This window comes from Streptomyces noursei ATCC 11455 (assembly GCF_001704275.1).
GTDB lineage: Bacteria > Actinomycetota > Actinomycetes > Streptomycetales > Streptomycetaceae > Streptomyces > Streptomyces noursei.
Genome location: NZ_CP011533.1, coordinates 3,934,498 through 4,049,840, shown reverse-complemented (window position 1 = coordinate 4,049,840; position 115,343 = coordinate 3,934,498). Strand labels below are relative to the sequence as shown.

90 protein-coding genes, 5 pseudogenes and 1 riboswitch (1 of these 96 running past the window's edge) are annotated in these 115,343 nt (G+C 73.0%); of the genes and pseudogenes, 32 read left to right on the top strand and 63 right to left on the bottom strand.

Features of this window, described 5'->3' with window-relative positions:
- The first annotated feature begins 371 nt into the window (after nt 1–371).
- Nucleotides 372–1,247 carry an alpha/beta fold hydrolase gene (locus SNOUR_RS16835; protein WP_067347860.1) on the top strand — a complete coding sequence of 292 codons (876 nt, stop codon included), beginning with the start codon at nt 372–374 and terminating at the stop codon, nt 1,245–1,247.
- Between the two features lie 128 nt (nt 1,248–1,375).
- On the opposite strand, the gene SNOUR_RS16830 is transcribed toward SNOUR_RS16835, so the two are convergent.
- The 7 genes from SNOUR_RS16830 to SNOUR_RS16800 form a co-directional block, all read right to left on the bottom strand.
- The gene (locus SNOUR_RS16830) at nt 1,376–2,047 is read right to left on the bottom strand and encodes a hypothetical protein (RefSeq protein WP_067347858.1); all 672 of its coding nucleotides are present in this window, start codon (nt 2,045–2,047) and stop codon (nt 1,376–1,378) included.
- Nucleotides 2,048–2,414: 367 nt separating this feature from the next.
- Nucleotides 2,415–3,674, bottom strand: coding sequence for a hypothetical protein (locus tag SNOUR_RS16825; protein ID WP_067347855.1), 1,260 nt, complete (start codon nt 3,672–3,674; stop codon nt 2,415–2,417).
- Nucleotides 3,664–5,700, bottom strand: a complete 2,037-nt coding sequence (locus SNOUR_RS16820) for a hypothetical protein (RefSeq protein WP_067347854.1) — start codon at nt 5,698–5,700, stop codon at nt 3,664–3,666. Before SNOUR_RS16820 ends, SNOUR_RS16825 begins: the two co-directional genes overlap by 11 nt.
- Before the next feature lie 249 nt (nt 5,701–5,949).
- On the bottom strand, nt 5,950–7,506 hold the full coding sequence (locus tag SNOUR_RS16815; RefSeq protein WP_312632602.1) for a DHA2 family efflux MFS transporter permease subunit: 1,557 nt from the start codon (nt 7,504–7,506) through the stop codon (nt 5,950–5,952).
- Between the two features lie 127 nt (nt 7,507–7,633).
- Nucleotides 7,634–9,250 (bottom strand): transporter, encoded by a 1,617-nt coding sequence (locus SNOUR_RS16810; protein ID WP_067347851.1) that lies wholly within the window; start codon nt 9,248–9,250, stop codon nt 7,634–7,636.
- The gene (locus tag SNOUR_RS16805; RefSeq protein WP_067347848.1) at nt 9,247–10,086 is read right to left on the bottom strand and encodes an ABC transporter ATP-binding protein; all 840 of its coding nucleotides are present in this window, start codon (nt 10,084–10,086) and stop codon (nt 9,247–9,249) included. Before SNOUR_RS16805 ends, SNOUR_RS16810 begins: the two co-directional genes overlap by 4 nt.
- 97 nt (nt 10,087–10,183) lie before the next feature.
- On the bottom strand, nt 10,184–10,855 hold the full coding sequence (locus SNOUR_RS16800; RefSeq protein ID WP_079142725.1) for a bifunctional DNA primase/polymerase: 672 nt from the start codon (nt 10,853–10,855) through the stop codon (nt 10,184–10,186).
- A 469-nt stretch (nt 10,856–11,324) separates the two neighbouring features.
- Here SNOUR_RS16800 and SNOUR_RS16795 point away from each other — a divergent pair, with 469 nt between their 5' ends.
- Nucleotides 11,325–12,716: an NsdA family TPR-like regulatory protein gene (locus tag SNOUR_RS16795; protein ID WP_067347845.1), complete on the top strand. Its 1,392-nt coding sequence runs from the start codon at nt 11,325–11,327 to the stop codon at nt 12,714–12,716.
- A 258-nt stretch (nt 12,717–12,974) separates the two neighbouring features.
- Nucleotides 12,975–14,762, top strand: a complete 1,788-nt coding sequence (locus SNOUR_RS16790) for a hypothetical protein (protein ID WP_312632601.1) — start codon at nt 12,975–12,977, stop codon at nt 14,760–14,762.
- Between the two features lie 24 nt (nt 14,763–14,786).
- On the opposite strand, the gene SNOUR_RS16785 is transcribed toward SNOUR_RS16790, so the two are convergent.
- Entirely contained in the window at nt 14,787–16,124 is a 1,338-nt protein-coding gene (locus tag SNOUR_RS16785) for an ABC transporter substrate-binding protein (RefSeq protein WP_067347841.1), read from the bottom strand.
- A 171-nt stretch (nt 16,125–16,295) separates the two neighbouring features.
- On the opposite strand from SNOUR_RS16785, the gene SNOUR_RS16780 reads away from it, so the two are divergent.
- Both SNOUR_RS16780 and purU read left to right on the top strand, forming a co-directional pair.
- Nucleotides 16,296–16,754, top strand: coding sequence for an SCO4402 family protein (locus tag SNOUR_RS16780; protein ID WP_067347839.1), 459 nt, complete (start codon nt 16,296–16,298; stop codon nt 16,752–16,754).
- Between the two features lie 58 nt (nt 16,755–16,812).
- Nucleotides 16,813–17,703, top strand: coding sequence for a formyltetrahydrofolate deformylase (purU, locus tag SNOUR_RS16775; RefSeq protein ID WP_039633646.1), 891 nt, complete (start codon nt 16,813–16,815; stop codon nt 17,701–17,703).
- 72 nt (nt 17,704–17,775) lie between these two features.
- Here the strand turns inward: purU and SNOUR_RS16770 are convergent.
- A pseudogene (locus tag SNOUR_RS16770) lies at nt 17,776–19,121 on the bottom strand (zf-HC2 domain-containing protein).
- Nucleotides 19,118–19,777: an RNA polymerase sigma factor gene (locus SNOUR_RS16765; protein WP_067347837.1), complete on the bottom strand. Its 660-nt coding sequence runs from the start codon at nt 19,775–19,777 to the stop codon at nt 19,118–19,120. The pseudogene SNOUR_RS16770 and the gene SNOUR_RS16765 overlap by 4 nt, the downstream one beginning before the upstream one ends.
- Before the next feature lie 613 nt (nt 19,778–20,390).
- Between SNOUR_RS16765 and SNOUR_RS16760 the strand changes: the two genes are divergently transcribed.
- Nucleotides 20,391–20,765: an STAS domain-containing protein gene (locus SNOUR_RS16760; protein WP_066985354.1), complete on the top strand. Its 375-nt coding sequence runs from the start codon at nt 20,391–20,393 to the stop codon at nt 20,763–20,765.
- 55 nt (nt 20,766–20,820) lie between these two features.
- Here SNOUR_RS16760 and SNOUR_RS16755 read toward each other — a convergent pair whose 3' ends face one another.
- The 3 genes from SNOUR_RS16755 to SNOUR_RS48360 all read right to left on the bottom strand — a co-directional run bounded on the left by SNOUR_RS16755 (nt 20,821) and on the right by SNOUR_RS48360 (nt 23,695).
- Complete coding sequence (locus SNOUR_RS16755; RefSeq protein ID WP_079142723.1) at nt 20,821–22,209, bottom strand: sensor histidine kinase; 1,389 nt, start codon at nt 22,207–22,209, stop codon at nt 20,821–20,823.
- Nucleotides 22,210–22,247: 38 nt separating this feature from the next.
- Nucleotides 22,248–22,910 carry a response regulator gene (locus SNOUR_RS16750; RefSeq protein WP_067347834.1) on the bottom strand — a complete coding sequence of 221 codons (663 nt, stop codon included), beginning with the start codon at nt 22,908–22,910 and terminating at the stop codon, nt 22,248–22,250.
- 320 nt (nt 22,911–23,230) lie between these two features.
- Nucleotides 23,231–23,695, bottom strand: coding sequence for a hypothetical protein (locus SNOUR_RS48360; RefSeq protein WP_312632600.1), 465 nt, complete (start codon nt 23,693–23,695; stop codon nt 23,231–23,233).
- 179 nt (nt 23,696–23,874) lie between these two features.
- On the opposite strand from SNOUR_RS48360, the gene SNOUR_RS16740 reads away from it, so the two are divergent.
- Nucleotides 23,875–25,125: a helix-turn-helix domain-containing protein gene (locus SNOUR_RS16740; RefSeq protein ID WP_067347832.1), complete on the top strand. Its 1,251-nt coding sequence runs from the start codon at nt 23,875–23,877 to the stop codon at nt 25,123–25,125.
- A 43-nt stretch (nt 25,126–25,168) separates the two neighbouring features.
- Here SNOUR_RS16740 and SNOUR_RS16735 read toward each other — a convergent pair whose 3' ends face one another.
- Nucleotides 25,169–26,218 carry a hypothetical protein gene (locus SNOUR_RS16735; protein WP_067347830.1) on the bottom strand — a complete coding sequence of 350 codons (1,050 nt, stop codon included), beginning with the start codon at nt 26,216–26,218 and terminating at the stop codon, nt 25,169–25,171.
- 186 nt (nt 26,219–26,404) lie between these two features.
- Nucleotides 26,405–26,875, bottom strand: coding sequence for a plasmid transfer protein KilB (gene kilB / locus SNOUR_RS16730; RefSeq protein WP_067347827.1), 471 nt, complete (start codon nt 26,873–26,875; stop codon nt 26,405–26,407).
- Nucleotides 26,876–27,039: 164 nt separating this feature from the next.
- Between kilB and SNOUR_RS16725 the strand changes: the two genes are divergently transcribed.
- The 3 genes from SNOUR_RS16725 (at nt 27,040) to SNOUR_RS16715 (ending at nt 32,920) form a co-directional block, all read left to right on the top strand.
- The gene (locus SNOUR_RS16725; RefSeq protein ID WP_067347825.1) at nt 27,040–28,905 is read left to right on the top strand and encodes a serine/threonine-protein kinase; all 1,866 of its coding nucleotides are present in this window, start codon (nt 27,040–27,042) and stop codon (nt 28,903–28,905) included.
- 191 nt (nt 28,906–29,096) lie between these two features.
- Nucleotides 29,097–30,773, top strand: a complete 1,677-nt coding sequence (locus SNOUR_RS16720) for a succinic semialdehyde dehydrogenase (protein WP_067347823.1) — start codon at nt 29,097–29,099, stop codon at nt 30,771–30,773.
- A 248-nt stretch (nt 30,774–31,021) separates the two neighbouring features.
- A complete protein-coding gene (locus SNOUR_RS16715) occupies nt 31,022–32,920 on the top strand; it encodes a GMC oxidoreductase (RefSeq protein WP_067358393.1) in 1,899 nt (632 codons plus the stop codon).
- A 99-nt stretch (nt 32,921–33,019) separates the two neighbouring features.
- Here SNOUR_RS16715 and SNOUR_RS46215 read toward each other — a convergent pair whose 3' ends face one another.
- Entirely contained in the window at nt 33,020–34,087 is a 1,068-nt protein-coding gene (locus SNOUR_RS46215) for a cell wall protein (RefSeq protein WP_067347821.1), read from the bottom strand.
- Between the two features lie 874 nt (nt 34,088–34,961).
- On the bottom strand, nt 34,962–35,288 hold the full coding sequence (locus tag SNOUR_RS16705) for a chorismate mutase (RefSeq protein WP_067347820.1): 327 nt from the start codon (nt 35,286–35,288) through the stop codon (nt 34,962–34,964).
- Nucleotides 35,289–35,549: 261 nt separating this feature from the next.
- Here SNOUR_RS16705 and guaA point away from each other — a divergent pair, with 261 nt between their 5' ends.
- Nucleotides 35,550–37,136 (top strand): glutamine-hydrolyzing GMP synthase, encoded by a 1,587-nt coding sequence (gene guaA / locus SNOUR_RS16700; RefSeq protein ID WP_067347818.1) that lies wholly within the window; start codon nt 35,550–35,552, stop codon nt 37,134–37,136.
- 165 nt (nt 37,137–37,301) lie between these two features.
- Here the strand turns inward: guaA and SNOUR_RS16695 are convergent, their stop codons facing one another.
- Nucleotides 37,302–37,871, bottom strand: coding sequence for an SRPBCC family protein (locus SNOUR_RS16695; RefSeq protein ID WP_067347816.1), 570 nt, complete (start codon nt 37,869–37,871; stop codon nt 37,302–37,304).
- Between the two features lie 155 nt (nt 37,872–38,026).
- On the opposite strand from SNOUR_RS16695, the pseudogene SNOUR_RS43025 reads away from it, so the two are divergent.
- Nucleotides 38,027–38,485 (top strand): annotated as a pseudogene (locus SNOUR_RS43025) (class II aldolase/adducin family protein); the annotation flags it as partial.
- Between the two features lie 227 nt (nt 38,486–38,712).
- On the opposite strand, the gene SNOUR_RS46995 reads toward SNOUR_RS43025, so the two are convergent.
- The 12 genes from SNOUR_RS46995 to SNOUR_RS16640 form a co-directional block, all read right to left on the bottom strand.
- A complete protein-coding gene (locus SNOUR_RS46995) occupies nt 38,713–39,060 on the bottom strand; it encodes a hypothetical protein (RefSeq protein WP_067347814.1) in 348 nt (115 codons plus the stop codon).
- Between the two features lie 110 nt (nt 39,061–39,170).
- The gene (locus tag SNOUR_RS48355; RefSeq protein WP_312632599.1) at nt 39,171–39,293 is read right to left on the bottom strand and encodes a hypothetical protein; all 123 of its coding nucleotides are present in this window, start codon (nt 39,291–39,293) and stop codon (nt 39,171–39,173) included.
- Between the two features lie 109 nt (nt 39,294–39,402).
- Entirely contained in the window at nt 39,403–40,224 is an 822-nt protein-coding gene (locus tag SNOUR_RS43020; RefSeq protein WP_079142722.1) for a S1 family serine peptidase, read from the bottom strand.
- A 411-nt stretch (nt 40,225–40,635) separates the two neighbouring features.
- Nucleotides 40,636–41,373, bottom strand: a complete 738-nt coding sequence (locus tag SNOUR_RS16680) for a hypothetical protein (protein WP_067347809.1) — start codon at nt 41,371–41,373, stop codon at nt 40,636–40,638.
- A gap of 114 nt (nt 41,374–41,487) precedes the next feature.
- Nucleotides 41,488–41,685, bottom strand: a complete 198-nt coding sequence (locus SNOUR_RS16675; RefSeq protein ID WP_067347806.1) for a hypothetical protein — start codon at nt 41,683–41,685, stop codon at nt 41,488–41,490.
- Between the two features lie 377 nt (nt 41,686–42,062).
- Nucleotides 42,063–42,272, bottom strand: a complete 210-nt coding sequence (locus SNOUR_RS16670; protein WP_067347803.1) for a hypothetical protein — start codon at nt 42,270–42,272, stop codon at nt 42,063–42,065.
- Nucleotides 42,273–42,367: 95 nt separating this feature from the next.
- On the bottom strand, nt 42,368–43,216 hold the full coding sequence (locus SNOUR_RS16665) for a helix-turn-helix domain-containing protein (RefSeq protein ID WP_067347800.1): 849 nt from the start codon (nt 43,214–43,216) through the stop codon (nt 42,368–42,370).
- Between the two features lie 12 nt (nt 43,217–43,228).
- Nucleotides 43,229–43,747 (bottom strand): DUF6879 family protein, encoded by a 519-nt coding sequence (locus SNOUR_RS16660; RefSeq protein ID WP_067347798.1) that lies wholly within the window; start codon nt 43,745–43,747, stop codon nt 43,229–43,231.
- Nucleotides 43,728–43,991: a hypothetical protein gene (locus tag SNOUR_RS16655; protein ID WP_067347795.1), complete on the bottom strand. Its 264-nt coding sequence runs from the start codon at nt 43,989–43,991 to the stop codon at nt 43,728–43,730. The genes SNOUR_RS16660 and SNOUR_RS16655 overlap by 20 nt, the downstream gene beginning before the upstream one ends.
- A gap of 342 nt (nt 43,992–44,333) precedes the next feature.
- Nucleotides 44,334–44,540: a hypothetical protein gene (locus SNOUR_RS16650; RefSeq protein WP_067347792.1), complete on the bottom strand. Its 207-nt coding sequence runs from the start codon at nt 44,538–44,540 to the stop codon at nt 44,334–44,336.
- A gap of 263 nt (nt 44,541–44,803) precedes the next feature.
- The gene (locus tag SNOUR_RS16645; RefSeq protein ID WP_159425871.1) at nt 44,804–44,965 is read right to left on the bottom strand and encodes a hypothetical protein; all 162 of its coding nucleotides are present in this window, start codon (nt 44,963–44,965) and stop codon (nt 44,804–44,806) included.
- A gap of 205 nt (nt 44,966–45,170) precedes the next feature.
- Nucleotides 45,171–45,386, bottom strand: coding sequence for a hypothetical protein (locus SNOUR_RS16640; protein WP_067347787.1), 216 nt, complete (start codon nt 45,384–45,386; stop codon nt 45,171–45,173).
- Nucleotides 45,387–45,495: 109 nt separating this feature from the next.
- Here SNOUR_RS16640 and SNOUR_RS43015 point away from each other — a divergent pair.
- From SNOUR_RS43015 to SNOUR_RS16635, 3 genes and pseudogenes are all read left to right on the top strand, one after another.
- A pseudogene (locus SNOUR_RS43015) lies at nt 45,496–46,325 on the top strand (helix-turn-helix domain-containing protein).
- Nucleotides 46,322–46,528 carry a DUF397 domain-containing protein gene (locus tag SNOUR_RS43010; protein ID WP_079142721.1) on the top strand — a complete coding sequence of 69 codons (207 nt, stop codon included), beginning with the start codon at nt 46,322–46,324 and terminating at the stop codon, nt 46,526–46,528. The pseudogene SNOUR_RS43015 and the gene SNOUR_RS43010 overlap by 4 nt, the downstream one beginning before the upstream one ends.
- A gap of 304 nt (nt 46,529–46,832) precedes the next feature.
- Nucleotides 46,833–48,023 carry an IS110 family RNA-guided transposase gene (locus tag SNOUR_RS16635; RefSeq protein WP_067343972.1) on the top strand — a complete coding sequence of 397 codons (1,191 nt, stop codon included), beginning with the start codon at nt 46,833–46,835 and terminating at the stop codon, nt 48,021–48,023.
- Here the strand turns inward: SNOUR_RS16635 and SNOUR_RS46210 are convergent.
- Entirely contained in the window at nt 48,011–48,178 is a 168-nt protein-coding gene (locus SNOUR_RS46210; protein WP_159425870.1) for a hypothetical protein, read from the bottom strand. The genes SNOUR_RS16635 and SNOUR_RS46210 overlap by 13 nt on opposite strands.
- A gap of 231 nt (nt 48,179–48,409) precedes the next feature.
- On the opposite strand from SNOUR_RS46210, the pseudogene SNOUR_RS16630 reads away from it, so the two are divergent.
- Nucleotides 48,410–48,634: pseudogene (locus SNOUR_RS16630) on the top strand (class II aldolase/adducin family protein); the annotation flags it as partial.
- A 73-nt stretch (nt 48,635–48,707) separates the two neighbouring features.
- On the opposite strand, the gene SNOUR_RS16625 reads toward SNOUR_RS16630, so the two are convergent.
- Nucleotides 48,708–49,466, bottom strand: coding sequence for a bestrophin-like domain (locus tag SNOUR_RS16625; protein WP_067347782.1), 759 nt, complete (start codon nt 49,464–49,466; stop codon nt 48,708–48,710).
- Nucleotides 49,467–49,475: 9 nt separating this feature from the next.
- On the bottom strand, nt 49,476–50,156 hold the full coding sequence (locus SNOUR_RS16620) for a hypothetical protein (protein WP_159425869.1): 681 nt from the start codon (nt 50,154–50,156) through the stop codon (nt 49,476–49,478).
- Between the two features lie 279 nt (nt 50,157–50,435).
- Here SNOUR_RS16620 and SNOUR_RS16615 point away from each other — a divergent pair, with 279 nt between their 5' ends.
- Both SNOUR_RS16615 and SNOUR_RS16610 read left to right on the top strand, forming a co-directional pair.
- The gene (locus SNOUR_RS16615; protein ID WP_067347777.1) at nt 50,436–51,713 is read left to right on the top strand and encodes a hypothetical protein; all 1,278 of its coding nucleotides are present in this window, start codon (nt 50,436–50,438) and stop codon (nt 51,711–51,713) included.
- Between the two features lie 196 nt (nt 51,714–51,909).
- Nucleotides 51,910–52,443, top strand: a complete 534-nt coding sequence (locus SNOUR_RS16610; protein WP_079142720.1) for a DoxX family protein — start codon at nt 51,910–51,912, stop codon at nt 52,441–52,443.
- 49 nt (nt 52,444–52,492) lie between these two features.
- On the opposite strand, the gene SNOUR_RS16605 is transcribed toward SNOUR_RS16610, so the two are convergent.
- Nucleotides 52,493–52,717, bottom strand: a complete 225-nt coding sequence (locus SNOUR_RS16605; protein WP_067347775.1) for a hypothetical protein — start codon at nt 52,715–52,717, stop codon at nt 52,493–52,495.
- Nucleotides 52,714–54,186 carry a PspC domain-containing protein gene (locus tag SNOUR_RS16600; RefSeq protein WP_067347772.1) on the bottom strand — a complete coding sequence of 491 codons (1,473 nt, stop codon included), beginning with the start codon at nt 54,184–54,186 and terminating at the stop codon, nt 52,714–52,716. Before SNOUR_RS16600 ends, SNOUR_RS16605 begins: the two co-directional genes overlap by 4 nt.
- Before the next feature lie 317 nt (nt 54,187–54,503).
- Between SNOUR_RS16600 and SNOUR_RS16595 the strand changes: the two genes are divergently transcribed.
- The 4 genes from SNOUR_RS16595 (at nt 54,504) to SNOUR_RS16580 (ending at nt 59,901) form a co-directional block, all read left to right on the top strand.
- Nucleotides 54,504–56,303 (top strand): serine/threonine-protein kinase, encoded by a 1,800-nt coding sequence (locus SNOUR_RS16595; RefSeq protein ID WP_067347770.1) that lies wholly within the window; start codon nt 54,504–54,506, stop codon nt 56,301–56,303.
- Nucleotides 56,304–56,394: 91 nt separating this feature from the next.
- Nucleotides 56,395–57,729, top strand: coding sequence for an ATP-binding protein (locus SNOUR_RS16590; RefSeq protein ID WP_067347767.1), 1,335 nt, complete (start codon nt 56,395–56,397; stop codon nt 57,727–57,729).
- Between the two features lie 119 nt (nt 57,730–57,848).
- A complete protein-coding gene (locus SNOUR_RS16585) occupies nt 57,849–58,559 on the top strand; it encodes a LuxR C-terminal-related transcriptional regulator (protein ID WP_067347765.1) in 711 nt (236 codons plus the stop codon).
- 217 nt (nt 58,560–58,776) lie between these two features.
- On the top strand, nt 58,777–59,901 hold the full coding sequence (locus SNOUR_RS16580) for an alpha/beta hydrolase (protein WP_067347762.1): 1,125 nt from the start codon (nt 58,777–58,779) through the stop codon (nt 59,899–59,901).
- Nucleotides 59,902–60,021: 120 nt separating this feature from the next.
- Here SNOUR_RS16580 and SNOUR_RS43005 read toward each other — a convergent pair.
- Nucleotides 60,022–60,615 (bottom strand): annotated as a pseudogene (locus SNOUR_RS43005) (C40 family peptidase); the annotation flags it as partial.
- Between the two features lie 351 nt (nt 60,616–60,966).
- Here SNOUR_RS43005 and SNOUR_RS16570 point away from each other — a divergent pair.
- Nucleotides 60,967–61,320 carry a hypothetical protein gene (locus tag SNOUR_RS16570; RefSeq protein ID WP_067347760.1) on the top strand — a complete coding sequence of 118 codons (354 nt, stop codon included), beginning with the start codon at nt 60,967–60,969 and terminating at the stop codon, nt 61,318–61,320.
- 146 nt (nt 61,321–61,466) lie between these two features.
- Here SNOUR_RS16570 and SNOUR_RS16565 read toward each other — a convergent pair whose 3' ends face one another.
- Nucleotides 61,467–62,597, bottom strand: a complete 1,131-nt coding sequence (locus SNOUR_RS16565) for a C40 family peptidase (protein WP_067347757.1) — start codon at nt 62,595–62,597, stop codon at nt 61,467–61,469.
- Between the two features lie 8 nt (nt 62,598–62,605).
- A riboswitch (cyclic di-AMP (ydaO/yuaA leader) is annotated at nt 62,606–62,791 on the bottom strand.
- Nucleotides 62,792–63,028: 237 nt separating this feature from the next.
- On the opposite strand from SNOUR_RS16565, the gene pcrA reads away from it, so the two are divergent.
- A complete protein-coding gene (gene pcrA, locus SNOUR_RS16560) occupies nt 63,029–65,533 on the top strand; it encodes a DNA helicase PcrA (RefSeq protein ID WP_067347755.1) in 2,505 nt (834 codons plus the stop codon).
- 73 nt (nt 65,534–65,606) lie between these two features.
- On the opposite strand, the gene SNOUR_RS16555 is transcribed toward pcrA, so the two are convergent.
- The gene (locus tag SNOUR_RS16555) at nt 65,607–67,310 is read right to left on the bottom strand and encodes a M23 family metallopeptidase (RefSeq protein ID WP_067347752.1); all 1,704 of its coding nucleotides are present in this window, start codon (nt 67,308–67,310) and stop codon (nt 65,607–65,609) included.
- A 243-nt stretch (nt 67,311–67,553) separates the two neighbouring features.
- A complete protein-coding gene (locus tag SNOUR_RS16550) occupies nt 67,554–68,360 on the bottom strand; it encodes an esterase/lipase family protein (protein WP_067347749.1) in 807 nt (268 codons plus the stop codon).
- A gap of 360 nt (nt 68,361–68,720) precedes the next feature.
- On the opposite strand from SNOUR_RS16550, the gene SNOUR_RS16545 reads away from it, so the two are divergent.
- Nucleotides 68,721–69,179: a cobalamin B12-binding domain-containing protein gene (locus tag SNOUR_RS16545; RefSeq protein WP_052286768.1), complete on the top strand. Its 459-nt coding sequence runs from the start codon at nt 68,721–68,723 to the stop codon at nt 69,177–69,179.
- A 113-nt stretch (nt 69,180–69,292) separates the two neighbouring features.
- Here the strand turns inward: SNOUR_RS16545 and SNOUR_RS16540 are convergent, their stop codons facing one another.
- Complete coding sequence (locus SNOUR_RS16540; protein ID WP_079142715.1) at nt 69,293–70,966, bottom strand: DUF5691 domain-containing protein; 1,674 nt, start codon at nt 70,964–70,966, stop codon at nt 69,293–69,295.
- A 68-nt stretch (nt 70,967–71,034) separates the two neighbouring features.
- Nucleotides 71,035–72,507: an SWIM zinc finger family protein gene (locus tag SNOUR_RS16535; RefSeq protein ID WP_067347746.1), complete on the bottom strand. Its 1,473-nt coding sequence runs from the start codon at nt 72,505–72,507 to the stop codon at nt 71,035–71,037.
- 228 nt (nt 72,508–72,735) lie between these two features.
- Here SNOUR_RS16535 and SNOUR_RS16530 point away from each other — a divergent pair, with 228 nt between their 5' ends.
- The 5 genes from SNOUR_RS16530 to SNOUR_RS16510 all read left to right on the top strand — a co-directional run bounded on the left by SNOUR_RS16530 (nt 72,736) and on the right by SNOUR_RS16510 (nt 79,987).
- On the top strand, nt 72,736–73,863 hold the full coding sequence (locus SNOUR_RS16530; protein ID WP_067347744.1) for an ATP-binding protein: 1,128 nt from the start codon (nt 72,736–72,738) through the stop codon (nt 73,861–73,863).
- Nucleotides 73,860–76,556 carry a DUF5682 family protein gene (locus SNOUR_RS16525; protein ID WP_312632598.1) on the top strand — a complete coding sequence of 899 codons (2,697 nt, stop codon included), beginning with the start codon at nt 73,860–73,862 and terminating at the stop codon, nt 76,554–76,556. The genes SNOUR_RS16530 and SNOUR_RS16525 overlap by 4 nt, the downstream gene beginning before the upstream one ends.
- Nucleotides 76,553–77,743, top strand: coding sequence for a VWA domain-containing protein (locus tag SNOUR_RS16520; protein WP_067347741.1), 1,191 nt, complete (start codon nt 76,553–76,555; stop codon nt 77,741–77,743). The genes SNOUR_RS16525 and SNOUR_RS16520 overlap by 4 nt, the downstream gene beginning before the upstream one ends.
- 134 nt (nt 77,744–77,877) lie before the next feature.
- Nucleotides 77,878–78,765 carry a hypothetical protein gene (locus tag SNOUR_RS16515; protein ID WP_159425868.1) on the top strand — a complete coding sequence of 296 codons (888 nt, stop codon included), beginning with the start codon at nt 77,878–77,880 and terminating at the stop codon, nt 78,763–78,765.
- 91 nt (nt 78,766–78,856) lie between these two features.
- Nucleotides 78,857–79,987 (top strand): hypothetical protein, encoded by a 1,131-nt coding sequence (locus tag SNOUR_RS16510; RefSeq protein ID WP_067347736.1) that lies wholly within the window; start codon nt 78,857–78,859, stop codon nt 79,985–79,987.
- Between the two features lie 193 nt (nt 79,988–80,180).
- On the opposite strand, the gene SNOUR_RS16505 is transcribed toward SNOUR_RS16510, so the two are convergent.
- From SNOUR_RS16505 to SNOUR_RS16405, 21 genes are all read right to left on the bottom strand, one after another.
- Nucleotides 80,181–81,287, bottom strand: a complete 1,107-nt coding sequence (locus SNOUR_RS16505; RefSeq protein WP_079142713.1) for a serine hydrolase domain-containing protein — start codon at nt 81,285–81,287, stop codon at nt 80,181–80,183.
- A gap of 211 nt (nt 81,288–81,498) precedes the next feature.
- On the bottom strand, nt 81,499–82,542 hold the full coding sequence (locus SNOUR_RS48350) for a peptidoglycan-binding protein (protein ID WP_079142711.1): 1,044 nt from the start codon (nt 82,540–82,542) through the stop codon (nt 81,499–81,501).
- A complete protein-coding gene (locus SNOUR_RS16495; RefSeq protein ID WP_067347731.1) occupies nt 82,542–84,155 on the bottom strand; it encodes a DUF6519 domain-containing protein in 1,614 nt (537 codons plus the stop codon). Before SNOUR_RS16495 ends, SNOUR_RS48350 begins: the two co-directional genes overlap by 1 nt.
- A gap of 99 nt (nt 84,156–84,254) precedes the next feature.
- Nucleotides 84,255–86,477, bottom strand: coding sequence for a hypothetical protein (locus tag SNOUR_RS16490; RefSeq protein WP_067347728.1), 2,223 nt, complete (start codon nt 86,475–86,477; stop codon nt 84,255–84,257).
- Nucleotides 86,474–90,397 (bottom strand): putative baseplate assembly protein, encoded by a 3,924-nt coding sequence (locus SNOUR_RS16485; RefSeq protein WP_067347725.1) that lies wholly within the window; start codon nt 90,395–90,397, stop codon nt 86,474–86,476. The genes SNOUR_RS16490 and SNOUR_RS16485 overlap by 4 nt, the downstream gene beginning before the upstream one ends.
- Nucleotides 90,394–93,675, bottom strand: a complete 3,282-nt coding sequence (locus SNOUR_RS16480; protein ID WP_067347722.1) for a putative baseplate assembly protein — start codon at nt 93,673–93,675, stop codon at nt 90,394–90,396. Before SNOUR_RS16480 ends, SNOUR_RS16485 begins: the two co-directional genes overlap by 4 nt.
- Nucleotides 93,672–94,064, bottom strand: coding sequence for a GPW/gp25 family protein (locus tag SNOUR_RS16475; protein ID WP_067347719.1), 393 nt, complete (start codon nt 94,062–94,064; stop codon nt 93,672–93,674). Before SNOUR_RS16475 ends, SNOUR_RS16480 begins: the two co-directional genes overlap by 4 nt.
- Nucleotides 94,061–94,387 (bottom strand): hypothetical protein, encoded by a 327-nt coding sequence (locus SNOUR_RS16470; RefSeq protein WP_272492921.1) that lies wholly within the window; start codon nt 94,385–94,387, stop codon nt 94,061–94,063. The genes SNOUR_RS16475 and SNOUR_RS16470 overlap by 4 nt, the downstream gene beginning before the upstream one ends.
- Nucleotides 94,388–94,446: 59 nt before the next feature.
- Nucleotides 94,447–94,971: a phage baseplate assembly protein V gene (locus SNOUR_RS16465; RefSeq protein WP_067347715.1), complete on the bottom strand. Its 525-nt coding sequence runs from the start codon at nt 94,969–94,971 to the stop codon at nt 94,447–94,449.
- A gap of 58 nt (nt 94,972–95,029) precedes the next feature.
- Nucleotides 95,030–96,175: a hypothetical protein gene (locus tag SNOUR_RS16460; RefSeq protein WP_067358385.1), complete on the bottom strand. Its 1,146-nt coding sequence runs from the start codon at nt 96,173–96,175 to the stop codon at nt 95,030–95,032.
- Nucleotides 96,168–96,557 (bottom strand): LysM peptidoglycan-binding domain-containing protein, encoded by a 390-nt coding sequence (locus SNOUR_RS16455; RefSeq protein WP_079142709.1) that lies wholly within the window; start codon nt 96,555–96,557, stop codon nt 96,168–96,170. The genes SNOUR_RS16460 and SNOUR_RS16455 overlap by 8 nt, the downstream gene beginning before the upstream one ends.
- A 3-nt stretch (nt 96,558–96,560) precedes the next feature.
- Nucleotides 96,561–97,235, bottom strand: coding sequence for a hypothetical protein (locus tag SNOUR_RS16450; RefSeq protein WP_067347712.1), 675 nt, complete (start codon nt 97,233–97,235; stop codon nt 96,561–96,563).
- Nucleotides 97,236–97,250: 15 nt separating this feature from the next.
- A complete protein-coding gene (locus tag SNOUR_RS16445; RefSeq protein ID WP_067347711.1) occupies nt 97,251–97,781 on the bottom strand; it encodes an SUKH-4 family immunity protein in 531 nt (176 codons plus the stop codon).
- 50 nt (nt 97,782–97,831) lie between these two features.
- Nucleotides 97,832–104,662: an eCIS core domain-containing protein gene (locus SNOUR_RS16440; RefSeq protein WP_312632597.1), complete on the bottom strand. Its 6,831-nt coding sequence runs from the start codon at nt 104,660–104,662 to the stop codon at nt 97,832–97,834.
- Nucleotides 104,659–105,027, bottom strand: a complete 369-nt coding sequence (locus tag SNOUR_RS16435; RefSeq protein ID WP_312632596.1) for a hypothetical protein — start codon at nt 105,025–105,027, stop codon at nt 104,659–104,661. The genes SNOUR_RS16440 and SNOUR_RS16435 overlap by 4 nt, the downstream gene beginning before the upstream one ends.
- The gene (locus SNOUR_RS16430) at nt 105,018–107,066 is read right to left on the bottom strand and encodes an AAA family ATPase (protein WP_067347708.1); all 2,049 of its coding nucleotides are present in this window, start codon (nt 107,064–107,066) and stop codon (nt 105,018–105,020) included. Before SNOUR_RS16430 ends, SNOUR_RS16435 begins: the two co-directional genes overlap by 10 nt.
- Nucleotides 107,067–107,099: 33 nt before the next feature.
- Nucleotides 107,100–108,140, bottom strand: coding sequence for a Pvc16 family protein (locus SNOUR_RS42995; protein ID WP_079142707.1), 1,041 nt, complete (start codon nt 108,138–108,140; stop codon nt 107,100–107,102).
- Entirely contained in the window at nt 108,137–108,967 is an 831-nt protein-coding gene (locus SNOUR_RS16420) for a hypothetical protein (protein ID WP_159425867.1), read from the bottom strand. Before SNOUR_RS16420 ends, SNOUR_RS42995 begins: the two co-directional genes overlap by 4 nt.
- Nucleotides 108,960–109,718 carry a hypothetical protein gene (locus SNOUR_RS16415; protein ID WP_067347703.1) on the bottom strand — a complete coding sequence of 253 codons (759 nt, stop codon included), beginning with the start codon at nt 109,716–109,718 and terminating at the stop codon, nt 108,960–108,962. The genes SNOUR_RS16420 and SNOUR_RS16415 overlap by 8 nt, the downstream gene beginning before the upstream one ends.
- A gap of 21 nt (nt 109,719–109,739) precedes the next feature.
- The gene (locus tag SNOUR_RS16410) at nt 109,740–110,264 is read right to left on the bottom strand and encodes a phage tail protein (RefSeq protein ID WP_067347700.1); all 525 of its coding nucleotides are present in this window, start codon (nt 110,262–110,264) and stop codon (nt 109,740–109,742) included.
- A gap of 87 nt (nt 110,265–110,351) precedes the next feature.
- Nucleotides 110,352–112,199: a phage tail sheath family protein gene (locus SNOUR_RS16405; RefSeq protein WP_067347698.1), complete on the bottom strand. Its 1,848-nt coding sequence runs from the start codon at nt 112,197–112,199 to the stop codon at nt 110,352–110,354.
- 796 nt (nt 112,200–112,995) lie between these two features.
- Here SNOUR_RS16405 and sucC point away from each other — a divergent pair.
- Together sucC and sucD are read left to right on the top strand one after the other, a co-directional pair.
- Entirely contained in the window at nt 112,996–114,174 is a 1,179-nt protein-coding gene (gene sucC / locus SNOUR_RS16400) for an ADP-forming succinate--CoA ligase subunit beta (protein WP_067347695.1), read from the top strand.
- A gap of 21 nt (nt 114,175–114,195) precedes the next feature.
- On the top strand, nt 114,196–115,080 hold the full coding sequence (gene sucD, locus SNOUR_RS16395) for a succinate--CoA ligase subunit alpha (RefSeq protein ID WP_039633546.1): 885 nt from the start codon (nt 114,196–114,198) through the stop codon (nt 115,078–115,080).
- Nucleotides 115,081–115,163: 83 nt separating this feature from the next.
- On the opposite strand, the gene SNOUR_RS16390 is transcribed toward sucD, so the two are convergent.
- Nucleotides 115,164–115,343: the end of a SigE family RNA polymerase sigma factor gene (locus tag SNOUR_RS16390; protein ID WP_312632595.1), read on the bottom strand. Its footprint extends 792 nt past the window's final position; only the last 180 of its 972 coding nucleotides appear in the window; its start codon lies off the right edge, out of view; it ends in the stop codon at nt 115,164–115,166.

Sequence of the window (115,343 nt, the reverse complement as noted above, 5' to 3'; positions counted from 1 at the left end):
TCTGGCGCTGACGCATGGCCATGCGTCGTCACTCCCGCGTGATGCGCTGACGGCCGAGGGGGCTCGGATGCGTCCACTGAGTCCGGTCGAGGACGGTCAGGGCCCCGGCGCTGCGAGCTGCCGGGGCCCTGCCTCCCCATGTCCCCCCACCGCGACCCGGAGCCCCGAGCTCTCAGGGTCGTTCCCCACGGGCCCCCTTCCCGGTAGGGCCCGCCTCCCGGCAGATGTCTCCCCGTGGTGGGCGTGGCCAATCCCGCAGCATGGTCACTCGAAAGTGGGGTGTTGGGCGCGACAGCGGCCTGTTCGAATATGCATTCGATAATGTGGGGCGTACGGGGCTGACCAGGGGACGATTGGGGGTGCCAGGGCACATGGTGCGGCGTATCGATGTGACGGGGTCCGGCGGCGTGCGGCTCGCGGCCTGGGAATTCACCGACCCGCCCAAGAGCGGCGGCGGGCTGGAGGGGGACGGGCGGCGGCCGGGTGTGCTGCTGCTCCACGGCCTGATGGGGCGGGCCTCCCACTGGGCGGACACCGCGCGCCGGCTGAGCGCGGCGCACCGCGCGGTCGCCCTCGACCAGCGCGGCCACGGCCGCAGCGACAAGCCCGTCGAGGGGCCGCTCGACCGCGCCGCCTATGTCGAGGACGCCATCGCCGCCATCGAGCAGCTGGAGCTGGCCCCGGCCGCCCTGGTCGGCCACGCCATGGGCGCCCTGACGGCCTGGCAGGTCGCGGCCCGGCGCCCGGATCTGGTCCGGGCCCTGGTGATCTGCGATATGCGCGCCTCGGCGCTGGGGGCGGCCTCGCAGCGCGAGTGGGCGGAGTGGTTCCGCTCCTGGCCGGTGCCGTTCGCCACGCTCGCGGACGTCCGCAAGTGGTTCGGCGAGGACGACCCGACGCTGGAGCGCCCCCGGCCGGCCCGCGGGGAGTTCTTCGCCGAGGTGATGGCCGAGCGTGCCGACGGCTGGCGTCCGGTCTTCTCCCGCCGTCAGATGCTCAGCGCCCGCGAGACCTGGGTGCACGACGCCCACTGGGAAGAGCTCGCCCAGGTCGCCTGCCCCACCCTCGTCGTCCGGGGCCTCGACGCCGAGCTGGGCCGCGCCGAGGCCCAGGAGATGGTCCGGGTGCTGTCGCGCGGCGAGTACGCCGAGATCCCCGAGGCCGGCCATCTGCTGCCCTGGGAGCAGCCCGACGCCTGGTGCCGGGTCATCGAGCCGTTCCTCGGCGCGCTGACACCCCAGCCCTGACCGCCCCGGACGGGTGCGGCGGGGCCCCGGCCGTCGATGCGGCCGTACGCGCGCCGATGGCTCAATCGCCGCCCCTCGCGAAGATATTGACGTGAAGTCAGGTGCTGTCGACGAGGGGCGGGCCGCCGTCAGCCGGCGCCGTCGAACTTCCAGATGAACGGCCGGGCGGCGCCCTCCTCGCCCCAGTGGACCTCCAGGGACGTGGAGTGCTCGGGAATCATGTACGTCTGGCAGATGACGTGGCTCTCGCCGACCTGCCAGTTGTCGATGTCGATCGGGTCCTCGCAGCCGGGAAGGCCCTCCGGGGCGCCGATGAGCAGCCCGCCGCGCTGCCCGTCCGCGTAGATCTCGGTGCCGTTGTCCACCTTCGGCAGACCCTTGACGATGCCGGGGCCCTTGTTGGTGAACTTCACATAGGCGGTCACGGCGACCAGGCCCTTGGCGTCCTCCGGGCTCTGGACCACTTTCCTCGCCTCGGCCTCGGTGCCGACGTGAACCTTCTGCGCGACGACCTCGTAGGTGGTTTTCCCGGACTCTTCCTTGTACTGCCCGGTGCCGCTCCGGCCGGGTCGCAGTACGCCGCCGGACGACTCGGGCGACTGGGCCGACTTCTCGTCGGCCGCCGCCACGGTGTCCGCGGAGTTCTTCCCGTCGTCCATCCCGGAACCGGAACCGGAACCGGAAGCGGAACCGGGAGCGGAGCTCGGCGTGTCCTTGTTCCCGCCGCAGGCGGTCAGTGTCAGTGCCAGTACGGCAACCGGTGCGGCGGCGCGCAGCCAGGCGCTCCTCGTGTGCAGCACAACGCTCTCCAGGTCCTTGCTTCCCCCGTTGCACAGCACCGTTGCCCAGTGCGTGCGAACGACTGTGAGAGCGGAGCATAGGAGTGTGATTTCCGCCGTGTCGAAACGTGGAATGCGGGTGCTCGTCGCTTTCCATTCAGCCGACACGGGAGCGTCCCGGCTCTTTCGCCGCAATTCCTGCATAACGGCCCGAGGGTTCGGCGCCACCCTCGCCCAATTGAAGGCGAATTCAGAGGAATTACAGTCCGTCGAAGCCCCCGACGGTAATCCCCGGACAAAAGTTGTGCCGGGTTTTGGGCAAGGGGTGGGCCGGGTGGGTGTCGCCGTGCCGACGGAGGCACCGTCGCGCTGCGCGAGGGCGGTTCGCTCACTCCAAGGTGCGGGTGAAGTCCCCGCGTTGGACCCGCGCGGCGAGCGAGGCGCCCGACAGCAGGGAGCCGTAACCGGTGGCCGCCCAGAGGCTCTTCTCCGCGGGCACCTCGAAGTACGGCACCGGGCGGTCGTCCAGGCGGTCCGTGAGGACCTCGGGCGCGCGGCGGGTGCGTACGGCACGGAGGCAGGCGTCGCAGGCGGCGACCCGGAGTTGCTCCCGGCGGCCCAGGGGCCGCCAGGGTATGCGGCGGGTCGCCGGGCCGTGCAGCGGGTGGAAGAAGCACAGCGGCAGCGTGGCGCGGGCGGGGGAGAGCGCCGCCCGGCCCTCGGCGACCAGCGCGAACACGCCCGCCAGATCCGGGACGCCGCGGGCACGGTCCAGCACCGTGCCGGCCGCGGCATAGGCGTCCAGGGCGCGCTCGATGGCCGCCGGATCGCCGGTGGCGGCACGGGCCTCCTCGCCGAGCCGCACCACCTCCTCGCCGGCCCGCTCGCGCAGCCCCTCCTCGTCGGCCCGGTGGGCGGCGGCGAAGACGGACCGGGGCATCGCGAACGGCGTCCCGAAGTCGCGCAGCCGGGACCGGCGCCGCAGCAGCAGCCAGGCCGCGGCGAGCACCAGCACCGGCCCGACGGCCAGCGTCACGATCCGGACGACCGGGGAAGTCCCCTGCGCCGCGGGCTTCTTCGGCGAGGCGCCGCCCGAGGTGCCGAGACCGGCGGTGCGTCGCTCGTATTCCGCGTTGCCGTCGCCGGCCTCGATGAGGTCGATCGCCCGGGATATCCGCTTGGTCAGCCCGGCGCCCTTCATGGCGTCGTCGAAGAACACCGACGCGGCGGCGCGCTCCGCCTGGTGGGCGTCGGAGGGCCACTCTCGGGCCTCGATGTCGTCGGGGTAGTGCCCGGGAGCGATGAGGATGGCCGGCCCACCGCCCATTCGCTCGTGCACCACCTCGATCAGCTGCTCCGGCTTGCCGCCCCAGTTGTCGCCCTCGACCAGCGGGACCAGCACGACCCGGATCGGGAGTCGGCTCTGCCGGATCTTCTGCACCAGCGTGCGCTGGTCGTCCGGCCCGACCGCCGAGGAGAGGGACGGATCGACGTACACCGGCGAGGTGCGCAGCGCGTCGGCGATCTTCTGCCCCGGGCTCTCGGCGGCCGTGGCGGGCCCCGCGACGGCGCAGAGCAGCGCGACGGAGGCCGCCCCGACGGCAAGGGCGGACCGCAGCGAACGACGGCGGCGAAGGTCAGTGGACACCGAAGGACTCCCGTACCTCGCGGGTGAGTTGATCTATGCCGGCGCCCTTGGCGAGCGACGCCAGCGGACCGGGATGCTGGGGATAGGGGCCGTAGCCCTGGCGCCCGGAACCGTCCGCACCGTACAGCCGCAATATCTCGCCGGGCGTCTCCAGGCAGGCCGCGCACACCGGGCCCCGGGGCGCCCGGCGACTGCCGGCCGGCGGCTTCGGTGCCCGCTCGACGGCCGTGCCGTGCAGCGGATTGCGGTGGCAGATGTGCGCCGCGGCGGACGGCTCCCGGACCGCGGCCCGGCCGGCCCGGGCCAGCACGATCGCGCAGGCCAGGCTGGCCGGGGTGGCATCATCGTCGATGAGGCCGTCGCTGTCGCCGTCGACCAGCAGCGCGGCCGCGTCCAGGCACTCCCAGGCTCGGCGCCGGGCCTGCTCCGGGAGGTCGCTCGCCGGCTCCAACTCGCCGGTGAGCGCCGCCACTTCCTCCCGTGCGGTGCGCCGCAGCCACGACTGCCGGGGCTGGACGGGCGCCGCCGCGGCGGCCAGGGACCGGGCGCGGCCCCGGGCCAGCGAGCGGGCGAGCGTCCAGACCGCCACCACCAGTCCGAAGAGCAGCAGCGCGGCCAGTCCGCCGATGAACAGCCCGGCCCGGAAGTCCCCGCTGAACAGGCCGGGAAGCCTCTGCTCCGCGGCCGGGTCCGGCGCGGGCCGCGGTGGGTACGGCTGGTCGGCGTGCGGGGACTCGGGGGCCTTGGAGAGGTAGGTGACCAGCTTGTCCAGCTGGGAGCCGAGCGGGCCGGTGGTGGGATCCGCGTAGACGAGGTCGCGGGGACGGCCGTAGAGATACGCGGAGTCCACCGGGGTGCCGTAGTTGACGATCTCGATGCCGCCGCCCGTCGGTTCGGTGACGACGAACAGGGCGTCACGGTGCAGCCGGTCGTGCAGCGCCTTCGCCAGGCGGTCCTCGTCGCCCTGCGACTCGTCGTCCGTCGAGGTGGGCACGACGGCGATCAGGACGGGGACGGGCAGGGCGCCGATCCGCTTGCGCAACTCGGCGCGCCGGCCGGCGTCCAGGGAGGACGGGCTCTCGGGGTCGACGTAGAGCGGGTCATGGCGGAGCCCCTCGGCGACCCGGTCGACACGGGCCCGCATGTCGGCGGCCGTCGGCACCGAACCGTCCCCGGTGGTGGTGTCGTCGAACACCCGTGACGCGGTGAAGGCCAGCAGTCCCGCGAGCGCCAGCGCGCCGAGCTCCAGCAGCGGCCACCGCCGGCCGCCGGGGGAACCCGCTTCGCCCTCCTCGCGCCGGAGCCGGCGCCTGCGCACCGTGTACTTCGCGATCAGCAGCGCGGACAGCGGCACCCCGGTGACCGCGACGCCGGTCAGGAAGCTCTGGTCCTCCCGATCCGTCTGCGAGGTGTGCAGCGCGGACGGCTCATGGGAGTTGTACGCGCCGCCGTATGCGGCGCGGGCCTTGTCGGCGCGCTGGTTGGCCTGGCCCGAGGCGAGCACGTCGACGAAGTGCCGGAACTCCTCGCGGGGCGTGGCATCCATGGGCATCTCGTAGGTGGTCGCGGTCTGCGCGTCCTGTGCGCCCGGCACGCTCACCCCGTAGGTCTGCACGTCCATCAGGCCCATCTCGGACAGCGAGACATACAGCCCCTTGCGCCCGAGGCGGTCGTGGATCCCCGCGAGCAGCCCGGAATCCGGGCCGCCGGACGTGTGGAACGGGAGCACGACGAGGTATGTCGGAACGTGCAGTCGCTTTGCCTCCGCGGCGAAGGCGGGGGCCGTCGACCGGGGCACGGCGCGCGGCAGTTGGTCGCTGATGTAGACCGGATCGCGCCGCAGTTGCTCGGCGAGATAGGCGGACTGGCTTGGGGCATCCGCACCTGGGGTCGAGCCTGCGGGTGCGGCCGAGCCTGCGGGTGCGGCGTGCGCGCCGCCGGCGGTGAGCAGCACCGTGCCGACGGCGAAGAGTGCCGCCAACCACCTCGTCACGAGCACCACTCCGGCGCGCGGCACCGCTTCCACCACCCCTCGTTCACGTCGTCGCGTTGACGTTGACGTTGATGTTGACGTCGGCGTTGACGCTACAGCGGTTGTGCGGGGGCGGGGAAGGCTGTGGAAAACGTCCCGGCCCCACAGGCCCCCTCCCGTGTGTCGGACGGCCCCCGCCCGGTGGGGGTGAGGGGAACCAGGGCCGTCGTGGTGACCCCGGAGGCCCCGCATCCGGCACCCACCACCAGCATCCGCGCTGGCGGCCCCCGCCCCAACAACCCCCTACCGCCGTCGCGGCAGGAACACGGCCGGGAGGACCGCCAGTGCCACGAAACCCACCGCCCAGACATACGTGTGCTGGAACGCGTCGGCCAGTTGCGGCGCGAGGTGCCGCACCGCGGTACGCGGCAGGGCGTGGACGGCTTCCAGGCCCCCGGACAGCGAGCGGGGGAGGCGGTCGGTCAGCGCCCCGGCCAGGAGGACGGACATCAGCGCGCCGCCCACCGAGGCCCCGAGCTGCGGAATGATCGTCATCGTGGTCGAGGCGACCGGGATGCGGTCGGCGTCGACGCTCCGGGTCGCCGCGGCCATGGTCGGCATGATCGTCATGCCGACGCCGATGCCCATCAGGGCGAGCGCGGCCATCAGGACCGCGTACGGGGTGTCGGCGGCCACCTGGGTGGTGAAAGCGAGGAAGCCGGTGGCGGCCAACACCACTCCCGTGGGCACGAGTTTGCCCGGTGCCACCTTGTCGCCGAGCCGGCCGGCGAACTGCATGGTGATGCCGGTGGCCAGCACCTGCGGAATGCCCAGCAGCCCGGCGCCGGTGGCGCTCTGGCCGCGGACGACCTGGTAGTAGAGCGGCAGCAGCATCATCGAGCCGAAGTAGCCGCAGGTGAACAGCGCCAGGGTCGCGACCGCCGTGCCGAACGGGCGGTGCCGCAGCAGGCGCAGATCGAGCAGCGGCTCGGCCGCGGTCAGTGCGCGGACCACGAAGGCCGCGACGAGGGCGGCCCCGAGCAGGGTCGGCAGCAGTGCGCCGGGGGAGGCGAAGGCGTGGCGTTCGGCGCCGGTGCTCAGGCCGTAGAGGAGCAGCGCGAGACCGGGGGAGAGGGCCAGCAGGCCGGGCACGTCGAGCCGGCGGGTGGGCTGCGGGGTGTCCCGGGGGAAGAGGCGGGCGCCCAGCAGGAGGGCGAGCAGGCCGATCGGGACGTTGATCAGGAAGATCCAGCGCCAGGAGACCTGGTCGACCAGGTAGCCGCCCAGGACCGGGCCGATCAACGGGCCGACGAGGACGGGTATGCCGAGGATGCTCATGATCCGGCCGCGGTGCGCCGGGTCGGAGGCCCGGATCAGGATGGTCATGCCGACCGGGGAGACCGCGCCGCCGGCCAGTCCCTGAAGCACCCGGAAGGCGATCAGCGACTCGATGTTCCAGGCGAGCCCGGCCAGCGCGGACCCCAGGGCGAACGCCCCGATCGCCAGCAAGTACAGGCGCTTGGTGCCGAATCGGCCGATCGCCCAGGCGGTGAGCGGGATGACGGCGGCCAGCGCGAGCGTGTAGCCGGTGACCACCCACTGGATGGCCGCCAGCGGCGCGTGGAAGTCGGCGGAGAGGCGGTTGAGTGCGACGTTGACGACCGTGGTGTCCAGGACGGTCATCAGCGAGCCCAGCACCACGACGGAGGCCAGGGCGGCGATGCGGGGCGTGCCGTGGCGGCGGGTGTGCCGGGCGGTCGGGCCCGGCGGTCCGGTCCGGTCGGGTCCGTCAACTGCGCTGCCGGGCGCGGTGGTCGGTGCGGTGGTGGTGTCGGGGCTGGGGGCGGGCGTCGGCGGCATGGTGGGCTCCCGGGCGGAGAGACGAGTGGGGGTGCCGGCCCGTTCACCGGCCGGCACCCCCACACCCTCGAACCTCAACCAAACTTGATGTCAAGCGGTCGAGTGCGGCCCCGAGGAGGCCGTCGGATCACCCCTTGCTGACCGCCGCCAGGATCTCCGGCAGCCGCGCCGCCACCCGGGGAGCCGCCAGGCGCAGCCCGAGCGTCGCGACCCCGAGTCCGTACACCGCACCGGCCGGCAGCAGCACCCACAACAGGCCCGAGAGGCCCGCCACATGGAGCCAGACGGTCAGGGCCAGCAGCGGGGAGGTCAGTGCCGCGGCGGTGAGGAAGCCGCCGAACAGGCTGATCCAGGCGATGCCGGCCTGGCCGGGTGCCACGTTCTTGTTGCCGTCCGACGGGATGGAATACGGGAACAGCGCCGATGCCATCGCCCCCGTGGCGACCAGCGCGCCCAGGAGGCCCAGCGAGAGCCCGTAGACCTCCAGGAAGGACGACCACGGGCCGATGAAGGCGGCGGCGCCGACGACGACCAGCGTGACGTACGGGACGGCCACCAGCATCAGGGTCAGCGCCCGGGCCCGCAGCTCCAGGAAGGCGTCGCGCGGGGTGGCGATCGTCGAGGCCACCATCCAGAACGCCGAGGTGTCCTGCCCGAACTGGTTGTACATCTGCAGGCCGAGCAGCGCGGACGCCGAGAACGAGGTGTAGATGCTGCCGTTGCCCTGGGCGGCGTAGACGACCGGCAGCAGCAGGCCGAGGCCGAGCGCCATCGCCCAGGACATCTTCGACTTCGGGTCGCGCCAGGCGTAGCGCAGCGTCCGCAGCATGACGGTGCCCGTGCGCCCGTCGGGCAGCAGTCGCGCGAGCCCGCGCTGCTCGCCGGCGGGCCGGCGTGCGCTGTCCTTCTCCACGGCCTGGAGGGTCGAGGAGTCCGGCGAGGTCATCAGGGCGGTCAGGGTCCGCTGCCACCACCACAGGAGCAGCGCCAGGGCCGCTATCGCCAGTGCCAGGCCGGCCGCCGCGCGCCCGTACGCGCCGTGCCCGGCGTCGTCCACGGCGCCGAGCGCGGAGGCCGGCGGCATCCAGCGCAGCACCTCGCCCAGCGGCTCCAGGACGGACAGGCCGTCCGGGCTGCCCAGTTGCCGCGCGGCGATGTTGACGCCCTGGGCGCCGAACGCGACGAACAGGCCGCCGAGGACGGCGAGGTCGCGGCCCCGGCGGCTGGTCAGCAGCCGCACCGAGGCGGTGGCGACGGCCCGTGCCAGGGCGACGCACACCAGCACCACCAGGGCGACGGCCAGGACGCCGACGACCGCGGCGGCCGGCCCGTCCGCGACCGCGATCACCGCGCCGGTCGCCAGGACCAGGGTGGTGAGCGGGCCGAGGCCGACCAGCGACGTCACCAGCAGCGCACGGATCAACGGGCGGGGCCGCAGCGGCAGCATCACCAGCCGGGTCGGGTCCAGCGTCTCGTCGCCGGTGGGGAAGAACAGCGGCATCACCGCCCATCCCAGGGTGAGGATCCCGGTGAGGACGACGGCGAGCGTCCCGGCGTGCGGATTGCCGCGCAGCGCCAGCAGACCGAGCGCGATCGCGGCGGTGAAGAGCAGGCCGACCACGGCCGAGAGGACGTAGGCGGCGGTGCGTCCCGTCGACTGGCGCAGGCCGTTGCGCAGCAGCGTCAGCTTGAGCCGGACGAAGACCGGGACCAGTGCGGCGGGGGCGGTGGCTTCGGTGCTCATCGGGCGCCGCCGCCCAGCCAGTCGAGGTTCTGCCCGGCGCCGCGGCCACGCGCGCCGACCAGTTCGAGGAACGCGTCCTGGAGCGAGGGTGCGGCGCCGCGCACCTCGGCCAGCGGACCCTGTGCGCGGATCCGGCCGGCGGCCATCACCGCGACCCAGTCGCAGAGCGACTCGACCAGCTCCATGACATGGCTGGAGAAGATCACCGTCGCCCCGGAGGAGGTGTAGCGCTCCAGGACGCCGCGGATGGTCTGCGCCGACACCGGGTCGACGCCCTCGAAGGGCTCGTCCAGGAAGAGGATCTCCGGGTTGTGCAGCAGCGCGGCGGCCAGCCCGATCTTCTTGCGCATGCCCGTGGAGTAGTCCACGACGAGCTTGTGCTGGGAGCCGGACAGGTCGAGCACGTCGAGCAGCTGGCCGGCCCGCTTGTCCACCTCGGCGCCCGGGAGGCCGCGCAACCTGCCTATGTAGGCGAGGAGTTCGCGCCCGGAGAGCCGCTCGAACAGGCGCAGTCCCTCGGGCAGCACGCCGATCCGGGACTTGACCCCCACCGGGTCCTGCCAGACGTCGTGCCCGCCGATCTCGACCCGTCCGGAATCGGGCCGCAGCAGGCCCGTCACCATGGAGAGCGTGGTGGTCTTGCCCGCGCCGTTGGGGCCGACCAGGCCGATGAAGTGGCCCGCGGGCAGGGTCAGGTCGATGCCGTGGACGGCGGTCTGCTCGCCGAACCGCTTCCACAGGCCCTCGATGCGGACCGCGGGCGGGCCGGCCAGGGCACCGCCCGGGGTCGCGACCGACCCGTATTGCTCTTGCTTCTTCTCCGGTTCGCTGGCCACGGCCTGCCCTTCGACGTCCCCGCAGGGGCCGGGACCTGGCCCCCGTCCAGGCATCCCACGATACGGGCAGGCGCTGACAAACCGGTTCGGACCTGTGTCAGCGGGCGCGGATCGCCGCCGCGTCGCGGGCGCAGGCGTACGCCAGCGGGCTGATCAGCTCTTCCGCGTCGGGCAGCCAGCGGTTGGTGGCGGTGGGGCGGCGCGCCCACTGCACCGCGCCGTGCGGCCCCACCCGGGTCGGCGGGGCGGCGATGTACTCGCCCTCGCCGCGGCAGATCAGGTCGAGGGCGGCCGGCGCCCAGCCGAGGTTCCGCACCAGGTCCGGGACCTTCGCGGAGGCGCCGGGCAGGACGAGGAAGAGCATCCGGCGGTCGGGGGTGCGGGTCACCGGGCCGAGTGTCACGCCCAGCCGCTCCATACGGGCCAGCGCCAGGCAGCCCGCCATCTCCGGCACGTCGAGAGCCTCGAACGTCCGGCCCGTGGGCAGCAGGATCGATGCCCGCGGGTGCTTGCTCCACATCCGGCGGACCGCGCTGGCGCTGCCGGTGGCCGTGCCGGCCCAGCCCGGCGCGGTCGGATGGGCGCCGGGCAAGGGGCAGTTGGCCGCGTCGCACGAGCAGCGCGGCCGGTCGCCGTCGTGCTCCAGCCATGCGCCGGGGAACACCTCCCAATGGCGCTCCTCCGCGTAACGCACCGCAGTTTCGATGAGTTGCTCGCCGCGCTGTTTGGGGATCTGCGGGGCTCCTGTGACTCCGATGGTCTCTTCCACGCAGATGACAACTGCACGTGTCACCAAGGGTTACGGCCGAATGGGTGACTGCCCCGGCGCATCGTTCCAGCACGTGGGGCGCATGGATGCACCAGTGGGGGCGCGTGTGCGGATGGGGCCCGCGGAGCGGGTAGCCACCTGCGTGACGGGCGGAGAGGCCGCCCGGCGGACGGCCGATGCAGCAGGGGAGAGCTGCATCGCCCGCCGTGACCGGTGCACGGGCACCGAGCGCCCCCCTCCTCGTGAACCAGCCCTTCGCGGCACGGACGTCGGGATGCCGCGCTTCGCACGACGACGCACGGGCATCGCCCACATCACAGGCATCCCGGGCATCGGCTGCGAAGCGCGTCGCCCGGTTCGTACTGCGTATATCCCGGATGTCTCGGATATCCGGGATATGTACGGGGAATTGATCGCGGGGACGGCGTTCGCCGGTGAACGCGCAGCAGCAGTACAGGGGGTACACACCATGGCCGCCAGGCCACTCGTCGCGCGCCAGCCCAATGAACGGCTGCAGGCGCTCATCCAAGAAGCCGCGTGCTCCAACGCGGGGCTGGCCCGCCGCGTCAACATGTGCGGCGCGGAACACGGTCTAGACCTGCGCTACGACAAGACATCCGTGGCCCGCTGGCTGCGCGGACAGCAGCCGCGGGGCCGCGCCCCGGCCATCATCGCCGAGGCGCTGGGCCGCAAACTGGGCCGCACGGTCACCATCGACGAGATCGGGATGGCCGACGGGAAGAACCTCGCGTCCGGGGTGGGGCTGCAGTTCTCGCCGACCGTCCTCGGGGCCATCGAGCAGGTCTGTGAACTATGGCGCAGCGACGTCGGACGGCGGGACTTCCTCAGCGGGTCCACGGTCGCCGCCTCCGCGCTGGTCGAGCCCAGCAGGGACTGGCTGATCACCGGGGCGGACACCCAGGTGTCCCGCAACGCCGGCGCAAGAGTGGGCATTTCGGATGTCGCGGCCGTACGGGCCATGACGTCGGCGCTCAGTGAACTGGACCACCGCTTCGGCTCGGGGCACGTCCGGCCGGTCGTCGTGCACTACCTCAACAGCGTGGTCTCCGGGCTGCTGGCGGGGTCGTACCGGGAGGCGGTGGGGCGGGAACTCTTCGCGGCCGTCGCGCGGTTGACCGAACTGGGCGGCTACATGGCCGTCGACACCGGACAGCCGGGCCTGGCGCAGCGCTACTACATCCAGGCGCTGCGGCTGGCGCAGGCGGCCGGCGACCGCGGCTACGGCGGCTATGTGCTGGCCGCCAGCATGAGCCACCTGGCCGCCTCGCTGGGGAACCCGCGGGAGATCGCCCAGCTGGCGCGGGCCGCCCAGGAGGGGGCGCGGGGGCAGGTCACACCCAGGGCGGAGGCGATGTTCTTCGCCGCGGAGGCGCGCGGTCACGCCCTGATGGGCGACGCCCGGGCCTTCCAGTCGGTGGCGGGCCGGGCGGTCGCCGCGATGGAGCGCGCCGAGGCGGTGACCGAAACGGGCGACGACCCGGCCTGGATCGGCCACTTCGACCCGGCCTACCTGGCCGACGAACTGGCCCACTGCCACCGTGACTTGGGGCAGCCGATCCCGGCCGCGCAGCGTGCGCAAGAGGCGCTCGACGGCCATCCGGCGGGCCGGGCGCGCCGCCGCGCCATCGGGCTGGCACTGCTGGCCAGCGCCCAGGTGCAGCAACGGGAGGTGGAGTTGGCCTGCCATACGGGCACCCAGGCGATCGAGCTGCTGGGCGGGCTGCGCACGGATCGCGGCGCGGAATACCTGGAGGAATTCCGGCACCGTTTGGTGCCGTATCAGGACGAACCAGTCGTAAGGGAATTCACCGCCCGGATGGAACTCCGCGCCGCGGCGTGAGCAACGCCTCAAGAAGAGGCGGTGAGCCGCCGCGACGAGGGTCGTGGACGGGTGGAAGGAGGAATCGGCCGAAGGGCGTTCGGCCGTGCGCTGCCGGGGCGGGCCGGGATTCCGGCCCGCCCGTCGCGCGGTCGGCGGCGCTGCGGGCGCGGTCCGCCGGCGACCGGTGCGGTGACCAGGACACATGGTCGAACGTTGCTGCGAACCGGTAGCGTGCAGCCGACGATTCCGTAGGTCTGCACGATGGTAGGAGTCCCGGTGACGCAGAGCGGACAGGGCAACGACCCGCAGAATTCTGCGGCAGGCCCGGCCAGGGAGGGCATAGTGCTGCCCGCCGTCGGCGGCGACGCATGGGCGCCCGACCAGCAGGCCGCGCCCCCGGCCGGCCGGCCCTGGGGGCAGCCCTGGGGACCGGGCCAGCAGCCGGCCGCCCAGCCCGGCGGCGCGCCGGGCGGGCCGCAGCCGTACGACCAGGGCCCGGCACAGGGCTACCCGGCCGCTCCCCCGGCACACGCACCGGCTCCGCAGGCTCCCCCGCTCTCGGCTCCGCTCGAGTGGGAGGTACCCCCATCGCCGTTCCCGCAGCCCGGCGGGCAGCAGCTGCCCCCGCAGAACCCGGGCTTCCCGCAGCAGCCCCAGGAACAGCCGCAGACGCCGCCCATGCCGGGCGCTCCCCCCGCGCTGCCGCCCCAGGCGGGCCCGCCGGCCGCCGGGCCGCTGCCGCCCCACGCCGCCGGCGCCGACGCGACCACCATCCTCTCCCTCGGCGGCCAGTCGGGCCGGCAGTCCGTGCCCGGCGCCCTGCCGCCCCAGAACGCCCCGTACGCCGGCCGGCAGCCCGCCCCGGCCGGTGAACTGGTCCGTGCGACCCCGCAGGCCGGCGCGCCGCTGCCGCCGGCCGCCGGGGACGCCGAGGCGACCACCCTCCTGCCGCCCGTCGCCGGCGGCCCCGGTGCCGCCCCGCTGCCGCCCGAGGCGTCGGCCGCCGCGGAGCCCCGCGACGCCGCCACCCAGATGCTGCGGGCGATCAAGCCGACCGACGCGCCGCCGCGGGGCGGCCAGCCCCTGCCCGGCAGTGCGGACGGCTCCGAGGCCACCCAGCTGATACCGCCGGTCGGGGGCGGCGCCCCCGGTGTCGGGATGCCCACCCCGCCGCCCGGTACGCCGTTCGGCGCCGGGCCGGGCGTGCCTGGCGAACGCCCGACCCCCGCCGAGTTCGACGGCCTGTTCCGCGACGGACCGGCCGGTCCGGGCGCGTCCGCCGCCCCGGACTCCACCGCGCAGCTGCCGCGCTTCGACAGCCAGGCGGCCCACCCGCCCTACGGCCAACAGGGCGGCCCCGGCGGCCCGTTCGCCCCCGGTGGCGGTCAGGGTCAGTACGCCTCCTACGAGGAGGACGGCGGCGGGCGTCGCAAGATACCCGCCGCGGCGATCGTCGGCGTGATCGTGGTCGCGCTGGCGGGCGTCGGCCTCGGCGTCGGCTGGGCGCTCAGCGGCGGCAGCGACGACGACGCCGGCCCGAAGAAGCAGGACACCGGCACCACCAAGGCCAAGACGGCGGGCGGCGACGCCTCCAAGTCAGCCGACGACCCGGCCGCCAGTCAGGCCAAGGGCCTGGACGCGCTGCTCGCCGACAGCAACAACAGCCGCTCCGCGGTCATCGGCGCCGTCCAGAACATCAAGGGCTGCAACAACCTCGACGGCGCGGCCGGCGACCTGCGGTCCGCCGCGGGGCAGCGCAACGACCTGGTCAAGCGGCTCCAGCAGCTCCCCGTGGACAAGCTCCCGAACAGCGGCGAGCTGACCGCCGCGCTGACCAAGGCGTGGCAGTCCTCGGCCGCCGCCGACAACCACTACGCGGCCTGGGCCGACAAGGCCGCCGGCAAGGGCGGCTGCGACAAGGGCCACGCCAAGGGCGGCAAGGAGGCCGGCCAGGGGAACGCCGCCAGCGGTGCGGCCACCCAGGCCAAGCGGCAGGCGGCGGGCCTGTGGAACCCGATCGCGCAGAAGTACGGCCTGCGGGAGCACCAGCCCGAGCAGCTGTGAGCCGCCGGCCGGCGTGCCGGCGCGTCAGCCGTCGTCCGTGGGCCGCCGCTCCAGCGTCGCGGTGACGTCGACGAACCCCTCCTGGGCGGCGACCAGTTGACCGTGCCGGACGACCTGGTACGTCACGTCCGCGTTGACGATGCGCGGGAAGTCCGTGACGGCCAGCATGTCGTCGTCGCGCCAGCGCAGCATGGGCGTCAGACCGCCGGTGTCGATGGTCCGGTCGCCGCGGTCCAGGGCGGTCTGCAGGGCGTGCGCGGTGATGTCCTCCACGCCCTGGTCGGCCAGTTGCCGGATCACCGCGCTCAGCACCGTGTAGGCGATCCAGGTCGTCTGGACGCCCTGGTCGGCCGGGTCGATGCGGTTGTCGTCGAACGCCTCCTGGGTGATCACCCTGCGCATCGGCGCCCAGCGCGGATCGCCGGCGGCCGGGTACCAGCCGGTGACGTCCGCGCCCTCCAGCGGGCCGGAGACGCCGCCGCTGCGGTTGACCATCGACTGGTCCACGCTGCCCAGGACGGACCCGACCTGCACCTTGGGGCTGCTCTCCTGGAGGCGGCGGAAGGAGTCGAAGAAGGTGTCCGTGCTGTCGCCCAACGAGGCGGCCACGCAGGAGCCGGGCGCCTCGCCGCCGGCCTTCGCCGTCCCGTAGCGGGCCGGGTCCGCGCCGACCGCCTCCAGGGCGGCGGCCACCTGCCGCGAGTAGTCCGTGCCGGTCTCCGGCGCCTTGATGTCCGCGGCCCGGTCGCGGCCGCCGCCGAGTCCGGCGTCGAGCAGCGCGGGCATCTGGTCGCCCTGGATGGTGTCCGGGCGGACCAGCGCCACCCGCCGGCAGTCCGCCGCCAACTGTCGCCCGTTCCCCGCCAGGAGGGCGGCCTGGCCGCCGTTGACGGGGTAGGAGAGCGGGCTGGAGAACTCCTCGGCGGAGGCGCCGTACCCGCCGATGAACGGGATGCCCGCCACCTCCAGCGGCGACATGAACGAGCGGCCCCACTGGCTGTAGGAGCCGACCACGGCGACCGCCCCGGCGTCCACCGCCCGCTGGGCGCACCGGGCGGCCTCCACCGAGTCGTTGCGCTCGTTGCAGGTGAGGACCTTCAGGGGGTGGCCGGCGATGCCGCCGCGGGAGTTGACCCAGCGGGCGTACGCCTGCGCCATGGCCGGCATTCCCGGCATATTGGTCGTCCGGGTGCCCTCGGGTGCCCAGGTCATCACCGTGATCGGCTCCTGCTCCCCGGAACCCGCTCCGGGGAGGGAGCCGCAGCCGGACAGCAGTGACGCGATGACCGCCGTGCACGCCGCCGCGGCCGTCGCCGAGGCGCGCGGGAAGTGGCGGGGGGAGGAGCGTCGCCGTCCGGTCATGACCCCGCAGCCTTCCGCCCGGGGCGGAACGGGCGAGTGACGCGCGGTCAACGTACGGTGACGCCGCGGTGAACTCCGGGGGGCCGATCGAGATCATTCGGACGGAACGTACGATCGCTTGCTGTGCAAGGTTCGGAGAAGTCTTCCCGTCGCGGCCGCCGCTCGACCACCATGGGCGGTATGCCGCTCTCTGACATGCCGTGGTGGCGCTGGCGCAGCAATGTGCGCTCCGCGCTGCACATGCTCTCCGACCCCGTCTTCCAGCAGCACACCTGGCTCGCCGGCCGTCCCGGGTACGGAGACGTCACCGACGCCGTCTACCGGCTCGTCGAGGACACCTGGCTCGACAACTGGTCCGCCGAGAAGTACATCGGCACGATCTTCCGCGACGCCCAGGAGGCGCAGCTGGTCGACGCCGCCGTCCTGCGGGTGCTGCGCATCATGCACCAGGTGGGGGCGGACGCCCCGGTGACCGCCTACATGGAGCACCCCGGCTGGCCCGACGCCGTACGGGCCGCCCGCGAGGCGCACGTCCACCTGGCCACCGCGGACGGCGAGGACCCGGACACCGCCCCGCACTCCCTCGAAGCGCTGGCCGTCATGGCGGGCACCCTCCAGGTGCCGGTCTGACCGGTGGCCGGGGCGCCCCGGTCCGAGCCGCCCGGCGGATATGGGACCCTATGAGGTCATGAGCGAGTCGCAGCCCACCCAGTCCGGTCAGCACGATCGGAACGATCAGTACGTCCTCACCCTCTCCTGCCCGGACAAGCAGGGCATCGTGCACGCCGTGTCCAGCTATCTGTTCATCACCGGCTGCAACATCGAGGACAGCCAGCAGTTCGGCGACCGGGACACCGGGCTGTTCTTCATGCGGGTCCATTTCACCGCGGACGCGCCGGTCGACGTCGAGAAGCTGCGGGCCAGCTTCGCGGCGGTGGGCGACTCCTTCGCGATGGACTGGCAGATCCACCGGGCCGACGAGAAGATGCGGGTCGTCCTGATGGTGTCGAAGTTCGGGCACTGCCTGAACGACCTGCTCTTCCGCTCGCGGATCGGCGCGCTGCCGGTCGAGATCGCGGCCGTGGTCTCCAACCACACCGACTTCGCCGAGCTGGTCGGCTCGTACGGCATCCCCTTCCACCACATCCCGGTCACCCGGGACACCAAGGCACAGGCCGAGGCCCAGCTGCTGGAGCTGGTGGAGAAGGAGCGGGTCGAGCTGGTCGTGCTCGCCCGCTACATGCAGGTCCTCTCCGACGACCTCTGCAAGGCCCTGTCCGGCCGCGTCATCAACATCCACCACTCCTTCCTGCCGAGCTTCAAGGGCGCCCGGCCCTACCACCAGGCGCACGCCCGCGGCGTCAAGCTCATCGGCGCCACCGCGCACTACGTGACCGCGGACCTCGACGAGGGCCCGATCATCGAGCAGGAGGTCGAGCGCGTCGGCCACGAGGTCACGCCGGACCAGCTGGTGGCGATCGGCCGCGACGTGGAGTGCCAGGCGCTGGCGCGGGCCGTGAAGTGGCACAGCGAGCGCCGAGTGCTGCTCAACGGCACCCGGACAGTGGTCTTCGCCTGACGAGGACAGGCCCTAAGGCCGCGGCGCCCGGGTCCGACCCGGGCGCCGCGGCCGGTCCGGCGGCGGTCCGGCTCACAGCCGCGACAGCGCCGCCGTCGCGAACAGCACCTCGCGGATCGCCTCGCGCTCGCCGGTCTGACCCGCCGCGGTCTCCTCCGGCGAGATGTGCCCGGCGGCCAGCTGGCAGAACTCGTCGCTGTCCAGCGCGAGGTGGGCGACGGTGCACTCCGGTGAGCCCACCGCCGCCGGGGAGTCCAGCGCTATGTACCAGTCCCCGCCGCCGCTGCCCTCGACCTCCAGGTGGAGCGAGCGGCCCGGGGCGCCCGCGGCGACCAACTGCTGCGGCGGCGCGGCCAGCCCGTCCCGCCGCCGCTGGGCGAGCGTGGTCGGCAGCAGCCGGGCCGCGAGGTCGACGAGCAGGTGGAGGTGGCCGGCGGCTTGTACGGGTAGTCCACCGCGTCGGCGATGTCCCCGGCGTGCACCCACGTCTCGAAGGCCCGGTCCAGGAAAGCGTCGCGCAGCGCGAGGTCGAACTTGCCGTACGGGACGGAGAGTTCGGCGACCCCGCCGCCGGCGAACGAGGCGGTCCTTATCAGCGCCTGGCTCTGCTCGCGCCACGGGTCGTGCGGCGCCCGCGGGTCCGGTTCCTCGCCCAGGGTGCGCCAGTACGCCTCGGTGCGGCGGCGCGGGCCGGGGTGTTCCGGGGCGGCGGGGCCCAGCGGGTCGGGCAGCCCGAGGGACGTCGCGACCATGCCGTCCACCGCCATCAGGTGCCCGATCACCCCGGCGACGGTGGTGTCGCGCTCCACCGGCTCCCGGCCGTCGAACCAGCGCAGCCGCACCGGGGCCCGCCACTCCGACTCGCCCATGTCGCGCAGCAGGGCGTCCAGTTTGGCGGCCTCGGCGTCGAACGGCGTCGCCCACTCCGGAACCGGGATGCGCGGCGGCCGGCGGCCCAGGCAGCCCTCCAGCACCCGCGACCGCAGCAGCGGGTCGAGGTCGAGGCTGTCCGCGGGGTGCAGCAGCCCCACCGCGTCGCGCAGCCGCAGCGCCTCCTCGGCGCAGGTGGCGCAGTCCGTCAGGTGCGCCTCGACGGCGGTCGTCTCCTCCGACGAGCAGGCGGACAGCGCCCAGGCCCCCAGCAGGGACTTGAGCACCTTGTGGGACGGGGCGGCCGGTGGTGGGTAGCGCGGGCCGGTGTCGTCGCCGATCACGGGGTCGTCATCGCTCTCGTACTCCGCAGGGGCGTGGTGGGGCGGGGCGGGGGCCGGGACGGGACCGAGCCCCCGGTGGGGGACCGGTGGGAGGTCCGGCAGCGGGCCGTGGTCCTCCGCGGCGGGGCGCGGTGACGGTATCCGCGGTCTTTCACCGGGGCCGCCGGAGCGCTCGCGGCCGTCCCACTCGTCCGGGCCCCTCACAGCGACCGTCCGTGGCCCGGACCGGGCGGTGCGGGGTGCGGCGGGCGCGGGGTGTGCGGCCCGCGGGCGACGCGGCGCATCGGGACGGCCGGCAGGGCCTGGTGGTTGTGGGCGGTGGACAGCAGCTGGAGGCCCAGGCGGAGCCGGCGCCGCGCCTCGTCCTCGGTGACGCCGAGGTCGGCGGCGGTCTGGCGGTAGTCCCGGCGCTGGAAGTACGCCAGTTCCAGGGCCTCGCGCAGCGGGGCGGGCATGGACGTGACGATGTAGTCGGCGCGGGCGGCGGTGGACGCCTCGTGGATCTTCCGCTCCAGCTCGCGCTCCGACTCGGCGGACGCGGGCCCGGCCTCGCCGCGGTCGCGCGCCGAGTCGGCCTCGGTCTGGCGCAGCCGCTGGACGGCCTGGTGGCGGGTGATCCCGGCCACCCAGGAGCGCAGCGAGCCCTGCTTGGGGTCGTAGGAGTCCGGGTGCTCCCAGACGTAGCCGAACACCTCGCGGGTGATGCGGTCGGCGGCGTCCTCGTCGTCCAGGACGCGGTAGGCGAGGCTGTGCACGAGCGAGGCGAAACGGTCGTAGAGCTCACCGAGTGCCGCGGCCTCGCCGCGGGCGAGTCGCTGCTGCATCCGCCTGTCCCAGCGCGGTGGTGCGTCATGTGCCATGGGACCCCCATCCCTGCCCGTCGCGGCCGGGCTCACACCTCGGCCGGCGCTCTGCCGAGACCTCCGCCGCGCGCTCCGCCGCGACCTCGGCCTGCACGAAGGGCCCGCGCGCCGCAGGACCCTGTGTCGTCACTCCCGCTCACTGTCGTACCCGTACTCGCCCCTTCGCTCACGAATGCCAGGTCATCACCCGATCCGGCGGCGTGCGGACGCCGTGGCACCGGATGTGCGCACGGCGTGACGGTCGCCGTGTCCTCGAATGTAGTGGGCGGGTCCGACAGTGCAGGCGCCTTTGCGGCAAAGCCGGTCGCGAGGGCGTCGCAGGTGGTAAGGGCGTGGTGACGTTGTGGTGGATCTGGTGACACTTCCGGTTCGAAGTGGATCGATGTGGACCGTTTGTGACCGTATCTACCCATGTGTTATGCGGGTGTGACCGGTTGCGGGCGAAAACCCGCTGCCCTCTGGGCATAGCCTTGGGCGGGAGGAGCCCGCCGCGCCATGGAATCGACAGCGTTTCACGGGGGAGAGGCCGGGCAGTCGAGCCGGGAAGGGTGGGTTCCGGATTGCAATCGGGGCCCATCCGGTCCGAAAGCGAGCGAAAGGCTTCGAGCGCGTGTCGTTGAAGGTGGCAGAGGACGAAAAGGGCCCCTGGGCCGTACTTCAGGTCTCGGGCGAGATGGACCTGGTCACATCGCCCGCGGTGCGTCAGCACGTGCACGACGCGGTGGCCGAGGGCCGGCGGTCCCTGGTCCTCGATCTCTCCGAGGTCCGGTTCTGTGACTCCAGCGGGGTGGGCGTGCTGATCGCCGCCCGCCGCCTGATGCGTTCCTGTCAGGGGAGACTGCGGCTGATCCTGCCCGCCCAGGGCGCCGTCGACGGCTCGCACGTCAACCGTGTGCTGGCCGCCCTCGGGGTCCGCCGGCTCTTCGAGGTCTACCCGGACCTGCCCACGGCGGTGGACGAGGCGGCGGCCCCGCTGTCGGCCTGAGCCGGCCGGCCGCACCGGTCGCCCACCTGCGTTCCGCCGCGGCGGAACCCCGTCCTCACCCCGCCCCGTACGGGAACTCCGCCCGTACGACGAAGCCTCCCTCGGCCGTGGGACGCGCCTCCAGCGTGCCGCCGAGGCTCTGTGCGCGCTCGCGCAGCCCCACCAGCCCGTGCCCGCCCCCGGGCAGCGCGGGGACCGGCACCGTCGCGTCCGGCGGCCCGTTGCGGATCTCCACCCGCAGCCCGGCCCGGCCCCGCTCCACCGCCTCCGGATCGCCCGGCGCGGCCAGCTCCACCGCGTCGACCCGGACCCGTACCTGCGCCCCCGGCGCGTGCTTGCGGACGTTGGTGAGCGCCTCCTGGACGGTGCGGAAGGCGGCCCGCTCGACCGTCCTGCCGCCGCGCGGCCGGTCCGCGCCGGACCCCGCGGCGCCGTCGTGCGCGGTCCGCAGCCCCTCGTACGTCACGTCCAGCGCGCTCATCTCGATCAGCCGGGGCAGCTCGTCCAGATCCGGCTGCGGCGCCAGTTCGCCCGCCTCCTGGGCGTCGCCGCCGGCCGCCCGGAGGACGCCGACCATGTGCCGCAGCTCCTCCAGCGTGCGGACGGACAGCTCACGGATCGTCCGGGCGCCGTCCCGCGCCGCCGCGTCCCCCGTGCTGACCTGTACGGCACCGGCCTGCAGGCTGATCAGGCTGACCTGGTGGGCCACCACGTCGTGCATCTCCCGGGCCAGCCGGGCCCGTTCGGTTGCCTTCACCCGCTCCGCCAGCAGCCGGTCCTCGCGGCGCAGGCTGCGGGTCAGGTCCTCGACGCGGGAGGCGAGTTCGCGCCGGGTCCGGACCAGCAGACCGAGCGCGATCGGGGCCGCGGAGGTGACGCAGGCGTCGATCAGGACCAGGGTGTTCTCCCGGTACGCGGTCGGCTCGAAGTCGGAGATCGGATACGGCAGGAAGTGCGCGGCGACCAGCAGCAGCGCGCAGACGCCGAGCCGGGCGCGGCCGGGCCGCAGCGCGGCGAGGGTGTAGAGGGCGATCATCGGCGCGAACCAGATGTAGCCGATGTAGAGCCCCGGCAGCGTCACCAGGAACACCAGCAGCGGCCAGCGGCGGCGCAGCAGCAGGGCCGCCGCAGCGACCACCGAGACGCCCAGCTCCAGCGCCATCCCCAGGCCGTTGACGAGCAGCGCGTCGGCGATCGAGAGCAGCATCGGGACCAGCACCGGGCCGACCCGGCGCAGCCGTCGGCCCAGCGGCCCGCACAGCAGCCGGCGCACGGCCCGGCGGGCGGTCCGGCGGACGACGTGGCGGACGAGCACGCGGGTGCCGGACCGGTCGCGGCCCCGTATGCCGCCCGGTCCCGCCGTCCCCTCTCCGGGCGCGTCCCCGATTACGTCCCCGGCCGCGCTCGCGGCCGCGTCCCCGGCCGCGCCTCCGACCGCGCCCATGGCTGCGTCCCGGCCCGCCGGGGTCTCCCGGCCGGATATCACCCGGTCCCCCGCGGAACCCCTGCCACCAGGCCCGCCCGGTCCGCGACGATCGCCGCCTGTATGCGGTTGATTCCGCCCAACTTGGCCAGCAGTGCCCGCACATGGTCCTTCACCGTGCTGGACGCCAGCCCCATCCGCTCCGCGATCTGCGCATTGCCCAGGCCCTCGCCCAGCAGCGCCAGGACCTGCGACTCGCGCGGCGTCAGCCCGCTCACCGCCCGGGCCGCGGCGGCCTGGTCCTCGGACGTCAGATAGCCGCCGATCACCGCCCGGGTCACCCCGGGGTCCAGCACGCTGCCGCCCGCCGCCAGCGTCCGCACCGCCCGCACCAACTGCTCCGGGTCGGAGTCCTTGAGCAGGAACCCCGCCGCGCCCTCCCGGAGCGCCGCGGTCAGGTACTCCTGCGCGTCGAAGGTGGTGAGCATCGCCACGGCCGGCGGGTCCGGGGCGGCGCGCAGCCCGCGCAGCACGGTCAGCCCGTCCACGTCCGGCATCCGGATGTCGAGCAGGACGACCTCGGCCGCGCAGCTCAGCACGGTCTCCACGGCCTCTGCGCCGCCGCAGTCCGCCACCATCTCGATGTCCGGGGCGGTCCCCAGGATCATCCGCAGTCCGGACCTGACGAGCCGCTCGTCGTCCACCACAGCGACACGGATCACCGGCCGCCCCTTTCTCCCACACACCCGTCCGAGCCTCGGAACCGCCCGGCGTTGCGCGACTCCGTCCCTGCCGCCGGTTCCCCCTTCAGAGGGCCCCACACCCCCGCCGAGCGGCGGGGGTCCTCGCCCGACCTGCGGACGATGGCGCGGGGCGGACCCCGCGGGCAGAGTGGTTCTCATGCTGCACCACTGAAGAGGCCACAAGCCCAGGACGCGTTGCAGTTCACATCGACGGCCGCCGCGGCCCCCACACGCGACGGACGTCCCCCGGCGCGCGGGGGTGGCCCGAAGGGGAACCTTCCCCGCCTGGTCGCGGGGGCCTACGAGGCCCCGTCGCCGCCTCCCCCGCCGCCGTTTTCACCTGATTGTTCAGCTTTGCGCGTGCGCGTCAGGGACGACTTGTTCGGTTCTTCCGATTCACCGGATTCATGTCCTTTGCGTGCGCGTTGGTCGCCTTCGGCCTCGTCCCCTTCGGCTGCGCGGCCTTCGGGATCCGGCTCATCCGGCTCCTGGGACCACTGATACGCCGCCAGCCGCTCGCCCCGGCTCTCCGCGACCCGCACGGTGTCCCGCAGCGCCGTCCTCAGTTGCGCCGACAGGAACCGCAACTGCCCGGCATCGGCCGAGGGGTCGTCGATGAGGGGCTCGGCGTGATCCAGCAGTCCGATGCTCATCGCCAACTGGAGGGCCTCGACCCGGTCCGCGTACCGGGAGACGGGGCCGTCGCCCGTCTGGTCGGTGAGCAGATAGCAGGGCTGGTCGGCGGAGCCGGTCCAGGGCAGCAACCGGGCAACGGGACGAGCGGAAGGGTGCGACACGTCGGCCTGCTTTCTTCAGGTGGGCGGGGCGGGCCGGCGCGCGGCCGGGCCCGTCGTCTCGTGGACGACCCTCGCGCCGATCGCGGCCCGATCCCAGCCCAACTTCCTATAGGACGGCCCTATACCGGCCGCCCTATATTGGAGCCATGGGCGACTTTGCTCCGGACGTGTGGACACATCCCCGGCTCATGGCGGCGGTCGTCGAGGAGGACTGGGGCGCGGTCTTCCGCACGTACCGGCGGCTCACCGGCGTCAGCCAGATGACCCTCGGCGCGCGCGTGGGGCTGGTGCAGCCGGACGTCTCGGAGATCGAGCGCGGGCGACGGCGGGTCACCTCGGTGGAGGTGCGGCAGCGCATCGTCGCGGGGCTCGGTATTCCGCCGGAGCGGTTACCGGGCGCCGCGGCGGAAGGCGACGCACTGCCCGTCCCCGGGCTCGCCTTCGCGGGCGTCACCCCGGACGAGGATCTCCTCGCGCGGGTCACCACCGCGGTGGACGGCGCGCACCGTGTCGACGGCGCGACGCTTGACTGGCTCGACCGCCTGCTGGCCGAACACCGCAGGGCCGAGGACTTCATCGGCTCGGCCCCGCTAGTCGAGGTGATGGGCCAGCAACTCCGCACGGTGGTCAACCTCTACGCCGGAGCGTGCGGCCCGTTGGCGGGGCGAGTGATCCGACTGGCCTCCGAGCACGCCCAGTTCCTGGCCTGGATGGCGCAGGACCAGGGGCGATCGGCCGCCGCGCTGGCCTGGTACGACCGGTCCCACGAATGGGCGTTGGAGGCCGGGGACACCGACATGGCCGCGACGACGCTCAGCATGAAGGCGCACATGGCCTGGTCCGGGGGGCGGGGGCGGCGGTGCGTACGGCTCGCGGAGGCCGCTCGCTGGTCGGCGCCGGGTGCGTCCCCGGGCGTACGGGGCATGGCGGCTCAGATGGCGGCCCGCGGCCATGCGCTCAACCAGGAGGGCGACGCCGCCCGCCGCCTCCTGGACGAGGCCCAGGAACTGATCACCCACGCTGCCACGCGTCCCGAAGACGAGCCGCCGTGGATGTACTTCTACGACGACACCTGGTTCACCCTGCAACACGGCATGGCCGCCATGCACCTCGGCGCGTGGCGCACCGCCACCCGGCACCTCACCTCCGGCCTCGCCGCCCTACCGCCCAACTACCGCCGTGACCGGGCCTGGTACCGCTCATGCCTCGCGCACGCGCACGCCGCCGCGGGCGAAGCCGAACAATCCCTGGCCGCAGCCCTCGCGAGCGTTCCCGACGCCTCCGGTGTCGGCCGCCCGCACGCGTGGCACGAACTCCACACCACCGCGGCCGTCCTGCTGCGCCGGGGCGCGGCGGAGGGGCGCGAGCTGACGGACGCGTTGCAGGCGCACGACTGACCGCCCACGGCAACTCGCCGCATCCCGGCGTCGGGTGTGGCGCTTACGTCGTCGACTCGTCGACAGGGGAATCCCGTTCCGACCGCCACCCCATCACCAGCACCACCACCGACGTCATCGCCGCCAGGCCGAACGCCGTGGTGGCCATGGACAGCGCGCCCTGTGGTGTCTCGAAGGACTGGTTGAAGAAGTCGGTGACGGTCAGCCAGACCACCGTGCGGACCGTGAGGTACAGCTCGACCGAGGCGAAGACCAGGAGCGCGCCGCGCAGGTCGCGGCGGGCGCGGAAGGCCAGCCAGCCCAGGAGGAAGAAGGCCAGCACCGAGCCGAGGGTGGTGAACTCGGTGGACGCGGCGAGGTTGAGGGTGCCCAGCACCGAGCCGTCCACCGCGCCGCGGAGGTACCGGAAGGTGTCCATCCCGGTCAGGGTCAGGTCGTGGACGGTCCAGACGAGCCGGGTCACGCCCATCGCCAGGAAGAGGACGCCGCAGATGCGGGAGAGCCGGCGGTCCCGGGCGCTGGGTACGGGGCACGGGGTGGAGGCGGCCCCCGACGCGCCGCCACTGCCCGTCCGTGAGCCGGTCCGGGGCCGCTCCCGGCCCTCCGTCGCCGGGAGCATCGTGGTCAGCACGACCACCGCGACCACCAGGCCCAGCACGCGGGTGGCCAGCGCCCACCCGCCGAGCGGGTCGGTGGCGTACTGGTCGCGGTAGGCGGCGTCGCAGAGGCCGACCGCCTCGCGCAGCGACACGGCCAGCAGGAAGAACCCGGAGAACAGGGCGGCGCTGCGGGCCGGCCGGCGGTGGGCGACGGCGAGCCCGGCGGTGGCGAGGAAGGCGGCGGCGAACGCCCACTCGTAGGGGCCGACCAGTTGGGACGCGGGGGAAGCGCCCGGGTTGAACAGTCCTTCGACGAAGTCCCATACGGAGCCGTCCCCTTGGACGATCCCGTACACCGTCCAGGCGGTGAGCGCGGTCGCGTAGAGGGTGAGGAAGAACGCGGTGGTGTGGTAGGCGCCGTGGTGCTGAGGGGCGGCGCGGGCCGGATCGCCGCCCGGACGTACGTCCAGCGCGTCGCCGTCCCGCATCACCATGCCCGATCCCCGATTCCGTGCCGTGCGTCGCCGTGGCGGAACTGTCGCCGGTGGCGCCGCTGCCGCCGCCTCACTGTGTCAAGGACGGGCGGAGGGGCGGGGGAGGTTCCGCTCCGTGTGTCGCGAGTTGATCAAGAAATGGTGGATCCTGCCCCGCGCGAGGGGCGGGGCGCGCGCCGGGGCCGTTCACCGTACGCGGCGGGCCGTGGCCGCCACGAAGTCGCGGATGCCCGCTCGGGTCGCCGCCCGCCGCTCGGTGAGGGCCTCGCGGTCCTCGACCCAGTGGATCTCGGTCACCTCGGCCATGATCCGCTCGCTGAGATCGAGGACGTCCGGGTCGTCGCTCACCATCTGGGCCCGGAACATGGCCTCCTGGGCCGCGTAACGGCTCTTGTACACCTCCTCGCGCAGCTCCGGGGTGTCCTCGCCGCAGCGGTCGTCCTCGTGCCGCACGAACCAGCTGTGGACGAGGACCCGGCGGTAGTCCAGCAGCGCTCCCGCGTACGCGCAGTAGGCATCGATCCGCTCCTGCCGCAGCCGCTGCGCGCGGGCGAACCCCTCGCTGCGGTCGGCGGACCGGCTCTGGAAGTGGTGGGTGACGGCGGAACCCAGCAGGGTCCCGAAGACGGCGACGACGCTCGCTATGACTGCCTCCATGACAGACAGTGGACCACAAGGGAAGGAGGATCCCGGTCATTTTCCCAACTGGTGCAGGTGGCGGCGGTGTTGTAGGACTACCTGCGGTAACGGACCGTGATCGGGCGGGTGTTGGGGCGGGAGTCGCCCCCGGGCGACCGGTGGGCGTGCGGCAAGATGTCGCCATGGGCATCTTCGGGGGAGAAGGCCGTCTGATCGGCGATCGGTATCGGCTCGGCATACGCCTGGGCCGTGGCGGCATGGGAACGGTCTGGCGGGCCACGGACGAACTGCTCGGCCGCCAAGTAGCCGTCAAGGAACTGCACTTGGACGACATGACGGCCGAGCCCGAGGCGCGGGTGCAGCGCGACCGGGCGATGCGGGAGGCGCGCACGGTCGCCCAGGTCAAGCACCCGAACGTGATCGTGGTGCACGACGTGGTCGAGCAGGACGGGCGGCCGTGGATCGTGATGGAGCTAGTGGAGGGCCCGTCGCTGGCCGACCTGCTGGCCTCCGCCGGGCCGCTCGCGCCGGACGAGGCGGCCCGGATCGGCCTGGCGCTGCTGGGCGCGCTGCGCGCCGCGCACGCCCGGGACGTGCTGCACCGCGACATCAAACCGGCCAACGTGCTGCTGGAGGACGGCGGCGAGCGGGTGGTGCTGACGGACTTCGGGATCGCCCAGGTGCCGGGCGCGACGACGCTGACCGACGCCGGCGGCTTCGTCGGCTCGCCCGAGTACACCGCGCCGGAGCGGATGGCCGGGCGGGACGCCGGCCCGGAGGCCGATCTGTGGTCGCTGGGGGTGCTGCTGTGCGCCGCCCTCAGTGGGGCGACACCGTTCCGCCGGGACTCGATGGCCGGGGTGCTGCACGCCGTGGTCTACGAGGAGATCGAACTACCCCCGGTGGACGGGCCGTTGGCGGAGGCGCTCGGCGGGCTGCTGGAGCGCGATCCGCAGCGGCGGTTGGACATGGACGCGACGGAGCGGCTGCTGAGCGGTGTCACGGCGCCGGGGCGCGACCCCTTCGGGGAGCCGGGCGACGGCGTCCGCCGTGGGGCCCGCCCGCCGCAGGGGGACCCGTTCCGGCCGCCGGCCGCGGCGGTCCGCCCGGGTGCCCCGGTGGCCGGGGACCGTGGCGCCCCCTTCCGGCCCGGCGGCACGCCGGTGCTGCCCACCCCGGGCGGTGCGGTGCGCCCCGGGGCCGGGGGCTTCGCCGGGCCCCCGGTGGCGCTCGCCGCGGTCCCCGGCCACGGGGGCGCCGCGCCCGGCACCCCGGCATCGGCCACCGCCCGCCCGGCGGACCGCCGCAAGAACCTCCCCCTGGTGGTCGCCGCCGCCGTGGTCGTCCTCGGTGGCGCCGCGGCGGGCCTCGTCGCCCTGCTGGCGCCCGGGGGCGGCGACGGCATCGACGACGACCTGACCGCCGCGCACCCCGGGGCCTCGGCACAGGCCACCGCCCACAAGGGGAAGAAGGGGCAGGGGGGCGCCCAGGGGCCGTCGGGCCGGGGCCCGTCGGATCCGCGGGGCATCGCGCCGGGCGGGCCCGGACCGACCCCCACGGCCACGGTGACCACCTCCGCCGGGCCGGTCGACGGCGGGCAGGCCCCGTCCGGCTACCAGATCGTCCGCGACCCGGCCGGCTTCACCATGGCAGTACCGACCGGCTTCACCCGCTCCTACGAGAACTCGCGGGTCTACTACTACTCCGAGGGCAGGCGCTTCCGGATCGGGGTGCAGCTGCAGAAGCCGGTGCCCGAGGGGCCCATCGGGGCGATGCGCAAGGCGGACGCCAAGGGGTCCGACAGCTATCCCGGATACCGGGGCGGAAAGGTCGTCGAGACCACGCACAACGGACTCCAGGCCGGGCGCTGGGAGTTCGTCTGGGACGGCAGTGCCCAGGATGCCGGCGCCCGCTACACCTACGACCTCAGCTGGAACGAGGGCGGCAGGATGATGGACATCTGGATCTCCTCCCCGGTCGCCTCCCACGCGGACGCCAAGCGACAGTTCGACACCGCGACCGCGTCCTTCCAGCTGTCCGGCCGGTGAGCGCCCGGCGGCGCCGGCCCGCCCCGCCACCCCCGGCCCGCCGGGCCGCGGTGCCGGGACCGTCGCCGTCGCCCCATCTCCCCAGACCAGCCCGCTTACGGCCAGTGAATACTGGCGCGATTGTGCGAAGCGGGTGAAAACCTGTTACTCCCGGGTACACAAAGCGGTCCCGGGCGAATACGCTCGCCCGCATGACGGACTCGCAGGACACCGGAACCGCCTCCGCCACCGACGAGGCCCACCTGGACGCCCCGGCGCCCCCGGCCGCCCTTCAGGCGCCCTCCGGCGGCAACCCGGTCGTGCTCGCCGCAGCCGGCACCCGCACCGCCGCGGACGTGGTCCCCCCGGAGGTGGCCGCCCGCCTCACCCGGTGCGTGGTAGGCAGGGGAAGCACCGCCAACCACACCCCGTTCACCGGGGAGAAGCTGGCGGACCTGCCCGAGTCCACCCCCGAGGACGTCGCCACCGCCTTCGAGCGGGCCCGCGCCGCACAGGAGCGCTGGGCGAAGGTCCCGGTCAAGCAGCGCGCCGCGGTCCTGCTGCGCTTCCACGACCTGGTCCTGCGCCGCCAGGCCGAGGTGCTGGACCTGATCCAGCTGGAGACCGGCAAGGCGCGGCTGCACGCCCACGAGGAGGTGCAGGCGGTCGCCGTCGCCGCCCGCCACTACGGCCGCAAGGCCCCCGCCTACCTCCGTCCCAAGGGCCACACCGGCGTCGTGCCGACGCTGACCAAGGTCACCGAACTCCGCCAGCCGCGCGGCGTGGTGGGGCAGATCGCCCCCTGGAACTACCCCTTCGAACTGACCGTGGGCGACGCCCTGCCGGCCTTCGTCGCGGGCAACGCCGTCGTCATGAAGCCCGACACGGAGACCGCGCTGACCGCCCTGTGGGCACGCGAGCAGCTGATCGAGGCCGGGCTCCCGGAGGACGTCTGGCAGGTGGTGATCGGCGACGGTCCGGTCGTCGGCCCGGAGGTCGTCCGGCACGCCGACTACGTCTCGTTCACCGGCTCGACCCGCACCGGCCGCGAGGTCGCCCAGGGCGCCGCCGCCCGGCTCGTCGGCGTCTCCCTCGAACTCGGCGGCAAGAACGCCATGTTGGTGCTGCACGACGCCGACGTGGAGAAGGCCGCCGCCGGCGCCATCCGCGGCTGCTTCTCCTCCGCGGGCCAGCTCTGCATCTCCATCGAGCGCCTCTACGTCCACGAATCCATCGCCGACGCCTTCGTCGAGCGGTTCGCGGCCCGGACGAAGGCGATGCGGCTGGGCAACGCCCTGGCCTACGGCGCCGACATGGGCTCGCTGGTCGGCGCGCGCCAGCTGGAGACCGTCACCCGGCACGTCGACGAGGCGGTGGCCAAGGGCGCCCGGGTGGTCGCCGGCGGCCGGCCCCGCCCCGACATCGGCCCGCTCTTCTACGAGCCGACCATCCTGGACGGCGTCGAGTCCCCGATGGCCGTCTGCGGCGAGGAGACCTTCGGCCCGGTCGTCTCGATCTACCGCTTCCGCGACGAGGACGAGGCGGTGGCCCGCGCCAACGCCACGCCCTACGGCCTGAATTCCAGCGTGTGGACCAAGGACGGCCGGCGCGGCCGGGCGATCGCGGCGCGGCTGCGCACCGGCACGGTCAACGTCAACGAGTCGTACGCGGCCGGCTACGGCAGCGTGCAGTCGCCGATGGGCGGAATGGGCGACTCGGGTCTGGGACGCCGGCACGGCTCCGAGGGCATCCTCAAGTACACCGAGGCGCAGACCGTCGCCCAGCAGAGGCTGATGCCGCTGGCGCCGGCCTTCGGGATGGACGACGAGAAGTACGCCGCCTTCATGACCCGCAGCCTGCGCGCGATGAAGGCCCTCCGCCTGCGCTGAACGGCATTCAGCCCCTCGGGCGCGCGAGGGGCGGGGCCCGCGCGCAGCCGCAGATTCAGCCCCTCCGACGATCGAGGAGCGGGGCCCGCGCGCAGCCGCACATTCAGCCCCTCCGGCGATTGAGGAGCGGGGTCCGGGGCGGAGCCCCGAATACGGATACGGAGGTACCGGTGCCACAGGAGAACGCTGCTCAACACCCCACCCCGGACGGGGAGTCCACCGAAGCCGACCACAGGACCACCGGCCACGTGGGCGCCGCCCCCGAGGACGCCGCCGAGGACCCCGGCCACGAGTACGAGCACGACTACGACTACGACGTGATCGTCATCGGCTCCGGCTTCGGCGGCTCCGTCTCCGCCCTCCGCCTGACCGAGAAGGGCTACCGCGTCGGCGTCCTCGAAGCCGGCCGGCGGTTCACCCGCGAGACCCTGCCGAAGAACTCCTGGGACCTCAGGAACTACCTGTGGGCCCCGGCGCTCGGCCTCTACGGCATCCAGCGCATCCACCTGCTGGGCAAGGTGATGGTGCTGGCCGGCGCCGGGGTGGGCGGCGGCTCGCTCAACTACGCCAACACCCTCTACGTCCCGCCGAAGGCGTTCTTCGACGACCCCCAGTGGCGCCGGATCACCGACTGGCAGCAGGAGTTGAAGCCGTACTACGACCAGGCCCGGCGGATGCTCGGGGTCCGGCTCAACCCGACGATGACCCCGTCGGACGTCCACCTGAAGGCGACCGCGCAGGCCATGGGCGTCGGCGACTCCTTCCACATGGCGCCGGTCGGGGTGTTCTTCGGGGACGGCGAGGACGCCGCCGGCTCGGCCCGGGCGAGGCCGGGCGAGGAGGTCCCCGACCCGTACTTCGGCGGCGCGGGCCCGTCCCGCCGGGCGTGCACCGAATGCGGCGAGTGCATGACCGGCTGCCGGCACGGCGCCAAGAACACCCTCACCGAGAACTACCTCCACCTCGCCGAGAAGGCCGGCGCGGTGATCCACCCGATGACCTCGGTCGTCACGCTCACCGAGGACTCCCGAGGCGGCTTCGCGGTCAGGACGCTGCCCACCGACAACAAGAAGAAGGGCCGACGAGGAGGGGCGGCGCGATGGGGGTCCCCCCGGACGAAGTCTGGGGGAGCCTCGGTGAGGAGTGGTGGTCGGGAGACGGGTGGGCGGACCTTCACCGCCCGGCGGGTGGTGCTGGCCGCCGGCACCTACGGCACCCAGACGCTGCTGCACCGCATGAAGGACAGCGGGCTGCTGCCGTACCTCTCCGACCGCCTCGGCGCGCTGACCCGCACCAACTCCGAGGCGCTGGTGGGCGCCCAGACCACCAGCCGCCGCTACCGCCAACGGCACGGCGCCGACCGGGTCGACTTCACCAAGGGCGTGGCGATCACCTCGTCCATCCATCCCGACGAGAACACCCACATCGAGCCGGTCCGCTACGGCAAGGGCTCCAACTCCATGGGCGGCCTGACGATCCTTCAGGTCCCGTACCGGCCGGCCGGCCGGGTCCTGGGCTGGGCCGGCAACATGGTCCGCCACCCGGTGCTGGCGCTCCGCTCACTCTCCAACCGCCGCTGGTCCGAGCGCACCATCATCGGCCTGGTGATGCAGTCCCTGGACAACTCCCTGACCACGTACCGCAAACCGCGCGGCCTGGGGAAGGGCCTGCTCACCGCCCGGCAGGGCCACGGCGCCCCCAACCCCGACCAGATCCCCGAGGCCACCGAGGCCGCCACCCTGCTCGCCCAGGAGATCAACGGCTTCGCGGGCAGCAACGTCGGCGAGCTGATGGGCACCCCGCTGACCGCGCACTTCCTCGGCGGCTGCCCCATCGGCGCGGACGCCGACCACGGCGTCATCGACGCCTACCACCGCCTCTACGGCCACCCGGGCATCTCGGTCGTCGACGGGTCCGCGGTCTCCGCCAACCTCGGCGTCAACCCCTCCCTGACGATCACCGCCCAGGCCGAGCGCGCCATGTCCCTGTGGCCCAACAAGGGAGAGGCGGACCCCCGTCCGGCCCCCGGGCGGCCGTACGTGCGGGTGGCGCCGGTCGAGCCGGTCCGCCCGGCCGTCCCGGCATCGGCCTTCGGCGCGCTCAAACTGCCGTTCCTGCCGGTCCCTTCGGTCCCGCCCAAGGAGTAGCCGCGGACGGGCGGAGAGCCGCGCCCCGCGGGGCGACCCTCCGCCCGTCCTACGGTGCGGTGCGCGTCGGGCAGTACGCCTCATGCGCTCCGCGGCGCGTCACGCGCCCGTGCCGCCGGTCGCCCCGCGCCGCCGGACGGCGAAGACCGCCCCGGCGCCGACGGCCATCGCCACGCCGCCCACCAGGCCGATCGTCGGCAGTGCCGACGAGGAACCGGTCGCGGCGAGGTTGCCGGTCACCGGCAGCCTGTCCAGGTCCTTCCCGGGCCTGCCGGTGGCGACCGGCCTGACGTCGCCCTGCGGGCCCGGCTTGTTGCCCGGCTTGCCGGGCTCGGCCGGCGGGACCTCGCCGGGCCTGCTGCCGGCGGGCAGCACCGCGAAGTCGTACCACTGCTCCTGTGACGAGCCGCAGGACCCGTCCTCGTTGTAGTAGTCGCCCGCGACCAGTGCGAACCCGTCACCGGGCGGGGCGCTCTCGTCGGCGCGGATCCGCATCGTCAACTCGGCGGTCCGGTGCGCTTCCAGCGCGAACCAGCCGAAGTAGTCGCCGTCGGACCACTCGCCGAACGCGGTCCACCTGCCGGTGTTCGGGTCCTGGTACTCCAGGTGCAGCGAGGCCCCGGGGCGGTCCGCGCCGTCCTTCGGCGGCACCGCGAGGACGAATGGGTAGACCTCGTCGAGCTTCTTGTCGGTGGTGTTCGCCAGCTTGATGGTGAACCGCGACCAGTCGCCGCCGGCGACCAGCTTCGAGGGCAGGTTCGCCACGGTGACGTCGAGGGACGCGTCGTCGATGGTGCACTCGGGCTCGTCGGAGGGGGTGGCCGACGGGGTGCCCGGCGCGGTCGGGGTGGCCGACGCGGTGGGCCCGGCGGTGGGGGTCGGCGTGCTGGTGCCGCCCGGGGTGGCCGAGGCCGACGGCGTGGCGCCGCCCTCGCCGCCGGGCGGGGTCTCACCGCCCGAGGTGGCCTCCGCGCCGCCGGCGGGGGTCTCGGCCGTCGGGGTGGGGGTGCTGCTCCGCTCCGGTCCGGGGGCGGACGGCGTCGCGGTGACGCTCGCGCTGGGCTCGGCGTCGGGACCGGTCGCGTGGGCGGCGGGAGCCGCCATGAGGGCGGCGGGGGCTATGACGGCCGTCGCGGCGACGGCCGTCAGGGCACGGCGGAGCTTCATCCAGAAGACCTCTCGGGTCCACGGTGCCGTGGCGTGGCACATCGGGGTGCCGGCCGTCGCGGTGGGGCGCGGTATGGCCGTGCGTTGTCAGGTACGTGACCACGCTTGGCCGAAAAAAGTTGTTCGCTCAACTGAAAAGATCGCCGTGATCCCGGTCACACGTTTCACGGTCGCCCCATGGGCAACGCACAACCGGCCCACAGCGAAGGGCCCCGGAATCCGTCCGCGAGGGGGGAACGCGGAGGCTGCGGGGCCCTTGGCTTTCGGTGCCGGCGTCAGGGCAGCGCCGGCACCGACGTGCGGCGCTGGGGGGGGGGTAGCGCCGCTGGCTCATCGGGGTGGTGCGGATCGGTGCGGGGTGGTGCGCGGTGTCCCGCTCGCGCTCTGGTCTGGACCAATGGCGTGCGAGGTGAAGGCTCGCACCGGAAGCGGTCTGCGGTTCGTCAAGCATCGTCCAGGATGCGCCTCACCTGGCGCAACCGTTTCGACCGGATGCGGTCGGTCCCGGGCGTCCCCAGGACCGACCACCCCATCGGTGTGACCGGGCTGCTGTCCCCTGCTGACCGGTCACGGACCGGAACGAGGTCCCACGACGCGGACCGCTGCCAGCGGCCGGCGTCTCATCGCTCCGGCTTTCCGCCCGTGGGGCGGCGTCTACGCGTAGTCCTGCAGGCCGCGCCTGGCTGGCGTGGCACCGGGAACAACGAACCCTCTCGGCGCCCGGTCACGCGCCGTACGGGTGAGAGGGCACCCGAACTCAGTTCCAGCCGGGCCCCCACTCGGCTCCCACCCGGAAACGGGCCGCGGGACCGATCGAATCCGGCCTCGCGCCCGGCCTCAAGCCCGGCCGTGCGTCCGGCCCGGGGCACCGACCTCAGACCCGGCCCCGGGAGAGCTCCAGCAGGGTCATCGCCAGCGCGGTGCCCGACCGGCCGAGCTGGTCGCTGTAGTGCGCCAGCACCTCCATCTCCCGGGAGAGGTTCAGCCGGGGCCCGCCGGAGGCGATCCGCTCGCGTTGGATGACCGCCGAGACGGCCATCCGTTCTTGGATCAGCCCGATGATCCGCCCGTCGAGATCATCGATCCGATGCCGGGCGTCCCGGATCACCTCGGTCGCCGCAGGGGTGTGCGCACCGGAGTCCGGGGCGGCGGTGACGGTGGTGGCGGGCGTCGTCCGCGCGGTGTTGTTCGGCGTGGTCATGTCCGTTCCTCCTGGGGTGAGGGCCCCTGGAGCCCTGGCGACCGCTACGGTCCCGGACAAACACCAGCGCCCCGGACCGTCATCGGCCCGGGGCGCCTGGGGAAGTCGTGTGGTAAGTCGATCAAGCAGCACGACCATGGCAGCCGGACGGGCCGGTGCCATAGGTAAAAGCGAAGCTGTACTGCTGGAACATGGCGTTCAGTATGAGCCCGTTAGAATCGAAAGTCCAACCCCGCTCCACACCGCCGGAAGGCCGCCGAAGTGCCATCAGCGCCCCCTGCCGCCGCACCGGACGTCGTCCTCGTTGTCGACTTCGGCGCACAGTACGCCCAGCTCATCGCCCGACGGGTCCGAGAGGCCCGGGTCTACAGCGAGATCGTGCCGTCCACCATGCCGGTGGCCGAGATGCTCGCCAAGAACCCCAGCGCGATCATCCTCTCCGGCGGTCCGTCGTCGGTCTACGCCGCCGGCGCCCCCAGCCTCGACCGCGCCCTGTTCGAGGCCGGTGTCCCGGTCTTCGGCATGTGCTACGGCTTCCAGCTGATGGCCACCACCCTCGGTGGCACGGTCGACAACAACGGTGCCCGTGAGTACGGCCGCACCGCGCTGACCGTCAGCAAGCCCGGCTCCACCCTCTTCGAGGGCACCCCCGCCGAGCAGTCGGTGTGGATGTCGCACGGCGACGCCTGCTCCGCCGCCCCCGAGGGCTTCACCGTCACCGCGTCCACCGACCTGGTCCCGGTCGCCGCCTTCGAGAACGACGAGAAGAAGCTCTACGGCGTCCAGTACCACCCCGAGGTACTGCACTCCACCCACGGCCAGCAGGTCCTGGAGCACTTCCTCTACCGCGGCGCGGGCATCGAGCCGACCTGGACGACCACCAGCGTGGTCGAGGAGCAGGTGGCCGCGATCCGTGAGCAGGTCGGCAGCAAGCGGGCGATCTGCGGGCTGTCCGGCGGCGTGGACTCCGCGGTGGCCGCCGCCCTGGTCCAGAAGGCCATCGGCGACCAGCTCACCTGCGTCTACGTCGACCACGGCCTGATGCGCAAGGGCGAGACCGAGCAGGTCGAGAAGGACTTCGTGGCGGCGACCGGCGTGCAGCTGAAGGTCGTCGACGCCGCCGAGCGCTTCCTGAACGCGCTCAAGGGGGTCTCCGACCCCGAGCAGAAGCGGAAGATCATCGGCCGGGAGTTCATCCGGGTCTTCGAGCAGGCCCAGGCCGAGCTGGTCGCCGAGGCCGGCGCCGAGGGCGAGGAAGTGGCCTTCCTGGTCCAGGGCACGCTCTACCCGGACATCGTCGAGTCCGGCGGCGGCACCGGCACCGCGAACATCAAGTCGCACCACAACGTCGGCGGTCTCCCCGACGACATCGAGTTCGAGCTCGTCGAGCCGCTGCGCCAGCTGTTCAAGGACGAGGTCCGGATGGTCGGCTCCGAGCTGGGCCTGCCGGACGAGATCGTCCACCGCCAGCCGTTCCCCGGTCCGGGCCTGGGCATCCGCATCGTCGGCGAGGTCACCCAGGAGCGCCTGGACCTGCTGCGCGAGGCCGACGCCATCGCCCGCGAGGAACTGACCGCGGCCGGTCTGGACCGCGAGATCTGGCAGTGCCCGGTGGTCCTGCTCGCCGACGTCCGCTCGGTCGGCGTCCAGGGCGACGGCCGCACCTACGGCCACCCGATCGTGCTGCGCCCGGTCTCCTCCGAGGACGCCATGACCGCGGACTGGACGCGGATGCCGTACGAGGCCCTGGCCCGGATCTCCACCCGGATCACCAACGAGGTCGCGGACGTCAACCGCGTCGTCCTGGACGTCACCAGCAAGCCGCCGGGCACCATCGAGTGGGAGTGACCTCCCGCTGACGCCCGACGGCGACGCCGCCGCTCATCGGTTTGAGCGGCGGCGTCGCCGTTTCCGCTCGTTACGCCGGCGGTACGGCCCGGCTCATCGCCTCCGCGGTGACCCGGGGCGGCGGCGCGCCCGACCACTCGGCGCCGCTGCGCGGCGTGGAACCGCTCAGCGGTCACCGGCGCGCGCGGCAGGCCCGGCCGCAGGGCCGGAACCGGCCGGTCGGGCCTCCACGGCCACCGCCAGCCGGTCCAGCGTCGTCGCCATCGCCGGGACCATCCGCCGCGGATAGCCGGGGAGTTCGATGGTCAGGCGGGGAAGCCGAGCCCGCGACCAGTCGTAGGTGTGGGTGACCCGGGTCCGGGCCGGGCGGGAGCCGTCCCCGGCGGACAGCTCGTGCAGCGCGAACCGCCAGCGCTGGCCGCCGACCAGCCGCCGGCCACGGAACTCGCCCCAGGTCTCCCAGGCGATCAGCCGGTCCGGCGCGTACTCCACCACCACGTTCACTGAGCGGTAGGCGACCCCGGCCTGTGCCATCGCCATGCCGAACCGGTCGCCCGGACCCAGCGGCGCCGGCCCGTCGGGGTGCCCGCGCAGCATGCCCGAGCCGTCCAGCGCGGCGTGCCGGGCCGGGTCCCGGAGGACGGCGAAGATCTGCTGCGGGGTGGCCGCGAGCTCCCGGGTGACGGAACGGGCGCGGGCGGGGGTGGGGGTGGCCAGGGCCGTGGTGGTGCGCATGGGGTGCCTCGTCTCTCCTCGTGCCGCGGAGGGCGGCGAACAGGAAGACGACGCGGCGGCGCGTTTTGTGACGACGCGGGCCTGGTCTCCGATGCAAGCGGAGGGTAGCTTCCGCCCGAGCGCCGTGAGCCGTACGCGCCAGGAGGAGAACCGCGATGCCCGAGCCGACGCCGATACCCACCGAGCAGCTGCAGTTCGCGATGCCGCCGCGGCACACCGGGGTCGAGGAGGAGCGGCGGCACCGCAAGGAACGCCTGACCGCGGCGCTGCGCCTCTTCGCGCGGTACGGCTTCGAGGAGGGCGTCTCGGGCCACATCACCGTGCGGGACCCGGAGTTCACCGACTGCTTCTGGGTCAACCCCTTCGGCGTCTCCTTCGCGCTGATGACCGTCGGCGACCTGATCCTGGTCAACGGCGAGGGAAAGGTCGTCGAGGGCCGCCACCACGTCAACCAGGCGGCGTTCACCATCCACGCGCAGGTCCACCGGGCCCGCCCGGACGTCGTCGCCGTCGCCCACAGCCACTCCACCCACGGCCGGGCGCTCGCCGCCCTCGGGGAGCCGCTGGACCCGATCACCCAGGACGCCTGCGCCTTCTACGAGGACTACGCCTTACGAGGTCAAAGTAGCACACGTTTCCGCAGGTCAGCGGCCTGCGGTAGCCGAAGGGACATGCCATGGATGAGACGTTGGACCAGTGGATTGCCGAACAGGTCGCCCGCGCACCGCAGATCCCGGACGAGGCGCTGCGAGACCTGGCCCGCACCCTCGGCATCGAGCTGGACTAGAGCACTTGCCACCGCCAACGGGCCCCCACCACACGGTGGGGGCCCGTTGCGCATTCAGTGCGCGCCCAGATGTATGCGTGCCGCTTCCACGAAGGCGGCACGGTACCCCTTGAACGTCTCCCAGATGCCTTCCGGCTCCTCATCCTGCTCATGCATGAACCGGACGCAGGCAGTCAGCCTCTCGGCCTCTGCCGCAGGCCCGATCCCCTCAAGGTCAATGAGGTTGTACGCGCTCTGCGTCTCGGTGTACGCCCGATCGGTTGCCTTGAGGGCTTCATCCTTGGTGTAGTCACCGCGCCATCGACGCCAATCGCAACGCGCTTCGGCATCGGCGGCTGCAAGGAAACGGGCGTAAGTCTCCCGATGCGCAAGGTAGATCTGAGTCCTGTCGTGCGCCGCCACCTTCCACCTCCACGGTTGCTGTGCATGCTGAAGCGCCGAGACACCTTGGCATGACCAGCGTGAGTCGAGAAGAGGCAGGGCAACATGCTTCGGCGTTGGCCTTCAGCGGCTTACTTCTTGTCTCCGCCGCTGGGCTGGGGTGCGGGGTCGCGGGGTGCCTCCGGGGGCATGGGGCCGCCGTCGTGTTTCCCGCCGTCCGCCTCGGCGACGGCCGTCAGAATGACGGAGGCCACGAGTGAACGTCAGGGAGGCGGTCGGACGCCCGGTCAACGGCTCCATGTTGGCCGCTCACCTGAATGTGCCTGACCGGACGGGCCCGCCGGCACCTGGAGGAGCTGGCCGTCAGCTAGCGTTGGCCCTGATCCAGGCTTGATAAGCGCCGATTCGGGTGACAACGGTCGGATACCCCAGATAGTTGCCGAAGCCGAAGGATGTCACTCCGATGTCTAGGAGCCGGTTGTTGTGGATGAATTCCACGGGGCCGCCGAAGTCCCCGAGGGCGACTGCTGACGTGGGGCTTTCGATGCACGACTGGGTGTTCGGATTGAGGGGGATGTTGCTGCCTGCGGCGCGCTGGCATGTGTCGGTGCTGACGACCCGGACGCGTGCTACTCGCAGGTTTGTTGAGTAAACGTTGGGATTGTTGGGGTCTGTTCGACCAAACCCACTGATGCGAGCCTCGTGGCCAACCCATGAATTCGAAGTGCCGTCCAGCGCCACCGGTTGGACTTGATTGCTGAACCGGAGAGCAGCTGGCAGTCGCAGCAATGCGATGTCGTTACGGATTCCACGGCTGGGGTCGGGCGTGAATCCGGGATGGATCTTGATTGCCTGGACATGGTGTTTGGGTGCTGTTTGGAAATCTTTCGTCTGGGTGACCCCCACAATCACCTGCAGGTCGGCAACGTTGGTGCGGTATGCGCACTGAGCGCTGGTGAGGATGTATCTGTTCGAGATGATCGCGCCGCCGCATCGGAGATGGTACCTGGTTCCGCTCCGCAGGAAGATAGTTGCTTGATTGGGCACTTCTGTCGGCTGGGCGGCTTGGCTAGTCCCTTCGATTGCGTAGGCCGGGAAATCGGCGGTGGCGGCAGGCCCGCAGAAGGCGAAGATGACGGAGAACAGGGAGAGTAGGGCCAGACGGCTGCGGATCGTGACTTTCATGACTGATCACGTCCTTTCCTTGACGGGTTGCCGAAAGCCAGACCTCGGCTTGCCTCAATGCGCCGGGGATAGGGTCTTTGGACTGCCACCTTCGTCGCGACCGTGTGGTCCTGGGGCAGGCTGTGCATCACCTTGGTGCGGTGCGCGGTGGCCTGGGCCCGGTTGGCTACCTGCCGGGCGATGTCATTGGCCATGACCTTCACGGCTACCGCCGGCGCCGCAACGCGTTCGCGGCCAATCGGCCCGCTCCCACCAGTGCGCCCCGCGCCAAGGGTCCACCCGTCGCGAGATCGTCAACAAGACGCGGCGTCAACTCGGCCACATTTAGTCAGAGGTGGATGGTAAGTGGTGTTCGATTCATCGTCGCTGAGACGTATTCCGACACTTCCGATCTCTCGGAACTTGACGGGGTTAGTCAGCTGCCAGGTCTTCCGCCTTGGCGCGCAGGGCCGCTGTCACCTCTGTCATGCGAAGCGGGTCCGGTCGGGGGTGTATCCACTGGTTCTGAGGGTGGGCGGATTTCGGGAGCGGGGCGGAGCGGAGGAAGTCGGTGAAGGTCTGGTCGGCCCATGGTGGCACCCAGGCCCCGGATCGGCAGACGTAGGCGAGATTGAAGGTGGTGGGGGGTGGGCTGCCGTCGTCGATGGTCATGGCTACGTCCACCAGCGGGTCTTCGCGGGGGCGATCCATGGATTCGCGCCATGGCGGGAAATGGACGTGTAGCTGGGTGCCTGCCCAGTAGTGCGCCAACATCCAGTTTTCACACCGGATGCCGTCGCCGCTGGTCTTCCAATGCTCGAAGCTGCTGTGGTTCGTTCGGTACCCGGCGTCATGATGCGCGTCGTATAGGTGGACCGACTCCCACGCGCCATCGCCGCCGACGTTCGACGGCCACAACTGCCCAGCCCACGCGTTGCTGTCGGCGTAGATCAACGGGGCACCGGGGGTGAAGGCGAAGCGGTCCCAGAAGCCTTCCCAGCCGCTCACGGTCGGCAGCTCGACCCCCGCCGCCCGGAAGCGCTCCGCCCGCTCCAGCCACACGACCTCTGTGTGGTGTTCGTCCTCGGCCACGGGCCAGCCGAACAGCTCGGGATGGCCGCCGTCCGGGCCCCCGGCGTCCGGGGTCGGGAAGAAGTAGTCCCAGTCCACTACTAGTAGGTGCACGCCGCCGCCCTCGGGTTTCCGTCGAGTGGCTATCGGCCACTCGGAACCGGCTACGCCCGGTCGGGAATTCCGCGACCGGGCGTAGGTCGCTCGTTCAGATCAGTGGAGGTGGCCGGGCGAGCCGGAACCGCAGCCTCCGTCGCCGTCCTCAATGTCGGTGTTGTCGCTTCCGTGGCCCCCGTCGTCTTCGCCGCCGTGGGCGACGGCCATGTCTCGGGGGTGTCGGAAGGGGATGCCGCGCCAGCCTTCAGAGTCGGGGGTGCGCGTCTCGTACGTCTCCACTGCTTGAGCGCTCATGTACCAACCTCCTCTTTCGTGAGGGGCCGCGCCGCCGTACCGTCGATGGCACGGCCCGACGGTCCGCAGGTTTCCTGCGGTTGGGTCACCCGTCCCGGCTGCTCGACTGTCCAGGTTTCCGCCGCCGGGGCGGGAGTCTCATGTGCCGGTCATTTGGGCGCAGGCGTGGCAGACCCACATGCCGGGTGTCTCTTCTGCCATCTGGTGCCGGTGTCGGCAGAGCACTTACTGACGGCCCTTGGCTCGGCAGGTGGCGCACGGGTAGGGGCATGCGGGCACCGGCTGGCCCCGGGGGATCGCTGTGGTTCCGGAGGGGCCCCGCTGGGGCGCTTTGGTTCGGGCCGACTTGTTGGGGTGGTCGGCCGGCGTGGGGTGGGTCACGGCGTCTCCCGGTGTCCGTCGTGGTGGTGCCGGATTCCCCGGGCGGCGTTGCCTGCGGTTCGCCAGTCGCCGGCCTTCAGCGCTCGGTCCCGCATCTCGGCCCGCGTCGCGCAGTCGTCACAACCAGGGGCCGGTGTGCCCTCCAGGAGCCACTTGTCGATCGACAGCTCAATGGGCTTGGGGCTGTACCGGGTTGGGGAAGTCATGCCATCTCCGCGGGGCCTGGCGTCGTGCGGGTGACGGAAACCCTAGGAAGGTTGCCGGGGCCGCGCCCACTCGATTGCACTCGATTGCAGGTGGATCACCCGAGTGAGCGGATTGCCGCCTTGATCAGCCGGTGGGCTGAGGCTCCGTAGACCGCGGTATCGGCCAGCGTGGCAAATGTTTCGGCATAGGCGCGCACCTCGGTTGGCTGGGTGAGCGTGAGGTATCCCGAGACGAGTTCGACGTTGACCTGGGCTTTGTCATAGATCCAGAAGCCCTCTACGGGCATCCGGGGCCGGCCGGTGCGCATGGGGACCACTCCCAGACTGACACGAGGCGATGCGCCAACCGTGAGCAAATGTTCCAGTTGCTCAACTTGCGTATCCACACTGCCAAGGCTGGTCCGCAGGACCGACTCCTCCACCAGGAACGCGAATGTGGCGGAGCCTTCGTGTAGCACTCGTTGACGCTCCATCCGCACGGCCACAGCATCGGCAACGTCATCTGCGGTGACGCGTCGGCGTTGGACTGCACGCAGTACGTCTTCGGTATAACCGTGGGTTTGGAGTAGTCCTGGAACGAGCCAGGAGGAGTAGGCGCGGAACCACTGAGTTCGTTCGAACAGCGGCCGGACGGCTTCTTGGGCGCGGCGGAGTCCGCCGCGTTCCATCCGACGCCACTCGATCCACATGCCTTCGACGGTCCGGAGAGAGGCGATCAGGTCGTCGGTTTGGTCTTCCCGGTTGCAGGCGCGGCACCATGCGCGGATGTCGTCAGCGGTCGGCGATGTCTTGGCGGTGACTATTCGCGAGACTTTGGAGGGGTGCCAGCCGCAGGCTGCGGCGAGTTGCTGGCCTTCGAGCCCGGCGTCCTTGCACATCTCCCGAAGGCGATCTGCAAGGACTTTCCGGGCTTCATGAACGCTGGAGGACCCTGGTGTCGGCATGGTGCGGGACGGTCAAGCTGGCTTGTATTCCTCGTGCGGGGTGGCCCGCTGCCAGACCGCTTCAAAGGCTGTTCGTACTTGCTCGACGACAGGGGCGTCAGTACGCCACTCACGGTCAACTACGTTGCCATCGCCGGAGAAGTAGGTGAAGAGGACGGCGGTCCCGTCGAACATCCAGAGGTCTGTTCCGGGGAGGACGAGGTCGGCGGCTTGGCGGCGGGGCAGCCATCGGACCAGTTCGCCGGCCGCGACGTTGGCGAACGTCATGTCGTGCTCGTAGCGGATGTAGTCGGTTACCGGTTCGCTGACGACGCGGGCCCGGCGCATGACGACACCACGGGCCGTTGTCTCTGCCACAAGGTCCCGCCAAGAATCCCACCAGTCCGGCAACTTGCCGGGGTCGCCCTCGTACCTGTGCCCCGCCCGCCACCGTGCGAACTCCGGGTCATCCGGGGTGTACCTGTCGCGCATCTCTAGGTGAACGGCGGAGTGGCGCGCGTTGGTGATCCCTTCACGTACGGGGTACTTCACTGTGCCGGTCCTCCGTTTGGGGGATGTACTTCAGCATCACGGCGGGGAGCCGGATGATTGTCTCGTGCTCCGGCACGCTCGTGGAGTGGCTGGGGATGGATCCGACTTCCTGGCATGCCTTCACCTCATCCTCCGTGGCCTTGTAGGACTGGATCAGCAGGTCCCCGGTGTCGTCGTCTATCCAGATGGTGGGCGAGTCGTCAACGGGGGTGTTCGGGATGATTCCCAGGAAGCGTAGCTGCACGTCCGTCTCCCTCTGTCGATGCGATTGCAGTCGATTGCATGACCATCGCCCTACTGGTGTTGGCCGTCAAGAGGGCGCTTTGGACAGGAGGAAGCCCCTGCAGAATCCTTGCGGGGGCGTTGAACCGTTCCCCTGCCGGTATCTCACTTGGTGGGGGACCTCGTGATCGGTCATCCGGCAGGGGAGCGGTGTTCGTGGTGGGGCCGCCTGACCCGTAACTCCCCAGTTCTCGCAGGCAGCCCCGGCTCCGATCCTTCCGCACATGAAGGATGCATGGAGCGCTTCCCGGCCAGCGGCCGGGCCCGTCCGGGCGCCGTTCAGTTCACCGGGGGGCTTGTGGGCTCATGCTGCGGCCTCCTGTTGGCCCTGCTCCTGGCGCTCCAGCGTCTGGCGTTCGGCCGGCGTCGCGGGCATGCACCAGGAGGTGAGGGCATCCCATGGGGCGCGGCCCGGCCGGGCGATCACGAGGCAGTCCCCGTTGATGGTGGTGATGCGGCCGACGTGGCCTCGGGTCGTATCCAGCACGATTTCTCGTTCGGCGAAGCGCATGGCGTCTTCCCTGTGGTGGTGGGGGCCGCCCCGGCAGTGACGTACCCACGGGGTGCCGGGGCGGGGGTGGTGGCCGCCCCGGCCGGGCTGGGATGGGCCGGGGCGGCGTGGGAGTCCACCTGACGTGGCCTGCCCGACCGGAGCCGTCAGGTGGACTCTGTGCTCCCCGTGTCTCTCCTGCGGCGAGAGACCGGGAGCCCACGAGCGGGGGTGTGGGCTCAACCGCGGGGAGCGTGCCCGGCGGGATCAGGCCGCCGGGGGCTTCAGGGCCGCCGGTGGCGACCGCGCAAGATGGTCTGCTGCGGAACCAGTTCGGGGGCTCGCACGACCCGCGGCGCCACCTTGGCGGCCGCGCCGGGGGCACCGACGACCAGCGTGGCTCCGTCCTGTTCGCAGGTCCACACGGTGGCCGATTCCTGGGGCATGTCGTGCCAACCGAACGGGCAGGTAACGGGGTCCGCCCCGTCGATCACCGTTACCTCCGATTCGGTGGCCCGCTGGTCAGCGAGCAGGCGGGCTAGTAGGCGCTGCACGGTCGCCCCCGACCATCGGTCTTCTTGCCGCCGTTCGGGCCCTGCGACTGCTCGTTCCGCTTGCCGTTCTTCTCGCTCAGGTCGTCCGGCTGGCCGCTCACTGGCGCGCCGCCTTCAGGCAACGGGTCAGGCGAGCGGTCTGGCTCGGGGTGAGCTGCGGCGGGGCGACGCGGTGAAGGCGCATTCCGTCCTCCCACTCCGTCACCTGCACCGTGCTCGGGTCCGTCTTGACGCCGATCGCCCTCAGGGCGTCGTCGAACTGCGTGCCCGCGTCGGCGCACGCCTGGTACGGCGTGCGGGCAGGACTGGTCATGGAGCCCTCCTTGCCTTTCCGTAGCGCTTCCGCTACCGACAGCCCTCAGCGTGGCCTACAGTCAGGAAGTCCTCAACTTGCAGAGCCTGAGGGGGGAGTTGGAATCCACATGGTCAACCGCAAGGAACTCAAGCCTGATGAGTCGCCTAACGCGCGCTTCGGGGAGCGTCTGCGCAGGCTACGGGATGAACGAGGGTTGACTCAGGAAGAGTTAGCCGAACGTATGGGGTACTCCGATACACACATCTCGGCTGTGGAAAATGGGAACCGCTCCCCAACTCCCCGCTTTGCGAAAGCTGCTGATAAGGCACTCGGCACTGGCGATCGTCTCGAACGACAGAGCCACGCGACCCGGGGTAGTGCCTTGCTGGAAGGGTTCCCCGAGTTCGTAGACCATGAGGGACGCGCAGTGGAGATCCGCCTGTACGAGGTGGGTGTCATTCCGGGGCTGCTCCAGACACCGGAGTACGCAACAACGATCGCTAGGAGCGCGGTCAAGCGCGGAGCGATCACCCTCGATGAAGCGGATGAGCGGGTCTCGCTCGTCGTCAAGCGGCAAGCAGCGATTGCCCGTCCGCAACCTCCCATGATCCTGGCTGTGCTTGACGAAAGCTGCCTTCGCCGACCTGTTGGAGGCCCTGTCACCATGGGTGCGCAGTTGACCCGTCTCCTTGAGTTCGCTGCGTTGCCGCACACGGTGCTTCAGGTGGCTCCGTTCGCCATGGGGAAGACAGGCCGTTCACCCTGCCGATCACGGTGCTAACGCTGCCCGACTGCTCGTTCATGTCGTATGCCGAGTCGGCTCAACGGGCGCATCTTGAGCGGGAAAGCACCGCAGTGCTGCCCATACTGACGGCCTACTATCAGATGCAAGCCAACGCGCTGCCTCAGGCTGCGTCTGTGGCTTTGATCGAACAGCTTCGAAAGGGCACCCCGTGACTGAATCCTCCCTCCGATGGATCAAATCCTCATACAGCGAGAACGGCGGGCAGTGCGTCGAGGTCGCCACTAATCTCGTGCCTTCTCACGGTGTCGTTCCGATCCGGGACAGCAAGATCCCGGAGGGCCCCACCTTCGCCGTCTCCACCACGTCGTTTTCCTCCTTCATCGCAGCTGTCAAGGGCGACGCCTTCACCGGATGACCCGTACGCATCCTGGCGCAGCAGAACGGCCCCCTTCACCAAGCGCGATGGCGAAGGGGGCCGTTTCGTGTCAGGTGGCCTTACGTTGTTGGGCGGGTTGATCGAGCCATTCGTAGGGTTGGGTCGCCCAGGGGTGCTGGGTGTGGCTATCAGGCGGCTGCCGTCCGTGGCTGAACTCGCTTCGCCGCCCGGCACCCCACGACGACCAGGCCGCTGATTGGGAAGTGCGAACGAGTCGCTGTGTAAGGCAATGCCGGCGAGGTCGTCTGTGGTACGCACTGCAACGACGACCGTCTGGAGCATGATGAGCCGGGTATGGGCCGGGATCGACAGCGGCAAGACCCACCACCATTGCGTCGTCCTGGACGCCGACGGCGCCAAGCTGCTGTCGCGCCGGGTGGCCAACGACGAGCCGGAGCTCCTCCAGCTCCTTGCAGACGTCCTCGGACTCGCGGACGACGCAACGTGGGCGGTGGACATGGCCGACGGCGGTGCCGCACTGCTGATTGCACTGCTGGTCAACCACGATCAGGAACTGCTCTACATCCCCGGCCGCGCGGTCAACCGGGCCGCCGACGGCTACCGAGGCGAAGGCAAGACCGACGCCCGCGACGCGCTCGTCATCGCCGACCAGGCCCGCGTCCGCCGTGACCTGAAGCCCATACGTCCCAGCGACGAGATCACCGCGGAGCTGAAGCTGTTCACCGCGCGCCGCACCGACCTCGCATGCGACCGTAACCGGTCGATCAACCGCTTGCGTGCCACGCTGACCAGCATGTTTCCCGCACTGGAACGCGCGCTGGATCTGACCACCAAGGGGCCGCTGGTGCTGCTGACGGGCTATCAGACCCCGCTGGCAATCCGTCGCGTGGGCCTGACCCGTCTCACCAAGTGGCTGAGCGTCCGCAACGTTCGCAATGCGGAGTCCCTGGCCACCGCTGCGGTCAGAGCCGCCGAGCGGCAGCACACCGCCGTCCCCGGCGAAGCGGCCATCGCCTCGCTGGTGGGTGCGCTGGTCGAGGAGGTGATGGCCCTCAACGAGAAGATCGCGGACGTCGACAAGCTCATCGAGGGCCGGTTTCGCCGCCACGAACTCGCCGAAGTGATCACCAGCATGCCGGGAATTGGCTCCCTGCTGGGCGCAGAATTCCTGGCCGCCGTGGGCAGCGACATGGCATCCTTCGCCACCCCGGACCGGCTGGCCGCCTTCGCCGGCCTGGCTCCCGCCCCGCACGACTCCGGGAAGTCCCACGGCAACCTGCACCGACCGCAGCAGTACCACCGCGGCCTCCAGCGGGTCTTCTACACCTCCGCGCTGATCAGCATCCGCAGCGACCCGAACTCGCGCCGCTTTTACGACCGCAAACGCGCTGAGGGGAAGCGCCACATCCAAGCCGTCCTCGCGCTTGCCCGCCGACGAGTCAACGTCTTCTGGGCTCTGATCCGTGACCGTCGGTGTTACCAAGTGATACCTCCAGTCACTCATGCGGCTTGACTTCCAGATTGGGAAGCGAGGTAGGCGGCCACCTTCAGCACGTCGTCCAGGCCGGCCGCCGGGCCGGCCAGCTCCCGGGCAGCCAAGAACAGCTCTTCCCGGGTGAACGCTTCGTCGCCGGTGTCGGGTTCGACGGAGCGGAACAGATCCGCCATGGCTTCCCGATGGCAGGCCGAGCGGCTCCGCAATCCGCGCGACAGGCGGCGTTGTCGTTCGGGCACGGCTCCACGGTCCGCTCCTCGGGCGCCGTCGGAACGGTCTCTCCGTCGGCCGCTATGGATGCGAGGGTGACCGATCGCGCGAACCGGCGGGCGGTCTCCGGGGCCAGGTAGACGTACGTAGTCACGTCCTGCCCGTCCTCCAGGCGCTGGACCTCCAGCTCCACGCTGACGGTGGCCGACTCGGTCGACGCGGCGGCCTGGTGGTTCCTCGCCATGGAGCGCTGCTGCCAGGTGCAGCTGGCGGCGAAGGCGGCCGGCAAACCGGTGCTGATCTCCCATCAGGACGCGGTGCGCACCCGCGAGCAGCTGGGCAACGACCTGGTCGCGTGGATCAACTACCAGCCGCTGTACCAGCAGATCGCGCGGAGCGAGCCGGAGATGTTCGGCTGAGCCGCGCCGCCGGCACGACGGGAGGGGCGGCGCCACGCGGCCCGGCCGGCCACGAAACGCCGCCCCTCGTACGTCACTTCTGCGGGAACAGCTGCAGGAACGGGTCCGCCGCCGCCGGCAGGCCGCGGCTGAACGGGGCGTCGAAGTCCCAGACGAGGAACAGCAGGAACGCGATCAGCGCGCTGAACAGGCCGGCCATCAGCATCTCCCGTCCCGAGCGCCGGATCTGGAGCGTGTACATCACCCCGATGGAGATCGCGCCCCCGATGATCAGCCCGAACCACACCACCCCCGGGAGCGTCGAGTCCGCCGCGTCCGCACGGGCCATCCGGGCGCTGTCCGCGGCCGCGACCTGGTCGACGAGCGGCTGGTAGGACTCCCGCTCGAAGTCGTCGCGCGGGTGGTACTCCATGACGTCCGTACGGACCTTCGCCAGGAGGTCGGCGCCCCGTTGGGTGAGCTCCCCGCGCTCGGCCATCACCGGCCATTCCTTGTGGACCACGTAGTCCACATAGGAGTTGACGTCCGCGCGGATGGTGTCCCGTACGGGCGCCGGCCAGACCCGGGCCCGTTCACTGACCTCGTGCAGCGCCTGCGCCTCGACCCGCACGGTGTCCTCGGCGGTGTTCCGGGCCTCCCAGACGCCGGCGATGGCCAGGCCCAGCACGATCGCGTAGACCACCCCCACCATCATCGTCAGGTACTCGATCACATCGGGCGTCTCGGACGGGTCGTCGTCCTCGCCGATCCGGCGCTCCTTGAGGACGGTGATGGTCAGGACGACGCCGCAGACCGCGGCCATGGCGATGGTCAACACCAGCCATTGCGACATGGAGACCTCCTACGAGGAGCCGCGCCCGGCGGAGCGGGACGCGGAACGGGACGCGGAACGCGAACGGGGACGGAGCGCGGCGCCGGCCAGCACCGCCGGGGTGGTGACCAGCAGCGTCCTGGTCACCACGGAGTGCCCGCGGTGCGGCTGGTGGCGGGCCGGGGTGTAGCCGAGCGGGCGGGCGGGGACCGGCAGCGCCAGGCGGTGCACGGGTTGCGGCGTGGGGGCCGGCGGCGGTGGATCGGGGGGCGCGGGGCGCGCGGGCGGAGCGGGCGGCGACGGCGGCGACGGCCGCGGCACGGGGGCGGCCTTCGGGGTGGGCCGCGGTCGGGGGCGTGGCGCTTCGGTCCGCGCGGGTGCCGGGGACGGCGGTGCGGGCCGGTGCGTGGGGGTGGGGGTGGGCGTGGGCGTGGTGCAGGGGATGTGCCAGCCCGGCGGCACGGGGAAATCGGTGGGCAGCTCGACGGGGGGTGAGGTGCCGGCGAAGGCGCAGTTGTCGTCGGACGACCGCTGGAGGGCCCCTGGACGGGCGGCGGCCGGCGCGGAGCCGGCCAGGGCCAGGGCCGCCGCGAGCGTCGACGCCGCGGCCAGTGACAGCGCCGCGGCACGGGCCAGGGTGGCGAACGGGGGCCGGGTCCGGCGCGGGGCGGCGCCGGCGCCGGTTCGGACGGGATCGTGTCTCTCGCGCACGGCGGGAGCTTGCGCAGCGGCCGGGCCGGGCAGCCGCCGATCGACGGCGATTCGCCCGAACGGGGGAAGCGCGGGCCGGGCTGTCCGGACACCGTACGGGCCGCCGCACCGCCCGGTGGACAGGTGAGCGTCAACCTGCTGCCGCCGCACGGGACTTCCGTGACCAGGACGATTACCGGCCGGCCCGGTGCCCTGGGGCACAATTCCCGTTGAGAGACGAGAAGTTGATACAAGCGGCGGCGGGGCGGTACGGACGTGTCGGTGGATTCGGCGAGCACAGTGGCCGGAAGGGGCGAGCCCGGGGGCGGCGGGCGGCCCGGCGACGGTGGCGCGTGCCGGTGCGGACGGTGCCCGCACGGCGCCCGCGAGGGGCACCGGCAGGCGGTCGCCGCGTTCGTCGCGCTGCGGGAGGAGTTCGCCGCCGGGCGCGGGGTGCCGGCCGGGCTGGCACGCTCCCCGGGCGCCGCCCGGCAGTGGGTGTCGGACGAACTGTCCCTCTCCGCCCGGATGCTGGCCGAGCGCGGCGCCGCCGAGGGCGCCTCCTGGCCGGCGGCCGTCCGTCGGCGCACCGTGGTCGTGGTGTGGGCCGCGGTGCTGGCGCTGCTGCTCGGGCAGGCGCTCACCGCCGTCGGCACCGGCTGGACGACGGGCCGCACGGCCACCCTGGTCGCGGCCGCCGTGCTGGCCCTCGGGGTGACCGGGGCGGCCTGGCTCCACCGTGAACAGGGCGGCGCGCTGGCCCCGTTGGTCGGCGAGGACCACCGGCTGTCCACCTCCCGCGCGATCGCCGCGGCCTGGGTGGCGGCGGTGCTCTACGCCGTCCTGACGCTCGCCGTCCAACTGGCGGTGGCCGCGGGCCCGGACGCCCGGCGCCGGCTGCTCTCCGGGCTCGGACTCGCCGCCTCGGGAGGGCTGCTGGCCATACTGGCCATCGGCTGCGCGGTGGCGGTGCTGGCCTACGGGATGACCGCCGGACGGGTCCGTTCCGGGCGGGTGCAGAAGATCCCGGCGGACCGGCCCCGGGCCGCCGACCTGCTGGCGGACGACGCCGGCCGCGGCAGCTTCACCGACGCGCAGTACGTGCTGGTGAACATCGCGGTGCTGGGCTTCGCGCAGGTGCGCCTGGCCGCCGACCCGACCCGACTGCCCGCGCTGCCCTGGGTGTTGGTCGTCCTGGTGGCGCTCTCGGCGATGACGTATCTGGCGGGCAAGGCCGTCGCCGGCGGTCGGCCGGTGATCCTCTCCGTCGTCCGCTCCCGGGAGCTGGGCGATCTCGCCGCGCCGATCCGCACCGGCGACGACATCGAGATCCGCGGTACCGGCTTCGTGCCGCCCGGTGCGACCACCCCGGACCGGCTGGCCCGTACGGTCGTCCGGATCGGCGGGGTGCATGTGCCGGTCCCGCTGGTGCCGGTGCCCGGGGGCTTCGCCAATCCGACGGACGGGGTGCTGACCGTGCCGGTGCCGGTCGACGTGGAGCCGGGGCCGGTGGAGGTCCGGGTGATCACGGCGGCCGGGGCGGAGACCCGCGGCTACCGCATCGAGGTCCAGGACTGAGCGGGCCGGGCGGCCGCGTCCGCCCCCGTTCCTGAGGGGCGGGCGGCAGGCGCCCCGGCGGCCGTCGCGACGGCGCGCCGCGGCCCCGGGGGTCGGCGTGGGAGGGAATCTCGCGCGTCCATGCGTACGCATCTCGCCAAGCCGTGCGGGCGGCGGCACAATCGGCTGCTCCCGGTGGCAACGGAGAGGCGACGTCATGGCTCACGCACACCGCACACGCCCGGTCGACGTGGGCGCTGCCCGACCCGTCGGGCTCCGGAGCGGACTGGGGCGGCACGCGCTGCTCCCGCTGCGGCTCTTCCTGGGCGCCACCTTCCTCTACGCCGGACTCCAGAAACTGACGGACCGGGCGTTCCTGTCCGGTGGCGCGAAGGGCTCGCTGAGCGACCTGCTGCGGCAGGTGCACGACACCGCCGCGCTGCCCCAACTGGTGGAGCTGGCCCAGCACAGCACGGTGGGCTTCGGCTATGCCGTCGCCGGCGGCGAGGTGCTGGTCGGCATCGGGACGCTGATCGGGCTGCTGGGGCGGCTGGCGGCCCTGGGCGGCGCGCTGATCTCGCTGACGCTGTGGCTCACCGTGAGCTGGCCGTCCACCCCCTACTACTACGGCAACGACCTGGCCTACCTGATGGCCTGGACACCGCTGGTGCTGGCCGGCGCGCCCGCCTTCTCGCTGGACGCGGCACTGGCCAACCGCCGCCAGCGGCACGGGACGCAGCTCTACGGATGACGGGGTGGGCCTGCGGGCCGGGCCTCGTGCGCGGGCCGCAGGCCGCGGGTCATGACGGCTGCGGGGGCGGGGCGTCCCGCTGGTGGTGGCGGCGGACGGTGGCCCAGACGGCGGTGGTGATCCCGGCGACCAGCAGGCCGGCGGGGAGGGCCAGGAACAGCCAGGGGCGGGGGGCGTGCCAGAGGCCGAGGGCGTCGAGGCCGTAGCCGGTGCCGACGGCGAGGGTGGCGGCACCGGTGATCAGCCGGCCGGGCTCGAAGGGGTGGCGCTTCACTGGGGGGCTCCCTGCGGGGTCGGGGGAGAGACCGGGAACGGGGTGGCCGGTGGGGCCGCGGTGGCGCGCTCGACGGCGATCTGGCCGGCGCCGACCTCCAGGTCGAGCTCGACCGTGCCGTGCGGCTGCTCGCCTTTCTTCAGGCCCTCGGCGGGCAGGGTGACCCGCCGCTCGCGGTGGCCGGCGACGATCTCCACGTCGTTGGCGGCGTCGCCGGGCAGTTGGATGTCGCCGACGCCGAGCCGGAGGCGGAGGATCGCGGTGGTGCCCTGCGGCAGCGTCACCCGGAGCCGGCCGGCGCCGACTTCCGCGCCGGTGCGGACCGTGGTGCCGGGCTTCAGGGGGAGTCGGGCGAGGTCGAGCAGGCCCTCGCCGGAGCCGACGGCGTAGTGCGGCTGCACGGCGGCGACGGTGGTCGGGGCCCAGGTGCGGTGCTGCCAGTCGGCGGTGATGTTGGCGGGCAGCGCCATCGCGCCGGCCAACAGCGCGGTGGTCAGCACCGTCATGAAGACCGTGCCGCCGCCCGTGCGCCCCCACCAGGCGCTCAGCACGAGGCCCAGCCCGAAGACGACCAGCGCGCAGGCCAGGCCCGCCTGGAGGGACGGGGCCGGCGCGGCGTGCCGGGAGACGGCCAGGGCGGTGCCGGTGCCCGCCAGGACGGCCAGCACGAAGGTGCGGCCGCCGATGCCCCGGCCCAGGGCGGGCCGGGCGGGCCGGGGCGGGACGACGTCGGTGCGCGGGGCGGGCGCGGGGCCGGGGGACCAGCTGCCGCGCGGGCGGGGGCCGTCGGAGACCCCGTGGGTGAACTCGTAGGTGATGTCGAGCCGGGTGTCCTCCGGGCCCCAGAGGTAGCCCCGGCGCAGCAGCGCCTCGGTGCGCGGATCGCGCCACCAGGAGGGGGTGTTGGGCGCCGGCGGAGCGGTGGCCTCCGGCGGGGCGTCGGCGACCGCCTGGGCGGTGGCGGCGTCCACGGATCCCAGGCCCTCGGCCTGGGCGCGCCGGCGCCGGCGCGACCAGTAGGCGGCGCCGGCCACGGCCAGCGTCACCATGATCGCGAAGGACATCATGCTGCCCTTGCCGAGGGTGGTCAGGAACAGCGCGCAGCCGGCCAGCGCGCAGAGCAGCGCCGTCAGGGCCGAGCCCTCGACACGGCCGGAGAGCAGCCGGCGGCCCTCGTTCTCCTCCTCGCCGTCGAGGGGGACGAGCAGCCAGGCGAAGCCGTAGAAGATCAGGCCGAGGCCGCCGATGGAGAGCACGGCGAGCACGACCCGGAAGATCACCGGATCGATGTCCCACTGCCGGCCCAGGCCGCCGCACACGCCCGCGACGACCTTGTGCCGCCGGCTGCGGCGCAGCGGGGCGCCGGAGGACGGCGCGGCGCCGGCCGCTCCGGTGGAGCCGGTGCTTGCACCGGGAGGGCCCGCGGCGCCGGAGTCCGCCGGCTCCGCGGCGGTGGGTGCATCGTTCATGGAGCCATGGTGACAAGTGCGGCCGGGCCGCGGTATCGGTGAGAACCCTGGCTGATCCCTGATATCCCCCGAGGCGACCCCGACGTCCCCCGGATGCCTCCCTCGGGGCCGTCGCCGCGGCCCCTCGCGCCGCCGGAGCGGCGGCTCCGGGCGCGCGCGGCGACGCCGGACATGTCCCGGAACGGGCCGCGAACGCCCCGCGCGTGGGGGCGCGCGCCGGAAAAAGACTTGTCGCGGCGGTGGCCGAAGGGCTTTTCCGTCCTGCTGAAGACTATCGTTGCGCCCTGAATACGTACGGGTTTCCGGAGGGGCGTGCGGTGGCGGAAGCGGCGTCGGTGGATGAGGGGCGACTGGTCGCCGGGCGATATCGCCTGGTTGAGCGGATAGGTCAGGGCGGGATGGGCACCGTCTGGCGGGCCCGGGACGAAGTCCTCGGTCGTCAGGTGGCGGTCAAGCGTCTGCACGTTTCGCCCCAACTGGACGCGGACGAACTGGCCACCCGTCACGAACGCACCACCCGGGAGGCGCAGGCCGCGGCGCGGATCAACCACCCCAACGTCGTCAGCGTCCACGACGTCGTGGACGACGAGGGGTCGCCGTGCATCGTCATGGAGTACGTCCCCTCCGCGACGCTCGGCGACGCCATCAAGGAGGCCACCGGGTCCGGCACTTACCTCACGCCGCGGGAGACCGCCCGGATCGGCCGCGGCATGATCGCCGCGCTGCGTGCCGCGCACTCCGCCGGTGTGCTGCACCGCGACGTCAAGCCGGGCAACGTGCTGCTCGGCGAGGACGGCCGGGTCGTCCTCACCGACTTCGGGATCGCCGTCGCCACCGGGACCACCACTCTCACCAAGACCGGTGAACTGGTCGGCTCCATCGACTACCTGGCCCCCGAGCGGGTCAAGGGCTCGACGCCGGGGCCCGCTTCGGACCTGTGGGCGCTGGGCGCGACGCTCTATCAGGCGGTCGAGGGCAAGCCCCCGTTCCGTAAGAACACCGCGGTGGAGACCGCGTACTCGATCGCCGTCGATCCGCTGGAGGCGCCGCGCAACGCCGGTCAGCTCACCGCGCTGATCGAGGCGCTGCTCGCCAAGGAGCCCGGCGACCGGCCCACCGCCGAGGTCGTCGAGCAGGCGCTGCGGGCCGCCGAGGCCGAGGCGGACACGGCGTTGATGGGCTGGCCCACGCTGGCCCTGGGCACGGTCGGCCGCGGTCGGTCCACGGGGGGCGGGATCTCCGAGATGCCCACCCGGACCGTGGCGCACGCCGGCACACCGGTGGCCGCCGAGAGCGGCACCGGGACGAAGGGACGCACGGACACCGGCGCGACCACCGGGAACGCCGCCGAGGCCACCAGCCAGACGGCGGCGCCCGACGCCGCGGCGACCGAGGCGACCGGCCCGGTGGCCGTGACCGACGGCGCGGCCCCCGCCACGGCCACCGGCGACCGTCCGGACGTGCTCCCGTCCGGCCCGGCTCCCCGTAAGCGCCGGGGCCGGATCGTGGCCTGGGTCCTCACCGGCCTCCTCGTCACCGGGGGCGGTGGGGGCACGGCCTGGTACCTGACCCACCGCGACGACGGAACCGCCGCCGAGGCCAGCGACGGAACCTCCGTCGCGCCCGTGGTGCCGCACACCAGCGTCTCCCCGCCACCGCCCACGCCCCACGGCTACCGCCGGGCCACGGAGAAGGACATCGGGGCCTCCTTCCCCGTGCCGTCCGGCTGGAAGCGGCAGGTCCAGGACAACGGCCGGCAGCTCTTCTACATCTCCGAGGACGGACTGGCCCAGCTGACGATCAGCTGCCTGGACTTCGCCTCGGCGGACCAGGTGCAGCACTTCAAGAGCCTGGAATCGGACGTCAAGAGCCGGTACGCCATCTACACGCGGCTCCGCCTCCAGGACACCATCTTCCAGGGCGACCCGGCCGCCATCTGGGAGTTCTCCTTCCAGGGCCGGGCCCGCGAGTACCGCGGCATCGACCTGGGCTTCGGCCGCGAGGGCGGCAAGGAGTACGCCATCTACGTCTCCGCGCCGTCCGCGAACTGGTCGAAGTACGAGCAGGTCTTCGCGAACGTCAAGGACGGGTTCCGGAGGACGTCGCCGGCGGGCTGAGCGGCCCGCAGGGAACCCCGAGCAAGCTCAGGGACGGGTTCAGGGTCGACCCTGATGTCCCGGACCCGGCCGGCGTGTGACGATCTGAGGCATGACCACAGCGCCCCCCCGCGCCGAGACGATCTACGCCCCGGCGCCGGACCCCGACGACCCGCCCGTGCGCAAGCTCTACCGCAGCGCCGAGGGGCGGCTCCTCGGCGGTGTCGCGCGCGGTCTCGCGGGGCACCTCGGGCTCCCGGTCACCTGGGTGCGGATCGTCTTCGCCGCGCTCTTCATGGCCGACGGCATGGGCGCCCTGCTCTACGCCGCGTTCTGGTTCTTCGTGCCGCTGGGCGTCGGCGGCGTCGAGACCCGGCAGCCGGTGGCCGGGGAGGACCGGCGGCGACTGCTGGGCCGCAGGCCCGACAAGGGGCAACTCGTCGCGCTGATCGCGCTTCTGGTGGGAGCGGCGATCGTGGCCTCCCGGTTCCAGCCGGGCCGGGCCAACGTCTACCTCTGGCCGGTGCTGTTGATCGGCGCCGGTGTGGCCCTGGTCTGGCGCCAGGCGGACAACTCCCGGCGCGCCCAGTGGCTGGAGCTCGGACGCCGCAACAAGGGCCTGGTGCCGATGGTGCGGGGCGCCGCCGGGGTGCTCCTGGTCGGCGCCGGGGTCACCGGCATCGTCGTGCTCCAGGGCTCGGTGCAGAACCTCGGCTCGGTGCTCCAGGCCGCGCTCGCCGTCGTCGTCGGCATCGCCCTGCTCGCCGGCCCCTACCTCGTCCGGATCACGCAGGACCTCTCCGAGGAGCGGCTGATGCGCATCCGGGCCCAGGAGCGCGCCGAGGTCGCCGCGCACGTCCACGACTCCGTCCTGCACACCCTCACCCTGATCCAGCGCAACGCCGACGACCCCCGGGAGGTGGCCCGGCTGGCCCGCGCCCAGGAGCGCGAGCTGCGCGCCTGGCTCTACAAGCCCGAGGGCCGCGGCAAGGACGAGGACGAGGAGCCGACGACGCTGGCCGAGGCCGTGCGGGCCGCCGCCGCCGAGGTCGAGGACCACCACGGCGTCCCCCTGGAGGTCGTCGTGGTCGGCGACTGCCCGCTGGACGAGGCGCTCGGCGCCCAGATGCAGGCCGCACGCGAGGCGATGGTCAACGCCGCCAAGTACGGTGGCGAGGGCGGCGCGGTCCAGGTCTTCGCCGAGGTGGAGGGCCGCACGGTCTTCGTCTCGGTGCGCGACCACGGCCCGGGCTTCGACCTGGACGCGGTCCCCGCGGACCGGATGGGGGTACGGGAATCCATCATCGGCCGGATGGAGCGCCACGGCGGCACCGCCCGGCTGCGCGCCGCGCCCGACGGCGGCACGGTCGTCGAGCTGGAGATGGAGCGCGCCGAGGACCGCGAGCGCACCGAGCGCCGCACCACGGGGGAGGCGGAGCCGGAATGAGCGCGGCGCACTTCCGACCCGCCCCCGGGGGCGACGCGGGCGGCCACGGGCCCCTGGGACACCGCATCCCGGGGCCGGGGGATCATGACGGGGCAGACACCGAAGGACGGACGGACGACATGAGCAGCGACGACGCACAGCAGGGCGAGGCCGGCGGCGAGGACCAGGGCCGCACCGTACGGGTCGTGCTGGTCGACGACCACCGGATGTTCCGGACCGGCGTCCAGGCGGAGATCGGCCGGACCGAGCAGACCCGGGTCGAGGTGGTCGGCGAGGCCGCCGACGTCGACCAGGCGATCACGGTCATCACCGCCACCCGCCCCGAGGTCGTCCTCCTGGACGTGCACCTCCCCGGGGGCGGCGGCGTCGAGGTGCTGCGCCGCAGCGCCGCGATGATGGTCGACCCCGAGCGGCCGGTGCGGTTCCTGGCGCTTTCCGTCTCCGACGCGGCCGAGGACGTCATCGGCGTCATCCGCGGCGGCGCCCGCGGCTATGTCACCAAGACGATCACCGGCACCGACCTCGTGGACGCGATCTTCCGGGTGGCCGACGGCGACGCGGTCTTCTCGCCGCGGCTGGCCGGCTTCGTCCTGGACGCCTTCGCCTCGACGGACGCCCCGCCGGTGGACGAGGACATGGACCGCCTCACCCAGCGCGAGCGCGAGGTGCTCCGGCTGATCGCCCGCGGGTACGCGTACAAGGAGATCGCCAAGCAGTTGTTCATCTCCGTGAAGACGGTTGAGTCACATGTCTCGGCCGTCCTGCGCAAGCTCCAGCTCTCCAACCGCCATGAGCTCACCCGCTGGGCGGCCGCGCGGCGACTGGTCTGACCTGCGGTTTCGTCGTGCAGGGGGTGCACGGGGGCGGACGATCGGGAGCCGCCCCCGGAGCGCGGGGCGCCGACGGGGCGTGTAAAGAAGCGCTCAAGCCGGGCAACCAGGATCGCGCGGATCGCCATCTAAGGGCCCGGAGAGGCTCGCTGCCCGAAGGCGGGGCCGGAACCACGCCCACGCCCTGCGCGCACACATCCCTGGAAACGAGATCCCGATGAGCCTGACGGGTACGCCCTTCTTCCTCTTCTCGATCCTGCTGCTGATCGTCGCCGTCGTGCTGCCGTTCGCCCTGTGGGGACGAGTGGCCGGGCCGCGCCTGGTACGGATCGCGGCACGGCTGTTGATGCTGCTGTTCGCCCAGATCACCGCCATCACGGTGGTGTTCGTCATGGTCAACAACGCCAACAACCTCTACGACAGCTGGGGCGATCTGCTCGGCACCGGCAACCACATCGACCAGGCCCGGAACCTCGGCGCGGACGGCCTGGGCGGCAAGAACCTCAAGGACGAGCCCAAGGTGCTGCAGCACTTCCGGCCGGCCGACGACCCGGTGCTGGGCGCCGGCGTCCAGATGACCGACCTCAAGGGCCAGATCTCGGGCGTCAACGGCGAGGTGTACGTCTGGCTGCCGCCGCAGTACAACGACCCCGCCTACAAGAACAAGAAGTTCCCGGTGGTCGAGCTGCTGCCCGGCTACCCCGGCTCCGCCAAGTCCTGGTTCGGCTCGCTCAAGGCCAACGAGCAGCTCGGCTCGCTGATGCAGAGCGGGGCGGTCAAGCCGTTCATCCTGGTGGCGCCGCGGACCAACGTGCTGTCCAACGCCGACAGCGGCTGCGTCAACATCCCCGGCAAGGTCAACGCCGACAGCTGGCTGACCGTCGACGTCCGCCAGATGGTGATCGACAACTTCCGGGCCGGCGACAAGCCGGACTCCTGGGGCCTGGCCGGCTACTCGGCGGGCGCCCACTGCGCCACCAAGCTGGCGCTCGCCCACCCGGACCGCTACCGCGCGGCCGTCGGCATGTCCGGCTACAACGACCCGGCCATAGAGCGTGATTCGCTCGCCGGCAAGGACCCCAAGCTGCGCGTCGAGACCAACCCGATGCACATCCTCAAGGCCGCCAACGAGGCCGGGAAGCCGCCCCGCACCGCGCTGTACATCTCGGGCGCGAGCGGTGACGGCTACCAGGCCGGCACGGGCCTCAAGGAGCTCGCGAAGAACCCGACGACGGTGACCGTCCAGCAGATCTCCTCGGGCGCGGGCGGCCACACCGTGCCGGTGTGGAAGCGCCAAGTGCCGGAGATCTTCCGCTGGTTCGGTCTGTACCTGCGGGGCTAGGGGCTGCCGCCCCCCGCTCGCTCGCCCGCCCGCCGGCCGGCGCCCCGACGCGTTCGTGTGGGGCTGTCCGGGCCGGACGGGCGGGTTTCTGCTCTGTGGGGCGTTCGCGCGGGGCGTCCCCTATGCCGGGCGGGTCGCGCCCGCGAAGGGCAGGCGGTCGAGCGGGGCGATCTCGACGGGTGTCCCCGGGTGCGGGGCGTGGATCATCTCGCCACCGCCGATGTAGAGGCCCACGTGGCTGATGCCGGAGTAGAAGAACACCAGGTCCCCGGGGGCGAGTCGGGGCCAGTCGACGCGGGTGCCGGAGGTGATCTGGGTGTAGGTCGTCCGGGGCAGGGTGACGCCGCCGGCCCGCCACGCGGCCAGGGTCAGGCCGGAGCAGTCGTAGGCGGCCGGGCCGGTCGCGCCCCAGGCGTAGGGCTTGCCGAGGGCGCCGTGGGCGAAGGCCACCGCCCGGGCGGCGCGGTCGCCGGGTGCCGGGGCGGGCGGCGCGGGTGCGGCGACGGCCGGTTCCGGGGCGCGCGGCAACGCGTACGCCGGGAGGCGCGGGGCGGCGGCCTCCGGGGAGCGCTCCGCGGTGGCGACGGGGTGGCCGCCGAGTCGGCGGACGCTGCCCAGCCGGCGGGCCCAGCCGGAGACCGCGGTCGCCTGGTGGCTCCCGGTGCGCTCCAGGACCGTGGCGCCGTCCAGGTAGCGCTGCGGGTCCGCGGCGAGCAGCAGCCCGGTGCGGGCGGCGCGGGCCGTACGGGGCCCGGCCGGCGGGGGTGCGAGCGGCGGCCGCTCACCGGCCGTGTGGTGCGACGCCATGGCGGCCGTCACTTCCTTCCCTGCGGGCGGATACGACCGGCGGGGTACGGGCCCGGTCGCCTGCAGGAGGAAGCTAGGCCCGGTGTCGCCGTCGGGAACCCCCTTGCCCGGCATTGCCCGATTCCGACCGCCACCGTGCGGGGGATGACCGGCCCCAAGGTCGGGGGAGGGCCGAGGGGCGGTGGGCCCTGACCGAAGCGGGCATCACGGGCGCCCTGCCGGAAAGGGCGTGCTATGGGGCGGATACGATCCAGCACTATGGACGTAGTAATCAATGTCTTCGTCGCCCTGCACATCATCGGCATCGCCTCCCTCCTGGGCGGCTTCCTGACCCAGATGAAGGCGATGGGCGCGGGCACCGCCCGCTTCGTGCCGGCCATGCTGCACGGCGCGCTGACGATGCTGGTCACCGGCATCGTCCTGGTCGGCCTGAACCAGATGCAGGACCACTCGCTCAACAACATCAAGATCGGCGTCAAGATGGCCGTCCTGGTGGTGATCCTGGCGCTGGTCTACGTCAAGCGCGACGAGGAGAAGCTCCCCAAGCCGCTCTTCGGCGCGGTCGGCGGACTCACCATGCTCAACATCTTCATCGCGGTGCTCTGGACCTGAGCCGCCCGCCCCGCCCCGGGCCCCGCATCGCCGCAGCGACGACTCACCGCGCGGTCATCCCGCTCCGTACTTCCGGAGACGGCGGATGACCGCGCGGTGGCGTGTGGGGGGTGGTTCATGACGGGCGCGGGGCGCCCGTGCGCCGGCTACGCGGGCCGGACGCTGCCGTAGATCGGCATGCCGTAGATCGACTCCACCCGGACGCTGGCGCCCGGGTGCGGGGCGTGGATCATCTCGCCGCCGCCGATGTACATCCCGACGTGGCTGATGTCGTTGAAGAAGAACACCAGGTCACCGGGTTGGAGATCGCTGCTGGAGACCCGGGTGCCGACCTTGACCTGGTCCCAGGTCGTGCGCGGCAGATCGACCCCGGCGGCCCGCCAGGCGGCCTGCGTCAGCCCCGAGCAGTCGTAGGAGCTGGGCCCGGTCGCGCCCCAGACGTACGGCTTGCCTATCTGGGAGCGGGCGAAGGCGAGCGCCTTCCCGGCCTTGGTGGAGTACGAGCCGCTGTCGGAGGTGCCGCCCCCCGAACCGGTGCCGGTACCGCCGCTGGGCTGCTGCTGGCGCTGCTGGGCCTCCTTGCGGGCCTCCTCGGCGGCCTTGCGCTGGGCCTCCGCCTCCTTCTGGCGCTCCAGTTCGGCCAGCCGCGCCTTCTCCTGGGCGGTCAGCCGGGACAGCAGCTGCTGGGCCTCGGCCAGCTTGGACTGAACGTTTCGCTTGGTCTGCTTCAGGGTCTCCTGCGACTGCTGGAGGGCCTCCAGGCTGTGGGTGGCCTCCGCCCGCTGACGGGCGGCGGTCGCGGCCTGGTCCTCGTAGTCGGTGATCGCCTGCTTCTGCCGTCCGGTCAACTGCTCCATCAGGTGGTTGCGGTCGACGAACTGCTGCGGGTCCTTGGCGAGCATCAGCTGGGCGGTGGGGCTGATCCCGCCGGCCTGGTACTGCGCCGAGGCGAACGCGCCCAGCCGGCGGCGGGACTCGTTCATCTTGTCCGCGAGCCGGGCCGCCTCGTCGAGGAGGCGGTTCACGGTGCGCTGCTGGCCGTCCGCCTTCTCCTTGGCGCCGTTGTACTTCTGGGTGGCCACCTCGGCCTGCCGGTAGAGGTCGTCGACCTTCTGCTTGACCTCTCCGATGGAGGGCTGCGGCGCATTCGGGGCGGCGTTCGCGGTCTGCGAGAGCAGCGTGACCGAGGCCAGCGCCGCGGTGGTGAGCCCGGCCGCGGTGCGACGGCCGCCGGGCGTGGCGAGTATGGGGGTGCGCGGCTTGCGATGGGACGCCAAGGCCGGCGACTCCTTCCGTGGACCGCCTACCGGGTTAGCTGTCGGGTTCGGGCGGTGTGCTGACGGAAGGCTTGCCCTACGACCGCTGCGTCCGCCTGGCGACGGGCCGCACCGGGTCGATTCACCCCAGTGGTGCTTGTGGGTCCCCGGCTCCGGGTGCCTGACGGCAGGACCGGACTCGGCGGAGGCGGCCCGTGCGGACGCTGTCGTCCGCGGGGACAGCGGGCTGCCCGAGCGAGACCGTAGCCAACGCGTGTGGCTTCTGTGAAGGCTGATGTTCGATATGCCCGAAACCTTTTCGTGACCTGAAGGTGGGCGTCGCCACGTTTCCGGGCACGAGCGCACAAGTCGCCGCCCCCGCCGGCGCGGTACCGGGGCAATCCGCCACTCCGGGACCGGTTGTCAGTGCGGCGGCCTAGACTCGGTGGGCGATGAGCAGCCTCTTTGACGACAGCTTCCTGGCGGACCTCGGCCCCCCGGACGAGGAGCCCCCGCCCCCGCCCGAGGACGAGCCCGGCCCGGCCCCCGAGGACGTGCCCGCCGACCTCTTCGGTGGGAAGTTCGACGCGCCCATGACCAGGGAGTCCTACTACCGCGACGGTGCCGCCCGCCCGGCCATCGACCCGGCGGCGCTCCTGGAGGGGCTCAACGACCAGCAGAAGGCCGCCGTGGCGCACAGCGGCAGCCCGCTGCTGATCGTCGCCGGCGCCGGCTCCGGCAAGACCCGGGTGCTCACCCACCGGATCGCCCACCTGCTCGCCGAGCGCCACGTCCACCCCGGCCAGATCCTCGCGATCACCTTCACCAACAAGGCCGCGGGCGAGATGAAGGAGCGCGTCGAGGAGCTGGTCGGCCCGCGCGCCAACGCCATGTGGGTCTCCACGTTCCACAGCGCCTGCGTGCGGATCCTGCGCCGGGAGTCCAAGAGGCTGGGCTTCACGTCGTCCTTCTCGATCTACGACGCGGCCGACTCCAAGCGCCTGATGGCCCTGGTCTGCCGCGACCTCGACCTGGACCCCAAGCGCTTCCCGCCCAAGTCCTTCAGCGCGAAGATCTCCAACCTCAAGAACGAGCTCATCGACGAGGAGACCTTCGCCGGGACGGCGGCCGACGGTTTCGAGAAAACCCTGGCCCAGGCGTACGCGATGTACCAGGCGCGGCTGCGCGAGGCCAACGCCCTGGACTTCGACGACATCATCATGACGACGGTCCACCTGCTCCAGGCGTTCCCGGACGTCGCCGAGCACTACCGCCGCCGCTTCCGCCACGTCCTGGTCGACGAGTACCAGGACACCAACCACGCCCAGTACACCCTCGTCCGCGAGCTGGTCGGCCCCGGCACGGTCGACACCCCCGCCGCCGAGCTGTGCGTGGTCGGTGACGCCGACCAGTCGATCTACGCCTTCCGCGGTGCCACGATCCGCAACATCCTCCAGTTCGAGGAGGACTACCCGGACGCCACCACGATCCTGCTGGAGCAGAACTACCGCTCCTCGCAGACGATCCTCTCCGCCGCCAACGCCGTCATCGAGCGCAACGAGAACCGCCGCCCCAAGAACCTCTGGACGGACGCCGGCGCCGGCCCCAAGATCACCGGCTATGTCGCCGACACCGAGCACGACGAGGCCCAGTTCGTCGCCGACGAGATCGACCGGCTCACCGACGCCGGCGACGCCAAGGCCGGCGACGTCGCGGTCTTCTACCGCACCAACGCCCAGTCCCGGGTCTTCGAGGAGATCTTCATCCGGGTCGGGCTGCCCTACAAGGTCGTCGGCGGCGTGCGCTTCTACGAGCGCAAGGAGGTCCGCGACATCCTCGCCTACCTCAGGGTGCTCGCCAACCCCGAGGACGCCGTCCCGCTCCGCCGGATCCTCAACGTCCCCAAGCGCGGCATCGGCGACCGCGCCGAGGCCATGATCGAGGCCCTGGCGCTGCGCGAGAAGATCACCTTCCCGCAGGCGCTGCGCCGGGTCGACGAGGCGTATGGGATGGCCGCCCGCTCCGCCAACGCCGTCAAGCGGTTCAACGCCCTGATGGAGGAGCTGCGCACGATCGTGGAGTCCGGGGCCGGCCCCGCCACGGTCCTGGAAGCGGTCATGGAGCGCACCGGCTATCTGGCCGAACTCCAGGCGTCCACCGACCCCCAGGACGAGACCCGGATCGAGAACCTCCAGGAACTCGCCTCCGTGGCCCTGGAGTTCGAGCAGGAGCGCGGCGAGGGCGCGCCGCCGGAGGGCGCCGCCGCGGGCCCCGGCACGCTCGCCGAGTTCCTGGAGCAGGTCGCCCTGGTCGCCGACTCCGACCAGATCCCGGACGAGGACGAGGAGGGCTCCGGCGTCATCACGCTGATGACCCTGCACACCGCCAAGGGCCTGGAGTTCCCGGTGGTCTTCCTGACCGGCATGGAGGACGGCGTCTTCCCGCACATGCGGGCGCTCGGCCAGACCAAGGAGCTGGAGGAGGAGCGCCGGCTCGCCTACGTCGGCATCACCCGCGCCCGCGAGCGGCTCTACGTCACCCGCTCCACGATGCGCAGCGCCTGGGGCCAGCCCTCGTACAACCCGGCCTCCCGCTTCCTGGAGGAGATCCCCGACGCGTACGTGGAGTGGCGGCGCACGGGCCCCGCGACGCCGTCGGCGTCCATGGGCGGCCTGTCGTCGCGCGGTTCCTCGGGCGGCGGAGGGCTCGGCGGCGGCATCGGGGCGTCGCTGTCGTCGGCGCGTGCCAAGGGGCCGAGCGGGTTCGCGACCCGGCGCGCGGCGGACCGCCCGGTGGTCGCGCTGGCCATCGGCGACCGCGTCACCCACGACAGCTTCGGGCTCGGCACGGTCGTCGCCGTCAAGGGCAGCGGGGACAACGCCGAGGCGACCATCGACTTCGGCGGCGAGAAGCCCAAGCGGCTGCTGCTGCGGTACGCACCGGTGGAGAAGCTCTAACCGCGCGGGCAGCGGGAACGCGCAGGGGCCTGCCGCGGTGTGCGGCAGGCCCCTGCGCGCTCGTACCGGGGATTCAGTACGGGTTGAGGTCGTGGGAGCGGAGCCACGGTATCGGGTCGATCGCCGAGCCGCCGCCCGGCCTGACCTCGAAGTGCAGGTGCGGGCCGGTGGAGTTGCCGGAGTTGCCGGAGTAGGCGATGGTGTCGCCGGCCTTGACCGTGCCGGAGCGGATCTTGGTGCTGCTCAGGTGGCAGTACCAGGTCTCGGTGCCGTCGGGCGAGGTCACGATCGCCATGTTGCCGTAGGCGGAGTTCCACTGGGTGCGGACGGTGCCGTCGGTGGCCGACATGACCGGGGTGCCGTAGCTGACCGGGAAGTCGATGCCGGTGTGCACCGACATCCAGTTCACCCCGGCCTGGCCGAAGAGCGCGCTCAGACCGTGCTGGGTGACCGGCAGGACGAACTTGGGGCGCAGCGCCTCCTTGCGGGCCGCCTCTTCTTCCTTGCGCTTGCGTTCGTCCGCCTGCCGTTGCTTGAGGTCCAGTCGCTCCTGGGTGCGGCTGGCCCGCTCGCGGAAGTCCTGGGCGCTGGCACTGAGTCCGGCGAGCTGGCTGTCGAGCTTCTTGTTGGCCGCAGTCGTCCGCTTCGCGGCACCGGCGTCCGGTGCGGCCTGGGTCGTCGTGCCGTCCTTGTCGTCCCCGCCGAACTGGCTGACCGAGGCCGCGGCCGCCGCGCAGACGCCCATCGCGGCTACCGAGGGCACCGCGACGGTCAGCAGCGCCGAGCGCTTGGCCTGGCGGCGCCGGCCGCGACCGCGGACCGCCTTGCCCGCCGGGGGACCGTCGACCCGCAGGGGGGCGTCGTCGTCCGGGACGGCGGTGACGGGCATCGCCTGGGTCATCGCGTCGGCGATCGACGAGGGGTCGGGCGCAAGGGCCTGGGTGGCGGACGCGTCGGTGGCGTCGTGCTCGTCGGCGGCGCAGGCGGTCGCGGGGGCGAACGCCGCGAGGGGCTGGTCCCACAGGACGGTGTCCTCGACCGGGACGGTGTCGTCCGCGGGCGGGCCCGCCTGGGCCGGGATGCCCGGGGCCGGGGCGGGCGACGGGGCGGTGCGGTCGGCGTGGTCGGCGTAGTCCGCGGTCGACCAGACCGCGGTGGCCTCGTAGCCGATCGGCTCCTGGACGGCGGTGGCGGCGGCCGCGAAGGAAGCGGTGTCGTAGGCCGCGGTGCCGTAGCCGGTGTCGTAGGCGGTGGTGTCGTACCCGGTGGTGGGGTAACTGCCGGTGTCGTAGCCGCCGGTGAGGCCGCCCCCGGAGCCGTACGCGGCGCCGGTGTCGTAGCCGCCGGTGTCGTACGCCCCGCCGTCGAAGCCGTGCGCCTGGAAGCCACCGGTGTCGTAGCTTCCGGTGCCGTATGCGGCGCCGCTCCCGTGGGCGGCGGAGTCGTAGCCTCCGGCGGGCCCGTAGGCCGCGGTGTCGTACCCGGCGCCATACGGGGCGGTGGTGCCGTAGCCGGGGGCGTCGTATCCGGTGTGCGCGTACGGGTCGTAGCCGGTGTCGTAGGCGGTGGTGTCGTACCCGGTGGTGGGGTGACTGCCGGTTCCGTAGGCGTCGGTGAGGTGGTCGCCCACGGGGTGGCCGCCGGTGCCGTAGCCGCCGTGGCCGCCGGGGTGTGCGCCGAAGAGGGGGTCACCGTCGCCGTATGCCGCGTGCGCGTAGGACGCATCGGAAGCGGGGGCGGTCGGAAGCTGAGCCCCCGACGGGTGACGGTCGTCCACCAACTTCTCTTTCGCCTCGGCTGCAGGAGAATTAGCGGCGACTGTACCCGGCGGTACACGACGGCGACAATCTTCCCGAAGTCCCGGGCTCGGCGAGGCCGGGCATTTGGCCGCCTTTCGGCAGGACACAGGCCACTTCTTGCGCGTTCTTGGCGGGTCGTTCGAAGATTGTTCGACGAGGTGGCCGGGGTATGACGAGGGGCGGTCGCGCGGGCGTCGGGGGATCGCCACTCCGGGCGTCGGTCAGGCCACCGATATCGCGCCCCGCGCGGACGGGGCCGCTTCCGTGGCCGCCAGCACCTCCCGAATCCGCGCCGCCACGGCCGCGTTGACCGGCAGCGCGAGGTGCCCGACGCCGCTGACCCGGACGTTCTCCACGTGCAGGTCCGGATGATCGATCCGGGCGGTCGTGGCCGGCACCATCACCTGGTCCTCCTCGCTCCAGAAGGCCACGAAGCGCGTCCGGCAGCGCGGCGCCGGCAGCGCCAACTCCGCGATCACGGTGGAGTCGGGGCGCATCTGCCGGACGATCGGATGCGCCGACATCAGGGGCGCGACGCGGGTGCCGGCATGCGGGGTGCCGAGCGTGACCAGCGTCCGGACCCGCTCGTCGCCGCCGCGCCGCTGTACGTAATAGCGGGCGATCAGGCCGCCGAGACTGTGCCCGACGAGATCCACCCGGCGGTGTCCGGTCCGGGCGCAGACCTCTTCCACATGGTGGCCCAACAGCTCGGCGGCGCGGCGCAGATCGCAGGTCAACGGGGAGTAGTTGAGCGCCTCGACATGGCGCCAGCCGTGGCGGTACAGGGAGCGGCGCAACAGGACGAAGACCGAGCGGTTGTCCACGAAGCCGTGGAGGAGCAGGACCGGCGGATGGGCGCGGCCCTCGGTGGGGAGGCGGGTCGGGGGGCCGGCCGCGGGGGACGCGGTCGGCGGGCGCTCCTGGGCGATCCCGGTCGGATAGAGGAGGAGATGAGCGGTGAGCACGCCCAGCTCCACGAGCGTGGTGCGCAGCAGAAGAGGTGTGGAGAGAACAGGCAGAGCCCCCATGGCCGACCTCCCGAACGGCATGCGGGAGGTGACGACGACCCCCGAATGCCCTTGTGGGAAGCCGCGAGCGGCGATGGTGGTGCGGCGGCCCCGCGGGCCGACCGGGCTGCGGCTCCCCGGGCGCCCGGCCCGTGTGTGCGGCGCCGGCCGTCCCTGGCGGCGGCGGACACGCGGAACGCGGCGCGTGGCGAATGTGTCCCGTGTGTGATTTCCCCCTCGCCGGATGTCACGAAACGGCTGCGTACGGGATGCTGTAGATAACGTTCGTTCACGCTCGTGGCCGCCGGTTCGCGGTGGCGCGACCGGATGTCGGCTCGGCGGCATCGCCCTGGCGGTGCCGCGCATGGCTTGGAGGCAGTGATGAGTGTGGCGCGGCAAGACGGGGCGCAGGCGGAGGGCCAGGGCGCGGCGGGCCGGTCGGGGCCGATCCGGGTCGTCGTCGCCAAGCCGGGGCTCGACGGGCACGACCGGGGCGCCAAGGTCATCGCCCGGGCGCTGCGGGACGCCGGTATGGAGGTGATCTACACCGGGCTGCACCAGACGCCGGAGCAGATCGTCGACACCGCGATCCAGGAGGACGCCGACGCCATCGGGCTGTCGATCCTCTCCGGTGCCCACAACACCCTCTTCGCGAAGGTGCTCGCCCTCCTGGAGGAGCGGGACGCGACGGACATCAAGGTCTTCGGCGGCGGCATCATCCCGGAGGCGGACATCGCCCCGCTGAAGCAGCAGGGCGTCGCGGAGATCTTCACGCCGGGGGCGACCACCGCCTCGATCGTGGAGTGGGTCAACGCGAACGTCCGCCCGCTGGCCGTCTGAGCGGCCCGCGCCCGACGAGCCGTACGGGACGGCCCGGCCCGTTGCCGCGGGCGGCGCCGGCCGCCGGGGGAGCGGGCCCGCCGTCCGCGCGGGGCGGCGGGCGGTCGCCGGCGTCATGACGCCTCCCCGGCGAGTTCGGCGTGCATGGCGGCGCGCAGGCGGAGGGTGCCGACCAGGCGCTGGAACGCCTCGGACCAATAGCCGCCGGAGCCCGGGGAGGCGCCCTCGGGCTCGTCCGTGACCGCCGTGAGCATCTGCAGGCGGTCGGCCGCCGCCGGATCCAGGCAGCGCTCGGCCAGGCCCATCACCCCGCTGAAGCTCCACGGATAGCTGCCCGCGTCCCGGGCGATGTCCAGTGCGTCGACCACCGCCCGGCCCAGCGGCTCGGACCACGGCACCGCGCAGACGCCCAGCATCCGGAACGCGTCCGCGAGGCCGTGGACGGCGATGAACTCGGCCACCCAGCACGCCCGTTCGTCGTCCGGGAGCACCGCCAACAGCTTCGTCAGATCCCGGGAGGAACCGGCCGGCGCCAGCTCGGCGGCGGCCTGGCCGGGGTCGCCGGGTGCGCCCAACAGGGCCCGCGCCCAGTCCGCGTGCCGCTGGCGCACCGCGGCCCGGCACCAGGCGTCGTGCAGCTCCGTGCGCCAGTCGCCGGCCACCGGGAGTGCGACGAGCTCCGCCGGGGAGCGCCGGCCCAGACGGCCGAGCCAGCGGTCCAGCGGCGTCGCCTCCACCAACTGGCCCAGCCACCAGGCGCGTTCCCCCCTTCCGGAGGGCGGCTGGGGGGCGACGCCGTCCCGCTGCATCCCGGCGTCGCAGGCGCCCGGCGGATCGACCACGAGGACCTCGGCGGCGGTGGCGTCCCCGGGGGCCGGGCGGGCCAGGCGGACGCAGACCAGGCTGCGCTCGGCCATCCGGGCCGCGAGCGCGGAGCCGGGCAGGGCGGAGAGGAGCTCCGCGGCGGTGGTGCGGACATTGCGGCTGCGGTCGGAGAGGGCCTGCTCCAGGAACGGCTCGTCGCTCGGCGTGAGCGCCTCGCCGAGGGAATCCAGGAACATCAGACGGTCCTCGGCGCGCTCGGTCGCCCAGGTGGCCGCGAGCAGCGCCAGGCCGGCCCGCGGATCGCGGCGCCGCAGCGACGTCAGCAGCGCGACCCGCTCCGCGAACAGCCCCTCCTCCCACAGCCGCCGGACCGCCTCGGGGGCGTCGGCGCCCGGCAGCGACAGCGGCCCGCCGATGCCGCGGAGGGCGAACCTCCAGTCGTCGTTGAGCCGGGCCAGCCACAGGCCGCGGGGGCCCGCCAGGGCGAGCGCGGCGGGCCGTAGGTCGGTGCGGGACCGGGCGGCGTCCAGCAGTGCGGGCAGCAGTGCCTCGGGGGCGCGGTAACCGCGTCCGTCGGCGGCGGCCAGCCACTGGGGCAGCAGCTCGGTGAGGTCGGGATCGGTGCCGCGCCGGCTGCCGGAGCCGGGGGCGCGGTCGGCGAGCAGCAGCGCGAGCCGGCGCCGGGCGGCCGGCGGCAGCGGGGGCCGCGGATCGGCGGGGGCCGGGGCGGGCCGCTCGGCGGCCGGGGCGGGGCGGAGTGCGGAGCGCCGCCGCACGGTGCCGAGCGCCGCCGCGTCCAGCAGCGCCGCCGCGGGGGTCTGCCCCTCCCGCACGGCCACCGGCGGGGTGCGCCGCTCGGCACCGAGGAGCGCGGCGCTCACCAGGTCGGGCCAGGCGCCGGGGGCGGCCACGGTGGGGATGGTCGTGCTGGGGGTGGGGGATGGGGTGGGTGTGGTCGGCATGCCCTGCCTCCGGATGAGGGTGGTGCACGGGTGAGGGGGCCTCGCGCGGCTGCGGGCCGGGCGGTGGGTCACGGGGACAGCGACACCGGTGCGGGGTCCCAGACCGTCAGCGGCAGGAAACCCCGGTGGCCGCATTCGCCGAAGACCGTGACCGGCGCGCCGCCCGATACGGCCGCCAGCTGCCACAGGGCCGGACGGCCCAGGCAACGCGGATCCAGCGGGAGGGCGGACTCGCCGTCGGCGTCGGCCAGTTGCCAGCCGCCGCCCGCGCCGCCCGGTATCGGCGTGACATCGGCCAGGACCACCGGCCAGGCGTCGAGCCAGGGGTCGTCGCGCAGCGCATGGCCGTACGCGGCCAGCGCGGCGTCGATGCCGCAACCGGTCGGGACCGGCCCCGGGGTCGCGGGGGCGTGCCGCTCACCGAGGGCGACGCGCAGCGGCCGGGCGCCCGGGTAGTAGGCCAGGTCGGCGTCGAGCAGCAGGCCGGGCGGGAGCGACACCTCCAGGGGGCGGTGGGCGCCGCCGAAGGAGCGGTGCAGCGCCATCCGGCCGGTCCGCTCGCCGCGCAGGAAGATCCGGCGGGTGGTCAACGGGCCCTCGGCGCCGTCCTGTTGGGCGAGGACCAGCCAGCGGTCCCGGATCGTCACCGTCTCCGGGTCGGACCGGACGTCCGCGGCGTCCGTGGTCAGTCCGACCCGGGCGCGGACCGTCGCCGCGAGCGGGGGCGGGAGCCGGTCGATGCCCAGGAAACCCTGGTCGAGGAGGTGCAGCAGGGCGCACTCCTCCAGCAGGCGGGACGGCCAGTCGGGGCCGGAGGTCGCGATCGCGCCCAACTCCCTCACCCGCGAGGCGAGTCCGGGCGCCTGGGCGTCCACCATGCGGGCGGCGGTCTCCTCCCAGGAACCCCGCCCGCCACCGGGGTCGTCCGCGCCGGTGCGGGCGGCGGCCCCGGCGGCTGGGCCGGCCGCCGCGAGGCCCGAGTGCAGCAGATCCTCCAGGCGCTGCTCCAACTCCGTTGCGCCGGCGGCGATCCGCTGCATCCGGCGGGCCGCCCGCCGCCGGGCCGCCTCCGGATCCGCGGGCGCGCGGGAGGCCGCGCCCGGGCCGTCGGCCTCGGAACCGCCGGCTCCTGGACCGCCGGCCCCCGCGCCGTCCGGCGGGCGGTCGGACCGCTCCCGGCGCGCCGCCAGCCACCCGGCCGCCCACGGCGGCGGCTCCCCGCCCGCGGCCGGACCGTCCCCCGGCCGCGCCGGCTCCCCGGCCTCGCCCCCGGCCCACCGCAGCAACAGCCCCAGCGCGTGCTTGCACGGGAACTTCCTGCTCGGGCAACTGCACTGGAACGCCGGCCCGTCGAGATCCACGACCGTGCCGTACCGCGCGCCGTCGCCGCCCTCGCACATCCCCCATACCGCGCCCCCGCCCGCGCCCGTCCCCGACCACCGGCCGGCCGCGGCGAGCCGCTCGCCCGCCGCCCGCGACGCCTCGTCCGGCGCCAGCGCGAACACCCGGTCCCTCGTCCAACGCTCCCCGTGCGGACTCATCCGACCCCCTGCGGACTCCCGTCGAACCCCTGCCGTCGAACCCCTGCGGATTCACTGTCTCCGACGCTACGACGCGGCACTGACAATCGCCCTCGCCCGTCGGCAACTCCGCAGGTCAGCAACGATTTTCGAGGGCGTTGTCAGTGGTCTGGTGCAGGCTGGGAACCGCAAGTCGCCGGCGGGATCCGCGCGGGGCGCCGGCCGCACATCGCGCGACGAGGGGGAAGCATGTCCGAGAACGGCATCACCACAGCGGGTGGGGCGCACGGCGGGTCCGGGGAGGCACTGCGACCGCACGCCGAAGTCGCCTTCGCGCACGAGCTGGCGGCGCTCGCCGCGGCCGACGACCGGCCCCGGCCGGAGCGCTGGCGGCTCTCGCCCTGGGCGGTCGCGACGTATCTGCTCGGCGGCACGCTCGCCGACGGCACGGTCATCACGCCCAAGTACGTCGGCCCGCGGCGGATCGTCGAAGTCGCGGTGACGACCCTCGCCACCGATCGCGCGCTGCTGCTGCTCGGCGTGCCCGGCACCGCCAAGACCTGGGTGTCGGAGCACCTGGCGGCGGCGGTCAGCGGCGACTCCACCCTGCTGGTGCAGGGCACCGCCGGCACCCCCGAGGAGGCGATCCGCTACGGCTGGAACTACGCCCGGTTGCTCGCCCAGGGCCCCAGCGCCGACGCCCTGGTGCCCGGCCCCGTCATGCGGGCGATGGCACAGGGGATGACCGCGCGGGTCGAGGAGCTGACCCGGATCCCGGCCGACGTCCAGGACACCCTCATCACCCTCCTGTCGGAGAAGACCCTGCCGATACCGGAGTTGGGGCAGGAGGTCCAGGCCGTCCACGGCTTCAACCTGATCGCCACGGCCAACGACCGCGACCGCGGCGTCAACGACCTCTCCAGCGCGCTGCGCCGCCGCTTCAACACCGTCGTCCTGCCGCTGCCCGCCACCCCGGAGGACGAGGTGGACATCGTCGCGCGGCGCGTCGCACAGATCGGGAGTTCGCTCCGACTCCCGCCCGCGCCCCAGGGGATGGACGAGATCCGCCGCGTGGTGACGGTCTTCCGCGAGCTGCGGGACGGCGTCACGACCGACGGCCGCACCAAGCTCAAGTCGCCGTCCGGGACGCTCTCCACGGCCGAGGCCATCTCGGTCGTCACCAGCGGCCTGGCACTGGCCACCCACTTCGGGGACGGCGTGCTGCGCCCCGGGGACGTGGCCGCCGGCATCCTCGGCGCGGTGGTCCGCGATCCGGCCGCGGACCGCGTCGTCTGGCAGGAGTACCTGGAGACCGTGGTGCGCGAGCGGGACGGCTGGAAGGACTTCTACCGCGCCTGCCGGGAGGTGGGCGCATGACCGGCGGAAGCGGGACCGGGCCGGTGCTGCTCGGGGTGCGGCACCACGGCCCGGGTTCGGCGCGGGCGGTGCGGGCCGCACTGGAGCAGTGCGCACCCCGCGCGGTGCTGATCGAGGGGCCGCCGGAGGCGGACGCGCTGGCGCCGCTCGCCGCCCACCCGGAGATGCGGCCACCGGTCGCCCTGCTCGCCCACGCCGTGGACGACCCCGGCCGCGCGGCGTTCTGGCCGCTGGCCGCCTTCTCCCCCGAGTGGGTGGCGCTGCGCTGGGCCCTGGAGCACGACGTTCCGGTGCGCTTCATCGACCTTCCGGCGGCACATTCACTGGCCATGGCGGACGGGGAACCGGAGACCGACGAACGGCCGGAACGAGGAGGAGGGTCCGCGCCCGGCACGGGAACGGGCGAGGGAACGGGGGAGCGGGGGGCGCCGGCGTCGGCCGCCGCCATGCGGCTGGACCCCCTCCGGGTACTCGCCGGGACCGCCGGCCACGACGACCCCGAGCGCTGGTGGGAGGACGTGGTCGAGCACCGCGGCCCGGGGGGTGCCGGCCGGCCATGGGGGTCCCCCCGCGCGAGGGGAGCCGGGGGCGGGGGAGGCGCCGACGGCGGGGGAGGACCCGAGGCGGACGCGCTGGCTCCGTTCGTCGCGCTCGCCGAGGCCATGGCGGCACTGCGCGCGGCCCACGGCAACGACGGATCCGACCGCGACGCGGTCCGGGAGGCCCATATGCGGCTCCGACTGCGCGCCGCGCGGCGGGAGTTCGGCGACCCGGTGGCCGTGGTCTGCGGGGCCTGGCACGTCCCCGCACTGGCCCCCGCCGCCGCCCGCCCCGGCTCCGGCGGGAGCCCCGCCCCGCCCACGGTGGCCGCCGACCGACAGCTCCTCAAGGGCCTGCCGAAGGTGAAGACGGCGCTGACCTGGGTGCCGTGGACTCACCGGCGGCTGGCCCGGCGCAGCGGCTACGGCGCCGGCATCACCTCCCCCGGGTGGTACGGCCACCTCTTCGAGGTCCCCGACCGCCCCGTGGAGCGCTGGCTGACCAAGGCCGCCCGACTGCTCCGCGAGGAGGACCACGCCGTCTCGTCGGCGCACGTCATCGAGGCGGTGCGGCTCGCCGAAGGGCTCGCCGCGATCCGCGGTCGTCCGCTCGCCGGCCTCGCCGAACTCGACGACGCGGTCCGGGCCGTCATGGCCGACGGCTCCGACGTGCCCGCCGCGCTGATCCGCGACCGGCTGGTGGTCGGCGAGGTGCTGGGCCAGGTGCCCGAGGACGCCCCGGCCGTCCCGCTCCAACGGGACCTCGCCCGCTGCCAGCGGACGCTGCGCCTCAAGCCCGAGGCGGCCGAGCGGGAGCTGGAACTGGACCTCCGCAAGGAGACCGACGCCGGCCGCAGCGGCCTGCTGCACCGGCTGCGGCTGCTCGGCGTCCCCTGGGGCGAGCCCGCCCGCTCCCGGGGCAGCACCGGCACCTTCCGGGAGACCTGGCGGCTGCGCTGGGAGCCGGAGTTGTCCGTGCGGGTCGCGGAGGCCGGCGTCTGGGGCACCACGGTGCTCACCGCGGCCACCGCCAAGGCCGCCTCGGACGCCGCGGAGGCCACCGTCCTCGCCGAGGTCACCGCCCTCGCCGAGCGCTGCCTGCTCGCCGGGCTGCCCGACGCCCTGCCGGTGGTGATGCGGGCGCTGGCCGACCGCGCCGCCCTCGACGCGGACGTCGGCCACCTCGCCCAGGCCCTGCCCGCCCTGGTCCGCGCGGTGCGCTACGGGGACGTCCGCGGCACCGACGCCGGCGCGCTCCGCGCGGTGGCGCTGGGCCTGGCCGGCCGGATCTTCGTCGGGCTGCCCCCGGCCTGCGCGGGCCTGGACGCCGACGGCGCGGCGGAGCTGCGCGGCCACCTCGACGCCACCCACCGGGCCGTCGGACTCCTCGGGCAGGTCGCGAAGGAGACCGGGGCACCGGACCGGGCGACCGCCGAGCCGTCCGCCCCGCCCCTGCGGGAGCGCTGGGCGGCGGTCCTCCGGACGCTCGCCGAACGGGACACCGCCCCCGGCCTGCTCCGCGGGCGGGCCGCCCGGCTGCTGCTGGACGACGGACGGTTGCCCGGCGACGGCGCGGAGCGGCTGATGGGGCTCGCCCTCTCGCCCGGCACCCCGCCCGCCGACGCCGCCGGATGGGTCGAGGGCTTCGTGGGCGGCCCGGACGGCGGCCTGCTGCTGGTCCACGACGAACGGCTGCTGGCACTGGTGGACGGCTGGCTGACGCGGGTACCGGACGCCGCGTTCGTCGACGTCCTGCCGCTGCTGCGGCGGACCTTCGGCGGATACGACACCGGGGTGCGGCGCACCCTCGGCGAACTCGTCCGCCGCGGCCCGTCCGGCGGATCCCGCCACCCGGCGGCCGGCCCCGTGGACGCGGCGGCGCCCGGCTTCGGCCCCGGCCTGGACCGCGACCGCGCCGCCGCCGTCCTGCCCACCCTGCGACTCCTGCTGGGCATACCCCAGCGCGGCTACGAGGACGGGGACGGGGACGGGGACGGGGACGGGGACGGGCACGACGAGAACGGGAAGGAGCGGGTCGGGAGCGGGCGGGACGGTACGAGCGGGGGCGCGGACGGCGTGGGGAACGGAGCCGGGACCACGGGGACCGAAGGCACCGCCCCAGTGATCAACAAGCCGACGGGAGTGGGAAGATGACCAGCACGACGGACCGGGACGCGGAGCGGCTGCGCCGCTGGCGACTGGCGCTGGGCGGCGCCGGCGCGGACGGCACCGGCTGCGAACTGCGCGGCAGGGACGCCGCGATGGACGGCGCACTGGAGTCCCTCTACGGGCAGCGACCACACCCGCGGCTGGGCCGCGGACCGCGCGACGGCGGCGGCGCCCGGGCGGCCGGCCTCGGCGCGTCGGCCCCCCAAGTGGCCCGCTGGCTGGGCGACATCCGCAGCTACTTCCCGTCCTCCGTGGTGCGGGTGATGCAGCGTGACGCCATCGACCGGCTCGGGCTGTCCGCGCTGCTGCTGGAGCCGGAGATGCTGGAGGCCGTCGAGGCGGATGTCCACCTGGTGGGAACCCTGCTCTCCCTGAACAAGGTGATGCCGCAGACCACCAGGGAGACCGCGCGGGCGGTCGTCCGCAAGGTCGTCGGAGAGCTGGAGCAGCGGCTGGCGACCCGCACCCGGGCCACGCTCACCGGGGCGCTGGACCGCGCCGCCCGGATCCGCCGCCCGCGGCACCGCGCCATCGACTGGGACCGCACCCTCCGCGCCAACCTCAAGCACTACCTCCCGGAACACCGCACCGTCGTCCCCGAGCGGCTGATCGGATACGGGCGCTCCGCACAGTCGGCGAAGAAGGACGTGGTGCTCTGCATCGACCAGTCCGGGTCGATGGCCGCGTCCGTGGTGTACGCCTCGGTGTTCGGGGCGGTGCTGGCCTCGATGCGGGCCCTCGACACCCGGCTGGTCGTCTTCGACACCGCCGTGACCGATCTGACGGACCACCTGGACGACCCGGTGGAGCTGCTGTTCGGCACCCAGCTCGGCGGCGGCACGGACATCAACCGGGCGCTGGCCTACTGCCAGTCCCGGATCCGCCGCCCCGCCGACACCGTGGTCGTCCTCATCAGCGACCTCTACGAGGGCGGCATCCGCGACGAGATGCTCAAGCGGGTCGCCGCGATGACGGCGTCCGGGGTGCGGTTCGTGACCCTGCTCGCGCTCTCCGACGAAGGAGCGCCCGCCTACGACCGGGAGCACGCGGCGGCCCTGGCCGCCCTCGGGGCACCGGCGTTCGCCTGCACGCCCGACCGGTTTCCGGAGGTGATGGCGGCCGCACTGGAGAAACGGCCGCTGCCCATACCGGACATGGCGGAGCAACGGTGACAGGAAACCCGAGGGGACTTGCGGGATACCTGCCCCGTCGTGCAAGGATCAGGGCATCGCTCGATCACCCGTGACGGGTCCGACACCGTGGCGCTGTGCCCGGCTGTCCCCGTCCGCATGGGAAGGTCCCCTCCTTGTCCGCTGTGTTCGCCCTGCCTGCCGCCGTGCGCCTGCCGCGCACCGTGGCCGTGCGGCGCGCGCTGCTGGCGGGGCTCTTCCTGGTCGGCTTCGTCCTCCTCGGCATCGGCTTCGGCACCGGCGCACACGCCGCCGACCGGACGCCGGCCGACGGCCACCCGGCCGCACCCGCGCTGACCGGGGCCCAGACCCCGCAGCGCGCCGACACCCCCCGGCACCTCGGCAAACTGCCGCAGTCCGGGGCGACGTTGGCACACCAGGGCGAGGCGGAGGGCGCCGGACTCACCCGGCGCGCGGACACCGAGGCGGCCGCGGTCGAGGGCACGATGCGCCCCGCCGAGCAGGCCGCCGCACCGGTCACCGGCCGGCTCACCGAGCCGGTGGACGCGGTGACCGGCCTGGTCAAGGCGATCGGCGGGATCGGGGACACGGTCGGCGGCGCGCTGCCCGTCCACCTCCCCGTCGGCACCCACCCGGGACGACCCGGCGACGGCGGCACGCCCGCGCACGGCGGGGTGCCCGGTGGCGCCCAGGCCGGTCCCGGCGCTGTTCCCGTCGGCGACGGCCCGGCCGCGTCGCAGCTGCTCCGCCCGGCGCACTGCGGCGACGCACCGCACCACCCGGCCGCCGCCGCACAGCCGCGTCCCGTCGCCCAGCCGCAGCGGGACGCCGGCCACCACGGCCTGCCGGGCCAGGGCCCGCTGGGCCCGGTCGCGCCGCCCGCGCACACCACGGGCGACGGCCACGGTCCCCGTGGCGGCGACCAGCACGCCGCCGCTCCGGCGGACTCCCCGCGCTTCCGGCTGCTGCCCGGTTGCGTCCGTACGGCCGATGGCGCCCCGACGCGCCGACGGGCCGAAGAAATCCTCGAATTCCCCGGCTAGGGCAGACCGCTCCGCGTCTGAAACGACCTGCCACGCGGGGGTGGCACAGGTCTGCCCGTTGAACCTCCCGAATTCGAAGGACATCACCACCATGCGCTCCAACATCCGCCGTTCCATCGCCGTCGCCGCCACCGCCACCGGCCTGTGGGCCCTCGGCTCCGTCGCCGCCAACGCCGCCCAGCTGCCGGCCACCCCGGACCTGCCGGCCGTCGGCACGGTCACCGGTGCCGCCCAGCACCTGCCCACCGGCGCGGTCACCGGCACCGTCCAGAAGGCCGCCGGCACCGCCACCAAGACCGTGCGCGGCGCGGCCGGCAAGGCGACCGGGGTCCTCGGCGGCGGCGTGTCCGCCGACAAGCTGCCCACCGGTCAGCTGCCGCAGGCCGGCGGCATCGTGGACGGTGTGCGCCAGCTCGTCGGCGGCGCCGGGCTGCCCGACGCGAACGCCGGTGACGTGCAGAAGGCCGTCGACGGCAAGCAGGCGAAGCAGGCCGTCAAGCAGCTCTCCAAGGTCGCCAAGACCGCTGACCTGGGCAAGGCCGGCAAGCTGGTGAACGGCAAGCTGCCCGCGCTGCCGAAGCTGCCCGCCGTCCCGGGCGTCCCCGCCGCCAAGCTGCCCGGCGGTCTGCCCACGGGCCTGCCCGGCGTCCCGGCGCTGCCCAAGACCCCGGGTCTGCCGAAGGCCCCGGGTTCGGTCGACAACCTGCTGGCCGGCCTCGCCGGTGCGGGCCTGCGTCCCGAGCAGCTGACCAAGCAGGCGCAGGGTGCGCTGGCCACCGCGCGTCCGGTCGTCGACCGCACCGCCGCCGACGTGCTGCCGCCGGTCGCCGCCCGGACGGTCGCCAAGGTCCTGCCGGTCGCCCAGGGCGCGGTCGGCAACGTGGGCGCGCTCGCCGGTGACGCCGCGCGTCGGACCACCCCGTTCGTGACCGTCGTCGACGGCCGCGTCCAGATGTTCGCGCAGAACGTCCAGGGCGAGGCCGTGCCGTTCGCGCAGGGTGTCGCCGGGCAGGCCACCGTCCTCGCGCAGGGCGTGGGCAGCGACGCGGTGCCGTTCGCGCAGGGCCTGGTGACCGTCGTGGTGACGGACGCCAAGGGCACCGCGACCGCCGCCGTCGCCGGCGCCCAGGGCCTGGCCCCGGTCGTGCCCGCCAACGTCGCCGACCTGACCAACGCCGCCAACATCCCGGCGGTGCCCGCCCTTCCGGTGCAGGGCCTCTGATCCGTCCGGCGAACCGCACGGTGTGCACCGGTGGACCGACCGCGGCGGCGGTCGGGACCCGGGCCCATCGGAACGCCGGATGAGGCGGACGAGGTGACGTGGGGGTCATCTCGTCCCGCCGCATGAAAGACGCCGGGTGGCCCTCTGTGGGGGAGGGTCACCCGGCCTTTTCCGTGTCCGGGGGTCGTTCGGTTCAGCGGCACAGGGCCGCGTCCACCACGCTGTCCATGTGTTCCTTGGCCGTCCGGCTCGGCTGCGTGGTCACCGTGACGTTGGCGGCGCGGCCGTTCCCGGTGACGCCGCCTCGGGTCTCGTATCCCGTCATGCTGCCGCCGTGGCCCCAGTAGACGCCGCCGCACGACAGCGGTCTGCTCACGATGCCCAGGCCGTAGCGGGCACCGGCGGGGAACGGGGAGGCGGCGGAGACGGTGGTGCGCATCTGGTCGAGCTGGGCCTTCGGCAGGAGGCGGCCGGACAGCAGCGCGCTGAAGAAGCGGTCGAGGTCGGAGTTGGTGGAGATCATCTGGCCTGCCGCCCATGCCCAGGACGGGTCCCATTCCGTGGCGTCGACCAGGGGTGCGCCCGCCGACTCCTGGTAGTAGCCCTTGGGGTGGCGCTCCCGGATGGTCGTGTCGCCGGGCGCGGGGAAGTAGGTGTGGCGCAGGCCGATGCGTCGGACGACGCGGCGGTCGATCTCTTCGGCGACGGTGTGGCCGGTGACCTTCTGGACGAGCAGGCCCGCCACGAGGTAGTTCGTGTTGTTGTACTCCCACTTCGCTCCGGGGGCGAAGTGGGCCTTGTGCTTCAGGGCGAGGTCCAGGAGTTCGCCGGGCTCGTAGAAGCGGATGTCGTCGCCGAGGTGGTCCACGTAGCTGGGAAGCCCGCTGGTGTGCTGGAGGAGTTGGCGGACGGTGATGCGGCGGCCGTCGATGCCGTCCCCGCGCAACAGGCCGGGCAGGTAGGTGTCGACGGAAGCGTCGAGTCCGACCTTGCCCTCGGCGACCAGTTGCAGCACGACCACGGCCGTGAAGGTCTTGGTGTTGCTGCCGATGCGGACCTGGCCGTCCCTGGGGACCTTCGCGCCCGTGGCCACGTCGCCGACGCCCGTGGTGTAGAGACGGGTGTGACCGTGGCGGTCTTGGACGCTCGCCAGCGCAGCGGGCACACCGTCCTCGCGTACCAGTCGGTTCAGTTGCTTCTGCACGGAGTGCGGCGCGGAGGCCGGTGCCGCCGACGCCGCGGGCGACGCCGGAGCGCCCACCGCCACCACGCCGACGGCCACCGCGGCGGCGGCCGTCACGGCCCTGCGCCGACCGCCGCCCGACCGTCGCCCGGACGAACGGGACCTCTGTCCTGCTTGTTCACGCACGAGTCAACGCCTCCGGAAATCCTGGGAATCAGCGGCATGTGCCGGGTCCCAGCATGTCCGGCGGCGACCGGCCGGGACGATCCTGCTGTCCGCCGGGCTCCGGGTAGGGCTACCCCCACGATCCGCCCGTCGCCCCGTCCCCTCAACCGGGCGGTCGGGCCTGTGTGTTCGGTACGCGGAGGCGGTCCCAGGTGACGCGGCCCGGGACGCCGTCCGCGTCCTTGCCGTGGAAGCCGAGTTTGCGTTGCCAGGAGGCGTACGACTTGCGGTGGGCCTCGTTCCACTCCGGGCCGGGGCCCTGCCGGTAGTGGTCGCAGCCCTCGGCGATCAGCCGCTCGCCCATCGCCGCGATCACCGGGTCGCGAGCCCCGGGGCGGAAGAACCCGCCGCCGGGGAACGGCTCGTAGGGCGGGTGTTGCGGCATCGGTGGGACGGGTGGGGTGCGGCCGTCGTCGGGAGCGCCGCCGGTGCCACCGGCGGCTCCGACGTCACCGGCGCTGCCGCGGCTGCCGTTCGCCGCGGTCGGACCGGTGCCGGGCCCCGCCCCCTGGGCGCCCCCGGCCGGGTCCACCGGGTCCACCGGGCCCTCCGGCGGTTCGGCGAGGCGGGACTTGATGCGGTCGCGCAGCGCGTCCATGGTGAAGCCGAGCGGATCGATCTTCCCCGGTTGCCATTCCTTGTGGCCGATCACCGAGCGCTCGCCCCACCCGTGCGCCCGGCAGATCGCCGCCGCGGCCTTCTCCACCGCCGACAACTGGGCCTCCGGCCACGGGTCCTGGCCGTCGCCGAGGTTGATGCACTCGAAGCCGTAGAAGTGGCGGTTGCCGTCGGTGTCGGCGAGCCGGTCCTCGGGGAGCTCGACCTCGTCGATCACCGCCTGGAGGACGTCGCGGTCGCCGAGGCCGGCGTGGTTGGCGCGGCCGTTGCCGACCAGATACACCTCGCCGGCCTTGTCGATCACGCCGTGGCAGAGCGGCCCCGGCAGGTCCGGGCGCCCGTCGTAGCAGAGGTCCACCGAGGGCTCGGTGCCCTCGGTGGCGGTGTGGTGGACGACCACCCCGTTCATCGGGCCCCAGTGGCCCTTGGTGTTCCGGTTGTGCCGGCGCCAGTCGCGGACCTCGTGGACGACCAGCCCCTCCGCGCGCAGCGCGGCCAGCAACTGGCTGCCGGTCAGCGGCGTGGCCATCAGTCCGCCACCCCCTGCTCGTCCACCTGCGCCTCGGCCTCCGCGGTGGTCTGCGACCGGGGCTGCTTCGGGCCGGCCCCGCCCGCCGCGCCGGTCGACAGCGTCCCGACGCCGCCGGACCCCTGGGGCTGCGCGGCGTCCGCCGCCTGGATGCCGGTCGCCAGCGGGCGGAACGCGAACCGCAGGTCGGGCACGGCCTGTTCGCCGTGCACCCAGGCCAGCGGCGCGTGGTGCACGACGATGCCGGAAGGGTGCTGGAGCAGCGGGCGGCGCGCCCGGTCGGTGGGCCACTCGACGCCGCCGGTGGCGGTGCGGGCCGGGATCAGCCAGAAGTCGCCGGTGCGGTAGTTGCCGCCGGCCTCGAAGTAGACCTCGACGCCGTCCTCCAGCGGCAGCCAGCCGCCCTCCTCCACCGGGACCGCGCCGTGCCGGAGCCGCCCGGGCCGGTCGCCGCGGCGCACCGTCTTCCGGCCGGCCTCCTGGTGGTCCCAGCGGCGCAGGAACGGGTGCAGTTCGGGGCGACGGCCCACGCCCGGCGCGGGCTCGTCGGAGAGCCGTACCCGGCGGCCGGGCAGATCGACCTCCGCCACCCGCAGCAGCGGCGCCGCCTCGCCCCGGCTGGCGTATCCGGTGTCCACGAACTCGACCCAGTCGCCGACGTGGAGGGAGAGCTTGTCGTCGTTGGCCAGGGATGCCAACTGCACCCAGGTGCCGTCGAGTTCGTCGACCGGGAAGGTGGGCGAGCCGTTCTCCCGGGACCACTTGAAGGTGGCGTCCTTGGCGGTGCCGCCCTCGTGCACCTCGACCCGGTACAGCTGGTTCTCCGGGCCGCGGTAGCGGGCCTCGGGCGCGACCAGGCAGGGGTCGTCGTCGGCGTGGTCGGGGCGTTCGCTGCGGGCGGCCAGCCGGCAGCCGGGGGCGGCGGCCTGCCGCGCCCAGCGGTCGAACGCGGTGCGGATGTCGTCGGCCGGCGGGTTGTCGCCGTCCAGCCCCAGCTCGGACGCCGGCAGCGGCAGCACCTGCCAGACCACCTTGGCGCGGGCCGCGGTGTCCGGCAGTGCGGCGCCCAGCGCCACCTCGCGCAGCGCCGGGTCCTCGGCGGCGGTGACCAGCCGCTCCCACACCTTCAGATAGACCAGGTACGGGAAGTGGGAGGGCAGCCGGTCGCCGGGGCGCTCCGGGTCGCGGTGGCCGTCCGGCTGGTCCCAGTACGTCCAGGTCTCGGACACGGCGGGGGTGGTGGGGGCGTCGCCGTCCGCCTCCTCCTCGTCCTCCCCGCCCTCCTTCTTGGGGGCGGTGGCCGTCGGCACCGGTGTTCCCGGCCGCGGGCGGGTGGCGTCGCACAGGATCCCGTCGACGTAGTAGCGGCCGCCGCCGATGACGAGGTCGTCCAGCTCGTGCGGGCCGCCCCGGAGGTCGATCTTGAAGCCGGTGGCGCCGTGCGGCCCGCCGTGCGCGCCGATCAGGTCGGCGGCCAGGGTGCGGGCCTGGAACAGCTGGATGGCGGTCTGCTCGTTGGCGTCGGCGTCCAGCTGGACCCGGCCCTGCTGCGCCACCACCGCGGAGTAGTGGCGCTCCGGCCGGTGGGTGATGCGGGAGAGGTCAGCGTGCATGGAAGGGGTCCCCCTCGTACGGAAGCTCTGGCGGTCGGTGGTGGGCGGTGCGGCGGCGCAACGGGCGTTCGGTGGGCGGGCGTCGGGGTGGTCGGCGGCTCAAGTGACGAACACGATCCCCGCGTCGGTGCCCGCCGGGGTGTACTCCGCGAGCCGGGCCCGCAGGCTGTCCGTGCGCTGCGGCAGGTAGAGGTCGTGGTACGCGCCCAGTTCCGCGCCGTCCTCCGCGCCGCGGACGATCTCCTCGGCGCAGCCCGCCGCCAACTGCCCGTACCACGGCGTGCCGTAGCGCTCGCTGCGCAGCTGCGGACGGACCCGGGCGGTTTCACCGGGGCCGACCAGGTCCGGCTGGCAGCGGTAGCGGCGCGGGGTCCGCGACCCGGGCGGGAGGTAGCTGAAGCGGACACAGCCCACGCCGCGCCGGGCCACCCGCACCCGCCCGGTGAACAGGCTGTTCTCGGCGAGCCGCACGGCGTGGACGTGCACCTCGCCGAGGACCGTGGTGCGGTGCGCGGACAACTCCGCGTGCGCGTGGCGGCAGTCCGGTGCCGACAGTGCCGCCCGGTCGGTGCCGGTGGCGTCCAGGATGCTGTCGCGCAGGTGGATCGGGAGCGGGTCGGTGCCGACCTCGTCGCCGATCACCTCGATGGTGCCGAGGATCGTGCGGTCGATCTCCACACAGGCCGTCGTGCGGTCCAGGACCAGGCTCGGCTCCTCGGGGGAGGCCGGGTGGCACTCCGGTTCCAGCGACCAGCCCGGCACGAGGGTGCAGTGCCGCAGCACCAACGACCCCAGCGGTCCGGTGACGTTGAGGCCGCGGCCGGTGACCAGCAGCCCGTCCAGCACCATGCGGGGCCGACGGCCGGGCGCGCACTCCGCGTCCACGGCGCGGATGTTGAGCGCGTCCGGGCGGTTGCTGTACCAGTCCAGCAGCCGGATCACCGGGCGGGTGCCCTCGGCGGCGCGCAGCTCCAGCCGGTCGTCCGGCTCCAGGTCGAAGTCCAACTGCTCCTGGTAGGCGCCGCTGTGGGTGATCTCGATGACGCCATCGGGGCCGCAGGCGCCGGTGCGCCGGTCGTGCTGCCAGGCCGCGTAGGCGTCCGTGATCCGGTGGAACGGCGCGCCGGGGCCGACGCGGTAGACGGCGGCGCCCGGCGGGGTCGCCCTGCCCCGGTCGTCGACCGGGGGGATCCCCGTCCCGCCGCGCTCGCGGACGTACTCCCCGCCGCCCAGGTCGTCGCCGAAGCCGTAGTGGTAGTCCACCCAGACGCCCTGCCGCGGTGCCGAGCGGGCGCCGAACGCCATCCGCCCCAGCTCCGGGTCGACGGCGATCTGGCCGCGCCCGGGCCGGTAGCGCCACTGGCCGAGGTCGGCGACGACGATGTCGGCGAGCGGGACCGGCCGGTCCTCGCCGTCCCGCCGGATGACGAAGCTCTTGCCCGGGCCGTAGTAGTCCGCGAGCCGGTCGTGCAGCTGGCGGCGGGTGATCAGCGCCGGGACGTTGTCGACCGTGGCGAGGTGGGTCGCCGACGGCTCCGGCTCCGGGCGGGTCACCAGCGGAGAGTCGTTGCCGAGGATCGAGAAGGTGTAGAGGTTGCGGGCCCGGTCCAGGCAGTACGCCGGCGCCCGGGTCACCGCGTACGGCTTCAGCCGCCAGACGAACAGGCCGACGCCGGCCGGCGAGTAACCCCCTTGGGAGTGGCGGGAGGCGACCCGCCGCACGTCCACCGCGCGGGCGACGGTGCCGAACGGGCCGCCGGCCAGGTCCAGCGCCGCGCCGTCCCGGACGTCCACCAGCCGGCCGCGCCCGCGCCGTCGGGCGTCGGCCGCCTCGGTGGCCGAGCCGTAGAGCCGCACCGGCTGCTGGTGGGCGACCAGCCGGGAGAACTCCACCGCCCGCGCCGGCCAGCCCGCCACCTCCTCGGACAGCTCCTCCAGCAGCGCCAGGGTGCCCTTGCGCCGCCGGTTGCCGACCGTGGCGGCCACGTCGCGGCGCGGCGCCAGCGCCTCCGCCAGCCGCCGCCGCGAGGAGTCCGGCAGTCCGCCGTCCCGCAGCCCGGTGGCCAGCACCCGCTCGTAGCCGGGCAGCGGACGGTAGCCCACCAGGTCGCCGAGGTAGGGCAGCACCCATTCCGCCGCGGTCTCCACGAACCAGTCGTCGTACTGCTGGGCGACGCCGTCCCGGACCCGGTCCACCTGCTCGGCGATCACCGCCAGCAGCGCCCGCAGGGGCTCGCCGCGCGCGGGGTCCTCGGAGTCGCGCAGCCGGTGCCACTGCGGGAGCAGCTCCGCGAGCCCGTCCGGCTCCCTGTTGGTGGTCATCGGATCTCCTCCATCAGGATCAGCGTGTCCGCGACCCGCGGCGAGAACAGCGCGAGTTGGGCCGGCCGGATGCCGCGGAAGACACAGACCGCGCGGCCCTTGGGCAGCGGGCGGGTGTCGGTGAGGTCGGGGTTGAGGCGCAGGAGTTCCGCCAGCGGGATGCCGTAGTGGGCGGCGACGGAGGTCAGGGTCTGGCCGCCGTCCGCGGTGACCTCGTGGATCCGCTCGTCGAAGCGGGCGAGCCGGGACGCCACCGAGGCGGCAGGGGGACCGGCCAACTCGCCGGTCAGTGCGGCCAGTTCGTCCGGGGTGACGGACGCCGGGACGCCGGTGAAGGCGTCCACGTCCACCCGGTCCACGCCGGGCACCGCCTGGGCGGCGGCCAGCACCTCCGACAGCTGCGCCGGCTGGCCGAGCTCCCGCCCGTCGTAGCCGAGGCGGGCCAGCAGTGCCTGCCGGACCCGCGGCTCGACCAGCGACCAGGCATGGTCCGGCGCGACCTTGATCTTCGCCGCGCACAGCAGCAGCACCGGTTCGTGGACGTCCACCCGCACCGGCAGGTGGCCGTCGCCGTACTCCGCCAGCGACGCGCGCAGCGCCCGCAGTACCTCCGCGTCGGGAGCGATCGGGATGTCGTCCACGCCGGCCACCGTCACGTGCAGCACCTGCCGCCGGCCGTCGAACACCTCGCGGGCCGCGGCCCGGCCGATGCCCGCCCGGGAGCGCGCGAAGTCCTCGTGGTCCGCCAGGGACACCAGCCGGTCCAGGGCGGAGACCGCCAGCGGGATGGTGCGCCGGGTCAGCGCCGGGCCGTCCGCGTCCGCGCCGCCGGTGGCCGGCTGCGGATTGGTGACGGCGGTGACGCCCAGCGGGCGGGTGACCGCCTGGGTGATCCGGTCCGCCGCGACATTGGCGGCCCGGCCGGTGCCGAAGCGGTAGCGCGCCCGCACGTTGTCGTGGCCGGTCGGCAGCCGGGCGCCGTGCACCCCGTCGCCGAAGGTCACCGTCGTCCGGCTGCCCCCGCTCCCGGTTCCCCCCGGACGGGAGGTGTCCCCACCGGTGGTCCCGGTGACGTACGCCCGCTCGTCGGGGCCGCGGCCGGCCAGGCTGTCCACCGGGTGCCAGCGCAGTCCGTCCACCCGGATCTCCAGCTGCGGGACGGCCCCCAACGGGTTGTCGGACGGCAACCAGGTCAGCGGCGACTGCCAGAGCGTGAAGGTCTGGTTGGCGCGCGCCGCGTCGCCGCTGCCGATCGCCTCGTCGCGGCTCTCGCCGTGCGAGGCCGGGACGACGTTGCCCTGCACCCGGACCGACTCCCGCCGGTAGCGGTGCGTCAGATCGCGGGTCAGGGTCAGCGTGGTGTGCACCCGGTCCCCGGGCAGCGCCGGATCCAGGGTCTGTTCCACGCCCGCGATCACCGCCGGTTCGGTGCCTTGCACCCCGGTCACGCCGGGGATGTCGGTCCGCTCGCCGGAGACGATCAGAGTGCGGCCGGGGCGCAACCCGTCGTACAGCTCGGCGAGTTCCAGCCGGTCGCCGTGGACGTCCTCGCCCACCGGGTCGTCGGCCTGCTGGAGGTCCTGGCCCGCGGCGTGCACGGTGGTGTCCCGGATCGCGTCCAGGGTGACGTCGTGCTCGTCCAACCACGGGTCGGCCAGCGTGAGGACCGTGCCCCGGCCGGTGATCCCGTACTGGGTGTGCGTCGTGGTGCGCACCGCGGTGACCCGGGTGGTGACGAACGCCAGCTTCTTGTCGCCCGGGATGCCGTCCGGGCCGTCCGCGCCCTTGCGGGGCCGCTCGATCGCCACCCAGCTGCCGACCGTGATCCCGTCGTACACCGCGTCCAGCGCCAGTGCGTGCCGGTCGGCGGGCTCGGGGACCGTCGAGATCCCGATCTCCACGCCCGGCGGCTCCCCGCCGGCCGCCACCCGCACCCGCACCTCGTACCCGTCCTGCGTGACCTGCCGGTGCTCGCCGGGGGCCAGCTGCCAGGACTGCGAGGACCCGTTGTCCACCGAGACGTGGATCCTCCCGTCCTCTGCCGGACGGGAGACGAACAGCGTGCGCTCCGGCAGCCCGGACAGCAGCCGGGCGGTGACCCCCGGCTCCTGCGAGTCCACCGGGCGGCGGCCCAGCCAGCTCAGATCGTGGTCCTGGCCGGTACGGCTGTGCAGCTCGACCCGGCCCGGACCGAGCGCGAAGCCGACCTCGGAGGCGGGCAGGTTCTCCGCCCGCTGATCCGAACTGCCGGTCTCGGCGTGCTGGAACTCGGCCCGCACCGGGACCTTCCCCGCGGTGTCGAACACCACCCGCATGGTGGTCAGCGCGGCGCCGGTCAGCGGCCAGTCCGCGGTCCTGATGACCCGGCCCCGGTCGTCCTGCACGGACTTCAGCGGCGCCGTCGCCCCGAACGGGGTGGCGGTGACCCGCATGGCCAGGAGGGCGCGCAGCAGGGGCTTCTCCGCGGCCCGCGCGAGGCGGCCGGTGGCGGTGGTCGGGGCGGCGGCCGGCACGGTGGCCCGCCGCCACGCCGGGTAGAGGCCGTCGCCGATCCGCGGGTCCAGCGCGGACAGCAGCCGCGCGCCCAGGTCCGCGCCGGCGCCGAACGCCCGCCGGGGGTCGCCGGCGGCCTCCCGGGCGGCGGACGGCGGGCGGACGACCCGGGTCCGCAGCGCCGGCAGCACGGTGGCGAGGGCGGCGAGCGCGGTGGGCAACGAGGGGGCGGCGTCGGCCGCGACCGGGTCGGGTCCCGCGGCGGGGGCCGTCGTCCCCGGCGGCTGCGGCTGCGCCGGCTCCCCGGCCAACTGGCCGGCCCGCCGCGCCAGTTCGCCCACCACCGCCTGGAGCTCCTCGAACCACGCGACGACCTCCGGATAGCCGGCCGCCACCGCCTGTGCCTCCGCCAGCCGCTCGTGCGGCCCGGCCAGCCGCGCGACGAACGCGTCCGGGTCGGCGATCCCGTCCAGGTCCTTCCGCAGCGGCACCAGCACCTGCGCGTCGAAATCGGCGACGAACCTGCTGACCGGGCGCGGGTTGGGGGCCTGCGGGGTGGCCGGCGGCGGATAGTCCGGGTCGTCGGGGTCCACGGACAGAGGGGGTTCGGTGATCCACGCCCGCAGCTCGGTGATCAGCTCCGGCAGCGAGGCCGGCGCCGCCTTGGGCAGCCCCAGCCCGGTCACGTCCTCCGTGCGGTCCGGCCGCACCGACGCCACCGGCAGCAGCACCCGCTGCGCCCCGAAGTCGAACAGCAGCCGGTCGCCGACGGTCAGCCCCGTGGACGTCCCCGCGACCAGCAGCTCCGGCCGGGTCATCAGGTCGTCCGCGGTGAGCAGCGCGGGCCGCCGCTGCCGCACCGCCAACGTGTTCCACGCCCAGCGCGCCGTCAGGTCCTCGTCGGTCTCGAAGGTCTGCGACTCCTCGTCCGACCCGGCCGGCACGCTGTGGCTGCGCGCCCCGCGCGGGATCACCACCGGCAGGTCACCGGCCCGCGGATCGCGGTCCAGGGTGTAGGCGAGAAAGGTGTCGGCGGCGACGCCCGGCCGCGGCCGGTGCCCGACCAGCCGGCCCAGCAGCGCCAGCGACCGGTGCTCGTCGGCGGTCCGCAGATACCCCTCGTCGGCGATCCGCTCGCTGTGGAACGTCAGCAGGTCGCCCAGCACGGCCCAGGAGTCCAGCAGCCCGATGGACGGGTCGTCGGTGGTGCGGACGGTCAGCCCGCGCAGCGCCGGATAGGCCGGCGAGGCCAGCCGGTCCACCATCGCGGCCAGGAACGAACCGTGGTCCCCGACCCGGTAGTTCAGCGCGGCGCGGCCCGGCGGGTTGTACAGCACGGGATCGGCGCGGCGCTCGTCGTGCCCGCCGCCGCCCGCGTCCGCCCCGCCGCAGCCGCATCCGCAGCCCGTCGTCTCGTGCTCCGTCATCGCCCACCCCCGAGCTCGATGGCCAGCCGGCCGTTCTCGGGCCGGTCCGGGTCGTTGTCGCAGCGGGCGATCTCCAGCGGCCCCAGCCGCAACACCCCCGCCTCCCGTTCCCCTTGGTCCTCATGGAACATCCGGCGCAACCGGGTCACCGCCACGCTCCGCACGCCCGGCACCGCCGCGGCCACCGCGACCAGCCGGCTCAGTCGGACCGGCTCCCCGAACGTCAGCGCGTCCGGATGGAAGAAGCCCAGCCGCCCGCCGGAGCGCGCCCCGCGGCCCAGCACCCGGTACAACTCGGCCAGGATCTGCCCGTGTTGATGCCCCGGTGCGGCACAGACCTCCAGCGCCACGTCCAGCGGTACCCACCGCGCCGGCCGCACCACCAGGTCGTGCCCGATCCTGCGGTAGCCCTCCAGCGCGTAGCCGACGGCGTCCAGCAGGGCCGGTGAGGGGTCCTCGGTCCCGTACGCGTCGACGGCGACGTGCGCCTCCTGGACGCTGCCGGTCCACCGGATCTCCGCCGCCGCCCGCTGCACGCCCGACAGCCCGCCGGCCAGCGCCGCGTAGTCCTCCGCGGTGACCGCCCGCAGCCGGGCCCGCTTCAGGTCCAACGGTGCCAACTGCCGTACCTGATCGACCGGTTCGGGCTCGGTCCCGCCCACCGCGGGCAGCGGGTTGCGGACCCCGGCCACCGGGAGGGGCCCGGCGGCCTCGGACTCCTCCGGGTCGCGCCGCAGCACCAGATGGCCGATCGCCTCCGCGCCGACGTTGCCGGCCGTGCCGCCGCCGATCCGGTAGTGGACGGCGAACCGGCCGCCGGGCGCCGGGCGGGCCCCGTAGCGCCCGTCTCCGAACCGCAGCGCCAGCCGCCGGTCGTCCTCCAGCTCCCCGACGAAGTGCCGGTCGCGCGGACCGCTGCGCAGCAGATCGCGACGGGGGACCCAGTCGGTGTCCGCCGCCCAGGTCCCGTCCCCGGTGCCCTCGCCGTCGCCCCCGCCGGTGTCCGGGAGCGCGCGGAGGCGGATCGCCGGCAGCGCCTCCCGAGGGTCCTGGAGGACGGCGGCGGCCGGGCCGTGCAGCACCGGCTCGTCCGGATGCAGACCGGCCGCGTACGCCGGCCCCCAGGTCTGCGCGATCTCCCACGCGGTCCGTCCGTCCAGCACCGTCCCGGCCCGCGCCCGCGCCGCCAGCACCGCCAGCCGCCGCAGCTTGCCGTCCAGCAGCTGCGCACTGCGGTGCAGCAGGTCCCGCAGCGCCCGCACCGGGTGCCGGGCCAGCTCCAGGACCTCCAGCGGCTTCGGTCCGAACAGCACGGTCAGCTCGGCGATCTCGGCCTCGTCCAGCCCGTCGTGGTCGCGGGCGCTGCGCCACAGCTCCAGCAGCCGCTCCCGCACCCGATCCGGGATCGCCGCCAGCCGCTCCGCCTGCCCGGCCGCGACGAACCGCGGCTGCGGGAACGGCACCGCCTGGACGACCGGCGACCGGCCCAGCACCGGCCGGAAGCGCGGCACGATCCCCGGGTACACCGACTGCGCCAGCAGCGTCCGCAACGCCGCGGCCTGCGCGTACGCCGTGCCCGGTACCACCCTCCCCCGGCTACCGCCGGGAGGTGCCCCCACGGTGCGCAGCCCGGCCGACTCCAGCCCGATCCCGGCCCGCTCGGCGGCCTCTTCGCCGACGGCGGTGAACAGCCGCCGGACGTCGTCGGGGGACAGCTCCCGGCCTCCCTCCGCCCGGTCGATCAGGTCGTTCACCAGCTGCCCGACCGCGTTGCCGCCGTGTCCGCCGTCCCAGCAGCCGAACGCCGGCGGGTCGCAGGACGCCAGCACTGCGGGCACGGGCGGCACGGTGACGGTCTCCGGGACGTCCCCGTCGTCCCCGTCCGCGTCCAGCGTCCGCCCGTGGTCCACCAGCACCACGTTCCCGCGCGCCACGCTCACGTCCGCGACCGGCACACAGTCCCGGCCGCCCCGCGTGGTCAGTCGCAGCGGGAACGCCAGCGCGTCCTCCGCGGCCCAGGCGACCTCCAGGACGGGCTGCCCGACGAGCCGATCGACGGCCGGGGTGACGGACGTCAGCCGCACCACCTGACGGTGCGTCGGATCCTGGTCGCCCGGCGTCCCGGTCCGTGGCCCCTTGACCTCCTCGAAGAGCAGCAGATCACCCGGCGCCAACGCCAACTCCCGCTGCCCGCACTCCTCGTCGGCCCAGCCGTCGGTGAGGGTGGCGGCGGTGGCGCCCTTCGGCAGCCCGCAGACCTCCCCGCCCCACGTCCACAGCCCGATGGCGTTGTGCCGGGGCAGCAGCCGCAGCGGCGCGTCCCGCACCACCGGCTCGAACACCTCCAGCGCCCCACGCTCGGCCAGCACCGCCAGCTCCCGGTCGTCGAGCACCGCCCCGAGCTCCGGCCGGTCCCGCGGCCCGTGGGGGTACCTCCCGGCGGTAGCTGGGGGAGTGCGGTGGTCCACGGCCGCGAACCGGAAGGTCCCCGGCAGCAGCGTCAGCTCCGCCACCACCGACAGCGCCACGAACGCCCGCGCCGTGCAGCCGTCGTGCATCGGGTAGTCGATCAGCCGCACATGGCGCCGGACCGACACCCGGCGCCGCGCGGTGTCCAGATACGCCTCGGTGGCCACCGCGTCCTGCTGGTAGCTGATCTGGTCGGCGGTGTAGGCGAGCAGCTCGACCAGCGTCGTCCCGAGGTCGGCCGGATTCCGCTCCACCCACTCCGGGGTCGTCAGCCGCAGCCGGTCCAGGACGACCTGCCGGAGGGTGTCGTAGTCCCGCGCGGTGTAGTCGATGACGGGGGCGGCCGGGCGGAAGGCGTCCGGCGGCCGCCCCGCCCCGTCGCCGCCGTCGCCTTCCACGCAGTCGAACGGGGTCGGGCAGTTCGGCCGGAACGAGAACTCCGCCGAGAAGTACCGCTGGTCGAATCCGGGGAACGGCTCGGTGCCCGGCCGCCCGTACGGATCGGTCTCCACCACCGACAGCCGGTAGGGCGAGAAGTCACCGGCCCGGTCCAGCACCACCACCAGCCGGTCGTCGAGCTCGGGGTCCTCCTCCCGCTCGACGGCGATCTCCAGCGCCTCGATGCCGGTGATCCGCCGTCCGCCGTCGATCCGGACGTTCTCCGGACGCAGCCCGTGCGGCGCCTTCCCCAGGAAGGTGACGGTGAGCGTCCGCCCGTCCTCGCCGACCTCCACCGCGTCCAGACCGTTGCGCATCGCCTCCCGGATCAGCGCCCGGCGCCCGGACCCGTCCGTGTCCGCGACCGTCATTCCGCCCCCCGCCCCTCGAACACCTCGTCGCGGCGGCTGGCGGTGGCGCGCACCACGTACCGCAGCGACACCCGCACCACGTTCTCCTCGCTCACCACGTCCAACGACTCCACCTCGATCAGCTCGCCCAACCAGCGCTGGAGCGCGGCCTGCACGGACAGTTCGATGGCCGAGGCCAGTTCCGGACTGTTCGGCGTGAAGACCAGATCCAGCAGCCCGCATCCGAAGTCGGGCCGCATCACCCGCTCGCCGGGACTGGTGAACAGCAACTGCTCGATCAGATCCCGCACATGCGCGTCGTAACGGGCGTGCGCGGTCCGCCCCCGCCGGTCGACGCGATACGGGAAGGCGATGTCCGTCCGCCGTACCTGCCCTGCTGCCGCCCTCATCGGCTGAAGACCCCCTGTCGCGCTCCGCTCACCTGATGGACGGCGACCACCACCGGCGGCCCCTGCGGCACCAGCCCGGCGCTGAAACACATCGCCGCCGTGGAGTCCAACAGCACCGGCACACCGTCGACGCACACGTCCCGGCCACCGCCGTCCGGCGCCCACCGCACACTCGTACAGGGCTGCGGGCGCCCCGCCACGACATGCGCGCACCCGCTCACCGTGAAGAGATCCGCGGCGGTCGCCACCGGCGCACCGTCGATCCGCACCGCCGCGCCGCCGGCCGAGACCTGCGCCACCAGCCCGCCGTGCGGACAGCCCATGGCCATTCCGCCATGGAGAAGATTTCCGCTCGCCATCTGCCCTGCCACCCCCGTTCCCGTCAGCGTTTCCTCTGCACGGTCAGCCGGCCGTCGTTCATGTCGACGTGCTCCCCGACCAGGGAGACCGACGCCCCGAGCCCGTTGCTGATGTGGACCCCGGTGGCGTCGATCCGCACATACGCGCCGCTCGGCGCCTCCAGCAAGATCCCCTCGGTCGGCACGTCGGACATCACGATCTTGTGCTTCCCCGGCGTCTGGATCACCACCGGATGCGCGATCGCCGGATCCCGCCGCGCGTCCTCCGGCAACTCCTCCCGCCGCCCGTACCAACACCCCACCCACACCGGGAAGCTGGGGTCCCCCTGCTCGAACTCCACCCACACACCGGCCCCGACCGACGGCACCACCACCTGCCCGGCCTGCTCACCGGTGAACGGGAAACACGGCAGTGCCCAGGTCGACACCTCATCGCCCAACACGTCCGGGACCTGGACCTTCAACCGCCCGACTCCCATCGGGTCGTCGTTCGCCGCCACCCGGCCCCGGAATTTGCCGAGGAAGCGGTTGTTCGGTGCAGCAGCCATGCGTGGCTTCTCTCCTTACGTCCCCATGGACGGGTGACGGTGACGGATGCTGGTGCGGCTAGGGCCGAACGGTGCCGCTGCGGGCGATCAGCCCCTCCCTGGACAACGTGAAGTTCTGCAGGTACGAACCGAGCCGCACATTGTGCGTCACGGACTTCACGTAGTAGTCGCCGTCATACGTGACCCCGGCGCCCCGCACGCCCACCAACTCCCGCGGCCGGAGCACATATCCATGCCGGGTGACATCCAACGACCCCGACCCCGAGATGGCATCGGCACTCGTGGCGGCCCGCCCCAACGCCTCCGCCTTCGCCAGCCCCTCGTCCATCTTCGCCGTCCCGCTCAGCGTCCTGCGCTTGAGCGCCGGCGAGCCCCGCAGCCCCAACGGCGGCCGCAGCGGGCTGATGTCGGGCTGCGCCAACAACGGCGCCTGCCGCGTCACGGGATCCTGCACCCGGGCCTGCGGCTCCTCCCGCGCCGTCCCGTCGTAGGCGAACGTGAGCTGGTCGACGGTCGAGTTCGCGTCCATGTTCACGTTCAGGGCGTGCTGCCGCTGCCCGAGCCGCTGCTCCGGCCCCCAGAAGGCCGTCGAGCGCCCCGGCACGGGACCCGGCTCCAGATAGAACGTGTACCCGTTGGCCCGCGCCAGCTCGTTCACGTACTGCAGATCCGTCCCCGTCTGGTAGTCGACCCGCACCTGCTCCCGCGGCGGTTGCGGAATCTGCTCCCTGATGATCCGCGCGTCGATCCCGTAATCGGCGTACTTGGACAGAATCCGCTCGACCCGCTGCGAGGGCGCCAGATTCGGATAGCGGTCCGTCCGCTCCTCCAGATCCATCAACAGCGTCAGGTCCTCACCCGTCACCGTCAGCGTGCTCTGCCCGGGATGGTTGCTGCTCCCCACCTCCTGGCGCACGATCACGCCGTCCAGCAACACCACCGGCGTCCCTTTGAGGGCAACGGTGACGATGACCCGCGTCTTCGGGTCGAAGAACCCCTCCGGCAGCAACCGCTCGACGATCGCCCCCTTCTTCGTCAGGTCGAACGCCAGCTGGAACCCGCTCCGTTCACCGGCCGTGCTGGTGATCTGCGCGGACAACAGCGCCTCCACCACCTCCTGCGGGACCAACCGCGCCGACTTCGGCCCCATGTACAGCGAGACGTGAATGGGCCCCCGCCCGACCGGCTCGTCCCCCTCAGCCATGCCGCACCACACCCGGCCCGCCGCCGACGCCCCCGGCGAACCCTCCCGGCAACGGCACGGCTATCTCCACCCCGGGCTCCGCCGTCAACTCCCGCGGCTCCAACACCGGATTGGCGTCCGCGATCCGCCACCACTGCCCCGGATCCCCGAAATACCGCTGCCCCAGCTGATCGGCCCGCTCCCCGCTGCCGACGACATGCGGCACGGCGTCCTCCGCGGCCGTGGCCAACGACGGCAACAACCGCCGTTTGGCATACCGGACTTCGGTCCCGTCGGGCAGGGTGTGCACCCCGATGTCGATCCCCGCGTACCGACTGCTCCGCGGATACGGATGCGCCCCCGGCACGTCGTCCAACGCACTCTCGTACGGTTCGATGCCCACGCCTCAGATCCCCCTCCCCAGCCCCAACTGCGCCAACGTGCCACCCCGCGCCCGCCGCGCCAACTGCTCCTTCTGCGCCAGGTGCGCGAGATACAGCGCCGCCCCGGGATGCCCGGCCGGCAGATCACTCACCGTCAACACCTTCAGCCCGATGCTCAGCGAGGCCCGTATCGGACAGAGATTCACGTCGAACGCCGACTCGTTGACCGACAACTCCGTCAACCGCACCGGCATGATGCGCTTGCTCCCCCACGTGAACAGCGTCAACGGCATCTCGATGGGACTGATCTCGATGGTCCCTTTCTTGGTCAACTTCGACGCCGCCAGCAACTGCGCGGTCGTCGGCTGCACCAACATCTCCAGCACCGCCAACTCCGGATGAATCCCCTCCGGCGCCGCTACGTCCAACTGATCGGTGGCATCGATCTCCGCGGTGAACTTCCACGTCTCCTGCGCGGGCCCTTTGAGTCGCAGCGCCTCGTTCCGATCGCCCCCACCGCTCCCACCGCCGCCCCCACCACTGTCGCCTTCACCCCCGGCCGCCTGCGGCGCCACCTGCCGCTCCAACGTGTCCGGATTGAACTGCAACACGATGATCCGCTGCGGAACACCGAGCTCAGGATCAACCACAACGATCCCGGAACGAATGGGTTTGGGGATGTCTCGATACGGTGCCACGGGCGTTCCCTCTGTCTAGTAGGCCAGCAGGTGTTCCAAGACCATGGGCCACCAGCCCGGAGGCTCTCCAAACGAGCTGGGGTCCCGTTCTTCCAGGAATGCGGTGAGGAGCTCGACGTACGCTTCGTCCTGCTCGCGTGTCGATGAGTCCCGAAAATGAAGAAACTTGCCAAGGCGGTACAGGAACTCTCCGAAATTCTCAACGCTGTTGTTGATCATTTGGGCGTTGCCTTCGGCGGTGTCCATTAGGAGCACATATCCGGTCTTGATGTCGACCACGTACCTGAGATCTGTGCTCGGGTTCGGCGCCCCCAGGCAGAGGATCTCGACAGAGGTTCCATCCGTTTCTGTGGCAAGCAGCGAGAACCCCTTCGGGGCGCTTTCGGGGAGTGCGCAGTAAATTCCTTCGACTGTTGCGGGGAATCCGATTTCTTGAATATATTCACCCAACTTGGAGGGCAAGGTCCGTGCACTCTCTGGGCCGAGCGATGCAGTGATCAATCCTTGCTCTCCGAAGAAATCCTGGAACTGCTTCTTGCTTGCCATGCGTACCTTCCGGGGTGGTATTTCGTGAGCCGCGCCTGGTTATTTTCGTGCTACTTGGACTTAGGCTTGGCACCCTCCCACCAATAATGGATCACGAATGTGAGAGTGCTCCAGTCGTCCACTGCCTTCACTTCCTTCTCGAGTTGACTGCCGGAGCTCGTATTCACATTTCCGTCGAGCAGCGAAAGGCTGCGTATGTCGTCCAGGCCGTTGAACTGGAGTTCTCGACGGTGATCCGGGTGCTTCGTTTTCATGATTTCATTGAGTATCCTATCGCGTTCGGCTTCGTCCGCCGCTTTATGTCCCTCTCTAATTTTCCAGTCGGCGTGCGCGGTCTTGTAGACGGCATCCTTGTAGGCGCCTTGAATCTTCGAGTTCCGGAGGTCGGAAGGCAGCGGAGTGGGTCGCCTTATAGGCGCCTTGTCCGGGTCCGGATCCACGTTCCACCTGATGAAGTCGAGAGCCTTCCTGGTGTACTGAATCTTTGACCACTTTGGATCGTTGAAGTACAGATGGGCCTCGGTGGCCGGCGCACCGGGGTTCGGTGCCGGCTGCGGGGCATGGACGTTCCCCGGTTCCCGCTTGGCGGCTTGTGCGGCTGAATAGTCGCGCCCGCGCAACAGTGCCTTTGCTGCATCCTCGGGAATGCCGACCGTATTCTTCCAGCCCCTCTCCGAGGGGTTGTTCGACGTCGCACCCTTGGCAGGCATGCTGCGCAAGGCGTCCTGGATTTTATCCTCGGCCGATTGGGCTGTGTTTCGGATCTTCCTTTCGTTTTCCGGTCGATTTTCGTACTCCTCGACGATCCCTTCGAGGATTTTGGTGAACTTGGAGATGGCAGCCTGTGGTTTTTCCCCGTCGACGAAGAGTAGCCAGTCTTCGAAATCCCGGATCTGAATCTCCCGCTGCAGCCCATCTCTGGTCTTCCTGTCGAGTCCATCGATTTTTGCTTTTATCTGTTTGGCGACTCCCTCGTCTACACCCATGCGAGGGTTCAGTGCGGCGATAATCTTGAAATTCCGCGCCCCCTCAATGTCGAGTTGCGTAAGCCTGTACCAGGCGCGCATGCCGAATAGTGCACCCTTGAGGACCGGCTTCTTGACTCCGCGCCGAAGAAATCCGTCGACCTTCGGTTTTATGCGCGAAACGATCTTCCTGAGTCGCGCATCCTTCGAATCCTTCTTGTTTTCGTCCTCTTTTTTCTTGTCTTTCTTGTCCTGGTTTTCTTTTTTGGAGTCCTTGTTCTTCGGGTGGTCTTCCTTGGGTTTGTGCGGGCCCTTTTCGCCGGGCTTGTGTTTGGGGTTTTTGTTGTGGTCTTCCTTGGGCTTCTTGGGGTCGTGTGGGTCGTGGTCCTTGTCGGGCTTGTGTTTGGGGTTCTTGGGGTCGTGGTCGGGGTGTTTGTCGTTGGGCTTGTGGGGGCGGTCGCCGTCCTTGTCGGGCTTGGGTTTGCCGGGGGTGTCCTTGTCGTCCTTGGGCTTGGGCCTGGTGGGGTCTTCTTCCTTGGGTTTGTTGGGCTTGTCGGCTCCGGGCTCGTCCTCCTTGGGTTTGGTGCCGGGCTTTCCGTCGTCCTTGGGCTTGGCTTTGGGCTCCGGGTCCTGCTTGGGCTTGGGTCGGGGTTCCGGTTCGGGCTTGGGCTTGGCGGACGGGGTGGGGCGGGTGTCGGGGGTCTCGTCGGCCTTGGACCTGGGCTTGCCGTTCTTGTCGTTGCCGGCGGGCCTCCTGGGCTCGTCGGTGGGGGTCCTGGGCTTGCCGGTGGCCGGCCGTTCCGGGGTTTCGCCGGGTTTGGACGGGGGCTTGTCGGTGCCCGGTTTGGTGGCGGTCGGCTTCTCGCCCGGTTTGCCCTCGTGGGGCTTGGCGGTCGTCGGGCGGGTGGTCGGGGCACCGGCGGACTTCGGGGCCGGTTCCCTGGTCGGGGTGTCGTCGGTCCGGGGCTTTTTGTCGCCGGGTTTGCCCTTGCCGCCTGAGCCCTCGCCGGCCGCGCCCTTCCGGCCGCCGCGGCCTTCCTTCCCGAAGCCCTTGCCGAGGCGTGCGGCGACGCCCTTGAGGCGCTGGCCGACCTTGGCGACGTACTTGCCGATGCCGTTCAGCAGCCATTGGTAGAGGGTTTCGAGGAGGGCCACCACGCCCGCCGCGACGGCCTTGGCGAAGAGGATGCCGGCGCCGCCCGCGCGGACCGCCTTCAACCAGTCGAGGACCATGGACAGTGCGCGCAGGATCGCGCTCAGTGCGCCCCACGCGGTGCGGATGGCGTCGATGGCCGCCATCACCCAGCCGGCCCCCGGAATCAGCTTGGCCACGATCTTGGTCATGACCAGTTCGCCGATGATGAGGGGGAGTTGGGGGAGGACCGCGTCCCAGGCTTCCTTGACGATGTCGTCGAGTTTGAAGCCACCGTTGAGGAGTTTGTCCAGGATGGCCTTCGGGACGCCGATGATTTCCTGGATCTTGTCCTTGAACCATTGCTTGACCGCACTGGAGATCTCGCGGAAGAGGTGGTTCTTGGCGCCGTCCACCGCGGAGTTCTTGGCGCCGCTGAGCCAACCGCCCGGGTCGGAGAGGAAGTCGACCGCGATCAGCATCCAGTCGCCGAGCGCGCTCAGGAGCTTGGACGCGAAGTCCAGGACCGCCTTGATGGCCCCGATAACCTGCTTGATCGCTTCGTCGAGTACCTGTTTGAGGATGTCAAGGATGCCGCTGAGCAGCTTGCCCAGGGCGTCGAGAAGGTCGGAGAGGGCCTTCTTCAGCATCGTGGCGAGCTTGTTGACGAGAGCGATCGCGGCGGAGATGAGTTCGGCGATCATCTTGCGGATGCGCAGGGCCAGCTCGATGACCGCGCGGACCATGGCCACGGCGAACTCGATCAGATCGTTGATCAGGGTCTTGATGGCGTCCGCGATGGACTGGCGCGCCTCGTTGATCCAGCGTTCGACCGTTTCCTTGAAGTGCTTGATGAAGCCGACGACGGCCTCGCGGGCCCGCTTGATGACATCGACGATCGCGTTCTTGATCTCGATGACCTTCTGCTTGATCCAGTCGAACGCCTTGGAAAGCCAGTTGCCCGATTCGTTGACGCTGTCGTCGCGCTTCTTCTTCGCGTCGTTCTCGGCCTCGGTGTTCTTGTCCTGGATCTTCTTGTCGCCGTCGTCCTTTTCCTTCGCGGCGTCCTTGTCGGTCTTCTCTTCCTTGTCCTTGACGTCCTTGCGGACCTTGTCGTGCCGCTCGCTCTTCTTGTCGCCGAGCTTCTTGAGCTCCGTGTCCTGTTCCTTGCGCCAGTCCGAGCGGTGGTCGGTGACCTCGCTCATCGCCTTCCGGCGTTCGTCCGCCTGGCTCTTGGTGTTGCCGTCGACCTCGGTGTCGACCTGCTTCTTGTGCTTCTCCTGGGAGTCGCGGAAGTCCTGGTCCTTCTTCTGACGGCCCTTGGACATGTCCTTCTGGCCGTCGCTGAACGCGGCCTGGAACTGGGGGCCCCGGTCGTGCTCGGCCACCTCGGAGGCCGCCTCGGGCGGTACCGCCCCGGTGTTCGCCGCCCCCTGCGGCCCGCCGCCCTTGCCGCCCTGGGCGCCGGGCACCTTGGCGGTCATCTGCTCCTTGGGGGCGTCCGGGTAGACCTGGTCCTCGCCCATCGGCCGGCCCGCGTCGTCCCGGCCGGTCGCGACGGTGTCCTGGCCCTTGGCGTCGACGGCGCCGCCCTGCTCGTCGGCCTTCTCCCCGGCGGCGCCCTGCATCTGCACGCCCGGTGCGTTGCCCGCCTGGGCCTTCTTGAGCGCCTCGTCCTTCGTGGGCAGCCCGGCGAACTTGGCGGCCAGCTCCTGCTTGTCGACCTTGAAGCCGAGCTTCTCGGCCACCCACCCGATGCCGAAGCCCAGCGCCATCTTGAAGGTCTGCCAGCCGCCCGGCTCCTCGGCCTTCTCCGCCTCGATCTGGCCTTCCGGCTCCTTGGCGCCGCTGACCTCGGCCTTGTCCGCGCCGGGCGCGTCGCTCTTCTGCGCCGGGTTCTGGTCGTACTGCGCCGGTGCGTCGGCCTTCGGCTTGCCCTGGAGGGTTTGCGGCGCACCGGCCGGGCGCTGCATCGACGGCGGTGCCGCGGCCAGCGCCTTGTGCTCGTCGCCGACCGTGCGGTCCACCGAGCCGCCCACCCCGCCCATGGCCTCAAGTGCCTTGTGCGGCTTGAGCTTCGACGCGGTCGACAGGCCGGCCTCGGGGGAGACGTTCGACAGGTTCGGGGCCGGCCCGGAGTCCTTCTTGGCCTTCTTCACGGGCACGGCCGCACTGCCTCCGCCCCCGCCCTTGGCGGCGGGTGCCGCACCGGCCGCCCTGGGCGCCTGCTGCTCCTTGGCCGTCGGTGCCGCCGGCGCCGCAGGTCCCGGCGCCGGTGCGGCCCCTGCCGGAGCCTCGGGAGCGCCCTTGGCCGGCTGCGGAGCCGCGGCCGGCGCCGCACCGCCCGTTCCGTGTTCCCCACCCGCCGGGGCGCTCTTCTCCGCCGGCGCCTGCGCGCGGGACTCGGCTCCCGCGCCCGACGGCTCGCGCTGCGCCCCGGCAGCCGCATCCGCGCTCGCCCCACCGGAGGCGTCGGCGTTGGACCCGCCGGAGACGTGGCTGTCGCGCCCCGGCGACGACGTCTGGGTACCGCCCGCGGCCTCGCCCTTGTCCGCCGGTGCCGCCGTGGCCTGCTTCTGCTCACCGCTGCCCGCGGACTGCGCCGCCGCCGGCTTGCCGGCCGTCTGCGGGGCCCCCTTCTCCTGCCCGGCGCCCGGCGCGTCGCCCGCGGCCGGTGTGCCCTGCTCCGCCTTGGCCGCCGGCTCCTTGGCCTCGCCGCCGTCCTCCGGCCGGCCCGGCGCCTCCTGGACCGTCACCTGCGCGGCCACCGGACCGGCCTTGGGGTCGGCACCGCTCTTGGGGTCCTTCGACGTGGAGCCGGGCGCCGTCCGCGCCTCGGCGGCCCGATCCGGGGCGAGCTCCTCCGGCCCGCCGCCCGGTCCCGCGGCGTCCGTCTCGGCCGCCGTCTCCGCACCGGCGGGCGCCTCGTCGACACCCTCCTCGGGATCGGCCTCCGCCGCCGTGTCCTCGGCGTCCTCGGCATCGCGCTCCGCCTGCACCTTGTCGGCCTTGGTCACCGGGGGAGCCGGGAACGACGGGGCCGCCCGGTCGTCGGGTGAGGACGGGTCCAGGGTGTCCGCGGTCGGCACGGCGGACACGTCCGGATCCTGGGCGGGGAGGTAGTCGTCCGGCTGCAGCGTGATGTCCCAGGCGCTCGGCTCCCCGCCGCCGACGTCCACCTCGGACTCGCTGCCGGTACCGAACGGGTCCTCGTCGACGTGTTCGTCCGGCCCTTCGAGGTCCTGGGTGCGGACGCCGTCGAGGGTGCTCACCGCGCCGGGCTGCTGCGCCTGGGCCCCCGCCGCCGACGGCGTGCCCGAGGGCTTCTCCTGCCCCCGCTTGTCCGCGGGGTTCAGCTGTTTGCCCGCCACCAGCGCATCGACCGCGCCCGGACGGTTCTTGGCCGCGGACTCCTCCTTGCTGGCCACCGGCGTGCCCGCGCGCTCGGTGCCCTCCTTGCCGTCGGCGGCGGCGTCCTTCTTGTCCTCCCTGCCTCCGGCCTGCTGCCCGCCCTCCTGCGCGCCGCCGGAGGACTTCCCGTCGGCGGACCGCTCACCGCCGGCCGCCTTGTCCGCCGGCCGACCGCCCGACGCCGCGGGCGCGGCCTCCGCCGCCGGTTGCGCAGGTGCGGCACCCGGCGCCGGGGAAGAGTTCGCCGGGGCCGCGCCCCCGCCGCCGGGCTGCTGCTCCGCCTGCCCGCCGCGGCCGGCGTTCCGGTCCTGCGCGACGGGTCCGCCCGGGGCTTCGCCGCCCTGCGGAGTGGTGCCGTCCGCCCGGGTCCCGCCGTTCCGCGGGGTGCTCCCTGCGGCCCCCGCCGCCTCCTGCTCGTCCTTCTCCGGCCCGGGTGCCAGGCCAGGCTTCCGCTCCTGCTCCCGCTGTTCCTCCGCGGCCCGCCGCTCGCTTTCGCGGGTGAACCGCAACTCCTCGGCGGGGTCCGTCTCGACCATCGGCGCATCGAGCGAACCGCGCTCCAGTGCGTCGTCGGACTCGATCTCCTCGACGAGGTCGAGCAGTCGCTCCTGCTCCGAGCTGAGCAGCCGCCGCTCCAGCCGCTCCAGGACCGCGTCCTGCAACTCGTCGGGCAGCTGCGCCAGTTGCATCCGGGCGCGCTTGGACCGATCCTCCGGATCCCCCCGCAACGACCGCAGTACCCCGTTGGCCAGGCGGTCCACCAGTGTTGCCGGGTCGACCAGTTCCAGGCGGTGGCGGTCGGCGTCCACCGTGGCGTAGCGGAGCCAGCCCGGTGTGGACCGGCCCGGTGCCACCTCCGTCGTCGTGTCGTCCCCGCGCGTGGCGCCGAGCATCGTGGAGCGGAGGGACTCCTGGGCCGCGGACTCCGCCTCGCGTTCGACGGTCTCCTGGGGGAGGCTGACCGTGCCCAGGTCGCGGCCGGCGCGCAGGGCGCCCAGGCCGTGCGGGTTCTGGACGGTGTGCAGGAGTTCGTGGGCGAGGAGGCGTTGGCCGTCGGCGGTGCCGGGGCGGTAGGTGCCCTCGCGGAAGAAGACGTCCTGGCCGACGGCGAAGGCGTCGGCGCCCATCAGCTCGGCGAGCTGCCCGGAGTCGCGGTCGGTGTGCAGGCGGACCCGGCTGAAGTCGTGGCCGAGCTGCTCCTCCAGCTCGCGGCGGACGCTGAGGTCGAGGGGCTGGCCGGCGCCGCTGACGATGTTCTTGGGCTCGGGGGCGGCGGACCTGGCGGACCGTTCCCTGCGCTTGCGGCGCCGTGCGTCGCGGGCGGACCGGCCGGACCGGTCGGACTGGGCGGCGGACTGGGAGGAACTGCTCATCGCGCCTCCCCCCGTCCGGTCAGCCCCGCGTGCACCGCGCGGGCCAGCGCCTCGCCCAGCCGTACGGGGTGCGCGGTGGCCGGCAGCGGCGGCAGGCCGGCGAGCCCGTCGAGGGCGAGGCCCGAGCCGTCGCCGGCCGCCGCCAGGGGCACGCCGCGGTCCCGTACGAGACGGGTCAACTCGGCCTGGAACGCGGCCGATACCCGGTCCGGGTCGGTGGTCCGGGCGTCGAAGCCGTCCAGGACGAGTTCGCCGATGTCGATGCGGAAGGTGCGGGGAGCGGGCGCCCCCGCCTCCCGCGCCGTGCGCTCCGGTGCCGCGGATTCCCGCACCGTGGCGTTGCCGACCTCGTGCTTCAGACCCATCCGTGGACCTCCGACGGCGTCAGAGAGCGTTCCAGCTTCAGGTACTCGGTGCGCGCCGCGGCCAGCATGTGACGCATCTGGAGGCGGTCGCCCTCCTCCGCGGCGAGGAAGGCGCCGGAGAGCGCGATGTTGCGGATCGAGCCGCCGGCGACGGTGAGTTGGGCCAGCAGGGACGGTTCGATGCCCTTCGTCGGGGCCTGGGCGGGCAGCACCCGGCGCCAGATCTCCGCCCGCTCCTTCTCCCCGGGGAAGGGGAAGTCGACGACGAAGCGGATGCGGCGCATGAAGGCCGAGTCCAGGGCCTTCTTCATGTTGGTGGTGAGGACGGCCAGCCCGCGGTACGCCTCCATGCGCATCAGGAGGTAGCTGACCTCCAGGTTGGCGTAGCGGTCGTGGCTGTCCTTGACCTCGCTGCGCTTGCCGAACAGCGCGTCCGCCTCGTCGAAGAGGAGCAGCGCCCCGCCGCGCTCGGCCGCGTCGAAGACCCGGCTGAGGTTCTTCTCCGTCTCGCCGATGTATTTGCTGACGACCTGGGAGAGGTCGATGACGAAGAGGTCCAGACCCAGCTCCTTGGCCATCACCTCGGCGGCCAGGGTCTTGCCGGTGCCGGAGCCGCCGGCGAAGAGCGCGGTGACGCCGAGGCCGCTGCGCAGCGCCTGCGCGAAGCCCCAGTCCTGGTAGACGGTGCCGCGCTGGCGGACATGCGCGACGATCTCCTGGAGGACGCGCAGTTGGCGGTCGGCCAGCACGAGGTCGTGCCAGCCGGCCCGAGGCTCGATGCGGCGACCCAGTTCGTCCAGGCCCATCCGTGCCTCGGTGAGGCCGGCCCGCCAGGCCAGCTCGGCGGCGTCGGGGGCGTCGGGGGCGTCGGAGGCCGCGGGCAGATCACGCCGGACGGACGCGGCGGCGGCGCGGACGACGTGCGGTGGGAGGTGGAACTGTGCGACGAGGGCTGCGAGATGACGACCCGTCACCTCTGGTACGTCGGCGAAGGCGTCGGTCCACAGGCCCAGCTGCTCCTCGTCGGAGAGCTTGGGGACGGTGACCCGCTCGCCGCGCGGATGGCCGGTCTGCCGCGGTTCCCGGCCGGAGACGACCAGCGGGACGGCGGCACCCGCGACGAAGGCGTCCGCGGCGGCGTACTGCTCGCGGTCCAGCTCGCCGACCTCGACGAGCAGCGCGGCCGGCAGCAGGATCGCCTCCCGTTGCCAGAGCCGGGCCAGCCGGTCCCGCGCGGCCGGGTCGGCCGGGATGTCCTCGGCGGCCATGGAGTACAGGCCGAGCCCGCAGCGGCGGGCAGCGGTGGCCGCGATGTCGGCGCGGGTGCGCAGATCCCCGCCGACCAGTTCGACGCGCAGCGGGGCGTCGGGGCCGGCGCCCGCCCAGCCGGCAGCCACCCGCCGGGCGGCCGTCTCGTAGGCGGGCGGCAGCGTCTCGGGCGGGACGGTGCGGCGCAGTTGGCCGTGCAACCGGGCGTCCAGGTAGGGCGCGCCGGCCAGGAAGTGCAGGATGCGCTCGTCGAGCCGCAGCCGGCCGGTGGTCAGATGGGTCGCGTCGTCCAGCTCGACCAGCTGCCAGCGGCGCAGCGGGGCGACCGGGGTGAGGGCGCTCCAGTGGGGGTCGCCGAGCGCCGCCAGGGCGAGCGAGAACGTGGGGTACGGGCGGGCCGGATCGCCGCAGGCGGCGGCGCAGCGCACGCCGGTGGTCGGGTCCAGCTCGGCGGCGGCGGTGAGCAGCACGACCTCCTGCTCGAAGGGGGTCAGCCCGAAGCACGCGGCGAGGGTGCCGAGAGCGCTGAGGGCATCGAGGGCATCGAGGGCGTTGAGGGCGTCGGGGGTGCGCGAGGAGGGGGGTGCACCCGCGCCGGTGTCCGTATCCGTCTCCGCGCCCGCCGGGCTCCCCTGGACGCGGGCCGCGTGCGCGTCCAGGCGCGCGAGGACGGCCCGGACGGCCGCGGACAGCGCCGCGCCGTCCGCCCCGCCGGACGTCCGCCCGTCCGCCGCCCCCGGCCCGTTCCCGCCGCTGCCGCCGCCTGCCATCTCCTTCTCCGCCCCCGTTCCTCGCACCGCGCCTCAGCTCTCCCCGCCGTCGTCGGTACCGCCCGTGTCGTCCGTGTGGCCGGCCCGGCCGGTCCGACGGGGCCGTTCGGTGTCCTGCGGGCCGCCGTCGGCCGTCTTGCGCGTCCGGGTGCGGGTCCGGGGGCCAGGCCGGCCGGCGTCCGAACTCCCGTGCGTGGTAGCGGTCTTGGTCGGCTGGGGTTTGCCGCCGCCCGTCCGCTTCGCGGGCTTTCTCGCGGCGTTCGTCGCGGCATCCTTCGCGGTCGCGGTCGCGTCCTCGGCCGCCTTCGCCATGGCGCCCGCGGTCGCCCCAGCCGATTCACCTGTTCCAGCCGGTTCAGCCGATCCAGGCGGTTCAGTCGACCCGGCCGCCCCGACCCCCGAAGCACCGGCCGTCCTCGCGGGATCCGCCGCGCCTCCCGTCAGCGTCCCCAACGGCACCTCGGGCGGTACCTCCGGCACCACCGTCACCTCCGGCCGCTTCACCGGGCGGGCCGGTGCCGGCTTCTGGTGGCCGTCCAGCAGCACCAGCGACGCCTGGTAGGCCACCGACAGGGCGTACGGGGTGTTGTTGAGCATGCCCCAGAGCTTGGAGGTCTCGTCCACGTCCATCTGGGTCGGAGTGAAGCGGACCTTCTGCGGCGACTCGGCCAGGTCGCTCCCGGCCAGATAGGGGCGGTCGGCGGCCTCCTCGATCAACTCCTTCGGCAGGACCGGGATTTCGTGCAGCGTCCGCACCACGCTGCCGATCAGCCGCTGGCCGACCAGCTCCTGTTCCTCCCCGTACGCGCTGATCAGGAAGTGCAGGTCGATCGCCGCGGCCGGGCGCTTGAGCAGCGTGCCGTCGGAGGCGCGGGTGACCAGGTCGTTGTTGCGCATCGAGGGGTTGTGGGTGACCTGGTAGAGGAAGACGGTGATCGTCGGGTCGGTCGGGGGATCGGTCGGCGGTTTGCGGGTCTCCACCGAGACGGCCAGGTCGATCTCGGGGTGGAGGTTGTGCTCGATCAGCAGCGCGAGGGCCTGGGTGACCGTCGCGAGGGCGAGTGCGTTGCTCATGTGGACCGTCCCCCTGAAGTCCGTTGCTGGGAAGCCAAGTAGTCCGCGAGGCTCAGCGCGGGCGCGCGCCGCTCGGGGCGCGCCGGGCGGCCGTCCGCCGCGGGCCTTCGGGAGTCGGCTGCGCCGGCGGCGCTGACCTCCAGCCGGCCGATCTGTACGTGCACCACCCGCTCGGCGGGGCCGCGCGGTCCGCGTCGGCCGCCCGCGGAACCGGCGCGGGGCGGCACGGGCCGGCGGGGCGCCGGTACGGCGTCGGTGCGCGGCCGCAGGACGCCGGTGGCCGGCTCGGCCGCCTCCGGGCCGCCCGGCGATGCCCCGCGGCCCGCCGCCGTCCGCTCCCCGCCGGGCGCCGTCGACCGCCCCCGCGGCCGGACGCCCTCGGCGGCGGCCCGGGTCCCGGGCACGGCCGTCGCGGCGGGGCGCAGCAGCGGGGCCGGGCCCGGCCCTCGGTCGGCCGCGCGGTCCGGGCCCGCCACCGGTGCCGCCTCGGTGCGGAGCACCGTCTCCCGTTCGTGCCGGGTGTGGATCTCCGACCACGGCTCGGCGCGCGGCGGTTCGGCGGCGCCCGGCGACGGGGCGGGCCAACCGGACGGCCGGAGGGCCGCCGGCCCGCCGTCGTCCGGCTCGACGGCGGCCGGTCCGCGCAGCGCCTCGACCCGCTCGAACGGGCCCGGCAGCCGCGGCCGGACGCGCGTCCGCCGCCCGGGTGCGTCGGCGCCGTCGGGTGGGCCGAAGGGATCGGCGGGCGGCGCCGGGGCGTACCGGGCCAGCAGTCGGCCGAGGTAGTCGCCGGACGCGGCGGGCGTCCGCTCGGGCATCTCAGGCATCCGCGCACAGCTCCAGGTAGTAGCGGCGCCGCAGCGGGCTGAGCGCCAGGATCTCGGGCTCGCTCCAGCCGTAGGCCGAGGCGAGCAGATGGACGTCCAGGAGCAGGTCACGGGCCCAGGCGTCGAGTTCGGTCCACAGGTACGCGGCGATGTCCAGCTCCGCCGAGGTGGCGGCGCCGCACTCCGGGCAGGCGATCTCCAAGGTCAGCTCCGCGCCGGGGTCGGCCTCCTCGGCGGCCTCGGCGAAGCGCTTGAGCACCGGGTCGGGCAGGTCGGCGAGCTGTTCGGCGGTGGCCTCCCGGCCGGCCCGGTGGGCGACGAGGGCACAGCGGGCCGCGAGCAGCCGCCGGGCGGCGGTGGCGTCCGCCGGGCGGGCGGCGGCCACCGCGGCCAGGTCCGCGGGGCCGGGCAGCCGGAACCGCACCGTCCACGCGCCCTCCGCCACCCGCAGTCCGCCCTCCGGCGGGCGCGGACGGGCGGCCGCCAACTCCCCGGCGTCCAGCTCGAACTCCATCGCCGTGCCGCACTCCGCCGCCGTGCAGTCGAGCGTGACCTCCAGCCGGTCGCCGAACAGTGCCCGGCGCAGGGCGAAGAGGTCGGCCGCCCGTTCCCCGAGCGGTGCCGACAGCAGGGCCTCGGGGGCCGCTCCGGGGCGGGCCGCCCGATGCAGCAACAGGGCCCGGCCGGCCTCCCGTTCGGCCAGCCCGGCCTCCCAGGTGGCCAGCAGTTCCGCCGGCCCGGTGACCGCCATGCGCGTTCCCGTCGTCGCGGGTCAGGCCGGGTGGGTGAACGAGGGTTCCTCCGGCTCGGGCACCTCGTAGTCGCGTTCCCAGCCCTCGCATTCGAGCTTCAGGCTCTGGATGGCCACCGCGTTGGCGTTGGCGTCCATCTCGCCCAGGACCTGGTACTCGCTGGGCCAGGAGCGGTAGATCTTGTGCGAGACGGCGACCTGCCCGGCCTCGTTGAGGACCTGGATGACGATGTCCTTGCGGAAGTCGGCCAGCGACACCTCCGAGCCCAGGCCGGCGCCGACCTGCCAGACCTTGTTGGCCCAGCGGTCGAACTCCGGGTCGTGGGTGACCCCGCGCTCCAGGGTGATGCCCTCGAACTCCGAGCGGCCCGGGGACTTGCGCGGCGAGCTGGGGTCGCCGCCGTTGCGGTGCTTGACGACCTCGGTGGTGCGCTTGAGCGGGCTGATCTTGCTGACCCCGGCGACCGTACGGCCGTCCCACAGGACCAGGAACTTGAAGTTCTTGTACGGGTCGAAGCGATGGGCGTTGATTCTGAACTCAGCCATCGGATTCCTTCACATCGGATTCCTGCACGTCGGCGTCGTGGGGCGCACCGGGGGCCGGCCCGTCCGCCGGGCCCGGTGCCCCGCGCCCTAGAGGTCGAATTGGCCGGCCAGCTGCTGGATCTTGACGATCACGAACTCGGCCGGTTTGACGGGCGCGATGCCGACCACGACGTTGACGATCCCGTTCTCGATGTCCGCCTCGGTCGTGGTGTCCTTGTCGCACTTGACGAAGTACGCCTGCCGCGGGGTGCTGCCCTTGAAGGCGCCCTTCTCGAAGAGGGAGTGCAGGTAGGCGGAGGCGTTGAGACGGATCTGCTGCCAGAGCTGCTCGTTGTTGGGCTCGAAGACCACCCACTGCAGGCCGCGCAGCAGGCTCTCCTCGACGTGCAGGGCCAGCCGGCGCACCGGGACGTACTTCCACTCGCTGTCCAGGGCGTCCGCGCCCTGGAGCGTGCGGGCGCCCCACACCAGCGGGCCGACCATCGGGAAGGTCCGCAGGCAGTTGATGCCGAGCGGGTTCAGCAGGCCGTTCTCGCGGTCGGTGAGCTTGACGGTCAGCCCGTGCACGCCGGTCAGCCGGGCCTCGGTGCCGGCCGGGGCCTTCCACACCCCGCGCTCGCCGTCCGTACGGGCGATCACGCCGGCCAGCGCGCCGGACGGCGGGAAGGAGCGCAGTCGGCCGGTGAGCGGGTCGGTGAGCTTCAGGTGCGGGAAGTACAGGGCCGCGTGGTTGTCGCGGACCGCGTCGAAGGCGCCGATCCCGGCCCGTGCGGCGTCCACGCTGCCCCACGCCGCGGGTGCGTCCACCAGCAGGAACATCCGCCGCTCCTGGCACAGCCGCTGGGCCGCCGAGATCACCGTGAGCATGTCGTCGACGGACTCGTACGAGGCCAGCTCGGGCAGCGCGAGCAGATTGACGTCGGGGATGTCGCGCAGCGCCTGGAGGCCGCTCTTGCGGGCCTCGCTGCCGATGAGGTCGCGCGGTCCCGGCGGGTCGCCGTCCTCGCCGCCGCACAGCGGGAAGACCGGCGGATTGACCGATGCCTCCAGCCCCAGGTCGTTGGCGCACTCGCCGAGGAAGCGGACCACGTCGCCGGGGTCGGTGGAGCCGGCCACGACCTGGACGCGGCGACCGAAGGCGATCACCTGGGCGCCCGCGAAGGCGTGCTTGCCGGGGGCGTCCGGCAGGGAGCGCAGCTTGTGCTCCAGCAGCAGCGCCAGCTCGGTGACGTCGCACGGCGGCTCGCCGTCGCAGTCCGGGTCGTAGAGCGTGAACTCCCGCTCCACCTCGCCGATCTTCACCGTCAACTCCACGTTCAGATCGGGGAGTTCGTGGTGGAACGGCTTGGAGACGGTGCCGGAGGGGTCCGGGCGGTCCTCGCCCACGGCCGCCACGCGGATCAGCGACGAGCCGGCGTTGACCACCGTCTCCACGAACCGGCCGCTGCCGGGGGCCATGGACAGGCCGGCGAAGGACTCGCGGGCGGCGCCGTGCGCGTCGAGGACCTGGAGGTTGAAGGTGTCGTCCGGGCACGGGGTCTCGTGGTCCACGGCGACCCGCAGGCCGTCGCCCCAGATGCCCGGCTCCTTGGCGTGCACCTCCAGGACCGGGCACTGGCTGCGGCCCTCGGTGGACTCCAGGGTGACCTGGGCCTCCTTGCCGCTGCCGGCCTTGGCGACCCGGACGATCACCGCGACGGCGCCGCCGTTGCCGAAGAACTGGTGGACGGCGTAGGAGACCGGGCTGCGCGAGGTCAGGCCGCCGAAGCGGCGCTCGAAGTCGGCGAAGCTGGTGATCCGGACCGGCTGGTTGAGCGGGCCGCGCCGGGTGTGGCCGACGAACGCGGTCACCGAGGTCGTCACGGTGGTGATGCTGCGGATGCTGCTGGGAAGCTCTTCGACATAGACGCCGGGATAGGTCGTATGTGTCGGCATTCCCCCTCCAATCCCTTCAGGCACCGAGTGTGAGGACACCAAGAAATCGAGAAAACCGGGAGGGGTGGGCGGGGAGAAGGGGGAGGGACGACAGGCGCGGAAGAGTCCACGACCGCACGAAGCGGTGATCGTGGTCGTGCATCCCCCCACTACCCATCAAGTTCCCCCGTCCGCGTCCGGTGCGAGGCGGTCCGTGATCCGCGGTCCGACCCGCACGGGACCAAGCCCGGAAGTGCGCGACTCCGGCCTGTGACTCCTGATGCGTAAGTGCTCAACGCAGTTTCTTTCAGGGGGAGTTGGAGGGTCAAGGAGCTTTCCGGACACCGCCTGCGGAGGTCTTGTGCGGGCGCGTTGCGGCTTCTTCCCGAACGGTTTCCCGCTTCCCCGCAACCGGAACCGGACGGGCCGGGTGCGCTCGGGCGCACCGGGTCGCCGGTGCCCGGCGCCCGAACGGCGCACGGCGACGGAGTGCACGGCGGATGACCGCGAAGTCGCCCGGCACTCGGACGGCCCTGCGAAATGCCTCCGGCGCGCCGGAGCGCCCCTGCGGAAAAGGGGCGGCGCAGTACGTTGACCAAAAGATCTGTGACCGTAATCACCGCCGGAGTGTGATCTGCGATTTAGGGACGCATGTCCAGCGGCGATACCCTGCGAGACGGACATGCCGCGTATCCGGACACCGTGTATACGCCTCCCCAGTGACAGCGCCGTCACGTTGCCCTTCGCGGCACGCCCATCGCAGACGAACGAACCGCGATCACTACGGCGATTCTGAGAAGACAAGGGACGGACGCGCGTGGACCTGTTCGAGTACCAGGCGAGGGACCTCTTCGCCAAGCACGGTGTACCGGTGCTGGCCGGTGAAGTCATCGACACGCCTGAGGCGGCGCGCGCGGCGACTGAGCGCCTTGGCGGCAAGTCGGTCGTCAAGGCGCAGGTGAAGGTCGGTGGCCGTGGCAAGGCCGGCGGCGTGAAGCTGGCCGCCACGCCGGACGAGGCCGTCGCCCGCGCGACGGACATCCTCGGCATGGACATCAAGGGCCACACGGTCCACAAGGTGATGATCGCCGAGACGGCCCCGGAGATCGTCGAGGAGTACTACGTCTCCTACCTCCTGGACCGCACCAACCGCACCTTCCTGGCCATGGCCTCGGTCGCGGGCGGCATGGACATCGAGGAGGTCGCCGCGACGACCCCCGAGAAGCTCGCCAAGGTCCCGGTCGACGCCAACGAGGGCGTCTCCATCGAGAAGGCCCGCGAGATCGTCGCCCAGGCGAAGTTCCCGGCCGAGGTCGCCGAGCAGGTCGCCGAGGTGCTGGTCACCCTGTGGCAGACCTTCGTCAAGGAGGACGCCCTCCTGGTCGAGGTCAACCCGCTGGCCAAGGTCGCCTCCGGTGACGTCCTCGCCCTCGACGGCAAGGTCTCCCTGGACGCCAACGCCGAGTTCCGCCAGCCGGAGCACGAGGCCCTGGAGGACAAGGACGCGGCTAACCCGCTCGAAGCCGCGGCCAAGGCCAAGGGCCTGAACTACGTCAAGCTCGACGGCCAGGTCGGCATCATCGGCAACGGCGCGGGTCTCGTCATGAGCACCCTGGACGTCGTCGCCTACGCCGGTGAGAACCACGGTGGCGTCAAGCCCGCCAACTTCCTCGACATCGGTGGCGGCGCCTCCGCCGAGGTCATGGCGAACGGCCTGGAGATCATCCTCGGCGACCCGGACGTGAAGTCCGTGTTCGTCAACGTCTTCGGTGGCATCACCGCGTGCGACGAGGTCGCCAACGGCATCGTGCAGGCCCTGGAGCTCCTGAAGTCCAAGGGCGAGAACGTCAGCAAGCCGCTGGTCGTCCGCCTCGACGGCAACAACGCCGAGCTGGGTCGCAAGATCCTCTCGGACGCCAACCACCCGCTGGTGCAGCGTGTGGACACGATGGACGGTGCGGCCGACAAGGCCGCCGAGCTGGCCGCGGCCAAGTAAGGGACGAGGACTCCAACAACCATGGCTATCTTCCTCACCAAGGACAGCAAGGTCATCGTCCAGGGGATGACCGGCGCCACCGGCATGAAGCACACCAAGCTCATGCTCGGTGACGGCACCAACATCGTCGGTGGTGTCAACCCGCGCAAGGCCGGCACCAGCGTCGACTTCGACGGCACCGAGGTCCCGGTCTTCGGCTCCGTCAAGGAGGCGATGGAGAAGACGGGCGCCAACGTCTCCGTCCTCTTCGTGCCGCCGGCCTTCGCCAAGGCCGCCGTCGTCGAGGCGATCGACGCCGAGATCCCGCTCGCCGTCGTCATCACCGAGGGCATCGCCGTCCACGACTCCGCCGCGTTCTACGCGTACGCGAAGTCGAAGGGCGACACGACCCGGATCATCGGCCCGAACTGCCCCGGCCTGATCACCCCCGGCCAGTCCAACGCCGGCATCATCCCGGGCGACATCACCAAGCCGGGCCGCATCGGCCTGGTGTCGAAGTCCGGCACGCTGACGTACCAGATGATGTACGAGCTGCGCGACATCGGCTTCTCCTCGGCCGTCGGCATCGGTGGCGACCCGGTCATCGGCACCACCCACATCGACGCCCTGGCGGCGTTCCAGGAGGACCCCGACACCGACCTGATCGTGATGATCGGTGAGATCGGCGGCGACGCCGAGGAGCGGGCCGCCGACTTCATCAAGGAGCACGTCACCAAGCCGGTCGTCGGCTACGTGGCGGGCTTCACCGCGCCCGAGGGCAAGACGATGGGCCACGCCGGCGCCATCGTGTCCGGCTCGTCCGGCACCGCCCAGGCGAAGAAGGAGGCCCTGGAGGCCGCGGGCGTGAAGGTCGGCAAGACCCCGTCCGAGACCGCGCTGCTGGCCCGCGAGATCCTCAACGGCTGACGCGGCGCCCGCTGTACCACGGCCGTGGGCCCGCACCCCTCCCGGGTGCGGGCCCACGGCCGTTTCCGCTACGGGCGAAGCGCTCAGCGGACGTCCGGGCGGAGCCGGGCGCCGGGCGGCAGCGAGCGGTGCCGGGACTTCCCGGGCCGCCCGGGCCGCCCGGCCTCGCGGTGGTGGCTCGGCCGGTGCGTGTGCCGGACCACTGAGGGATCCGCCGGTCGGCCGGCGGCGGACGGCGCGGCCGGTGCGTACGAGGCGGCCAT

Bases quoted from the DNA above. Each gene is read 5' to 3' on its own strand.
- SNOUR_RS16810 (WP_067347851.1), bottom strand. From the start codon at position 9,250: ATGAGCACCGAAGCCACCGCCCCCGCCGCACTGGTCCCGGTCTTCGTC.
- kilB (WP_067347827.1), bottom strand. From the start codon at position 26,875: ATGGAGGCAGTCATAGCGAGCGTCGTCGCCGTCTTCGGGACCCTGCTG.
- SNOUR_RS42995 (WP_079142707.1), bottom strand. From the start codon at position 108,140: ATGAGCAACGCACTCGCCCTCGCGACGGTCACCCAGGCCCTCGCGCTG.
- SNOUR_RS16725 (WP_067347825.1), top strand. From the start codon at position 27,040: ATGGGCATCTTCGGGGGAGAAGGCCGTCTGATCGGCGATCGGTATCGG.
- SNOUR_RS16465 (WP_067347715.1), bottom strand. From the start codon at position 94,971: ATGGCTGCTGCACCGAACAACCGCTTCCTCGGCAAATTCCGGGGCCGG.
- SNOUR_RS46210 (WP_159425870.1), bottom strand. From the start codon at position 48,178: ATGGCGGATCTGTTCCGCTCCGTCGAACCCGACACCGGCGACGAAGCG.
- SNOUR_RS16755 (WP_079142723.1), bottom strand. From the start codon at position 22,209: ATGGGCGCGGTCGGAGGCGCGGCCGGGGACGCGGCCGCGAGCGCGGCC.
- SNOUR_RS16650 (WP_067347792.1), bottom strand. From the start codon at position 44,540: ATGCGCTTCGCCGAACGAGAAATCGTGCTGGATACGACCCGAGGCCAC.
- SNOUR_RS16625 (WP_067347782.1), bottom strand. From the start codon at position 49,466: ATGTCGCAATGGCTGGTGTTGACCATCGCCATGGCCGCGGTCTGCGGC.
- SNOUR_RS16475 (WP_067347719.1), bottom strand. From the start codon at position 94,064: ATGAGGGCGGCAGCAGGGCAGGTACGGCGGACGGACATCGCCTTCCCG.
- SNOUR_RS16495 (WP_067347731.1), bottom strand. From the start codon at position 84,155: ATGCACGCTGACCTCTCCCGCATCACCCACCGGCCGGAGCGCCACTAC.
- SNOUR_RS16835 (WP_067347860.1), top strand. From the start codon at position 372: ATGGTGCGGCGTATCGATGTGACGGGGTCCGGCGGCGTGCGGCTCGCG.
- SNOUR_RS16600 (WP_067347772.1), bottom strand. From the start codon at position 54,186: ATGAACGATGCACCCACCGCCGCGGAGCCGGCGGACTCCGGCGCCGCG.
- SNOUR_RS16795 (WP_067347845.1), top strand. From the start codon at position 11,325: ATGGCCGCCAGGCCACTCGTCGCGCGCCAGCCCAATGAACGGCTGCAG.
- SNOUR_RS16410 (WP_067347700.1), bottom strand. From the start codon at position 110,264: ATGGCTGAGTTCAGAATCAACGCCCATCGCTTCGACCCGTACAAGAAC.
- SNOUR_RS16610 (WP_079142720.1), top strand. From the start codon at position 51,910: ATGGCTCACGCACACCGCACACGCCCGGTCGACGTGGGCGCTGCCCGA.
- SNOUR_RS16415 (WP_067347703.1), bottom strand. From the start codon at position 109,718: ATGGCGGTCACCGGGCCGGCGGAACTGCTGGCCACCTGGGAGGCCGGG.
- SNOUR_RS16740 (WP_067347832.1), top strand. From the start codon at position 23,875: ATGGGCGACTTTGCTCCGGACGTGTGGACACATCCCCGGCTCATGGCG.
- SNOUR_RS16570 (WP_067347760.1), top strand. From the start codon at position 60,967: ATGGACGTAGTAATCAATGTCTTCGTCGCCCTGCACATCATCGGCATC.
- SNOUR_RS16530 (WP_067347744.1), top strand. From the start codon at position 72,736: ATGTCCGAGAACGGCATCACCACAGCGGGTGGGGCGCACGGCGGGTCC.
- SNOUR_RS16635 (WP_067343972.1), top strand. From the start codon at position 46,833: ATGAGCCGGGTATGGGCCGGGATCGACAGCGGCAAGACCCACCACCAT.
- SNOUR_RS16580 (WP_067347762.1), top strand. From the start codon at position 58,777: ATGAGCCTGACGGGTACGCCCTTCTTCCTCTTCTCGATCCTGCTGCTG.
- SNOUR_RS16675 (WP_067347806.1), bottom strand. From the start codon at position 41,685: ATGAGCGCTCAAGCAGTGGAGACGTACGAGACGCGCACCCCCGACTCT.
- SNOUR_RS16785 (WP_067347841.1), bottom strand. From the start codon at position 16,124: ATGACCGGACGGCGACGCTCCTCCCCCCGCCACTTCCCGCGCGCCTCG.
- SNOUR_RS48350 (WP_079142711.1), bottom strand. From the start codon at position 82,542: ATGGCCACGCCGCTGACCGGCAGCCAGTTGCTGGCCGCGCTGCGCGCG.
- SNOUR_RS16485 (WP_067347725.1), bottom strand. From the start codon at position 90,397: ATGACGGAGCACGAGACGACGGGCTGCGGATGCGGCTGCGGCGGGGCG.
- sucD (WP_039633546.1), top strand. From the start codon at position 114,196: ATGGCTATCTTCCTCACCAAGGACAGCAAGGTCATCGTCCAGGGGATG.
- SNOUR_RS16695 (WP_067347816.1), bottom strand. From the start codon at position 37,871: ATGCGCACCACCACGGCCCTGGCCACCCCCACCCCCGCCCGCGCCCGT.
- SNOUR_RS46215 (WP_067347821.1), bottom strand. From the start codon at position 34,087: ATGAAGCTCCGCCGTGCCCTGACGGCCGTCGCCGCGACGGCCGTCATA.
- SNOUR_RS16645 (WP_159425871.1), bottom strand. From the start codon at position 44,965: ATGCCCCAGGAATCGGCCACCGTGTGGACCTGCGAACAGGACGGAGCC.
- SNOUR_RS16665 (WP_067347800.1), bottom strand. From the start codon at position 43,216: ATGCCGACACCAGGGTCCTCCAGCGTTCATGAAGCCCGGAAAGTCCTT.
- SNOUR_RS16430 (WP_067347708.1), bottom strand. From the start codon at position 107,066: ATGGCAGGCGGCGGCAGCGGCGGGAACGGGCCGGGGGCGGCGGACGGG.
- SNOUR_RS16550 (WP_067347749.1), bottom strand. From the start codon at position 68,360: ATGGGGGCTCTGCCTGTTCTCTCCACACCTCTTCTGCTGCGCACCACG.
- SNOUR_RS16815 (WP_312632602.1), bottom strand. From the start codon at position 7,506: ATGCCGCCGACGCCCGCCCCCAGCCCCGACACCACCACCGCACCGACC.
- SNOUR_RS16470 (WP_272492921.1), bottom strand. From the start codon at position 94,387: ATGGGCTGTCCGCACGGCGGGCTGGTGGCGCAGGTCTCGGCCGGCGGC.
- SNOUR_RS16545 (WP_052286768.1), top strand. From the start codon at position 68,721: ATGAGTGTGGCGCGGCAAGACGGGGCGCAGGCGGAGGGCCAGGGCGCG.
- SNOUR_RS16405 (WP_067347698.1), bottom strand. From the start codon at position 112,199: ATGCCGACACATACGACCTATCCCGGCGTCTATGTCGAAGAGCTTCCC.
- SNOUR_RS16480 (WP_067347722.1), bottom strand. From the start codon at position 93,675: ATGACGGTCGCGGACACGGACGGGTCCGGGCGCCGGGCGCTGATCCGG.
- SNOUR_RS16460 (WP_067358385.1), bottom strand. From the start codon at position 96,175: ATGGCTGAGGGGGACGAGCCGGTCGGGCGGGGGCCCATTCACGTCTCG.
- pcrA (WP_067347755.1), top strand. From the start codon at position 63,029: ATGAGCAGCCTCTTTGACGACAGCTTCCTGGCGGACCTCGGCCCCCCG.
- SNOUR_RS16420 (WP_159425867.1), bottom strand. From the start codon at position 108,967: ATGCCTGAGATGCCCGAGCGGACGCCCGCCGCGTCCGGCGACTACCTC.
- SNOUR_RS16510 (WP_067347736.1), top strand. From the start codon at position 78,857: ATGCGCTCCAACATCCGCCGTTCCATCGCCGTCGCCGCCACCGCCACC.
- SNOUR_RS16535 (WP_067347746.1), bottom strand. From the start codon at position 72,507: ATGAGTCCGCACGGGGAGCGTTGGACGAGGGACCGGGTGTTCGCGCTG.
- SNOUR_RS43020 (WP_079142722.1), bottom strand. From the start codon at position 40,224: ATGAAAGTCACGATCCGCAGCCGTCTGGCCCTACTCTCCCTGTTCTCC.
- SNOUR_RS16520 (WP_067347741.1), top strand. From the start codon at position 76,553: ATGACCAGCACGACGGACCGGGACGCGGAGCGGCTGCGCCGCTGGCGA.
- SNOUR_RS16640 (WP_067347787.1), bottom strand. From the start codon at position 45,386: ATGACCAGTCCTGCCCGCACGCCGTACCAGGCGTGCGCCGACGCGGGC.
- SNOUR_RS16590 (WP_067347767.1), top strand. From the start codon at position 56,395: ATGACCACAGCGCCCCCCCGCGCCGAGACGATCTACGCCCCGGCGCCG.
- SNOUR_RS16780 (WP_067347839.1), top strand. From the start codon at position 16,296: ATGGGCGGTATGCCGCTCTCTGACATGCCGTGGTGGCGCTGGCGCAGC.
- SNOUR_RS16705 (WP_067347820.1), bottom strand. From the start codon at position 35,288: ATGACCACGCCGAACAACACCGCGCGGACGACGCCCGCCACCACCGTC.
- SNOUR_RS16765 (WP_067347837.1), bottom strand. From the start codon at position 19,777: ATGGCACATGACGCACCACCGCGCTGGGACAGGCGGATGCAGCAGCGA.
- SNOUR_RS16445 (WP_067347711.1), bottom strand. From the start codon at position 97,781: ATGGCAAGCAAGAAGCAGTTCCAGGATTTCTTCGGAGAGCAAGGATTG.
- purU (WP_039633646.1), top strand. From the start codon at position 16,813: ATGAGCGAGTCGCAGCCCACCCAGTCCGGTCAGCACGATCGGAACGAT.
- SNOUR_RS16735 (WP_067347830.1), bottom strand. From the start codon at position 26,218: ATGGTGATGCGGGACGGCGACGCGCTGGACGTACGTCCGGGCGGCGAT.
- SNOUR_RS16490 (WP_067347728.1), bottom strand. From the start codon at position 86,477: ATGACCACCAACAGGGAGCCGGACGGGCTCGCGGAGCTGCTCCCGCAG.
- SNOUR_RS16540 (WP_079142715.1), bottom strand. From the start codon at position 70,966: ATGCCGACCACACCCACCCCATCCCCCACCCCCAGCACGACCATCCCC.
- SNOUR_RS16585 (WP_067347765.1), top strand. From the start codon at position 57,849: ATGAGCAGCGACGACGCACAGCAGGGCGAGGCCGGCGGCGAGGACCAG.
- SNOUR_RS16720 (WP_067347823.1), top strand. From the start codon at position 29,097: ATGACGGACTCGCAGGACACCGGAACCGCCTCCGCCACCGACGAGGCC.
- SNOUR_RS16525 (WP_312632598.1), top strand. From the start codon at position 73,860: ATGACCGGCGGAAGCGGGACCGGGCCGGTGCTGCTCGGGGTGCGGCAC.
- SNOUR_RS16670 (WP_067347803.1), bottom strand. From the start codon at position 42,272: ATGACTTCCCCAACCCGGTACAGCCCCAAGCCCATTGAGCTGTCGATC.
- SNOUR_RS16435 (WP_312632596.1), bottom strand. From the start codon at position 105,027: ATGGGTCTGAAGCACGAGGTCGGCAACGCCACGGTGCGGGAATCCGCG.
- SNOUR_RS16440 (WP_312632597.1), bottom strand. From the start codon at position 104,662: ATGAGCAGTTCCTCCCAGTCCGCCGCCCAGTCCGACCGGTCCGGCCGG.